Genomic DNA, 115343 nt, shown 5'->3' on the forward strand with positions numbered 1-115343 from the left:
TATTAGAAGGAATTTTCATGACTTATTTTTGTAGTTAAAATCCTTTAAATCGTTTTCTATAGTTGAAATAAGAGACAGCGATGACGATAACGCCGAATAAAAGAGGGAAGGCAATAATTTTAGGAAAAGCTTGTAGTAGAGAAAGGATGTACAAGAAAAAAGAAACAATGAAAGCTAGAAAAATTAGAGCGATATGAGACTTTTTCATTAATAAAACCTCCTAAATGTTCTTTTTTATAGCTTATTCAAAAATGAAAACGTTTAGAATGTGACAAAAATGTGAAATTCGACAAAAGGGGTTGTCATCTGACGTCGAATCTTGTAATATAATAAGCGTGAACGAATTCACATACAAACATATACCCCTTTGTTTGAACGTGAAAATTTCTCCCATCCCCTTTAATATTTTTATAAGCCGTAAAGAAAAAGACCTGGTGTTTACACCGGGTCTTTTTCTTTTGCTATCCATTTCCAATAACGCTCGCACTTCACTTCAATCATTTGTACTTTTCGTTTTAGTTGTAATTTCTTTAGTTCACGCTCTATTTCTTGTTGAGGGCAGTCATATATAAATGAGATTTCCTTTGAAGAAATAAATTGTGTTGCTTCTAGTAATACTTCTAAAGGAGGTAATGGTTCTGGCTCAATCTCGCACTTTATAAGTTCTTTTAATAACTGTACGTATACATCATAGGAATAAATTCCCGCGATTTTAATACCTTCCTCATCTGAATTTGCATGAAAAAATAGGAGGGAAGGTATTTCTGTAATATGCATCTCATTTGTGAATTTTAGGTCGCATTGGAAAGCTTTTTTTGCGCTAACTGAGTGTAGGTCTTTTTTAAATTCCTCTACATCAATGCCACTATCTTTAGCGCATGTAAGCAATAATTCACAGTCAGGGTTTGATACATTTTCAAGAAGAATGTATTCTTGGAGTTTTCGCAAAAATTTCGAACCTGCTTTTCGGCCTTGCAATTCCGCCGCCTTAATTGCCATCGAAACTAAATATGGTGTTGACGATGCCTCTTGCATATGTACTTTTCCATCACATGAAAAACCTTGTAAACTTGTTGTTTTTTCCCACACAAATCGAATATTAGCAGGTTTATTCCATTTGTGTGAGGAAGCGTTTGCTCCGTCCACTTTTCCTGTTACGATATGACGAATAGAGAAGTATTTCCCATACTCAAGCCATAGTTTAATAATAAATGGCTCGATATCCCAGCAATCTTTACAAAGTGGATCAATAAATAAATATGCTTCTACAGATTTATGCTCGCATGTGGAAGAAGAAGGCATATTTATATGCTTTGCTTCCTGCTTATCCATTACACTTCACCTGTTTCATTTGGAGTATTGACCATATGTTGAGCAGTTAATGCTAAACGTTCAAAAACAAACTCTCTTATATGACCGTGCACTCCTGTATCATCCATTGCTTGCTCCATACATGACAGCCAAGCTTCTGCGCGTTTTGGAGTAATCTCAAACGGAAGATGGCGTGCTCTTAGCATAGGATGCCCATGTTCTTCAGTGTATAAATTAGGACCACCTAAATATTGCGTTAAAAATTGTTTCTGCTTCCTAGCAGTTTCTGTTAAATCATCCGGGAAGATCGGAGATAAGTCAGGGTGTTCACTGACATAGGAATAAAATGTATCCACTAATGTTGCAATGCATTGTTCACCGCCAATTGCTTCAAATGGTGTCATCGGTTGCTTGCTCATCCTTTATAAACTCCTTTTTCCATGAAATGTATATCTATTGTAGCAATGGAATGTTATGAAGAGCAACTAAACAGCCTTCATAACATTCTTTGCTTATTCTATATGTTGCTAATAAATCTTTTGCTTTTCAAAAAGGTGAAATGTAGCCGGAAGTACAGCTCTTCTTCACTGATGGAAATTTTACTTTAGCGCTCTTCGTTTTGTTTGGCAAGGAAAAAGCGTTTTACTTTGTTGTTTGTATGACGAACTGGTACGTTATGTTGCTTTAATAACCTTATAAATGCTGCTTTACCGGTCTTTTCATCTTGCACTTCGTATTCAATTTCATAATCATCGTGATTGTAATAGAAACTATGATCAAAGACAAGCGTTCCGCCTTCAAATAATATTTCAGCTCTTTCTGTTGTTAAACTACCCATATAAGTTAAAGAGGAAACGGGAATTTGTAATTTGTGTAGCTGATCCATTACAGTTCCTTGAATGATTGTGTTTGTTTCCATCATAAGTTGTGCTTCTTTTTCTGTTACAGACTGATGAGTTTCTAATAAACCAATTTCAGCAGGTTGTTTTAATGTTAATGTATAAGTTCCATCTTTATGACGAATACGAAGTGCAGAGCCCGTATCTTTTAAAGAGAAGTGAGGCGTTTCAAAGTAGTGATTTACTTGTTTTGTAAATGCTTCAATAGAAAAAGATTTGCATAATGTTTGGAATTCTTCCTCTGTAACCATATTTTTAAATTCAATTTCAATTTCTTGTGTCATTGTATGCGCTCCTTTTGAAAAATAATTCTTTCCACATTATCGCTTTTTCGCAAATTTGGTTCAATGTTTTATTTGTTTGCGTCCATGTTATGATACAATAATACTGTTAAGTAAGACAGGAAGTTGAGATGGAGGAGTTCGAGTATGCAAAATAAAATTCAAGTTAAGAGCGTAGAAACGAGAGAGAATGCGCTTATTTTTTGTGCGGAAAATACTGAAATAGAGGTAAAGGAGTTAAGTGCGCGTAATCACGTACTTGTAGACTCAGACAATTTATCATTTTTATATATCTTAGAAAATGAATCATCTTTCATTTATGTAAGTATTCCGCATACATGCTGGGAAGCAATGCATGAAGCGATGAATAAAGATACAGCGATGTTTATTCGCGTGAATGATGTTGAAATAGAATTAGAAGGATTAAAAGAAGAAGTAGAATATTTAGTTGAAAATATTGAAGGTAATGCAAATTACGGAGAAGAACTAGTAACTGCTGTAGAAAAAGTGTTTCTATAAGCAAATGGATTGATTTTGGTGGTGGTTGAAATGAATCGTAATTGGGAAGAATTTTTAGCACCGTATCACCAAGCGGTGGCGGAGCTGAAAGTGAAACTAAAAGGAATGCGTACTCAATTTGCAATGTTAACGGAGCATTCTCCAATTGAGTTTGTAACAGGAAGGGTAAAGTCGGTTGCAAGTATTATTGATAAAGCGGAGAAGAGAAATGTACCGCTAGACCGAATTAGAGAAGATATGCAGGACATCGCGGGCCTTCGAATGATGTGTCAATTCGTAGATGAGATTAAGCCTGTTGTAGAATATCTTCGAAAACGAAATGATTTTGACATTGTAGAAGAACGTGATTATGTAACGCAAAAGAAAGATAGCGGCTATCGCTCTTACCACGTTGTCATTAGTTATCCTGTTCAAACGATACAGGGGGAGAAAAAAGTGTTAGTTGAAATTCAAATTCGCACGTTAGCAATGAATTTTTGGGCAACGATTGAGCATTCTTTAAATTACAAATATAGTGGACGTTTTCCTGAAGATATTAAAATACGCTTACAACGTGCAGCGGAAGCGGCGTTTTTATTAGATGAAGAAATGTCTTCCATTCGTCTTGAAATTCAAGAAGCGCAAAAGGTCTTTTCACGAAAGCAGGAAACGAAAGATTCTGAATCATAAACTAAAGGGTGTTGGGCGATGAAATTTACAATTATGTCAAAGGGAGATCAATCATCAGATACACTAGCAAGTACGATGAAAGAATACTTGTTAGATTTTGGGTTTACAATGGATGAAAAGGAACCTGATATTGTAATTTCTGTTGGGGGAGATGGAACGCTTTTATATGCATTCCATCGTTACTATAACCGATTAGATGAAACCGCATTTGTTGGTGTACATACAGGGCATTTAGGTTTCTATGCAGATTGGTTACCGACGGAAGTAGAGAAGTTGGTGATTGCAATCGCTAAAACACCGTTCCAAGTGGTTGAATATCCACTTTTAGAAGTGATTATTCGCTATGTGAATGGTAGTAAAGAGTCGCAGTATTTGGCGATGAATGAAGCGACTGTAAAAAGTGCAGAAGGTACATTAGTAACAGAAGTGGAAATACGCGGAGAGTATTTCGAAACGTTTCGCGGAGATGGTCTTTGTATTTCTACTCCTTCAGGAAGTACCGCTTATAATAAGGCGCTTGGCGGAGCAATTATTCACCCTTCTATTGAAGCGATTCAAATTGCAGAAATGGCATCTATCAACAATCGTGTATTTCGTACGGTAGGTTCACCGCTCGTACTGCCGAAGCATCATACATGCGTTTTAAAGCCGGCTGCAGGAATGAACATGCAAATTACGGTGGATCATTTGACGATGGTTCATCAAGATGTGAAATCAATTCAGTATCGCGTTGCAAACGAGAAAGTACGATTTGTTCGTTTCCGTCCGTTCCCATTCTGGAAACGTGTTCGTGACTCGTTTGTTGCAGATAAATAGAGAGGGTTTATATATTTGAACAGATTTACATTGAAATGGGATATAGGGCTGGCTGAAGAGGGAACTTTAGTTAGAGAATTTTTGAAAACAAAAGGGATTTCGAAAGCTGCTTTAACGGATATAAAGTTCCGCGGGGGAGCAATTGAAGTAAACGGTCAACACACAAGTGTTCGTCACAAGTTACAAGCTGGTGAAGAGTTACAAATCTTTTTTCCAGTGGAGGAAAGAAGTGAAGGGATGGAAGTGGAAGAGATCCCTTTATGTATCGTATATGAAGATGATGCGGTTCTTGTTATAAATAAAGAAGCAAATATGTCGACGATTCCGTCTAGGGAGCACCCGTCAGGAAGTATTGCAAACGCTCTTTTATATCATTATGATAAACAAAATCTTGCAAGTACGGTGCACATTGTGACGAGGTTAGACCGTGATACTTCAGGGCTTATGTTAATTGCGAAAAATAGATTCGTTCACCACCTTTTATCGAAGCAGCATCAACAAAAAGGGGTGAAACGAACGTATGAGGCAATCGTTCATGGGACTATTTTAGAAGAAGTAGGAACGATTGACGCGCCAATCGGACGAAAATCGGATAGTATTATCGAGCGAACTGTCTGTGAAGATGGTCAAAGAGCTGTTACTCATTTTAGAGTGATGGAGAGTTCTTCCGATAAGACGCATGTAGCGCTTGAGCTCGAGACGGGAAGAACACATCAAATTCGTGTACATATGGCATATATAGGACATCCGCTACTTGGGGATGATCTATACGGTGGCCGAAGAGATGTGATAAAACGTCAAGCGCTGCATAGTACATCTTTGACGTTTTATCATCCTATTTTAGAAAAGGGAATGACTTTTACCGTAAGTATCCCAGAGGATATGCAATACGCTTTACATAACAATTAAAAGGGAACAAAATTCTTATCATAAAAAGAATTTTGTTCCCTTTTTTTAGCGAAATAATATTAAAATTTGATTTTCACCAGTACGTTTTATAACGAAAAAGCCACTTTCAGCTTTTGTGGCAATGCCGTCATCATTTGGACGACAATATCCGTGTGTTTCGCAAGTGCCGTCATCACGTACTAACATTTGTCCAATTAATCCGACAGGAAGCCACTCAGTACGGTCTCTTCTTGATATATACTTACAAGCTGGATCCCATTCTATATTTAAAAGGGGTTGTATTTCTTGTTTGTTAGTACGTGTATATTGACGTTTTCCGAAGCTGTCTGTTTCATAGCGTTTTTGCCAACTTAAGGCACCGCTATTTCCTATGAGAGCAGGAGTAGCGCTGGATATGCCTAATATGAATGTATCATTTGAAGTAGCTTTTCGAATTTTTTCTTCGCTACTAAATGTAATGAAATAGCCGATATCAATAGGGCTATGATCTGCTGCCTCAAACATTTGTGCAAAATCAGTACCACCTGCATTGTAAGAAGCACCATCGATATACATTTCTCCGTTATGGGCAAGCCATTTGGCACCTATATTATAATCAGTGTCATTTGTCCCATTTGCGATAAACCAGGAATAAGCTTCTTCTGCTGTACCAAATTTCCCCATAATATGGCTGCCTGCAAAATTAGCTGTTGATGTATGATTTCCTTCCGCATGAGATGAGAATCCGTTAGCGATAGTTGCGGTTCCTTCTGCATGTGCTGCTTCTCCCAAAGCAATTGCATGTTTTCCTTCTGCATGAGAATAAGAGCCGCCTGCTGTCGTTTCACTTCCTTCGCTATGCGAACTATGTCCAGTTGCCTTTGTTTTTGTCCCTTCTGCATGAGAAAAGGGACCCGTTGCATGTGTAAGAAGCCCTTCTGCATGTGAAGCGATTCCATCAGCTTTAGAGTGAAGTCCTTCTTTATATGCGTGACGAGCTCCTTTGTTATTTTCTTTTTTTATAGGTGTAGGTACAGGAGCCTGAATAGGGGCGGATCCATCTATTTGTACATCGTTGCCCGAGATTAATGCTTCTTTTATTTTTTTTACTTGATTTATAATAGTAGCTGGAATTTCTGGTTGTACTTTTTCCTTTATTGCTGCAGGAATGTTTTCTTCTATATTTTCTTGTATCTTTTCCGAATTAAGCACAGGTTCATCATTATTAGAAGCGAGCTTCTTTTTTTGTTTTGCTTTTATTTTCCTGCTATCTATAATTCGCCTCATAACAGCATTTTCTAAAGAGATATATTTTTCTCTCGGTTTGCTTTTTTTTGATGACTCTTGTTCTTCTATTTCTTCTATAGCTGCAGCTCGAATACTGCACCAGTTGTTAATTCCATACATGGGATGGTATAAAGGGTGGAATTTTCTTTTTTGTTTAGAAGATTTTTTCTTCATTCCGTCACCTCCTGCGACAGTATATGCCGTGCAATTAAAAAAAGATGCACTTTATTGCATCTTTTTTTAATTGCTTTATCTAGTTTTAGTGTGGAATATGTCTAGAAAACACCATGATCCTCTGCAAATCGTGAATTGTATTAAGTAGAGGTATTTATCCCGATAGGTGCGGGCTAATAATCAGTGGGGGATGAACAAAACCCCCACTGATTAAAGTTTCACTTTATGAAATTGGGCGGAACTTTTCAGGGACAAAAGGTAGGGAAGAAGGGACAGAAACGGTCTCCAACTCAGGGTAACGTAGTCCAGTTAGTTTACCACCAAATACAGCACCAGTATCAATATTGACTGTATGATTCACAAAGCGAGGTTCATTGACAGGTGTATGTCCATAAACAATCCATGTTTCACCCTTATACTCTTTCGCCCAATCTCGGCGGACAGGTGAGCCGTCAGGGTGTTTTTCGCCTGTAATATCACCATATAGTACAAAGGTTTGTACTTTTTTATCTTGTCTTCCTATGTAATCTTGCCGAATACCAGCGTGACAGACGGTTAATTTTTTTTCATCCAGTATGTGATATAGCGGTGATTGTTCGTAAAGAGTAATGAATTTTTCTTTTATTATTTGTTGCTTATTAGAAGGCAATGCTTCATATTCTGCAACAGTTGTTTCGAGCCCATGAGCGATTGTAACATTACGTCCAAGGAAGAAACGATACAGTTTATTACAGTGATTCCCTGGAGCATAGTAAGCATCTTTTCTATTTATTACGAGCTCCCATACAATTTCAATCATCCGTAATGAATGAGGACCTCGGTCTGTAATATCACCAACGAATGCAAGCCTTCGTTTTGCGTTATGAATTGGGATACCACTATCCCAGCTATACCCTAGTTTCGTTGTTAAATCTTGAAACTCTTGGAAGCATCCGTGAATATCACCTATAATGTCATATTTCATATTTAAACCTCCAGCTCATTTTTTCATTAGTATATCTAAAATGGACATAGAAAAAAACCATACCGTTTTTCGATATGGTTCATTTAAACATAAAGATTTTAGTTCTTGAGCGTACGTTTAAAATAAATCCAATAGCAACCATATATGTGAGCAGTGAACTCCCGCCGTAGCTCATAAGCGGTAACGTTATTCCTGTAATAGGGAGTAAACCAATTGTCATCCCAATATTTTGGAATACTTGGAACGTAAACATTCCAATTGTGCCAGCGCAAATATAACTACCGAAAGGTTCATTGCTTTCTAAAGCGATATGGATCATTCGGTAAATGAGTAAGAAAAAAAATGAAATAATAACACTTGCTCCTAAAAAACCGAATTGTTCAGCGATATTTGTAAAAATAAAATCTGTATGTGGCTCTGGAAAATATACTTGTCTATTTTCCCATCCTTTTCCTTGCATCTCTCCTGATCCAGTAGCTAAAAATGCTTGTCTTAATTGGTATCCTTGTGCGTCATATTCATAAGGTGCAAGCCAACCATAGAAGCGATTTAATTGATATTCTTTTAGAATGTGCTCTTTAAAGAACTCTGTATGTGTGAAATAAATATATGTTAAGGTAGAGCCTATGGCAAAAATACCGGAGGTTAATCCGAGGATAAAGCGCCAACGTATACCAGAAACTAAAACCATTGTTGCAAGCATCGCTGAAATGACCATTGTGTTTCCTAAATCAGGTTCTTTTGCGATTAGAAGTAGTGGAGGTAAACTAGCTGCAAATATTTTTAAAAGTAAAATGAAATCTTCACGAGTTGTCCGAAAAAGGTATTTTTCATTATGATTCGCTATAATTCGTCCAACGACGATAATCAAAAATAATTTCATAATTTCAGAAGGCTGAAAGTTTCCGATGCCTGGAAGTCTGTACCACGCGGTAGCCCCTTTAATTGTAACGGCGCCAGGAACTTGAAGTTCTAGGCCAATTAGAAGTATGAGTGCAAAGCTATATAAATACCAAGCAATTTGTTTATAGCGATCGAAATCAATAACCATAATAACACCAATGGCGATAAATCCAATGGCATACCATTGGATTTGTTTTAATACAAAATTTACGTTTTGTAAAAATGGTGGTAAAGAAGCTTGTGCACTTGCGATAGCAAAGCAGCTAACAATCCCAATGGCAAATAAAATGAATATTAATATGTAGTCTATTTGATATTGAGTGTTCGGATCTTTCACTGTATGAATTCCTTTCTACTGCTCTCTATATTAGTGGGTTTTAGTTGGTGCATCACATAGTTTAAAAAGAATGTATGAACTATACGCATTATTCACGTAAAGCTCACACATTTTATTTTCGCAGAATAGACTAATGATGTAGCTCTTTTATAATTATGTCCAAACAATGGGAAAGACGTACATGTGTATCTGGAATGAGGTTTGGTAGCTGGCTATAATATTCTAAGGAATTTTTACACCATTTATAAGCGCTAATTAGACCTAGTCTATAATCTGTATTATCTTGTAAAAATCCGTATTCTTTTGAAGTTATAACGAGGTGCGTAAAATCCTCAGATCCTTCAAGGAGCTTGCTGTGTATTTGTTGCCCAGTATGGTAGCGAAATTGGCTTAAAGGTTCGGATATGTATACTGCGTTTCCTTTAGAAAGTAAGGAAATCCATGATGCCATATCGACACTACAAGAATAGTGCCTTCCTTTTAGCGTGCCGAAAGGTTCAGTGAGTAACTGTTTTCTAAACAGAATAGTTGTAGGCTCACCGATAATGTTATGTCCACCTTTTAACATCCAGTCGCCTAAAAATATTCCGTTTAATTGAATGTCTTCGCTATATAATCTTTGTGTTGGATGAGCATCTCCAATTAAATTCCCGTGATCATCAATACGTACTCGATAAGAAGTTATAAGAGCGAGATTTTTATTTGTGTCTTGCTCAAAATAAGCCATCATTTTTTGTATTTTATGATTATAAAACACATCATCGTCCATTAAAAAATTTATATACTCCCCATTAGATTTCTCTAAGAGCATAAGATCGTTATGAAATTGTCCTAAAGTAGTGGTATTTCGAATGTATGTTATGTTTTTATAATTAGGTAAATACTGTTCATTTATTAAGATTTCTGTTTCATCATTTGTACTATCGTCTCCTATAATAATTTCAATGTTTGGATAAGTTTGTGCTAATGCACTTTCTAGAGCAATTTTGAAATAATGTGGTCGATTATAAGTGGGAATAAGGATGGAAACGAGAGGTGGCTTTTTTTCATTATTCATACGAAACTACCTTTCAGAAGCTTTTTTTGTAAGAACGATATCTTGATAACTTGTATACTCATTTCTGCCGCACCATAAACCATAATGCGGTTTATTAATTACCTCTAAGCCATATTTATTTAATAAGATGCGGATATCTTCTTCAGGATAGGCAACTGCAAAATTAGGAATATCTTTATTCACAACATAACAATTTTCAATTTGATGATAAAAACCTAATGTACTTAGCCCTGAATTTAAGTAATAGGATGATTCAGGGTTAATGAGAAAGAAGGTAATAAAACATCTCCCATCTTTTTTTAGAACACGTACAATCTCAGATACGTAATGTTCTAATTCTTTCGGAAGGAGATGGGTAAATACAGAAGTTAAAAAAACAAAATCGAATGAATCGTCTTCATATGGAAATTTGTATTGAGAAGCATCTTCTTTTCCTTCTGGGTTGTAGAATTGATTATATATATCAACGTGTTCAAAATGAAAATTGCTACGGGCAGCTGAAATATTATTTTTGCACCATGTAATGCCATCTTTAAATAAATCAAATCCATAATAAGCTCCATCATCACCTAAGTAATTCATTAATGGAACCGCCATTCGACCGACACCACAACCTACATCTAACACTGTTTCATTGGATTTTAAACTACCAATTTGAATAAAATGCTTTATGAATTCTTTTCCAACCTTTTGAAAGTCGCCACCTACATATTGGACGAGTTCGGGAGGTGGGATTAATGCGATTTTTTTTTCAAGCTCGCTCATAATTTCACTCCTTCCTTGTAGTAAATAGGGAACCAACATTTTTAATATGCAGCTAACATTTTATAGTGGGAGGGGAAACGATATTAGAACTGTTGTGATATGTAAAAAGCTCCCTAGAACAACTGGAAATAGTAATGGGAGCTTTTGTTTTTATTTATCATGCTATTGGCGAAGGCTAATAATTAGTGTGAGATGGAGAAACCCTAACTGAATAAAGTTTCGCCCTATTCTTTTCGCCAATAAACCCCGAATACATCAATTTTAGTAATAGGAGCTTTTAAGTTTCTTTGATTTCTAAAGTCTGTCACAGCCTCAGCACATGGTGGTAGCCCATAGTCATCGATAATTATATAGCCGCCCTTAGAAACTTTATCGTATAAGTTTACGAGACCATCCATCGTTGATTCATACATATCACCGTCAAGGCGAGCAATCGCAATTTTTTCTATCGGTGCTGACGGTAAAGTATCTTTAAACCAACCTTTTAAAAACTTTACCTGGTCATTTAATAAATCGTATTTTCTAAAGTTTTCTTGTACTTGTTCTAAAGAAACACGTAAATAATCAAAGCTGTGTAAGTAATCGCCGAAATCTCTCGGGTATTGTTCTATATTTGGTGTTGGGAGGCCCTCAAATGAATCGGCAACCCATACATTGCGATCAGTAATGTTGTTTGCTTGTAAAAAACCATTCATAAAAATGCACGATCCCCCGCGCCACACACCTGTTTCAATAAAATCACCTTCTATATTTTCACGGACAACTGTTTCTAATGCTTCATGTAATTGATTCATGCGTTCCCGGCCGATCATACTGTGTGCTGCTCTTGGCCAATCCATTCCGTCTTGACGTTCGCTTTTTAAAACATTAGGTTTAATAATTTTTAAATTATGATTTTCTGCATATTGTTTAATAAATAAAGGGAGTGGAACTGTAACGGGTTCGTATGGAAGTTCCTTAGATATATGTAACGAAGCAGGTAAATACGGCTCATACTCTAGCCATATTTCAAACAGAATTGTTTTCTTTAACAACTCGAGATAAAGCCGGACAGCAGATTTGTTTTCCATATAGGTGCCTCCTGCGAAATGTCATACAACAATATGATTATGTAGACAGTGAAAGTTTCATGATTGAATTCATAATTGAAAAAGCAGTAAAACTAATATCAGTTTTACTGCTAAGGAAAAAATTAAGCGATTTTTTCAATGATAATTGATGCACTCGTACCAAGAGCTAACGATAATCCAAGTCCTGTAACAACCGCTTCAACCATCGATGGAGTTATTGTAATTTGTGTAATTGCTTGGATAACGATAGGTGCTCCAAGTGAGATTAAACTTGTTCCAGAGCCAGGAATATTAACACCATTCACTTGAATTGAAAGGCCACCTAATACACTTACTAATGCAGTATATGCGATAACAGTAATCTTATAGAATCCAGTTTCACTTATGATGAAAGTATCAGCATCTAATTGAGAAATTGCTGTACCAAACTGAGATCCAACAGTGTTAAATGGTACTGGGTCATTAAATCCAAGAGATATGCTAATTGCAGCAGAGTTAAATGCGTACAATCCTGCCGGAAGTCCTAATCCAGATGGTCCAGTCGGCCCGGTTGGTCCAGTAGCACCAGTCGGCCCAGTAGCACCAGTGGATCCAGTAGCACCAGCTGATCCAGTGGCACCAGTCGGCCCAGTGGCACCACCTGTACCACCTGTACCAGCTGGCCCAGTCGGTCCGGTCGGTCCGGTCGGTCCAGTCGGCCCAGTGGCACCACCTGTACCACCTGTACCAGCTGGCCCAGTCGGTCCGGTCGGTCCAGTCGGCCCAGTCGGCCCAGTGGCACCAGTGGCACCTGTACCAGTCGGTCCGGTCGGCCCAGTTGGTCCAGTCGGCCCGGTAGGAAGGGTAAACGGCGGTATTGGCGGTAAAGTCGGTCCTACAAGATTAGGATCAAATGCACTAGCTGATAAGGATTCATCGGGATTTAAGCCATCTGAATAATTATTATTTGACATAAATTCACCTCCATAAAGCTTTCATTATATAGTAGATGCAAAACCGTAAGAAAATGACACGGACATTTGAATTATTGAAAAGAAATCTTAAATAGCTTGAACAAGTTAAAAAAATGGAAAGTTTATTGTATGTATAACATATGATTGAGTTGGAAGAGGGTGATTATGTTGAACAAGCAAGGAATTACAATTAGTCTATGTATGATTGTTCGAGATGAGGAAAATACAATAGATCGATGTTTGGACGCGGTAGAAAAAATTGTTGATGAAATTATTGTAGTTGATACAGGATCCACTGATCGAACGAAGGAAATTGTAGCAAAATACACTTCTAACATACACGATTTTCCGTGGGTTGATGATTTTGCGGCAGCTAGAAATTTTGCTTTTTCAAAAGCAACGCAAGAATATATATTATGGCTAGATGCGGATGATGTTTTATTAGAGGATGCTCAAGAATTACTGAAAACATTAAAACGAGAGTTAGATGGTAAAGTTGACGCTGTTTCTATGCCTTATTATCTTGTAATGGATTCTAATGGGAAACCTTTATATTGCACAAGAAGATATCGACTTGTAAAGCGTGAAAAACAATTTCAATGGTTTGGAAAGGTACATGAGTATTTAGCTGTTTCTGGTGAGATTTACAATAGTAATGTCGCTATTACACATAAAAAGGAAAAAGAAGTAACGAATCGTAATTTAAAAATTTTTCAAAATGCTGTAGCAGCTGGAGAAGAATTAAGCCCGAGAGATTTATTTTATTACGGTAATGAATCTATGGATAATCAAAAATATGACGATGCGATTCTTCTGTATGAAACATTTCTTAATCAAGAGGAAGGCTGGCATGAAGAGAAAATTTATGCATGTGGTAAGTTAGGGGATTGTTATGCGAAGTTAGGAGACTGGGAGAAGGCAGTTGAATCTTGTACGAAGTCGTTTCGTTATGGTATTCCTAGGGGAGAGAATTGTACAAGAATAGGATATGTATATATGGAACAACAAAAGTATAATGAAGCGATATTTTGGTTTAAGCTAGCAACTGAAGTGCCGCTAGCAGAGGATAGTCCTTTTCACAGTCCGGCTAGTTATACGTGGATTCCATATTTGCAAATGTGTATTTGTTATAGCAGATTAGGAGATCAAGATAAAGCTTATTATTATAATGAATTAGCAGCTTCTTATGTTCCGAATAATGCTGCGATTGAATATAACCGTAAATATTTTAGAGGCGTCTATGATAAACAATATAAAATGTGATTTGTTCTATTTTTAGGAAATGACTTGTCGCTATTCTAACGATAGTAGATTGGCTATATATTAGAGTATCGGTAATGCAACCAATAGAGATGGCATCCTTTGTAGAATGTATTTTATTTATATTTCAAATTCAATTTGCATAAGGAGTGTGTGAAATGAATCGGGAGAAAAGTTCTTTATACGAAGAAAAAGCTGAACATTATTATAATGCGATAAACCCTAATTTATTAAAGCATATAAAAAAGGAATGGCAAGAAGTTCTTGATATTGGCTGCTCGAGCGGTGCATTAGGAGCTGCTATAAAAGAAAATGGAGCACGTGTATCAGGAATTGAGGCGTTCCCAGAGGCTGCCGAAAAAGCGAAAGAAAAACTAGATCATGTTATTTTAGGTGATATAGAAACAATGGATCTTCCTTATGAGAAGGAACAATTTGATTGTGTCATATTCGGGGATGTATTAGAGCATTTATTTGATCCGTGGGCTGTCATAGAAAAAGTAAAACCTTATATTAAACAAAATGGAGTTATTTTAGCTAGCATACCGAACGTTGCTCACATTTCAGTGTTAGCTCCTTTATTAGCTGGAAATTGGACGTATACAGAATATGGTTTGTTAGATAAAACACATATTCGTTTCTTTACATTTAATGAAATGCTAAGAATGTTTTTAAAAGCAGGATATTCTATTAGTAAAGTAGATCGTGTATATGTTGATCATAAAATATATGAGCCACTTATTGAAGAGTTATATGGAATTTGTAAAAAGTATCGTCTTGGAAGTGGCTTCATGGCTGAGACAGTTGTATTTCAATATATTATTGAAGCAGAAAAATCACAACTATGAATAATCCTGATAGAACGATTTTGATGGTGACATGTGTAAATGATTCGAAATTGTATGCACAATGCGTGAGACATATATTGAAATTGGCAGTACCTCCAGGATATAGTGTACAATTCATGCCGATTCGCGGTGCAAAAAGTATGACGAGCGGATACAATCAAGCACTTTCGAATCCAGCGAAATATAAAGTGTATTTACACCAAGATGTTTTTATTGTAAATGGGGCTTTTTTATTTGGATTAATTCAATTATTTACGGAACACGAGCATCTTGGGATGATTGGGATGGTTGGAGCCCAGTATGTTCCCCCGCACGGTGTATGGAACGAAGGAAGAGGGATAGTTGGGAAAGTAATTGGTTACATGAACGAGTTATTTTATATGGCTAGTTTAGAGCAACCATTTCATGAATCAAAAACGTTTATTCCTGTGGAATGTATTGACGGTTTATTGATGGCGACACAATATGATATTCCGTGGCGAGAGGACTTATTTGATGGGTTTGATTTTTATGATGTATCCCAATCTTTTGAATTTAAAAAAGCTGGGTATACAGTCGGTGTCCCTGTGCAGCGTGATGCTTGGTGTATTCATTATCATTTTGATGTGAATATGACGAACTATGAAAAGTATAGAAAAGTATTTGTAGAGAACTATATGTCAGATGTGAATAAGGAAGAATAGAGGGCTAGAAAATGAAAAATCATACAATATTAGTCGTTGTTTGTGTAAATAATGAAGAGCTTTTCGAGCAATGTGAGAGACAAATAAGAAACATTTTTGTTCCCCCTGGCTATATAGTGCAAATTTTTCCGATACGAGATGCGAAAAGTATGGCAAGTGCGTACAATCGAGCACTTTCATATCCGGCGAAATATAAAGTATATATACATCAAGATACTTACCTTATTAATCGTGATATGTTTCATACACTTATTTCTCTTTTTAAAGAAAATGAAAAGCTTGGTTTAATTGGAGTAGCTGGTGCTCAGTTTTTACCGAGTAACGGGATATGGTGGGAAGGGAAAAATTTAGTAGGGAAAGTGATTGAATATAGAAGACAGAATTATCAATTATTAAATTTGGATCAGGGGTTTTATGGAAATCAATCTTTTATGTCAATGCAAGCAATCGATGGTTTACTCATGGCAACGCAGTATGATATTCCGTGGCGAGAGGATTTGTTTCAAGGATTCCATTTCTATGATGTGTCACAGTCTTTAGAATTTCAAAAGGCTGGATATTTAATTGGTATCCCTAATCAAGCAAATCTATGGTGTATTCATTACAACGGAGATGAGTTTGATGCGGATACATATGAGAAATACCGGGAAATTTTTGTGGAACATTATAAAGATGTACTATCTCCATCATAAGGGAGAGATGAAGGATGAAAGGGATTATTTTAGCAGGCGGGACAGGGTCGAGATTATATCCAATAACGAAAGTAACAAATAAACATTTACTTCCCGTTGGGCGGTATCCGATGATTTATCATGCGGTATATAAGCTGAAACGATGTGAAATTACAGATATTATGATTATTACCGGTAAAGAGCATATGGGAGATGTTGTGAGCTTCCTAGGAAGTGGTCAAGAGTTTGGTGTATCCTTTACGTATCGTGTGCAAGATAAGGCGGGCGGGATTGCGCAGGCGCTAGGACTTTGTGAAGATTTCGTAGGAAATGATCGGATGGTAGTTATATTAGGAGATAATATCTTTTCAGATGATATTTGCCCGTATGTTGAAGAGTTTACAAGTCAAAAAGAAGGGGCTAAAGTGCTGCTTCAATCTGTAGAAGATCCCGAGCGATTTGGTGTAGCGCATATTCAAGGCCGAAAAATAATTGGAATTGAAGAAAAGCCGAATGAGCCGAAAAGTTCTTATGCTGTTACGGGAATTTATTTGTATGATTCGAAAGTCTTTTCTTATATAAAAGAATTAAAACCTTCCGCAAGAGGGGAACTTGAAATTACAGATATAAATAATTGGTATTTAAAACGAGGAGTACTTACTTATAATGAAATGAGCGGCTGGTGGACTGATGCGGGAACGCATGCTTCTCTTCAAAGAGCGAATACGTTAGCGCGGGATATAAACTTTGGGAAACAGTTTAATGGAGAATAGGTGAAAATATGAAAGTTGTAGAAACAAATTTTACCGATGCGAAATTGTTAGAACCGAGATTGTTTGAAGACGAGCGAGGTTTTTTTACTGAAAGTTATAATAAGAAGATGCTAGAATCGTTAGGGATTACGCATTCATTTGTGCAAGATAACGTATCTTATTCAGCGCATTCGGGGACGATTCGAGGGCTACACTTTCAAAAAAATCCGAAAGCACAAACGAAACTCATTCAAGTTATGCAAGGTGCAATATATGATGTTATCGTTGATTTGCGAAAAGATTCACCTACATTTAAAAAGTGGAGAGGTTATATTTTAAGCGCAGATAATCATAGGCAATTATTAGTGCCGAAAGGATTTGCTCATGGTTTTTGTACAATTGTACCTCATACAATTGTTATGTATAAAGTAGATGAGTATTATAGTGCTGATCACGATTCCGGTTTGCTTTGGGAAGATAAAGAATTATCAATTCCATGGCCGGTAACAAATCCTATCTTGTCCGATAAGGATCGAATATTACCATTACTTCAGGAATATGAAGATAGTTTTTAAGTAGGAGAGTTGTTTATGAATATATTAGTTACAGGTGGAGCTGGATTTATTGGAAGTAATTTCATTCACTATATGTTAAAAAACTATGAAACATATAAAATCATTAATTACGATGCATTAACATATAGCGGGAATTTAAATAATGTAAAGTCTATTCAAGAAAATCCTAACTACTCATTTGTAAAAGGGAAAATCCAAAATGGAGAGCTGCTGGAACATGTTGTTAAGGAACGTGACGTGCAAGTAATTGTAAATTTCGCAGCTGAATCACATGTGGATCGTAGTATTGAAAACCCAATTCCTTTTTATGATACGAATGTAATAGGTACAGTCACGCTGTTGGAGTTAGTGAAAAAATATTCACATATTAAACTCGTGCAAGTATCAACAGATGAAGTATACGGTTCTTTAGGGAAAACAGGAAAGTTTACTGAGGAAACCCCGTTAGCTCCAAATAGTCCGTATTCTTCAAGTAAAGCGAGTAGCGACATGATAGCCTTATCTTATTATGAAACGTATCAATTACCAGTTATTATAACGCGTTGTTCTAATAACTACGGACCGTACCAATATCCTGAGAAATTAATTCCATTAATGGTTACGAATGCGCTTGAAGGAAAGAAACTACCATTATATGGTGATGGATTGAATGTAAGGGATTGGCTGCATGTAACGGATCATTGTAGTGCAATTGACACCGTTTTGCATAAGGGATGTGTAGGAGAGGTATATAATATCGGCGGGAATAACGAAAAAATAAATGTAGATGTTGTGGAACAAATTATAAAACTTTTAGGAAAAACGAAAAAAGATATTGAATTTGTAACAGACCGTTTAGGTCACGACCGTCGTTATGCGATTGATGCACAAAAAATGAAGAATGAGTTTGAATGGGAACCGAAGTATACGTTCGAACAAGGATTAAAAGAAACGGTGGAATGGTATAAAAACAATGTGGACTGGTGGAAACCACTAAAAGAAAAGTAAGGGGCATGTAGATGAAAGAACGGATTATCATAACGGGAGCGAACGGTCAGCTAGGGAAGCAACTACAAGAAGAGTTGAATTCTGAGGAATATGACATATATCCATTTGATAAAAAGTTATTAGATGTAACAAATATATCCCGAATTAAGCAAGTGGTACAAGAAATAAAGCCACATACAATTGTTCATTGTGCAGCGTATACGAAGGTAGATGGTGCTGAGAAAGAACAAGATCTTGCTTACTTAATAAATGCGATTGGAGCTCGAAATATAGCGGTTGCTTCACAATTAGTAGGGGCTAAGTTAGTGTATGTCAGTACCGATTATGTATTTCCAGGTGACAAACCGGATGGCTATCATGAATTTCATAATCCAGCACCGATAAATATATATGGAGCTTCTAAATTTGCAGGAGAGCAGTTCGTAAAAGAGTTACATAATAAATATTTTATAGTTCGTACATCGTGGTTGTATGGTAAGTATGGAAATAATTTTGTGAAAACGATGCTACGATTAGGAAAAGAGAGAGAAAACATATCTGTTGTAGCGGATCAAATTGGCTCTCCTACGTACGTGGCAGATTTAAATATGATGATTAATAAGCTCATTCACACTTCTTTATACGGTACGTATCACGTATCCAATAGAGGATCATGTTCTTGGTTTGAATTTGCCCAAAAAATATTTTCGTATGCAAATATGAAAGTGAATGTATTACCTGTTTCAACTGAAGAATTCGGATCGGCGGCTGCGAGACCAAAATATTCTATCTTTCAACATAACATGCTACGATTAAATGGTTTTTTACAAATGCCTACTTGGGAAGAAGGATTAGAAAGGTTTTTTATAGAAACAAAAAGTCATTAACAAAAATTTATGTTAGTGACTTTTTTGTTTGCCTTTAAGAGGTTTTATGGTACTATGATTATAGTATCAGGTACTAATAACAAGTATAAGTATTTCTGGGAGGATATATCATGGAACTATTACAAGGGAAAACATTTGTTGTTATGGGCGTTGCGAACCAAAGAAGTATTGCATGGGGAATTGCTCGCTCTTTGCATAATGCAGGTGCAAAATTAATATTCACATATGCAGGAGAGCGTTTAGAAAGAAACGTTCGTGAACTAGCGGAAACATTAGAAGGACAAGAATCACTTGTATTACCTTGTGATGTAACGAATGATGAGGAACTTACAGCTTGCTTTGAAACTATTAAGCAAGAAGTTGGTACAATTCACGGTGTTGCACACTGTATTGCTTTTGCAAATCGTGATGATTTAAAAGGCGAATTTGTAGATACTTCTCGCGATGGATTTTTACTTGCACAAAATATTAGTGCATTCTCTTTAACAGCTGTAGCAAGAGAAGCGAAGAAAGTGATGACAGAAGGCGGAAATATTTTAACCTTAACATACCTTGGCGGCGAGCGCGTTGTGAAAAACTATAACGTTATGGGTGTTGCGAAAGCTTCATTAGAAGCTAGCGTGAAATATTTAGCGAACGATTTAGGACAACATGGCATTCGCGTTAATGCTATTTCTGCAGGACCAATTCGTACGTTATCTGCGAAAGGTGTAGGCGACTTTAACTCAATCTTAAAAGAAATTGAGGAGCGCGCACCACTTCGTCGTGCGACGACTCCAGAAGAAGTTGGAGATACAGCAGTATTCTTATTCAGTGATTTAGCACGCGGAGTAACAGGTGAAAACATTCATGTTGATTCAGGATATCATATTTTAGGATAAATATAATAGGAATTAAAGTTTAAAAAGGACAGTCTCTAAACGTTGAGACTGTCCTTTTTAATTGTTCCCAGAAAGAACGATTTTTAACGAAAGTTCTAGCCACGTTATGAATATAACTATAATAGTACACGATTTATCCAGCTACGTATGGAAGTGGGAGGGACGAGTGTGAAGAATAAAAATAAAAGTTCAACAGTTGGAAAACCGTTGTTATATATTGCACAAGTAAATTTAGAACTCGCTGCACCGAAAATAAAAAGAATTATTTTAACGAATTTTGAAGATGAGGATCAAAAAGAGCAAAGTAATAGAAATGAAAGTATTGTAAGTAGTGCTGTGGAAGAAGTGGTAGAACAAGAGAAACAAGAACCACGAGAGGAGCCTCAAGTGGAGGTGGAAGAAAAAGTAGAGGAAGAGCAAGTGAGAACGGTCCCTTACAATAAATCCTTTAAGGATATGAATAATGAAGAAAAAATTCATTTTTTATTAAATCGTCCTCATTACATTCCGAAAGTAAGATGTAGGATAAGAACGACTACCGTCTCATATATAGGATCGATTATATCTTATCGTAATGGCATTGTATCCATTATGCCACCAAATAGTATGAGAGATGTTCGGTTATCTATAGAAGACATCAAAACGATTGATATGGCCGGTTTTTAAATATGTAAAGGTGGTAGAAAGCTTCTACCACCCCAATAGTTTTTTAGTTTACTTAACTATAGAAACGTCGCGTAAGCACTGAATAGCACAGAAGCAGCTTAAATCAACAGTAATGCAAGTAGATGTCGAGATTAATCTTGCATTTGGTACAGCTAAAAACGTACAAATTGGATCGTCGCCAGGTGGTACAGGAGACCCATCACCTAATACTACAGTTAACACACGTAGGACAGCACAGCTATCGTCATCTACGCTTTCTACACGGAAAATTGGAGATTGGCAGCTAGTAAGGCTTGCAGATGGTGCAAATGCTTCAAATGGCGTTCCAGCTTTTGTGTATAAAATAAAAGGGCGTGTATTTGCTACTGCTGCAGTATTGTGTGCTCCTAAAAATGGGATTTCACAACCAGAACCACATGTTGAACTAGAGCAATCTTGTAATTCATTGATGAATTTTACGACGTCAACTACGCAGTGAGAAGAGCTATGGTGTTTATTTTCGTTACAACTCATTAATGTCACTCCTTATCTTCTTGTTTGTATTTACATTAATAAGATATTGGAGTGGGGGAGATTTGGTCACAATCTTAAGACCTTTTTTTTTAAATAGGCTAAAGAGGATAGGGAAGGTGGAATTATGTTATTTACAAGCTGGCTTTTATTTTTTATTTTTGCGCTAGCTGCATTTAGGTTAACTCGTCTTATTGTTTATGATAAAATTACAGCTTTTTTGCGAAGACCGTTTATTGATGAGTTAGAGATTACAGAGCCTGATGGAAGTGTATCGACTTTTACAAAGGTGAAAGGGAAAGGATTAAGAAAGTGGATTGGAGAATTATTAAGCTGCTATTGGTGTACAGGTGTGTGGGTTAGTGCTTTTTTATTAGTTTTATATAAATGGATTCCTATTGTTGCAGAGCCTGTACTAGCATTATTAGCCATTGCAGGTGCAGCAGCGATCATTGAAACAATTACAGGATATTTTATGGGAGAATAATAAAGTGAAACTTTAATCAGTGGGGGCATTGCCCGCTTGTTATTAGCCCGCACCAATCGTGATAAATCTTCATGATGTTAGAAAAAGCGGAGTTTAAGAGGATGCGGGAACGGAAATAAGGAGTTGTTCATATAGTAAATAGACAGAATTGACAGTAGAGGAGATGTTTGCTGTGAGCAATAATCCAAGGCAAAATTCATATGATCTACAGCAGTGGTATAACATACAGCAACAGCAACAAGCACACCAACAGGCATATCAAGAACAGTTACAGCAACAAGGGTTTGTGAAAAAAAAGGGATGCAACTGTGGGAAAAAGAAAAATAAAATAAAACAATATGAAGAATGAAACACTCATGTTACTGTGAGTGTTTTTTATTGTAAAAATAAAAAGCAGTATTTCAATTAAGAAATACCGCTTTTTACTAGCTAATTTGTGCAACTGTTAATGCTGCAGCACGAATGTCTACAGTTCCAAATAATTCAACTGGTACGATTTGAATCAAGTCGCCAGGATTCAAGTTAATAAGAATAACACCACTGGAAACGTCTACTTCACCAGTACCGACAATGTTAGCCCGGACTGCCGTTCCTGATCCTGGAATAATGTTATCTGGTGTGTCCAATGTTAAGAAGAATCGAGCGGCATTTGGTGGCGCAGGAACATTTTCAAGGCTCACTGTTAATGTATAACTGATTTGATAAATACCAGCTACTTGAATTCGAATGCCAGCTCCGACACTTACTGTATTATTTATTACAGGAACAGTAATATTTGGGTTTGGACTTACGCTAGGTAATAGTAGTGGTGTGAATAATGAAGCAAACTGAGGTGCAGAAGCGTTGAAAGCAAAACCGAAGGCAGGTAGTGTACTAGCTGGTTTCGCCTCACAATCAATGTTATTAAATTCGCAATCAGAAGAGAACATGTTTTTCACTCCTTTATCTGTTTCTACTTTCAGTTAATGAAAAGGACAGGTTCTATGTTCTAGACAAGTTCCCAATTTTATAAAAAATACATAATAATACCTTTTAAGCATGGATTGGGTGGCAGAATCATCTGCCACCCAATCCATGCTTAAATTAGTATTCAGTTTTATATAGAAACATCGCGTAAGCATTGAATAGCGCAGAAGCAACTTAAATCAACAGTAATACAAGAGGAGGTTGATACTAATCTTGCATTTGGTACAGCTAAAAATGTACAGATTGGATCGTCACCAGGTGGTACAGAGGTACCATCACCTAAAACTACAGTTAATACACGCAATACAGCACAGTCATCATCATCTATACTCTCTACACGGAAAATTGGAGATTGGCAGCTAGTAAGACTTGCAGATGGTGCAAATGCTTCAAAAGGTGTTCCAGCTTTTGTGTATAAAATAAAAGGACGTGTATTCGCTACTGATGCAGTGTTATGTGCTCCTAAAAATGGAACTTCGCAACCAGATCCGCATGTTGTAGTTGCGCATTCTTGTAGTTCATGTATAAAACGAACGACATTTGATACACAGTTGAAATCACAATCATGGTGATGATGATCTTCATTACAATTGCAGCTCATTATGTTCACTCCTTATCGTGAGTTCTGACATACACTATTACAATATGAACGGGATATGATTGATATTACGTTAATTCTCAGGATAGAAACAGGGAATTTATATAGAGGGGATGTACATAACGTGATATGCAAAAAGACACCCTTATTTAATGGGTGTCTTTTCAGGTAAATCTTTTCGCGCAGTATATAAAAAACGAGATATATCTAGTTTTTTTCCTCTGAAAAATTGCGGGGAGGAAATGTAAAGTTCTTCTTTTGCGCGTGTAATGGCGACATAGAGTAATCGTCTTTCTTCTTCTAATGCTTCAGAAGTCTCAGTTACACGGTCATTTGCATCTTTTAAAGAAGAAGTATGCGGCAATATACCATCGCTTGCTCCGAGTAAAAAGACGCATGGAAACTCAAGGCCTTTCGCGTTATGAATTGACATAAGCGATACAGCATCTTTTTGCGGCATTGTTTTTAATGCTTCCATTTCTTTTTGACCTTGAATGGCCTCGTTAATAAATTGTAAGTAAGCTGGAATATCCGTAAAGCGAGTTGCTGATTCCATTAATTCTTCTAACATTTCTTCTTGTATGTCCTTATGCATCGTAAAGGAAGAACGATCATTACTTTGTAAGTACTCTAAATACTTTCCTTTACCATGAATAATTTCTTTCAATGCTTTTTTCGGTTCAAGTTCTTTTATAAACTTAATAAAATCGATTCGCTCATTTACTTTTTTAACTTGAAAAGGTTTCAAGCTTGGGTTTAGTAATAGAAAATGAAGAAGAGAAGGGAAGCGGCCCTCACCATATTTCCATTGTTCACGTTCAATAAATGAAATGCACTCATCACGGCCAATATACATTGTTGGTAATATATTTGAAAGTGATTCGAGGCGGAACGGTTCAAGCACGAGTCGTAAGTGATCTAATACGGGCCTAATTAAAGAATGTTCGTAGAACGATTGGCTCGCTCCATGTTTAATAAATGGAATCTTATGAATTGTAAGCTGATCAAGTAAAGAACGGCTTACAGAATGTGTACGATATAATAAACAAAAATCTTTATAATTTCGTTCACCACTATCTACTTTTTCCTGAATGAGTTGCAAAATTTGATTTGCTTCATCAAGAGTTGTAGCTGGTCGTGCGTAAAATGGTTGTACACCTTCTTCACGAACAGAATATAGCTCTTTATCAAAACGTTCTTGATTTAGCTTAATAACTTCATTTCCAAGTCCGACGATAAATGGATTAGATCGATAATTCGTATTAAGTGCGATAATCGTTGTATTATCAAATTCCTTTGGAAAAGATAAAATAATTTGGTGACTTGCCCCTCGCCAGCCGTAAATCGCTTGATCGTCATCACCTGCGATAAATAAATTATTTCTCGGCGTGGCTAACAATTTTACAATTTCATATTGTGCATACGACGTATCTTGAAACTCATCTACTTCAATGTAATGAAAACGCTCTTGTAATTGAGTAAGCAGGGGAGCGTTATTTTCTAACATATAATACATTTCTAATAAGATGTCGTCAAAATCGATATAATTGTGTCGTTGTTTTACCTCTTCGAAACGTTCGTATACTTCTTTGAACTCTTGTTCAACGGGTGTTTTCGCTTTTACATCTTTCGGACGATTCAATTTGTTTTTCTCAAGTGAAATCATAGCGAGTATCGTTTCGGCATCATAATCGTCTTTTAAGCGCAATTCTTTCAAAATTTTCTTTATCATAATTTGTTTATGTTTTTCATTTGCTAAAATTTGCTGATTATATCCTTGACTACGAAGCAATTTTAAAAAGACAGAGTGGAATGTACCAGCAACGACATAGCTACTTGCGGCATGATTCATACCAGGTAAATTCGCTACACGGCTTCGAATTTCTTCAGCTGCTTTTTGTGTAAACGTCAGCAGCAAAATATTTCGCGGATGGACATGTTTTACATTAACTAAATAACCAACGCGAGTTGTTAAAACAGATGTTTTACCACTTCCAGCACCAGCTAGTGTAAGGACAGGTCCTTCTGTCGTTTGCACTGCTTCTAACTGTTTTTCATTTAAATAAACACCTTGCTGTTCTAAAGCGCGGAAATACGCCGCATCTGCATCTTCTTCCATAATTAAATGGGTAGATGTTTTCGGAATATGATACGTCGCTTGCGGAATACCAGCGTGTGTTAACGATTTTTGTGAAAATTTTTCTTGTGTCATATATTCACCTTCAAAACTATAGCATCAACATTTAACTTTAGCGGAAGAAAAAGAAAATAGCAATGTAAAAAACAGGAGGGGCTACCTCCTGCTACAAAATTACCCCGCTATTTGCGGGCAGTAAAACTCTCACTTCAAAATTCAGGTGCCCGTAAACGCCCGATTGGTGAAGGCTAATAATCAGTGGGGGATGAACAAAACCCCCACTGATTAAAGTTTCACTTTATAATTCTTTTATCATTACGACGTGCGGGATATTTGCTTCCATAAACACATCAGAAGCCGTCACGTATCCTAGCTTTTTATAGAAAAATTCAGCATGTGTTTGAGCATGGAGTTTCAATTTCGGTAGAGACTCTTCCTTCGCATACGCTTCAAGTGCATCCATAATGATTTTACCAATGCCTTTTTTACGATGTGAAGCTAGTACGCAAATGCGCTCCATTTTTCCTATTCCATCAACGATGCGGAAGCGACCAGCACCAACTGGAACATCATTATCATATATAACAACGTGTGTTGAAATCTCTTCAAACTCATCATACTCTTCTTCTGCAGAAACACGTTGCTCATTCACAAATACTTGCTTACGTACAGAGAATGCATCTCTTAGTTGTTCGTCCGTTTGTACGATTTGTGCGTGCAAATTAGTTGTTCTCCTTTCCAAGGTGGAATGTTTCATGTACAGTCCACGTTCCATTTTCTAATTGGTATAGAAGGTGGAAACGATCGATTGGTTGCTCATAATAGAAATCTTTCATACGTAATCGACCTAATACATCAGCGTGCTCTGCGTCTGATAAGTCTTGACCGATTGTTAAATGAGGTACGAAAGAGTACTCGCGCTCTTGTGTAAAGAAACCATTATGCATTTCTTCATTTAAGAAAGTAAGTTCAGGTGTTTTTTCTACTTTAAAATAAAGAACATTATTAACAGGTGCGAATGAACCGACTTTCCCAACATGAAGGGTGAAAGGGTTCGTTTTATTTGCGATTGTATGTAACTCATTCACAATCGATTCTAATTGTTCATCTTGCGTCTCAAAGGGTGTTTTCAATGTAATATGTGGCGGAACTAATGCGTAATGCGGATCATAACGTTTACGTAATCCGTTCGCTTTATCTTGAATCATTTTTGATGGGAAAATTACAATTCCTAATTTCATGTTCCAATTCCTCCCTTTGCAAGTCTAGTTAGATTTTGAGAATAAATCTCTTTATCTATTATATCAAATTATTCTGAATACCGCTCTCTATTATTTCATTGATAGAATATGAGAAAATGCTTTCGGTAAATCTGCTTGCCAATATTTCCATGTGTGATTCCCTTCAAACTCTTCATAATACGTGATGAAATTTCTATCTGTAAGTAGTTTATTTAACTCGCGATTTGGTTCTACGAAATCAGATACTTGTCCGTCTGTACGCTTGACAGCTGTTTCTTCGGTCCCAATTACGTGATAAAGATCTAGCGCCCCCGGATTTTTGAAATCTTTTGCTAAGTTCATGACTGTTTCATCAACAAATGGTGATTGCATAACGACCTTACCAAATGTATGCGGATACATAAGTGCGGTCATGAGGGAAACTGTACCGCCGAGAGAATCTCCAATTAAAACGCGTCCTTTACCCATTTGATATGTTGGATAATTTGCATCAATATATGGAGCAAGCTCATGAGCAAGGAAACGAATGTAAGCAGCATTCTTTACATCATTTGGGAAATATTTTTCCTTACGATCGTGTACATTTTTATATGGAATACCGACAATAATTGTGCGGTCGATTTCTTCAGTTTCACGAAGACGCTCAATTACACGGTGGGCTTTACCAAGCTGAAAATAATCTCTACCATCTTGTGCAATAACAACCGTATGCTTATGGAGAGGTGTGTAATTTACTGGTAAATAAACAAGAAGTGTAAGCTCCTCTTGAAGTGATGTACTAAAAAATGAAATTTCTTCAATTCTCCCTATTGTTTGATTCATGTATATCCCCCTAAATAAAAATTTACTGTAATGATTGTAAGAGCGACGCTTGTAGTGAAAAGGAAAGAAATAATCACTAATAGGTGCCTTAATTTCTATTTTACCATAATGGTACGAAGAATCTAAAAAATTAGTATTTAAGTTGTGAAAGAAAATGGATATAATGAAGTGGGATTTTTTACAGGTGAGAGGGGAGACAGGATTTGAAACAAGAAAGATCAATCGCACTACCACTAGCAATTTCCATTATAGCAATTTCATTCGCAGCTGTTTTTGCAAAGATGTCCTCAGCACCATCTTCCATTTTAAGTATGTATCGATTATGGATTATCGTACTTATTATGCTGCCGATCGTTTGGAAAAAACGGGAAGAGTTTAGTAGGATTCAAATAAAAGATTGGGGATTTTTAATTGGATCTGGTTTCTTTTTAGCTCTTCATTTTCTTCTATGGTTTGAATCCTTAAAGCATACGACAGTTGCTAGTTCGACGATTATTTTAGCACTTCAACCGATCGTATCTTTAGTGGGAGGTTTTTTCTTATTTAAAGAAAGAACAACCTATTCAGCAATTGCGACGATGGGAATTGCGATACTAGGCGTAATGTGTATTGGCTGGGGAGATTTAGGGCTAAGTAAGCAAGCAATTTATGGGGATATATTATCCTTTTTAAGTGTAATAGCAGTTGTCGGTTATTTATTTATCGGACAAACGACAGTAAAGAAAGTATCTCATTGGATTTATAGTTTCACTGTATTTGCCTTCGCTGGTATATTTATAGCGATTTATAACGTTATACTTCAAGTGCCGTTTACAGGCTATACGAAGTGGGATTGGAGTATTTTTCTTTTACTTGCGATTGTACCGACAGTGTCACACGTCATTAATAATTGGTTATTAAATTACGTAAATGCAACAACCATTTCAATGAGCATTTTAGGAGAACCAGTAGGGGCATCTATACTAGCGTTCTTCTTACTTGGAGAAAAATTAAATGCAATGCAAATTATCGGTAGCATGCTCGTATTGTTTGGTGTATCTGTTTTCTTACTACAGCAACAAAAGCGAACAGCAAAAAATGTGGTGAACGAACCGGCTTATACACAGGAATTATAACGAGTTTATTCTAATATGCGAAAAGAGAAGTTATTGGTAACTTCTCTTTTTTTTGTTCCATGCAGAAAATAAAACAGATTAATAGGGGGAATTACCGCCATGTAGCATGAAAAAAGATAATATATAGTGGAGTTACATCATACGTTTCTCATACAAATATAGAGGGGGAAGGAGAGACTAAATGAAAGAGATTTTAATGAAATACATGACAAATCTTACAACATTAAGTGAAGAACAGCAGCGCATGATCGTAGAAGAATTACAAATTGAAGAGTATAAAAAAGGAACAGTGCTCCTAGGGCAAGGAGATGTTCCATCTAAATGTTATTTTGTATTAAAAGGATGCGTGAGGCAGCATTGTATAGATGAATCTGGAAAAGAAGTTACATCAAATTTTTATACAGAAGAACAAGCAATCGCAAATTTCAATCATCATAAGCAAGATAAATCATCCCCACATACGTTAACGTGCCTAGAAGATTGTCTAGTTGTAGTTGGCGATTTGTATAGTGAAAAGGACATGTATAAGAAATATTCACAGTTAGAAGAAATGACGCGCCAAATGATTGAATACAATTTTGGTGAAGTACAAGAAGAACTTACATTATTTATTGCATCGACACCAGAAGAGCGCTACAAATCATTATTACAAAAACGACCTCATTTAATCGATCGTGTTCCTCAATATCAATTGGCAAGTTATCTAGGTATTACGCCAGAATCATTAAGCAGAATTAAGAAACGACTCAAACAGTAGAGTTTTTTCCACCTCTAAGCAATAGCCATATACTAAATCCTAGTTCACCTGCGATCATCGGTAGTTGAAAGACAACGTTAAGAATGGAAATAATCGCATCATATTGTGAAAACATCGTATTCATTACGTTAATGATGATATAGCCGATTGCAGCAATGAGCAGTAATATACTAATAGTTTTCGGTATGTTTTTAGATTGAAAGGTTACGTATCCTAAGGTGAGAAGATGTAAGCCGAAAATGATTAATCCTACAGACCAAATGTATTCAAAAGCTTCTAGAAATAACATTGTATATGCTTCTGAATTAGCAACTGTGTTTTTTGAAAGAAGTAATACAAATATTAAATTGAATATAGCAATCCCAAGTATAGCTGTATACATAAGACGAAGACAGGCAGCTAGTAATGAGAGGCTAGTATGGATAGGTTTTAGAAAGAAATAAAGAGCCCACGAGGCGATAATATCCGTAATGAAAATGATAATCCATCCGAAAATTTCTGCTTTGAAAAGTGAACTTGAAGTTTGAATATTATGGAGTGTCGTGCTCGCATCTCCTTGTACAACGAGATTTCCGTGAACAAAACCGTAAGAAAAAAATGCAGCAAATGCCATAATAAGAAGAGAAGCACCAGTAAATAAGGCAAACTTTCGTTCATTCATATGTCGTCCTCCTATTTCAATATTACTTTTATTTTAATAAGGGAAGGAGGAGAAGTCATTGACTTAAATCAAGAGAGGAGAGAGCGTAATGGAATTTCCATCAAAAAAAGATGTATGGTTATATCCGATTTTTTTCGTTGTCATTGGAGCGTGTTTTGCTCCTCTATTTGCAGGAAAAGAGTATTTTCTTTTATTTTTTACACTTCCGTTAGCAATATTATTTATGTGGAGTTGGTTTTCGACAAAATACATCGTCGGAGAAGAAACAATTACAATTAGATCAGGTCTCGTTAAAAAACGCATATTTATACGAGATATAAAACAAATTTCAAATACGAAAAATCCAATAGCTGCTCATGCCTTGTCATTTGATCGACTTGAAATTGTTTACGGCGCACATAAAACAGAAGTTATTTCTCCTAAAGATAAAGACCAATTCATCAATCTTGTTACAAGTAAAAATTCACACATTGAAATCAAGTAAAAGAGTGGCTAGGAAGCCACTCTTTACTTTGGATTGGTCATATAAGGTTGTACATGAATAATACATAGGTCACGGAACTTTCCTTCAGCAGTTGTGACAATTACGACTGCTCTTCCGGCACTTTTTCCAGTAATCGTTACCGTGTCACCTTTTGGATACATTGTGATAACATCAGCATTCATATTTGTCCAAATAAGTTCTTTATTCGTCGCTTGCACTGGCAAAACGGAAGCTGATAACTCAGTGCTTTGTCCAGTTCTTACTTTTAACTTATTTTTTTCCATATGAACACCGATAACTGAAATAACAGAAGGAGCGATTGAAATTTTAGGTGGATTAGGTTGTATGTTCAAACAAGACGCAGAAGTATTTGTAATAGGTGAAAATTTTCTTATGTGTTGTTGCTGGAAAGCTGCTAACATGTTGGAGTCCCCTTTCTGTATAAGTGCTGATACTAATACTATAAAGGAGCAGTGTTATATTAAATTTAACGAAACATAAAGAATTTGTTAAATTTGAGAAGAAGATTGTCGAACTGTAAAAAGAAAGCTCTGCTGTTGCGATAACAGCAGAGCTTTCTTTTTATAGATTATTACGGTGTTGTTTTTCAAAATCCTCAAATTTCTCTTCAACTTCTTTTGAAGGCTGTGTTAGTAAACTAACAATTACGATTACTAGTAAACTAATAGCGAAACCAGGAATCATTTCATATAAGAAATCTTTTAAGAATTTAAACTGTGTCCAAATAATTACTGTGGCTGCACCTGAAATCATGCCAGCAAGTGCGCCCCATTTCGTCATACGTTTCCAATATAAGCTTAATAAAATAGCGGGTCCAAATGAAGAACCAAATCCAGCCCAAGCATATCCAACAAGAGCTAAAATCGTATCATTTTGTTTAAACGCTAATGCGCACCCGACTAAGGCGATAACAAGTACAGCCATACGACCGACAAATACAAGCTCTTTATCAGAAGCAGAACGTTTAAAGAATGTACGATATAAATCTTCTGTTATAGCACTAGAAGTAACAAGAAGCTGAGATGAGATTGTACTCATAATCGCTGCTAAAATCGCTGCTAATAAAAATCCAGTAATAAGTGGATGGAATAAAATTTTTCCAAGTTCAAGGAAAATTGTCTCTGGATTAGATAACGTCAACCCTTGTTGTGAATAGTAAGCAATACCGATAAGACCAGTAAACATAGCTCCGACAACAGAGAAAATCATCCAGCTCATACCAATTCTTCGTGCGCTTTTAATTTCTTTTACAGACGAAATTGCCATAAAGCGTACGATAATATGAGGTTGTCCAACATAACCAAGGCCCCATGCGAATAAAGAAATCATTCCTAAAGTAGAGGCACCTTTAAAAATATCTAAACGTGTTGGATCTACAGATCGAATTGTGTCAAACGCAGGTCCAAGTCCGTTCGAATTCATAATTGTTACGATAGGAACAAGAATAAGAGCAATTACCATAATGATTCCTTGCACGAAGTCTGTCCAACTTACCGCTAAGAAACCACCAAATAATGTGTAAGCCACGACAACTGCTGCGACAATGAATAATCCAACATGATAGTTCATACCAAATGAATTTTCAAATAATACAGCACCTGAAACTAGTCCTGAAGCTACATAAAAAGTAAAGAAAATCATAATAACAAGTCCGGATACTAAGCGTAGCATATGAGATTTGTCGTGGAAACGGTGTTCCAAAAATTCTGGGATAGTAATAGAGTTGTTTGCCATTTCAGAGTAGGTACGTAAGCGAGGAGCGACATAAAGCCAGTTTGCGTATGCGCCTAGTGTTAGGCCGAGCGCAATCCAACTACTACTTAATCCAACGCTAAACATTGCACCGGGTAATCCCATTAAAAGCCAACCACTCATATCGGATGCTCCAGCACTTAATGCTGTTACTGCGGGGCCTAGTGTACGCCCGCCAAGCATATAATCTGTTAAGTTGGACGTTCGTTTGTAGGCGAAATAGCCGATTACTAACATCCCGAGCATGTAAATAGAGATAGAAGTTAAAGTTAACATCTGCGTACTCATGTAGTTCCCCTTCCTTTTGTCATGTCTTTTGATGCGTTATGCATATTTATAATCTATCATGATTATTCTGAAAAATCCATTCGAAAATACGAATTTTCTGAAATGTAAGCGTTTTTTGACAGTGTTTTTCTTTTGTAATATATAATTTTCTGACAAAAAACCTTAATTTTAATAGAGTATTTATTATATTTACATAAAAACAGGTTGTTTTGTCAATATAATATCGGATGAAGAAAAAATATTTTTTTTTGGAAAAGTATTGACTTATTAGAAACGTGAGGAATATAATGAGTGCAACTTAAAAAAATGCAAGCGTTGATGAAGAAGAGTACACATGATGAACATGTCAGAGAGCTGATGGTTGGTGCGAATCAGTATGGAATTGATGTGGAATGGGCTTCGGAGCTTCCAAACCGAAACGAAAGAAGTAGGCTTTGGCGACATGATCTCATCGATATAAGAGACACGTATTATTTTTGATACGGCAAAGTGCGTTACATTCGTAACGAATTAAGGTGGCACCACGGGAGTACCCGTCCTTTCTATAGGATGAGTACTCCCTTTTTGTGTATAAAAAATTAAATAAGCTAAATCGTTTAAGTAAGAAGAGTACGTATATTGGAGACGTTTCAGAGAGCCGGGGACAGGTGGGAGCCCGGTGCGGTGCCATATACGGAATGGGCTTACGAGAGGTATGCTGAACAATTATTTTCAGTAGGCAACCCGGGTTCCGCCGTTACAAGGATAAGGTATATATTTTGTACCTGAATAAAGCGGGATGCTTTTGCGTCCAACCTGAGGTGGTACCACGGTAAATTTATCGTCCTCTACATATTTCGATATGTAGGGGACTTTTTTATTTTTCAGAGTGAGGTGAAAGGCATGATGACAAAAGAGGAATTTATGAAGCAAAAAGAACAAAGAAACACATTTTTAGTAATCGCTGAAGAAGAAGGAGATAGCATTACGCCAATTTCTTTATATAGACGTATGAAGGGAAAGAAAAAGTTTTTATTAGAAAGTTCGCAGCTTCATCAAGATAAAGGGCGCTATTCTTACTTAGGATGTAATCCGTATGGTGAAGTGAAAAGCGTTGGTACGGAAGTGGAACGAACGATTTACGGCCAAACAGAAAAGTTGCAAGGTAACGTACTACAAGTATTAGAGGAAGTAATCGCGTCAGCACAAGTAGACAGTCCATTTCCGTTTTGCGGGGGAGCAGTTGGTTATATTGGCTATGATGTTATTCGGCAGTATGAAAACATTGGCGCAGATTTACACGATCCATTAAATATTCCAGAAGTACACCTTTTACTGTACCGTGAGTTTATCGTTTATGACCACTTACGCCAAAAATTATCATTTGTATATGTATGCAAGGAAGATGAATCAGCTTCTTATGAAGAAGTATACGAGAGATTGCAAGTATACAAAGAGGAAGTGCTAAACGGAGAAGAAGAGAAGGTGAGTAAAGTAATATCATCTTTATCATTTACTTCTTCAATAACTGAAAAAGAATTTTGTGAAATGGTAGAAACAGCGAAAGAATACATTCGGGCCGGAGATATTTTCCAAGTTGTATTATCCCAGCGTTTGCAAAGTGAATGTATTGGAGATCCATTTGCATTATACCGGAAACTTCGAATTGCAAATCCATCACCATATATGTTCTATATCGATTTTCAAGATTATGTTGTACTTGGCTCTTCGCCGGAAAGTTTACTATCAGTAAGAGACGATAAGGTGATGACAAACCCAATTGCGGGTACGAGGCCGAGAGGGAAAACGAAGCAGGAAGATGAGGAAATCGAAAAAGAACTGTTAGGAAATGAGAAAGAGCGAGCAGAGCATATGATGCTTGTGGACTTAGGCCGAAATGATATTGGCAGAGTAAGTGAAATTGGCTCTGTGACGATAGATAAATATATGAAAGTAGAGAAATACTCTCACGTTATGCACATTGTATCTGAAGTTTACGGAACATTGCGAAAACAAACGAGTGGATTTGATGCATTAGCGTATTGTTTACCAGCTGGTACAGTGTCAGGTGCTCCGAAAATAAGGGCGATGGAAATTATTAATACATTAGAGCATGAGAAAAGAAATGTATATGCCGGAGCTGTTGGATATATTTCATTCTCAGGAAATCTTGATATGGCGCTAGCAATTCGAACGATGGTTGTAAAAGACGAGAAAGCGTACGTTCAGGCAGGAGCGGGTATCGTCTACGATTCAGATCCAGTTGCTGAATATGAGGAAACATTAAATAAAGCGAGAGCGCTTTTGGAGGTTATGAAATGATTGCACTAATTGATAACTATGATTCCTTCACATATAACTTGTATCAACTATTAGGCGAGTACGAAGAAAACATCGTCGTCTTAAGAAATGATCAAATAACAATTGAACAATTAGAGGAGATGAAGCCGAAAGGAATTGTGCTTTCACCGGGACCTGGGAAACCAGAAGATGCTGGAATTTGTATCGATGTTATTCGTCACTTTTATAAGAACGTTCCCATCTTAGGAATTTGTCTTGGCCATCAAGCAATCATATCCGCATTTGGAGGAGAAATTGTTAGAGCAGAGCGCATTAAACATGGAAAAACGTCGCGTGTGAAACATAACGGAACGTCAATCTTTTCGTACGTTACGCAGCCGCTAACGGCAATGCGTTACCATTCACTCGTCGCAGCGCAAAATAGTTTACCACAATGCTTTGACATACTCGCGACGGCGATGGATGACGGAGAAATCATGGCAGTTCGTCATAACTATTATCCGCTCTTCGGATTACAGTTTCACCCAGAATCAATTGCAACAGAAGAAGGCGGAAAATTAATACGTGCCTTTTTAGCAGAAGTGAAAGAGGAGGAGAGAGTATGAACAGTTATCTTCGAAAATTAGTAGAGGGACAGCATTTAACAGAGGAAGAAATGTATGAAGCAGGGCTCCTTTTATTAAGTGACAACATATTGGAAAGTGAAGTTGCAGCTTTCTTAGTATTGCTGAAAGCGAAAGGTGAAAAAGCAGAAGAAATATACGGTCTCGTTCGTGCTCTTCGCGAAAAGGCATTACCGTTTTCAAATCATATAAAAGGCGCGATGGATAATTGCGGAACGGGTGGTGACGGAGCGCAAACATTCAATATTAGTACAACATCGGCATTTGTACTTGCCGGAGCTGGTGTAAAGGTTGCGAAACATGGAAACCGCGCTGTTTCTAGTAAAACAGGAAGTGCTGATTTATTAGAAGAACTCGGTGTAAACATTAGTTGTACGCCAGGTGAAATTGACTACTTATTAGAAAATGTAGGGATTGCCTTCTTATTCGCACCAGCGATGCATCCAGCATTAAGACGCATTATGAAAATAAGAAAAGAATTAAACGTTCCGACGATCTTTAACTTAATTGGACCGTTGACAAATCCGGTTAATTTAGAAACACAATTTGTCGGTATTTATAAACGAGATATGTTATTGCCGGTAGCGGAAGTATTGCAGAAACTTGGCAGAAAACAAGCGCTCGTCGTAAACGGAAGTGGCTTTTTAGATGAAGCATCATTACAGGGAGAAAATCATATCGTCGTTTTAAAAGATAATGAAATAGTAGAAATGAGTATTGATCCAGAAAAGTATGGTTTTTCAAGAGTGAAAAATGAAGAAATTAGAGGTGGGAATTCAAAAGAAAATGCAAAGATTACGCTCGGAGTATTAAGCGGAGAAAAGAGTGTCTATCGCGATACTGTTTTATTAAATGCAGGTCTAGCCCTTTTCGCAAATGGAAGAGCAGAAACGATTGAAGAAGGAATTACACTAGCGGCACATAGCATTGACTCTGGAAAAGCATTAGAAAAATTAAACTTATTAATTGCAGCAAGCCATGAAAAATTAGAAAGGGTGAATTAAAATGGGGACGATTTTAGACAAAATTGTAGATCAAAAGAAAGTAGAAGTTGCGGAGTTATATGAAACATATTCACCAGTGAAAGAAAAAAGGAAAACACACTCACTTGTAAAAGCTTTAGAGCAGTTTACTGTAATAGCAGAGGTAAAGCGAGCGTCTCCATCAAAAGGCGATATTAATTTACACGTTGATGTGCCAAAACAAGTGAAAACATATGAAGAATGCGGTGCTGGAGCAGTTTCGGTTTTAACAGACGGTCAATTTTTTAAAGGGTCGTTTCACGACTTACAAACGGCAAGAGCAGAAAGTAACATTCCGCTTTTATGTAAAGATTTTATAATCGATAAAATCCAAATTGATAGAGCGTATGAAGCTGGTGCAGATCTTATTTTATTAATTGTTGCAGCATTGTCAAAAGAGAAATTAAACGAGCTTTATAACTACGTGCTAGAAAAAGGATTAGAAGCGATTGTTGAAGTTCATGATGAACAGGAATTAGAAATTGCAATCCGATTAAATCCGCACGTTATCGGTATTAACAACCGTAATTTAAAAACATTTGAAGTAGATTTAAGCCAAACTGAAAAGCTCGGAAAACGGCTGAATGAGGAAAACCTACTTTGGATTAGTGAAAGCGGCATTCATTCAAAAGAAGATATCATTCGCGTCAAACGAGCTGGTGCAAAAGGCGTATTAGTCGGAGAAGCGCTTATGACATCATCTTCTATAAGTAACTTTTTCGAAGACTGTAAGGTGAGCATATGAAAGTGAAGATTTGCGGCATCACTGATATGGAAACAGCGCAAAGTGCGTGTGAATATGGCGCAGATGCAATCGGATTTGTTTTTGCAGAAAGTAAACGCCAAATCACTCCAGAGCAAGCGAAAGAAATTATTGGGGAAATTCCAGCCCACGTTTTCAAGGTCGGTGTTTTCGTAAATGAATCAGTAGAAGTGATCCAGAAAATTGCAGAGGAGTGCGGGTTAACGCATGTGCAACTACATGGGGATGAAGACAATGATCAAATCATAAGATTGAATATTCCGTCTATAAAAGCGGTAGGAGTAGCTTTAGAGAAAGATATTGAATGTGCGAAAAAATACGATACAGATTATCTGTTATTTGATAGCCCGAAAGAAAAGTTCCACGGAGGAAACGGAAAGACATTCTCATGGGAGTTACTTGCACATATGCCAAAAGCATTGCGAGAGAAAACGATATTAGCTGGCGGATTAAACATCCTTAATATAGAAGAAGCAATTCGAACTGTTCGGCCATATATGATCGATGTGAGTAGTGGGGTAGAGACAGAAGGAAAGAAAGATTTGGAGAAAATAAAACAATTTATTAAAAAAGCGAAGGAGTGTTCCAAATGAATTATGCATATCCAGATGAAAAAGGGCATTACGGTATATACGGAGGACGATACGTTCCAGAAACGTTAATGCAATCCGTATTAGAACTAGAAGAAGCATATAAAGAAGCGATGCAAGATGAAGCGTTTCAAAAGGAATTAGATCATTATTTACAAACGTACGTTGGAAGAGAAACACCGCTTTATTTCGCTGAAAATATGACGAAGTATTGCGGCGGAGCAAAGATTTATTTGAAACGTGAAGATTTGAACCATACGGGAGCTCATAAAATTAACAATACAATCGGTCAAGCACTTCTTGCGGTAAGAATGGGTAAGAAGAAAGTTGTCGCTGAAACAGGAGCAGGACAACACGGAGTTGCAACAGCTACTGTATGTGCACTTTTCGGTTTAGAATGCGTCATCTTCATGGGAGAAGAAGATGTGAGACGACAAAAATTAAACGTGTTTCGAATGGAATTACTCGGAGCAAAAGTAGAAAGCGTTGCGGCAGGTAGCGGCACGTTGAAAGATGCGGTAAACGAGGCGCTTCGTTACTGGGTTTCACATGTACACGATACGCACTACATTATGGGATCAGTTCTCGGGCCACATCCATTCCCGCAAATTGTTCGTGATTTCCAAAGTGTAATTGGGAAAGAAACGAAAAAGCAATACGAAGCGTTAGAAGGAAAATTACCAGAAGCAGTCGTTGCTTGTATTGGCGGTGGTAGTAATGCAATGGGAATGTTTTATCCGTTCGTACACGATGAAGAAGTTGCTCTTTACGGTGTTGAAGCAGCTGGAAAAGGTGTTCACACAGAAAAGCACGCAGCCACTTTAACGAAAGGAAGTGTCGGTGTTTTACACGGATCGATGATGTACCTTCTGCAAAATGAAGAAGGGCAAATTCAAGAAGCACACTCTATTTCGGCAGGGCTGGATTACCCAGGTGTTGGGCCAGAACATAGCTTGCTAAAAGATATTGGCCGCGTTTCTTATCATTCCATTACAGATGAAGAAGCGTTAGAAGCATTTCAATTATTAACGAAAAAAGAAGGGATTATCCCGGCATTAGAAAGTTCACATGCTGTTGCATACGCTTTAAAACTAGCGCCGCAAATGAAGAAAGACGAAGGACTTGTCATTTGTTTATCCGGCCGCGGTGATAAAGATGTAGAGAGTATAAAACGTTATATGGAAGAGGTGTAAAAAATGGGAGTAGAAAAAATTATAGCAGCGTTTGAAAATGGCAAGAAAGCATTTATTCCGTATGTAATGGGCGGAGATGGTGGACTTGAAAAGTTAAAAGAAAGAATTCGTTTTCTTGATGAAGCAGGGGCAAGCATCGTTGAAATTGGTATCCCATTTTCAGATCCAGTCGCAGACGGTCCAACTATTCAAAGGGCAGGAAAAAGAGCATTAGATAGCGGTGTAACATTGAAAGGTATTTTTCAAGCATTAATAGAGGTGAGGCAAGAAGTTCAAATTCCATTTGTACTTATGACATATTTAAATCCAGTACTCGCATTCGGAAAGGAACGTTTCATTGAGAGTTGTCTTGAAGCAGGGGTGGACGGTATTATCGTTCCAGACTTACCGTATGAAGAACAAGACATTATTGCACCGCTCCTTCGCGTGGCGAATATCGCTTTAATTCCACTCGTTACCGTAACGAGCCCTATTGAACGAATCGAAAAAATTACGAGTGAATCACAAGGATTCGTCTACGCCGTTACAGTAGCGGGTGTAACAGGAGTACGTCAAAATTTTAAAGATGAGATTCGTAGTTACTTAGAAAAAGTAAAAGCACACGTCCACTTACCAGTAGTCGCAGGATTCGGTATTTCAACAAGAGAGCAAATTGAAGAAATGATTACAATATGTGATGGAGTAGTCGTTGGAAGTAAAGTCATTGAGCTGTTAGAAAATGAAAAGCGAGAAGAAATTTGTGAGTTAATACATGCAGTAAAAGAAACAGAAGAGGCTTAAGTCTCTTCTGTTTCTTTTGTGTAATAAATGTTAAAATATACAGAAAATACTTATAACTTAGAGGGTGAGAAGGCATGCTAAGACGTAAACTATTATATCTTCTTTTAACTGTACCATTATACGCTTGGCTCATTAGCATGACGAAAATAGAGTTGATGGCTCTGTTTTTAGGATATGTATTCATCTTTTCCCAATTAAATAGAATACAAGAGCAATCTATTTTAGAAGTATGTATATTTTCGGTTAGTATAGAACTATTTAGTATCGTTTCGATTGTATTATTAAGTGAATTATTCCAATGGATCCATTCATTTGAATTAATAAAACTTGGGAATATTGTATTGCAAGTAATATGTGCTTATATTGTGTTTGTTGTACTAGAAAAAATAATTGGACAGCAGACGGTTTTTCAGGATAAAAGATAAAATATTAGTTATTCAAAAAAGGAGCCAAGCGGCTCCTTTTTTAAATCTGTTATAAAAATAATTAAAAATCATAACATCTGTTATATAATAGTTAAAAATTGCACTTTTTACGAAAAGAGATGATAGCATGGCCATATTGTTGGCACTTATCCCGATTATGATGATTTTTATTTGTTTGTTTTTGTTTAAACAAACGTCATTAAGAGCCTCATTAATCTCTTATGCCGTTTCTGTCGGAATCGTTTTACTCTCGCCAACGTTTCAATTAGGGATAAGTGAAACTGTACACGCAACAATTAAAGGGTGGTTAATTTGTTTTATTGTCGGATACGTTTTATTTTTCGGTATTTTTTTATTTCACCTCATGAACAAAATGGGATACATCGATCAAGTAGCACGATTTCTAGAACAAGTCACGCGCGATCGATTATTGCAAATGCTTCTTATGTGTTTTGGTATTTGTCCACTTATTGAATCAGTGAGTGGATTCGGAATTGGTTTTATGGTCGCAGCACCTATTTTTCTTTCGCTCGGTTATAAACCGTTTCAAGCTGTGCTACTATCGTTTATCGGTTTACTTGCAAGTTCATGGGGCGCAATGGCAACGGGTACGATTATCGGTTCTCAGCTTATTAACATGCCGCTCACAACTCTTGGTACAAATACAGCATTATTAAGCATCCCGATTTTCGCATATTTTATCTTCCTTTCTTTATACGTTGTCGGTGGCTGGCAGGCAGTTATAGAAAAGTGGAAGGAAGGAGTAGGATTCTTTCTATTATTTTCTCTCGGAATCTATCTTTCTAACGCATACGTAAGTGTTGAACTAGCAGGGATATTAAGTTCTATCGTTACCATTTCATTTGGTTTTTTAATCATTAAGTTAAAAGGAAAAGATGAGCAAAACCTTTTAACAGAACATGCGGCGGCTACGGAGAGAGAAGTATCGATTATAAAAATTATTAGCCCTTATATATTCTTAACAGTTTGTATTTTACTTTCTCGCCTCGTTCCAGCATTACATGATTTTCTTAGGTCATATGCAGTTCTCGATTTAAAATCATATTCTTACAAACTAGAGCTACTATATTCGCCAGGATTTTGGCTCGCCATGACTTGTTTATTTACAATTATTTTCTTCCACATTCCATCTAATGTTATTAAACAATCACTCTCGCAAACGATAAAACAATGGATTCCTTTCGCTATTACAACGACGATGTTCATTGCAATTTCAGAACTAATGGGCGCATCTGGTATGCATTCATTACTCGCAAAAACAGCTGGTGAAACCTTTGGTACCTTTTTCGTTTTCGTTGCTCCATTCATAGGCGGAATTGGCGGTTTTTTAACTGGTAGTAACGCAGGATCAAATGCGATGTTTATAAAGCTACAAATGCAAACAGCCCAAAACGTAGCACTCCCGTGGCAATACGTCACGACGCTCCAAAACACCGCATCATCAGTAGCGACAATCGCTTGTCCATCACGGATTACACTAGGCGCGTATTTATGCAATATCCCGTATCGTGAAAATGAACTATTAAAGAAGACGACGTTAATGATTTTTGGTGCGGTGTTACTTGTAGTAGTGGAAGTTTTCTTTTGGTATATATTGAGAAATTAAAAATCCTCCTAACATAGGAGGATTTTCTTTATGACTGGATAATGTTTTAAATATGAAAAGCTTCTACTAAATGAATAGGAGATGAAAGGTATGCCCTTAAAAAACTACGGTGTATTAAAAGGTACAGTTATACAATCTAAGATTGGAAAAGGCAAAACACCTCATTATCAAGTTCATTTACAAGGTGAAGCAGGAGTAGATTATCGCATTGCAATTAACGTGAAATCGCAAAGTTATCCATCGGAAGTTTTATATTTTGCGAGCGACGATATTCGATCAGAGGCGATTCATATTTTACCGACATTACCGTTCGGTTTTACAGAAATAAAAAATAATGAACCGAAAGTAGCTTTAGATTATGTAAGAGGTAATTTATTTGATTCCAAGCAAATGATTCCTTTACCTGCTGAAAAAGCAGGAGTTGATAATGATTTAAATGAAAAGATAGAGCGTTATATAAAGCGAGCAATAGAAGAAAAGGCGATTATTTATGCGTTTGGTGAAAGGTGGGGACCAGAAGAAAAGGTTCCGGATTCGTATTTCCACTTTACACCTGGAAACGGTATACACGATATTCACATGAATCAAGGGAATGTAGAGAAATGGCAAGGGGATAATGGTATATGGCAAGATGGTGGTTTGCTCATTCATTTTGAAAAGAAAGAAGAGTGGGTAGGTATTTTCCTTGCTTTTCAGTCGCAATCATGGTGTACGGATGAAGAGGGGTATGCTCGTGTTCCGGTTGAGCATTGTGATTATAAGAGAAATAATTGATGGGAAGAGGGCGTTCACAATGAACGCCCTCCTCTTATTTTATAAAACACAAAACTCACAAGTGTAGAAATACAAGAGAAAAGAAGCGCCACACTAGAAAACGCAATGAGATACATATTATACTTCATCATTTTTCCGATGAGTTGGTTACTATCGTACTGAAAAAGTCCTGCAATTATATTGAATAAAAATAACATGATAAACATGACGATAACACCGTCTATTGATCCTTTAATGTCTGGTTTACTTAAAGCGATATGTGCAGAAATACAAATGGCGATAAATAAAAATAACCAAAATGAAGGATTCAATAAATTGTTAAATGTAAATAAGCTTTTCAATAATACAAACGTCGATAGTAGCATGTTTTGGATCATGTCTAAGTTAATAGAAGTCGATGCAACAGTTTTTTCCAGATTCGTATTAAATAAATAATATGACTCTGGTACGAAATAGCGCATTAAAAGTATTAAGGCAGTAATACCAGAAATAATAGGACCGATGCCGATAAAGAAATTACCGATCCGTTGATATACGCTTTTTTGATTGTATTGATGTTGGACGTAACCTAAAGCTCCTTGACTTGTATCTGTCGGGAAGAACTGAGTTGCTACAATTTTATGGCGGAATAATAGACACATAATTGCATGCCCAAGCTCATGAACGGGAACACCGATCCATGCAGTTAAAAGAAATCCCTTCCTACCAAAAGCTCTCGACCAATACGTTCGTGTGAGAGATTCTAAATAACCTAATATAAATCCAATTACAATGATGACACCAATTAAAGAAAATAATTGGATCACGCTTGTAAGGAGTGTTTGAAAAATCGAGTTTACAAATTCCACTGTCTTCATCCAATCTGTTTAAAGTTTCACTTTATTTGCTCTGTTTCATAATACCATTATTTTTCTATAATACTAGCACACATAGTTTCGTTTAAAAGAAGGATTTCATATTCTTTTTCTTGTAGTCATGTTTTATGTACAAAGTCATATATTGAATTTGTAACATCCTATAAGGTATATGCTTAAGGAGGGATGAGAGAATGAAATGTCCGGCATGTCATACTGAAAATGCAGCGGAAGCAAGGTTTTGCGGGAATTGTGGACATTCGTTAACGGAAGAAGTGGTAGCGAGTGGTGGGCAGGAAGAAGGGCAGCTATCGCGCCCGGCACGAGTAAAGGAAACTCGTCCGAATGAAACGGTAGAGCAAGCGAAACAATTTGCAAGTGGCTATTTTCAGTTCTTTAAAAATGCTTTTAAATCACCATCGGCCATTATGGAAAGTGGAAATATTGAAGTGCGAAATGGAATTGTAAGTCTTGTGCTTATTTGTTTTTTAGGAGCGTGTATTTTTTATAGAATGATGAGCGCAGCGGCGACTGTTACGAGGACATTAGTGCCAGATATAGCTACTCCTACTTTCTTTGGAGAATCTGTAATGGTCTTTTTCTTTTCTTGAAGCATTCGGTATATGGGGGACGATAGCGACGCCAGCTATTGCTATATTAGTGCTTTCTTTTCTTTTTAGTTTTTTATTAATCTTCTTCTTACCAATCTTATTAGGGCTGGCTACAACGTATATGGGAATTAGTATAATTGTAGCTATATTAAAACTAGACAACGGCGGATTAGATCCTGTTTACACACTTATGATTGCAAGTGTTTTAATCGGAATTGCAACGTTTCTTGTATTTTGGTCTTACATTAACACGATAATTCAAACCTTTACTGGGGGATTAACAGGCTTCTAATGAAAAGGTGGTTGAATGGATGAATGTATGTACTAAGTGCGGAGTTCAGTATGAAGATGGAGTGCAATTTTGCCAAAACTGCGGGATGAAGAGGGAAAGTCTTGTAGTAAAGAAGAAAATGAGCGGTGGTACAAAAGTTGGCATTACACTCTTAACATTACTTGTTATAGTAATTGTTGGATTGTATTTGTATGGATCATCGTATTATAAGCAGACGGCACAAGTAGACCGAATGATTACTATTTTACAAGAGAGGGACGGGGAGAAATTAGCTGAGATCACCACGGCAGATGATCCAGCCGTTATTGTCACAAGAGAGAGTGTAACGCCTCTATTTTCATATATAAAAGAAAATCCATCTTACGTGAATGAATTGAACGAATATTTGAGGCAAGGTGAAAAACAAGGGGATGGAATAGAAAGAGCAGATTTTTCTTTAACGAAAGATGGGAAGTATTTCTTTTTATTTGATCGGTATAAATTGAAAGCGAAGACGTATTATACGACGCTGCTTTCAAATGAAAAAGGTACATCTTTAAAAATGAACGGAAAAGAAATTGATAAGACAAATGACAAAAAGTTTGAGAAGCAATATGGACCGTTTCTTCCAGGAACTCAAGTGTTTCAAGCGGAATATAAAAATGACTATGTAAAACTATCACGAGAGGAAAAGGTTGTACTTATAAAACAAAGTCAAAATAATGTAACGGTAGATTTAACGTTGCAAGGGCAATATATTACAGTTCAAACGAATGCGCCTGGTGCAACATTGTACGTGAATCAAAAGCCAGTTACAGCGTTGACCGGAGAAGAAATTAAGTGGGGACCGGTAGCGACCGATGGAAGTGCGGCGATTTATTTAGAACGAAATGGAGAAAACGGAAGGGAAACGACAAAGGTAGAAACGGTAACGGCACTGTCGGCTTATAATCTTCCATTCCAAAAGAAAGGTATAGAAAAAACAGTTGTTTACAATGTTACTCCGCCTACGACTGGGTATGTATATAATGGTTTCATCTTCCCTGATAGTGATATTCGAAAATTAACAAGTGCGGACTTAACATATTTAACGAAAGAACAATTGAAAATTGCGAGAAATGAAGTATACGCAAGGCATGGACATGTTTTTCAAACGAAAGATATGCAAGCGTATTTTTCAAAACAGTCCTGGTACAGAGAAAATCCGTATTTTACAGGAACGTTAACGAGTGTGGAATCTTATAATGTTGAACTGATTAAATCAAGAGAATAGAGTACGTGAAAAAGGTACAGTGTATATTACTGTACCTTTTTTATGGTTATTTAGCTGGACCAGGATCCCTTGAGAAAAAGATGTGAAAGAGGAATGTAACTTTACTTGCTCCTCCTGATGTACTTGCTTGCACATCAGATAAAGAACTAGACGTTAAAGCAGCTTCGGAACGAGGAGGGACGATTATTTTGAGAGTATCGTCTGATTCTGAGGATATAGTAACTGTTATTGTATCCTCAGAAAAATTTACAATTTTAACAGTACCAACTGGGAAGATGGATTTGCGAGCGTGTGAGGCAGAAGCAAAGCGAGTCGATTTCCAAATAGTTTGTGAGAAAGTGTCATTATCAGATAACCAAGCACGTGCACTGTATAAAGTTACACTAACGGTAAACTCTTGTTCAAGCGGGAGGGCGGGTCTCGGTTCTATCGGTTCCTCTGGAAGCTGGACGAGAAGGCCGGCGCACATGTATATTTCACCTACTTTCGATAGTTGCTGTTATAGCATATTAAACATGTTGTTTATAAGACACGACACTTACCTAGTAAAGTATAGGTAAGTGCACCAAATTTGAAGATGGAAGTCTCATTCTTTACAATAGAGGTAGGTGTTATTTCTATAAAATATGGAAATCGTAAAGAGTATGTAAAAAAGAAGGAGTGGTAAAGTGAACTATGTCATTATTGGCGGAGATGCAGCAGGTATGAGTGCAGCAATGCAAATTGTTAGAAACGATGAAACTGCAAATGTTGTAACGTTAGAAAAAGGTGAAATCTATTCATACGCTCAGTGCGGATTACCGTATGTGATTAGTGGTGTTATTGCTTCTACTGAAAAGTTAATTGCACGCGATGTAAAGACGTTTCGTGATAAATATGGAATTGATGCGAAAGTACGTCATGAAGTAACGAAAATAGATACGGAAAAGAAAATGGTGTACGCAGAGCATACGGAGACGAAAGATGTTTTTGAATTTCCGTATGACCGTTTATTAATTGCGACTGGAGTGCGTCCTGTTATGCCAGAATGGGAAGGGCGAGATTTGCAAGGCGTTCATCTTTTAAAAACAATTCCGGATGCTGAGCGTATAGTAGGCACGTTACAAACAAATGGTGTTGAGCACGTAACGATTATTGGCGGCGGTGCAATTGGTCTAGAGATGGCAGAAACATTTGTAGAACTAGGAAAGAAAGTAAGAATGATTGAGAGAAACGATCATATTGGCACAATTTATGATGCGGATATGGCGGAATATATACATAAAGAAGCAGATAAACATAATATTGAAATTTTAACGAATGAAAATGTAAAAGCGTTTAAAGGAAAAGAAAGAGTAGAACAACTGGAGACGGATAAAGGGACGTATAAAACTGATCTCGTTTTAGTATCTGTCGGTGTACAGTCAAATACTGATTTTCTTGAGGGGACAAATATACGTAAAAACCATAAAGGTGCAATTGAAGTAAATGCTTATATGCAAACGAATGTGAAAGACGTATACGCTGCTGGTGATTGTGCAACACATTACCATGTTATAAAGGAAATTCATGACCATATCCCGCTTGGAACGACTGCGAATAAACAAGGGCGACTTGCTGGACTCAATATGGTTGATAAACGAAGAGCATTTAAAGGTACGTTAGGTACAGGGATTATTAAATTTATGGATTTGACGCTCGCAAGAACAGGCTTAAATGAAAAAGAAGCAAAAGGGCTAAACATCCCGTATAAGACGGTCAAAGTAGATTCAACAAATATGGCAGGCTATTACCCGAGTGCTTCGCCACTTCACTTGAAATTACTATATCACGCCGATACGAAACAATTATTAGGCGGACAAGTAATTGGAGAAGAAGGTGTAGATAAACGTATTGATGTTATCGCAATGGCACTTTTCAATAAAATGAGTATTCATGATTTAGAAGATGTCGACTTAAGTTACGCACCACCATATAACAGCGTTTGGGATCCAATTCAACAAGCAGCAAGGAGAGCGGAATAGCACTTTTTTAAGTGCTATTTTTTTTGTGAAAGGGGAATAAATAAAGTTTCACTTTATTGTGAATATACCGTTCACCCTTGAAAACATAGTACGTATCGCTTATATTGTCATATAGTATTTATTTTTTAATAAAGCAATGAACGAACCAGGGGGCACAGTATGGCAATTAACATGAATACAATCGAAGAATGGATTGCTGAATCAAATGCAAGAAACGAAGAAGACTTAGGAAACGTTGTTGAAGAGATGAAAGAAGTATGTGTCGGACTTGATAACGCGACATTAATTTATACGAAAAACGTATTTTGTTTCGGTAAGAAAGTAGAAGTATTCTTCTTCTTCCAAGATCACGTCGTTATCGGAGAAGAGAAGGAAGAGTATATTGAGATTGAAAAATTAAAGTATGATGACATTACAAATAGCAACTTAAAAACAAATGACAAAAATACAACGTTAGAACTAAAGTTTTCTAACGGGAAAGCTATTAATTTAGATAGTCTAAATGATAACTACGGTACGAAAAACTGGTTATTTGCAAGACAAATTAAGAGTATTTTTAAAGTAATCTAGTAAAAAAGGCAGACCTTGAAAGGTCTGCTTTTTTACTTATTTCCTATTAAACAAAGGCATCCTCTTTCTTCGTAACATTTCACGTTTGTAAATCCCGTCTTATAAAAAAGGTTTACTAATTCTTCGGTCGTCTTAAATTGATCCATATGATATTGGATTTTGAAAGTTTCAGCAACTAGTAAAAAGGATCCATTCGGTTTTAAGACGCGAAATACTTCTTTCATATCGCGTTCAAAATCGGGCCAAAAGTAGTGGGTTTGAAAAGCGGTAATGAGATCAAAGAAGTCCGGATGGTATGGAATAGAGGAGACGCTTGCTTGATGAATAATTACTTTCGCTGCTTTGACATCCTTCATATTTGCTTTCTTTGAGTTTTCAACAGCTTGATTGGAGTAGTCGATCCCGTATATTTTCCCAAGCGGAGTTCGTTTTGAAAGAGTCTGTATGGTTTTAGCACCCCCACAACCAATATCTAAAATAACTGCATTTTCACGTATATGTATTTTTTGTAAAGCCCAATTTGTTAGTCTCGTATGCGCAGCATTCATAATGCAAAGCATAGAGGAACCAATTGTCCCGTGAGGATTTTTCGCTTGCTCGATTAACCTTTGTAAAATACTCAATTCAAACTCTCCTTTTATATAAGAATATGTATTTATTTCGCTTTTAATAATTTAACTCCTTTAAAAAAAGCACGCCATTAATCGGCGTACTTCTAATTATGCAAGGACCCTTTTAGCCAATTTCGCGCCCTGTAAGCCCCAACAGGAATTTGAATGAGGGACGTTTCATTTCCAGCATCAATCCCGTACAATTGATCGCATGAATTTGTATCAAAACTTAGTAACGGATGCCCACCCATTCCCATCGCGGTCGCTGCAAAAACGAGTTTATGAACGAGCATGCCAGCTTCCATTTGATGAATGCGATATCCTCTATAACCTAATTTATTTTTATAGTAATCTTTATTTCCGATTACATGTAGACAAAGTGGTACTTGAAAAAGGTTTACGTTATCCATCGTCATACTGGATTGCAGAGAATAACGAAGGTCTCCGTACCGAATTGGCTGTATGGAATGTGTCCTACTGTTATAAGCGTAAGCGCCGTTTTCTATGTCTTTTACGTTATAAAAACATCCATATAGTGAGACTCGTGCGTTTTCATTTAAATATTTGCCATCAAGGTCGTTGTAATAAGGGAAGGAGAGGCTCGCTGCTTGTAGTAAAGTAGCGAGCTCGGCTGCATCCCATTTCGTTAAAATGAAGTCAGAATCAGGTGAATATCGTTTTTTACAAAGTTGTAAAAAATCATATGATAAACGTTCCACTTTAGGTAGCTGCATAGCGTGTGCACTATATTGTTGTCGTTCTTCACAGGTAAATGTTTGGAAGTGTTCTGTGGATTCAATCATAGATGCCGCGTTTATTTTTTTTATCATCGGATATTCATCTACATGTTTTGAACGAACGAAATGCTCATGTGTTAACGGCGGGATTTGCTGCAACAAGTCATGAGAAGTAATGGTTTTATTTTTACGATGATCATCATGAAACCAATCTGTATTCGGTTCTGTACTTAAAGGAATAACAGCATACACACTTTCTTCACCTTCTGACAGTCCAAGCAAATGATTCATTGCCCGGTCTAGAAATTGAAAATATACACCATTTGTATAACCGAATTGTTTTGCGCATTCAAGTAATTGACCGATGAGAACACCGCTATCTAATCCTTGAAGACGATACGAAAAGTTATTGTATTTAAAGAAGTTTTTCCAAAACATAGTGGATACAAATGCAGCACCAAAACAAGAATGTATGTTACAACGATTGCCGAGTGCTTCTGTAAGATAAGAATCAAAATTTCCTTCACGAAGTAAGATAAGACGGTGGTGCGCGGCGTCGTAATGGTAAATGCCGTCTGGATAATGATCAATTTTTAAATACATATATAATTCATTCGGATATAAAGCACCCCCAGAAGGGATGAATCTTCGAAATAGAGTCGTTGTTTTATTATTTTCTAGGTTAGTAGTAGGCTGACATAATTGTGTTAAACCAAATGAGTACCAAAGATAATGACCGATTTCCTCTAAGTTAGATTTAGTAGAAGAATTTCGCAAAGTTAATGGAATTTCTAAAGAGAGAGGGATGACTGGTAAATTTCGATATAATTTATAAGGAAGTGGTGCGTCTTCCCAGTTAATCTCTTTATCGGACGACATAATTTCATTAATAGAAAAATGGAGATGATGTAAAAAAGTATCAGGTTGCATCAAATTTCCCCCTCACTATGAATTATGGAAACGGATGCGGATGTGGATTTAAACTTTCATTCGTTAAAGGCTCAGCCCAATATCCAAGTGTCATCGGTACGGTATACACTCTATCCAGTCCTGTAACCCGAGTGAGATGGTGACCGAACGTCATCGGTAACATGCCTGGAATAATTACTTTTACACAATGTAAGCCGTTCTTTTCTATAAGGGGGACCGTTTGATCTACAACAATTACTTCAAGTCCAGATTGATGTAACCTGTTTAAAAGTTGATGAAGATCAGATGTTAAATCCATATCAAATGATTGTAATGCATTCATTTCTTGGAACGTTTGCACTGGAGCATCATCACGTAAAAGGAAGTGAAGACGTTCTTCCGCTTCTTTCAATCCGTACAACATACTATGATCTTCCATTTGCGAAACAAGATATGGATCTTGTAAACAGTTTTCATATTTCTCTCTTTTTTGTTCAAGCTCTTCATCTGTTATAAGTAACATGCCCGCTATTTCATGAATTGCATTTTTTACAGCTCGAATTGGTTCCATATGTGCGCCGCCAGCACAGACGAGATTCATACCATCTTGCCTTGTATTTTTCGCAATGACCCATATGCTCGGAATACCATGTTCCATCGTCGCGTTGAAAACGTATAATTCATATCCAGTAATTGTGCGTAAGCGTTCCAACATTAGTTGCAATTCAGTATCATTGGCTGAACTAAGATCGAGACGGGGAAGAGGTAATTCGGCATACCAAGTGAGCAAAAAGGCGTCACGCTCTACAATTTCTAAAATGCCGTGAAAAATTGCTTCTTCTAAACTACCACCAATTGCACATCCATTTGATGTTTCATACACGAAAGCATCTCTATGACCAAGGCTATAATAAGCGATTGATTCTGGAACTAGAAGTGGTCGGTTTTGTAATAAAGAATATCCCCATACCCAGTTTTGCTCATAATCAGGATCAAACGGCTTAAATGGAAAACTATCACGATTGTAATGTTCATTTGTATGCACACCAAGTGTGAGGGGATTAAGTGCAACATCTTCTAGCTCACGAAAACTGCCATGTACATTTGTTTTTTTTCCACGAGGCGACATACCGCAATAGCGTTCTAATCCTTCTAAAATAGCAGTTGCTTCACTAAGTGCAAATGAATGAGTCCGGCCCGCGACACCTTCATTTCCAAACAGTAACGGCATGTTTATAATGACATCAGCAAACGGTAATAGAGAATGTTGCATTTGGCCGTTTAAAATACCAGTCCGGTAATCTAAATAGTCTCTCGTTAAAAATGTGTTTAGCTCATGAATGGAACGACAGCGATACGTTTCAGTACTCGTTTTCAAACTTGGTTGTAAAGAAATTTGCGCTGCATCTGCTGTATCGTCAGGCAAATTGCTGCATACCGGACAGAGAGGGTCTGGAAGAAACGAATTCCGGGTACATTGTAACGTTTGTAAGTCCAGTAAAATGAGTTCGCTTTCTAAAGAAGAATATCCATGAGCTAATATTTTCTCTGTTTCAGCATGAATGAGCTGGCACATTTGTAACATTCCATTTTGGGTGGCGCGTACATCACGCCTCGTCACGTTCTCTGCTTTTAATGCATATTTTCGTTGTAGTTCCCACATTTCTTTTTGATCAAAGCCAGCTATAAACCGGCGTCCATCAGCGCAGTGGGAACATCCAGTTGTAAGAGGCTTCACGTAAGGACCGATAATACCTTCACCAAACGAAGTAAACGCGCGAAGCCACGGAATATTATTTGAGCGAAAGATAAGCTCAGCATCACGATGTACGGAAGAAGGAGACCCGTCATGTAAAACGAGAGCAAGATGAATGTTTTCAGGGAGAGCTTCTGTAATTGTATGCTGGCGGATGAGTGAATATTGCTTACACAATTGCTCATGTACATAGTCTGTGAGTAGGCCATCTCCTATAAGTAGTATGTTTTGAGTCATTGGTCATCCTCCTTTGCAATTAATACTCCATATACACCGTCTAAGTTGTCTCTTAAAAATGACTCAATAGCTAAATCAAAAACGAATGGATACAAGTTGTTTTCCGTTAAATTTTGCAAAGCAACTTGTAAAGACTGTACGCCTGGAATTTCTTCCTCTTCTTGTATTGCTACTCTAACAGGATCCGTACTATATAAAACAATGGATGATTCCGGTAACATATTAGCTTTATAAGGAATCTCTTCATTTTGAATATGAAGGAGTGCTTGTTGCAGAGCATTTCTTAATGCGAGTGTTATATTAATATTTGCCGCACCATACCATCTATCATTAATACCGATCCAAACGACAGGAAAACCAAGTAACTCCTCACTCATTCCTACTTTAGGTATTTCATGAATTGTAGAGAGAGCATCGTAGTAAAACCTACAATGTTTATCATGAATTTCGGTTAAATAAAGCTCTGTAATCTCTTCTAGCATATGTGATTGGCGTTCATATAACTTATTATTTAAATGTTTTTGGAGTGCTCGGTATACACCTTCTGTCATCGTTTCCCCAGCACCAATACCGATATCAGTATGTTCGGGGATAAGACGATGAATCATTTCAGCTACATATGTTTCAACTCCTGTTAAGCCAGCTTCGCGGCGTGCTTCATTATGAGTTAATCCACCGCAAGTTATAGTAGGAAGGGGAGAGGTAGGTCCGTCTGATAATGGATTTGCAACTTGAATATTGCACTGTGATAAAGGCAATTGGTGTAAATCTTGTTCATCCCACATGTGGAATATGCCAGCTTCTTTAGAAGTTAACGTATCAAAAAAACGAAAAAGTTCAGTTGAAGTATATTGTCCGGAACGATGGGCAAGGTTTTCTTGAAGATTTTGCACCGTATCAATTGTAAAGATTTCATCGGTTGCGAGAAGATGTTTTATGAAAGGGTGCCACTTTCCTTCAAGTGTTTCCAAGTTTAATAAAAAGAATTGAGGATTATGCTGCCTATGTGAATCTTCAGCGACATGTTTAAATAACTCAAAAACGATAACATTTGCTAACATTGCAGATGCAATTGGTGAGAAAGGTTCAGGTGGATTTTCACTTTGTAAAGTAGTTTCGTGTAGACGATGCCAAGCTGATTCCCAGCATTCTTCACGGTCTGCGGTTATGACGGGTCCAGCTAAACCAATTCTTGATAAGCAAATAGCTGGTATGAAATTTTTCTTAAACTCTCTACAAATAGTATGGATTGCTCTTAAACTTTCAATATCTCCATTTTGGGAAACGTATAAAATCCAGTCGAAAGGCTCGAATACTTCATGTAAAGGGCGATCAATTGTAATATCTATTTCTTGAATAAGTACATTGTCATCATTTGCATATGCATGTTCGCTTAGTTCGTGAATTCGATCGTAGTTTGTTTCAGCACGATCTGTAACAAGATAATGGAATGTAGGTAAACCAGATTCTAATAAAGAAGAAACTAGGGAAGTAAGCATATCGCCAGAACCAATTATAAGCACATTTGCTGCGCGGTACGTTTCGAATTTTAAAGCGCCTGAATGGGAATCAGCTTCTAAAAACTCAATTTGCGAAGCGTATCTGTCGAGTAATGCACTGTTTAATTCGTGGGGAGCATCTTGGCTTACATCACGAATGAAACCATTTTCATATAAAATCTCTCCAATTTCAAATACACGATTTTGATAGGGGAGAGGGAGACCATCGGTTATCTCTGTCAAAGAATGATTACCGTTAAACATAGGCATTAATTTCTCAATCCAGTCATAAATTCCATCACCATCCATACGGAATGAACTGGAGTTATTTCGAAAGTAAACACCCCCGTTTGAATCGGGGAGGAAGAAAGTATCCTTATTTGCTTTAAGTTTTGCATGAACTGGAAGGTTATTCATGTTTATCCCCCTTACGTTTTAGGCATACATTATTAGTCTATGTATTGTGATTTGTCCCGTATGAACGCAAAAAAAGCTGTAGAATGATGTATTCTACAACCTTTATATATTAGATTATTAATCTATCATGCCTTTCGAGAGGACTCCCACCTCTAAACGTAAGCGAAGGTGGTGAGGTGAATCGAAAGAAATATTTTATTTTCAAGAAAAGATAGGAAACATACGTTCTCTTTTGCTATAATATCCTTAACAAGGAGGTGAATAAAATGACAAAGGAAAATCCATCAAACTATAAAACTCTTCAAATTTGGATTAAAAAAGGGCATCGTATGTATTCTTATTTTCAAGAATGTTGTCATAACGCTAAGAACATGTACAACACCACAAACTTTTATATACGCCAGGTGTACACTGGATTAACACAAGAAAAAGAGTTGCAGCCTTTGCAAAAAGAAGTTCTGGATAATATTCATAAAAATATTGGTAAGATGAATGACACACAACTCCTGGCCTATCAGAAGAAATTGGAAAAAGAGAAATTAAAGCCTAAAGAAGAACAGAAAGAGATTAAATGTAATTTGTTTTCAGAACCTAATTTTGAAAAACCTTATGTAGATTACAACTTTCTAGATGCACTATTTAAGGCTATGATTCAAAATGATTATCGAGCTTTGCCTACGCAATGTAGCCAGTCAATCATGAAAGGGTTGTTCTAAAATTGGAAATCTTTTTTTGCTAGTTTAAAAGACTATAAAAAGAATCCAAACAAATATGCTGGAATGCCTAGGATCCCAAAGTATATTCGTTCTTCTGAAAAAGAGATTCTGTATACAAACCAAGATTGCATCATTAAAAACGGTAGATTTTTAAAGTTTCCAAAGACGAAATTACAATTAAATATTGGGAAACTAGGTTTCACTGAAGGTAAACTGAAACAAGTTCGTGTGATTCCAAAATACAATGAATATGTAGTGGAATTGGTAATTGATGTTCCTTCTGAACAACAAATTATTGAAGAGAATGCTCGTTATATGAGTATTGATTTAGGGATTGATAACCTTGCAACCATCGTAACAAACACAGGTATGAAACCTGTCCTTGTTAAGGGCAAACATGTCAAAAGCATAAATCAATATTACAACAAAATGAAGAGTCATTTTACAAGCATTCTTAGAAATGGAAAACAAACTAATGAAGGACCTTTTACTTCTAAAAGGATAGAAAAACTTCATCAAAAACGTTACTTGAAAATAAAAGACGTCTTCCATAAAGTTAGTCACCACATCGTAAAACTAGCTCAAGAAGAAGAAGTTTGTAAAATCGTTATTGGTCAAAACAAAAGTTGGAAACAAGAAACGAATATGGGAAAAAGAAATAACCAATCGTTTTGTCATATCCCGCATAATTTACTGATTCAAATGATTACATACAAAGCAAATGCTGTAGGCATTCAAGTTGTTGTAACTGAAGAATCATATACATCGAAAGCAAGTTTTCTGGATAACGACTTCATTCCAACGTATGGAGAAAATGACCAAAATACAACTTTTTCAGGAAAACGAATAAAGCGCGGCATATATCGTTCAGCAAATAAAACTTTAATTAATGCAGATGTAAATGCTGCGGCTAACATTTTACGAAAAGTAATCCCAAATGCATGGACAAATGGGATAGAGGGGTTAGGCGTGAAACAGCTCGCTAATGTGTTAACTCCCTTGACGTTAATCGTCCGTTAGGTCGAAACGTTAGAAACCCCCACTTCAAGCTTTGCTAAGTGGGGGAGTGTTCATCAACCTTCTAATAATAATGATTTTGGATCTTCAAGCATATCTTTAACAGCAACAAGGAAGCTAACTGCTTCTTTACCATCAACAATACGGTGATCGTAAGATAGTGCAAGGTACATCATTGGACGGTTTTCCATACGCTCTGCATCAATTGCAACTGGACGTACTTGGATTTTATGCATCCCTAGAATACCTACTTGTGGACTATTTAGGATTGGTGTTGACATTAGAGAACCGAACACGCCACCGTTTGTAATTGTAAATGTACCACCTTGTAGCTCTTTTAATGAAAGTTTATTATCGCGTGCTTTCAGACCTAAATTACGAATCTCGCTTTCAATTTCAGCGAAGTTCAATTGGTTAGCATCGCGTACAACTGGAACAACTAATCCATCTGGAGCTGCTACTGCAATACCGATATCATAGAATTTTTTAATGATAAGCTCATCGCCTTGAATTTCAGCATTTAATAATGGGAACTGTTTTAATGCTGCAACAACTGCTTTTGTGAAGAATGACATAAAGCCAAGACGTACATCATGTTTTTTCTCAAAAGCATCTTTGCGTTCTTTACGTAATTCCATGATTGCACTCATATCAACTTCGTTAAATGTAGTTAACATTGCAGATGTTTGTTGAACTTCTACAAGACGTTTTGCAATTGTTTGACGGCGGCGGGACATTTTCACACGCTCAACTGGTTTTTCAAATTCAGTTTTTGCAACTGGAGCCGGACTTTGTTTTGGAGCAGCTGGTGCTTCTTTTGGCGCTGCAGCGTGAGCTTGTACGTCATGTGGTCTCACACGTCCAAGTGGATCTGTGCTACGTACTTCGTTTAAATCGATTCCTAATTCACGAGCCATTTTGCGAGCAGCTGGTGATGCGATAGGACGATTTGTATTTGGTAAACCTTGCAACGCTTTATTTTGTTCAGCACTTGGAGCTGCTGCTTTCGGTGCTTCTGTAGTTTCTTGTTTTGGTTGCTCAGCAGGTGGTGCTGGTGTACTTACTGCAACTGCTGCGCCGTTTGCATCTAAAATTGCGATAGTAGCGCCAACTTCAACTGTATCTCCAGGTTCGCCTAGTAACTTCGATACAATACCTGAATCCTCTGCAATGATTTCTACATTGACTTTGTCAGTCTCAAGCTCAACAACGCTGCCACCTTTCTCAACTTTGTCGCCTACGTTGATAAGCCATTGTGAAATAGTTCCTTCTGAAATAGATTCTGCAAGCTCAGGTACTTTAATTTCGATCATTTTAAATGTCCTCCCCTTATTTGCCTAACGGTGTGTTTTGTCTTCTTTAATCTTCGGTAATCTCCATTTGTTAGCCTGGCTGTGGCAGACTATCTGCCACAGCCAAGCCTGAAAAACTCATTGTTACTTTCAGTTGCTGAAAACTTCAATTTCTTGTTTATCTTGACGGAAGTTGTACTTCACATCTAAAGCGTGTGCAACGATTAATTCTTGCTCAGCTTTGTGAGCGAATGGATCGCCACCAGATGGGCTAGAACGATCCGGGCGTCCAATGTAACCTGTTTTCACTTTATCCCCAGCTAGTTCGAACAGAATTGGAGCCATGTAATGCCATGCGCCCATATTACGAGGTTCTTCTTGAACCCAAATGATTTCTTCTAAGTTTTTAAAGCGTTTAATAATAGATTGAACTTTTTCAGCAGGGAATGGGTACAACTGCTCGATACGAACCATATGAACTTCATCTAGGCTGTACTCATGCTTACCACTTTCGATTTCTGCTGCTAAGTCAATTGCCATTTTACCTGTACTTAAAACAAGACGTTTTACTTTATTTGGCTTTGTACCAAGGTTTTCTTGTTCTAAAGCAGGTTGGAAACGTCCTTCGCTTAACTGACTAGCAGTTGAAAGCGTAAGTGGATGACGTAATAAACTCTTTGGTGTCATAAGCACTAACGGTCGAACAGCTTCTGTTCCTAAGATAGATGCTTGACGACGTAAAATATGGAAGTATTGTGCCGCGCTCGTTAAGTTTGCAACTGTCCAGTTGTTCTCAGCAGCTAATTGTAAGAAACGCTCTGGACGTGCACTAGAGTGTTCTGGCCCTTGACCTTCATAACCGTGTGGTAATAGAAGAACTAAACCAGATTTTTGACCCCATTTTGCTCTTCCTGCTGAAACATATTGATCAAATAATGCTTGCGCAGTATTTGAGAAGTCACCGTATTGAGCTTCCCACATAACAAGAGTTTCTGGAGCAAATACGTTGTAACCATATTCGTAACCAACAACAGCAGCTTCTGATAACGGACTGTTATGAACAGAGAATGATGCGTTAATGTTCGGTAAACGGTGTAATGGTGAATATGTTTCGTTTGTATCAGTATCGTGTAATACGATATGACGGTGCGCGAATGTACCACGCTGTGAATCTTGACCAGTTAAACGAATTGGCGTACCTTCTTGCAAAATAGAAGCGAATGCTAACGATTCAGCAAGTGCCCATTCAATTTTACCGTTCTCTTCAAGAGCATCTTTACGGCGCTCAAGAATTTTCTTCACTTTTGGATATACGTTAAAGCCTTCAGGCCAAGATAATAGTCCTTCATTAATTGCACGAAGTGATTCAATTGAAACACCAGTGTCAATCGGCTGGATTCCTTTTGCAACAACCTCTGGAACTTTAACGTGAATTGTTGCAGCACTCGTATCAGCTGGTGGCACTTGTGCGTATTCAGCCTTTAATTCCTCTTGTATAAACTGAGTAATTGTTTCAACCTCATCTGCATTCAGAACGCCAGCAGATTGTAATTGATCTGCATAAATTGCTCTTACAGTTGGATGATTTTTAATTTTTTTGTACACTTGTGGTTGCGTAACTGCTGGATCATCCATTTCGTTATGACCATATCGGCGGTAACCGATTAAATCGATTAAGAAGTCCTTTTTGAACAGCGTACGATATTGGATCGCAAGGTTTGCAGCAGCAAGACAAGCTTCCGGATCATCAGCATTCACGTGAACAATCGGAATATCGAAACCTTTTGCAAGGTCGCTTGAATATTTAGTAGAACGAGAATCATAGCTATCAGTCGTAAAGCCGACTGCATTATTTGCGATAACATGAATAGTTCCGCCAGTTTGGTATGCATTCAATCTACTTAAGTTGAGGGTCTCAGACACAACACCTTGACCAGGGAATGCAGCATCACCATGAACTAAAATTACGAATGATTTTGTAGTATCTTGTTCTGGAAGACCAGATTTTTTACGATTCTCTTGAGCTGCACGTGCGAAACCTTCAACAACAGGGTTAACGAACTCAAGATGACTCGGGTTATTTGCTAATGTAACACGAGTGCTAGCTTCTTCATTACCAACGACTTGTTCTCTACCTAAATGGTATTTCACGTCGCCAGTCCAGCCAGCATTTGCCACTGCACCTTCTATTTTTGCATGTTTGAATTCTGCAAACATGTGATTATATGGCTTTTCTAATACGTGAGCGAGTACGCTTAGACGACCACGGTGAGCCATACCAATCATGACATCTTCTACTCCGCCTTTAGCACCTTCTGAAACAATTTCATCTAGTACAGGTACAAGCATATCAACGCCCTCTATTGAGAAACGTTTTTGACCAACGAATGTTTTATGCAAGAATTGCTCGAAACCTTCAACAGCAGTTAAACGTTTTAAAAGAGCAGTTCGTTTTTTATTTGATAATGGTTGACGCAATGAATTTGATTCCACCATTTGATGCAACCACGTGCGTTCTTCACTATCTTGTATATGTGAGAATTCATAAGCTAAAGATTTTGTATAAACGTCTTTTAATCTATGAATTACATCAAGTGCAGTGTGAATACCCTCTGGTGCATCTTGCCATACTGTTTTTGCTGGGATCGCTTTCAAGTCAGCATCGCTCAGTTCGTTCATTGTTTTCTCGATAAGAGATTGTCCGTTTGCAGCATCTTCCATCGGATTAATGTGAGCCAATGTATGCCCGAAAGAACGAATCTGTTCAACAAGTTGAACGACTTTAAGAATCTTTTCAATGTTCCCTGTGTTTTGAGGAGAAAAATGTGTTGCTGTGTTGTCCCCTGTTACGACATCATCTTGAAACGAAGGAGCTCCAAAAATTTCAAAAAGCTCTTGTAATTCCGGATCAACAGAACCTGCTCCAGTTACGTAAAGATCATACTGTTCAATAACATAACCAAGGTTCGGACCATGGAACTTGGCCCAAGGGTTTGTCGTTGTATTCTTCCTCGTCATTTGTTTAAACCTCCCAATGCATATAATCCTTTTTCCATACAAAAAGGTGCATTTTGCTCTTTTCAATAATTGATGAACCAATAATCAATGTAAATGTTTTTCTTTACTCTTATGTTATTACAATAATTTACATAATACCAAACACTATTACTTATCTGTTTTGTAAAAAAACATTCACAATAACTTATCACCCAAGTTAATCTTTCATGTTATAAAGTAATTTCACAGGAAAATGGGGTGGATATATTTGGTATACCTACATTAATAACTATAATTGTTGCATTTAAATATAAGTATAACTATCAGAATGTTTCGATAAAGTTTAGTTCGAATTATGTATATTGGAATAATAAGCGCTTTCATTGATATTATACAACAATATAACGGAATATAGTATAAAAAATAAAAAATTATGAATTTACCATAAACTTTATCTCGATAGTGTTAAATATCGAAAGGAAAATGAAGGATTTCTACAAAAAAAGTGGCTATACATAAAAAATGCTTCATAAACCGTTAGTTTCTATAAATATGGCGAAAAACAACGTAAAAACAATAGCGCATTTCACCCGATAAAGAGCAGAATGAAACATTTTAAAAGGATAAAACAAATATGGAGATATTAAATTTTCATAAAAACGGGGAGGAGATATAGTAACGGCTATATACATTGTTCCATGTTTCATTTCAAAATAGACGTGCTGAATTTGAAAAAGTTTCTTCTATATAAATAGAATGAAAAATAAACGAAATGAATGTAAAGGAACCTTGACGTAAAGTTTCCTTTACGTATATACTCGGTATAAGGAAGGAGGGAGAAATTTCCTTGGAAAATAAAATGGTCGAATATCGAAAAAAACTTGGACTATCTCAAGAAAAATTGGCTGAGAAACTTGGAGTTTCCAGGCAAACCATTATCTCAATTGAAAAAGGGAAATATGATCCATCACTTCCATTAGCATTTGAAATAGCAAAAGCATTTCAGACAACGATAGAACATGTATTTATTTATGAAGGAAAAGAAGAGGGGGAGAAAGGATGAATTATTCACAAAAGTACTTTGTAATTATGGGGATTATCTTTTTAATTATGAGTGGAACTATGATATTAGCAGGTATAATGACGCATTCCGCGCCGCCAATTCCAACTTATACAGTGCTTGCAATGATGATTATGTGTTTTTGCCTAAGTTACTTACACCCGCAGTTTAAAGAAAAAGATGAGCGAATGAAGCTCATTCGTTATAAAGGAATGTTCTTCAGCTTTTTCGCGCTAACAGCATACTATCTTCTTTTCTCTATTGGCTTAAACTTAAAAGTAATTACACTATCTGCGGTTGAACTATTGAATATATTAATGGCACTTACGATGAGTACAGTCTTTATATCGTTTGTTGTTTTATCGAAAAGATATTAAGATGTAAAAGGGAAAGGAAGATTAGCATATGCAAATGATGTACGCTTTTGGCATGGGGCTTGTATTATTTTTAGCGGTATTCTTATTTATTCGTAAAGACGTTCAAGGCGGAACGTTAACGAAACGAGGATTTTATAAAATGATCGGCTGCTTAGTTGTTATGTTTATAGCGATTATCGTAATGATCGTTTTAATAAATCAGTCATTATAGAACTTAAAAACGGAACCTTACTTTTGTAAGGTTTTTCTTTTTGAAAATAAAACTAAAAATTACCATAAAATCCATTTACTATCTATAATGAGTATTATATAATCCAATGAAATGATAGGTAAGGGGAATAGTATATGAAAAAAAGCTATCTTCTTTATAGGAGTAGGTCTACTACTTATAGCTAGTATTACTTATATAATATGTAACAAACGAGAACAAGTGCCACCTATGTTAGTATGGGAGAACCAAGAATACTACGTTACGAATGAACCTGCCAAAGCAGAAGAAGTTGGGCAAAAAGCCTACTAAAGATAGTGAATCCAGCATATTAGAAGAAAAAACAGAAGTATTTGAAATGACTTTAGAAGAAGAGGATGAAAGGCTGCCCATACCCGTAAAAGAGCCTCATAGTGAAGAATGTGGAGTAGTAAGGCCGATGTTAAAGTAAGTACTATAATAATGAAGAAACAAATTTTTAATAGAGAGTAGTGAGCGTTATGAGATGGAAAGCAGGAACTTTTGAAAAAATAGAAACGAATGACTCATCTATTGAGCAACTTATAAACACATTTAAGAAACAAAACTTAAATGGTGGAGCAGTAATAAGCTGTTTTAAAGTACATAACGAAAATTTTTTCAAAGAAATACCTTATGAAATAGATAGATACGAGCACTTTTTCAAAAAAGTCTTCAACTCTTTAGATATAATCAATAACTTAGAGGAATTAAAAATACATACATCAGAAAAATATAAGTTTCAATTTGAATATAATAGCGCGGTAATGCTTGATGGGAGTATCGCATTGCAAATTATAAGAGGAGGAGCATATAAAGGCTTTTCGGAGAGACCAGTAATGGCGAAGCAATTAGCGATTAATATATGCCAATACATGTTCCAAGATCGATATGAAGATATTACAGTGTTCGAAAACCACAGCCCTTGGACAGAATGGTTTTACGATGTTGCATGGGATAATACTTGGATGGTGTTAGATAGTAAGGAGCATAAAATGTGGTTAATTTGCGCTACGGATACGGATTGAAAGATAAAGAGCCTTGTAGAAATACTACAAGGCTCTTTATCTTTTGGGAAAGAATAGAAAACAAATCATATAAATGCTATACTAAAAAATGTTTGTAATGTCAGTTTCATACTATTGTATAATGCTGACTTACTAGAAAAGATAAGAGGAGAATGAACGTGAAAAAGATACAGAAATTATTGCTGTTAATGATGGTAGTAGGATTAACAGTAGGTGTTTTAGCAGGGTGTGCAAATCCGAAAGATACTACAGAAGAATTTTTAACAGCGATACAAAAAGGTGATGTAGAAAAGGCTCGTACATTTGTTGAGAGTGACAAGGAATTTAATAAACTAAATGAAAAAACAGATGATGCTGAGGCAAAAGCAATGTTGAGTGCAATTACGAAAAACTTTAAATTTGAAAAGCCAGAAGAAGTATCGAAAAAGGATGACAAAGCAGAAGTGAAAGTGAAAATTACATCTGCTGATCTATCCGTTGCTGTAACAAAAGCAGTGGGAGAAGTTATGCCAATGGCCTTTGCTAGTGCTTTTAGCGAAGACAAAGAACAATCTGAAAAAGCAATCGAAAAAACAATGACATCAACTATCGTCAAAAACTTAGCGGATAAAGATGCAGCAATGGCAACTCGCGAAGTTACATTGAACTTAAAGAAAAACAAAGATGGCGACTATAAAATCGTTGCTGATGATAACTTGAAAGAAGTATTATTTGCCAATGCGAAGTCTTTGGAGAAGATGTTTGGTGGGAAGTGATTTAGTTCTTGTAAAAGAGCGATATTCACAAAACGTTAGAGTGAGAATTTGAAAGTAGTTCAAAAAGATGCCAGCATTTGCTGGCATCTTTTTTTATGCAATCTATAAAAATGTGCTTATAACGAGCAATTATTAGTTGGTTATTTGCTTGTATATACTATGTTCCAATATTTATATTAACTATAGGATGTTAATAACCAGACAAAGCAAAAATTTTTAGTATAGAGGGATAGTGGCTTACTACAAAGATGGCGTATAAGGTTGGTCATAAAAGCTATTCAAGATAGGAAAGAAGCTAGATGGAATAGTAGACGAGAAATCTTGCATTTTGTAAGTTATAAATGTATTAAATATATGATATATTAATATAATAAATTTAATTGGAGGAATAAATTATGAAAATTGTAAAGTCAAAGAAGTTATGGATTACTTTAGCAGTAATCGTTGGATTAGTAATTTCATATTCGATTGGTGCTAGTGGAGCCAAGGTTGCTATCGAGAAAGAAAAGGTTACATATGAAGGGGCAAAAGCGAAAGCAGAAGAAAAAGAGAAAGAATTAAGTTACACGAAGAGCAAAGTCAAAGAAGGTATTGATGCAGAGCAAAAGAAGCTTGATGATAAAAAGGTTGAAGTAGAAGAAACTTTGGCTCTAGTAGCTAATAAGAATCAATTAACATCAGAAGTTGATAAGTTGGGCAAAGATGTAGAGACTAAGAAGGGTGAAGTAGGTAAATTAGATGGGGATATCCAAGCTAAGAATAGTGAACTACAGAAGCTTACAGAAGGCGTTAAAGCTAAGCAGGAAGAGCCTAGAATGTTAGGTGCAGGTGAATACATCGTGGGCAAAGATATTCCGGCGGGGCGTTATAAGGCTACGGCAGTAGGTCGTGGTAGTAACTTTGTTGTATTCGATAGCAAGAGTGGTTCAGCAACAGTAAATACCATTCTGGGTAATAGTTCAGTAGGTCGTGGCGATTATACTTTCTTCGCTGGTAGTGGTGATATTATCAAGACAGCAGAGCAAGTTAAACTTATTCCAGTTGAATAAGTTTAAAGAAATACTGGAAAGAAGGAGTTAGAAAGCCTTCTAAAGCAATTACAAGAAGCTAAAGCTAAGAGAATCGACCACAAGTGCAGTCATCTTTGTGAGTAGCGTAGGCTTCATAAGATTAATAAATAATAAGATAGACAACAAGAGTAAATACAATCATGAAAAAATGGGTAATTTGGGCGGTAATTTTTATATACATTCGGCGGTACTGCTATATAAGGGAATTGACAAAATCGAAGGGTATTATATGGCTAGTGAATACAGTGAGTTAAATAAACACGTTTATGTGGGGGGAGACGCATATAACTACACTATTAACTCGAATCTACTTACAGTGTTCTTTGTACTTGGCTCAGCATTCTTTATCGCAGGTACTCTTTTTTAATCGCTACTGGATCGATTATCAAGGCTCTTAAGGAAAAAAAGTGGCATAAGCGGTTGAATTACCATATAAAAATAGCGATCTACCAACTGGTAGATCGCTATTTTTACGATATGACCCCGGAGAGGCTCGAACTCACGACCTCCACCCTGTCAAGGTTTGGAAGTGAATATGGGGCATCATTATATGTATAATTGTTGATAAATCAACTTTTCCGATAACTCTATTAACACAATTATACATATTTGATTGATACTCTACAAGAAATTTTAACAACAATGTTTGAGGTGATATAATTGAATAAAAATAAGTTAAATTTGATGGGGAGGAAGCTTATTGAAACCAGTTCGTCAAGTTGTAGAAATAATATATAAAGATGAAAGATTTATTGGATATCTAAATTTTGATGAAACAGAAAAATATTTAGAGTTTTTAGTTGAACCATTGAAGAATCGAGATGAGTTGTTAGACTGGGATTCTGTGAAAACATTTAATTGTACATTACATAATGGAAAAGTAATAAGTTGCTTTAAATGCAGATTAGTTAATACAGAAAATGATAATCTTGTACGTTATACTATAAATATTTACGCTGAAGATAATTTTAAAAGATATGACGAATTGAAATTTAATAATATAACTGCTATATTTCCGAAAGTAAATGTTTGGTTTGTAGGAAAAGAGTTTAAGTATAATTCCAGTTTAGAATATAAAGGACAACAGATTGATTTATCAGTTTATGAAGGGAAAAGTAGGAAGTTAAGTAGACATACTGAGCTTACGGAAAAATATCTGATAGTTCAATTGGAAAGTACTACTGAGATGGACCTAGAATTGGTTAATGAAATATATTTCAAAATATCCGCTATGTTTTCTTTCTTTATAGATAAATATGTTTCATATACTCATTATGTTGTAGGTCGTGAAGGAGGACTCCCATATAAAATTTATCAGCGGGGGGAAAATCCAATTAATGATGTAAAATTAAATGAAATAAATTATAGGTTAAACGAGAAAATGACTGATGAAGAATTTTTTGATATTTTTGTTAAACCATTAACTTTACCCAATTTTGATATTTGGTTTAATTATGTTGGGATTTTAAGGTCTAAACAGTTAATAGAAGAACAATACCTGATTTATGCTCGATGCTTAGAGATAATTTCAAGAGATAATGTAGATACTAAAATATACAAGGATGCAGAAAGACGTACAAAAAGCAAAATTTACAAAGAATTAATTGAAAGTATGGATTTAGATCAAAATTATAAAGAAAGTTTAATTGAAGCATTTAAATTTAGTAATACGAAAAACTTCAAAGTACTTTTACTTCAGTTAATTCAAAATTCTTCTTTTAAAGGCCAACTTGAAATGTTAGCGAAAGAAGTAAAGTTAGATAAACTCGTTGGTAACATAGTAAATATGAGGAATCACCTTACACACGGTACACCATTTGAAAAAATAGATACGGAATCTTTAGTATTTTATGAGGGATTAATTAAGCAAATAGTAACGTACTTTATTCTTCAAGAACATGGTATAAATGCTCCGTTAAAAATTGAGCATTTATATAATAATTTCGAAAAGTTGCCAGAGTCGTTGATTAAATAACGGTTTATTAATTGTTTGGAGGACATTGAATGTATGGTTCAATGTCTTCTTTAGTTGAACATATGACCGTCAACCCATAGAGTCAACGGTCATGTATTTTAAAGTGTTGATTCAATGTAATTTAATAAGTGTAAAATTGAATCACCGAAATTTTCATCATCTAAGTAAAGTGCACCGTCTTTGTAATCAAGAGTCCAATCTCCACCGCAGTCTTCGGAAATACTGTCGATTTCAACAACGCCCTCGTCGAAAGTTAATCGGTGTTCAATTTCAAATTCATCATCTTGTGCCCATTCATACACTAATTCAATTAATTCCCACCATTTTTTTGCTTTGTCCAAATCCGTAATAACTTCATCTTCAATTTCATCAAGCAATTGCAACTTGTGGCATATCATGGCGTATTTTTCGTATGGCAACTCTTCAAGGTGATTTTTCTCAGCAAACACCGTTTCCAATTCCGCTATAATTTCTTTCACTGTTTTCATTCCGTTGATTCTTTCTACCATTTTTGTGTATTGTTTCATTTCCATTTTTAATTTCCCCTTTTATATTTATATAGTTTATTTTTTGTATATAAAGGACTCATTCAAGAGCCCCACTTGATAATTTGTTATTTAGTTGTTGTTATTTTAATTGCTGAATTGATTTTCCCTTTTTCAGTTACAACCCATCGACGATATGGAACACGGAAGAAGAACATGTATTTCAATGTATCTGTTTCTTTGTCGAGGTCAAACATCATGCCATCAAGGTACTTCAATTTTGGTTGTTTAGCAGTTTTGTTAATTTCATAATGAAGGAGAGCTTTTTCAGTTAAGGCATGTTGAATAAGTTCGCCCATTTTATCAATTGCGCCACCGAAAGTGTCGTAAAATTCATCAATATATGTTGCTTTCATTTGAATGAATTTAAGATAGAATAAACCAACATCTTTACTCTCAATAGCCTCATCAAGGATGATATTAAATTCATCGTCTGCTTGTTGTATCAACTTTTCTAAAGTGCTAAGACCTTCACGTTGAATTTCGATTGCTTGACGTTCGTCGTTATATTCAAAGTCACTATTTTGTAATTGTTTTTCAAATTTTTTATGCTCACTGTACCGTCTTGGGAAAAATTCTTTTTCTCCCAACCAAGGAGTGTATTTGATGTATTGTGTTGCTAAATCATTCAATTCTAAAAAATCGTTATATTTTCTCAGGTCGATAAAGCTATTCAATAACTCTTCTTTTTGGGCTTCAGTAACATTTTCAAATAAAGTCCCGTTTTCATAATGTTGTTGTAATTTTTCAGCCGCTTCTTTATAAGTCATGTATGTGGCCTTCAATTTTAATTTCAGTTTTACCTTCTGGTGTGATTGTTGCAGTTGCGATTTGTTTAATTTCTTGTGTCATAATAATTCATTCTCCATTTCGTTTTTAATTTGTTTTGTTATTACATGATTATTGTATTGAACAAGTTCGGTTATGTAAGACAGCGAAATGATTTTTTTATTTTCATGTCGCAAATTGTTTTGTTTGTTGATTACACGGCTATTGTATTGGAAAGTTTTCAATTGTAAACTTGATTTCAAAACTTTTTTTAATTTTTTTCTTCGAGACGAGTTTCTTCATATATATAAGAAAAATACCAAACGTACATTCTATGAAAATATGATATAATGTTTGGTATATCATTACATAGGAGGAATACTTTTGAAGTATGAAATGACAGTAAAAGAAGTGTGTACTACTGGTTTTTGGTCTTGTTTGGGGCCTACAGATTGGATTTCATTATTTTCCGTGTTAATTTCTTTAGTTGTATGTATAGCTGGATGGAGAGCAGCGAAAGCTTCGAAAGACTCATCTGAAATTGCGAAGAAACAATTAGAAGAAATGGTTAAACAAAGAATGGACTCTGTTAAACCTGAATGGTCTTTCAAAGATGAAAAATATGTTTTCCGATTTGATACAGGAATGAAATTCGGAAAATTTAATGATATGGATAATGTATTGTATTTAAATATCACAAATGTCGGAAATGGTCATGCGAAAAAGGTAAAGATGAAATGGGACTTTGATACATTATCCTCCGATGTTGATTTCATAAAAAAGAATCAAACAAAGCTCCAATATATATTGGAGTATACAGAAAAAAGTTATATACATTTTAGTGATGGAAATTATATATATTTGGATAATGATTTTAAAAGATTTGAGCCTATATGTATTACAAATACTAGCTATAATATTTTACTTCCGTTTGCTTACACTCAAGTTTTGTCAATTATTATCCATTTATTTATTATCAAAGAACTCCCCACTGATGTAATACCGAAATTAAAATTATCCATTTCATATTATGATGTTTTAAATACTCCTACTCCTACAACAAAGGAGCTTCTTATCACTCCCAAAGTTTATATTAAAAATCGTTCGAATCACTTTGGTACAATTTCTTATGAAGCAGATGTTGTTATGCAAATTGATGAAGTATCATAATTTTTAAAGCCAAAAAAGGAGGTAATGTGCTTACCTCCTTCATTCCATATTCTTCAACCACGCTTCACGTTCAATCCGTCTTTCTTCCCGTTCCCCTTCAATACGTATCGTCTCAGCATCTTTAGCAAATAAGTTATTGTACACTTGATACATAAACAACATCATCATTATCCCAACTGACAGAAATAACAAGATCAATTCAATTCGTGATTTCATTGTTTAAATAATTTAGCATATGTTTCATCGTTTCGTTTATTTATTTCTACCATATCTCGTATCAATTCAGGCGTTTCGACGAATACATATATTTGATATTTTTCATTTGAACGGTTTCTCATGGTGTGATGAAGGTCATGCCCACGCTTGATAAGTTCCATAGCTAAAGTTTTCTTGTATAGGTTTTTTAATTTCGGCATTTATATTTCCCCTTTTGTAATTTGATAGTTTATAAATATGAATCATTCATCCCTATAACCGTATTGCTTTCGTTTCCTGACGAGTTCCTCTTTCTTCTTCATAATGTCATCACGTAAAAATAGATTCACGCCTGTCGTCCGTCTAATCGGTTCTATTTGACCTTTATTCAATAGTGCATTCATGCGTGAACGACTGATTCCTAAAATCTCTATGGCTTCTGAAGTCACCAAAATTTCGTTTTTCGCAAACTCTCGTTTATCAATTTTTTGTAATATGTATACGTCGCTCAAAATATCGCTCCTTTTATAAAATGAAACCAAAGTCGCCTGAGCGAACTTTGGAATCAAGCATTTAATGACCATTCAATTTGATATGGTTGTTCGTAATCAATTTCACTATATGATTCTTCCTCATTACATAATTCTTCGAGAAAGTCAGCAACTCCATGATGATGTTGTGAAATCAAATCAATCAAGGGTGTAGCATTACATTTCACTAACAAATCAGCAGTCATTTCTAAATCGTCTATAAAATTGTATTGTTCGTTTGGGTCAAGGTACCATTTCAAATACGCATGTATCATTGGTATATCGTGAGTCGAATAATACGCCATTAACATGTTAATCGTCGTTTTCGTCATACGTTTCTTTATATCAAACACCACGTAGAATGTCCTCTATCCGTTCAGCAGCCACCATATCGAACAATTTTATTACATGTAAGAGGTCACAACATCTCGTTTCCTCCATTATTTCCGCTACCAATCTCGTATCATTTAACAGTCCCATTTCTACATAGCGTTCCATAGTTGCGATTCCCATGTATGTATCTTGATGCACATAAAATAATGTCGTCAGTGCTCCTATAGCAGACGAGACATTTTGTCGTTTCATTTGTTTCACCCTTCCATATATTGGTAAAATATTAATTTCATTATATGTCTCTAGAAACCTACTGACAAGAGAAAATCACGCTATATGTAAATGCCTTATATAAATGAAGAGAAAAAATAATTTCAACAAGATGACCGAGCTTGCTTTACATCGGCAAACTTTTAAATACAATAGTCGTGCATTCGAAAAATACCTTAGTCAAATGCAAGTTACGTATATATATAATAGAGGGTTACGGATCATAACCTCTATTAACATTCAAATCAAAAGGAGCGATTAACATGAATAGAGATAAAATTATTTTCACTAAGTGGGTAGCGGAAGAATTAGCAAAACGAGGGCATGTATATGAAACAGAACCAAATAAGAAGTTACCACGATACAAAGTATTTATATTTGAAAACACATTCAAATTCGAAAGAGATTTAATTGAAATAACACAAAAGCGCTAAAGTACCTCTAACTTGCCATTCTATTACTTATATATAAGTTGGCGCTTTAGAGGTACTTTACAAATAAAATGAGAGGATTAAGACAAAATGACAACCAAAGAATACTCTGTTCTTGAACTATGTGAAGAAATTTTACACGTTAAACAACAAACATTTAAAAATAGTAAAACCAAGTATATGAAAATATTGGAGCAAGATTTCAATATTGAAATTAAGAAGAAGAAACCTATGATTTACGCATTAACACCTAAAGAGAAATCTCCACAACAAAAAGCAGATGAAGATTTCCTTGAAATTTTGGGGTGCGACATAGGAAGACGGGATATTGAATTAATCAAGTTCTTACTGAAATCCATATTGGAAAAACAAATCGTTCCAGTCCAAGAAGAGTTGACCCATTGGGCATTGCAGGAACGTTTGATACAATCCACTTCTCGTGGAGTTGTTAAAAGTTACATGGAGTTCTTTAACGATAACAACATTATTGTTCCACCTATGGCAATACCAATATGGGATGATAATGAAATCGGAAATAGGAAATGTGATATGGAAACAGGAGAAATATATCCGACGTATCACAAGGTGGTCGCAAATAAAATATATTACGATTACGCAGATAATGGTGTTGGCGGTTATCGGAAACGTCTTGGGGAACGAGCACAAGAAGCGATTGATACAGCATATAACGTAATACTCCGTGAAGAATTTCAAAAGAAAATTGTTCCGATGATAAAAAAGCGGGTCGAGAATTCCAAAATTGAAAAAGCAAAATTCTTTTTACGGAAGAAAGTGTTGCAAGAAGTTGGTGAAGCCTACGGTTTAAACCGTTGTGTGAGAATTTACGAACCAATTATCAATCCACGTATTCAAGGGCAATTGAAATCATATTTCGGACTAAATAAACAAGATCAATTCGGTATGGATATTGAAATTGATACAAGTCATATCAAAGTCGTTGATGTGAAACGTCAAGTTGGGACAAAACCTACAGAAATTGAAGCAATGATGGAATATCATTTATTGTTAAAATCACATGCACAATTGTACAAGGACAATAAATATGCAATGCCATTATACATGTACAACAAATGGCACAAAGGTAAAGCATTTGAAGAAACAGTTCATGGATTATCTGTTCCAGTCGTTAAACAGGATGTAATCATTCCACAAGATGATATATTAGAAAGTTACACCAAAAACAAACAGGTGAATGAAATCGCATTACAACAATGCGAATCACAATATACAAATGAAGGTACACCGACATTCGACAAGGATTTAGCAGCATTCAAATTTAAACCACAATCCGACGTAACAACCAATGATATGAAGAGCATCATGTTAAAAGGCATGATGAATAAACAAAGAGGAGAAATATAATATGATGACAGAAAACATGATTAAGGCAGTAACGGAGATTGCAGAAACAGGAGCGGAAATATGGGATGTGTTCGACATATGCGACAAACATATGTTGAGCACTGGTGAAGAAGCTCTTGTAATAGCGATGTACGAGGAATCGAAACAGGATTTGCTCTCAATATTAGAGCAAGAACAAATTGAAGAAACAGAAGTGAATGAAGCAATTAAATCGGAATCGCATTACGATAATATGCAACCAATATCAATTGATAATATCAATGATAGCGGATTTAAAATTGAAAATTAACATTCAATTATTCATCTAAATAAATGAAGAGGGTGTATGCCTTATGGCAATGAAAACGATATGTAAACACGGTAAGGTAATACCAATGGGAACAAAATGTAAATGTACCATTCGCACAACACCACGTATTAAACGTGAATCAAGTGATGTAGATAAGTTACGTAATAGTGATAGATGGAAGCGTAAAACACGACCACGAATTATTAATCGTGACAATGGTTTATGTCAGCGATGCTTGATTAAATATAACATCATAAACAGTGATGAATTACAAGTGCATCATATTAAATCAGCAGTGAATCATATCGAACTATTCTTTGAAGATAGCAATTTAATTACATTATGTAAAACATGCAACTTACAACTTGGTACAAAAGATGAGTTGGATTTCAAATATGAAACACCTGAAGAATATGAATATAGTTTGTAAATGTACCCCCCGTTTGTTTGGTAGAAAAAATCCTGAAGGGATGTACGGAACAAAGGGTACTTCTCTTACACCAGAGGTACCTATTGGACTTTTTTGGTGAAATATCTCTTACAGTTCTGACACTATCTTACACTTACTCTTTACCGTTTAGCGTATATAAAGTACACGCTTTTTTTGAAATGATGATGTGCTGGCATTTATCAGTAAAAAAGTTTCCGAAAGTTGCATTTTGCTCCTTAGTTTTTCATTCACCACGTATATATATTATGAGGACGGTTACGGATTGTAACTCTCTCATTACATATAACAGGAAGGAGATAATCTCAAAATGGCAATGTTCGACAGTGCATTGATTCCGTATATCGGAGAAAAAAAGTACTATGAAATTTTACGTACTTTAGAGTTGCAAGAAGCAAAATCTTTTAGATATTACGATAACAAAGGCAAACAACATAAATTAACCCAAAAAGAAGTGTTAAAGCGAATGAACAGACGATTACGCAGACATGACCAACCTTCAATATCATTATCGTGGGTTAAAAAATGGTGGAATAAGTAGATGATAGCAAACACCTCATCAAACTTTCTGTTCTCAACCTGTCCTCCATTTCAAATTATATGATGAGGTGTTTGGTGTTATTTATAACACCCCTTGTAACGGAATCCTTCCATTCCATTGCAGTTCAATTCGGTTAATAGGTCTTGTCAATGTTCAGAAGGCATGAATTTATCGTGCCTTCTCCAATATTGATAAACGATTACCACAGGATCAATACGCCTGTGGTTTTTTCTATTTTACAAGGAGGAAATTCAAATGGCACTCAGTGATATTTTAAAAGCGTCCGAACATAGACAACGTGCAGATGAATTAGAAGTACGAAATCAAGAATTAGAAACACGAAATCAAGAACTTCAAGAGCAGTTATATACCAATTTTGATGGTGTATTTACCGATTACACCAATTCGATTTATCCAACAGCGGAGAAAGTTGTTCAATTATCAGTTGTCGGGCAATGCCTCGATTTACTCTCAGGTGCAATTGCACAAATGCCAGTGTATCTGTACAAACGGAACAAAGACGGTAGTCGTACAGAAATCGAGGACGATAACCGTGTGAAATTGTTGAATACACGCCCAAACAAACATACTGGAGCATATCAATATAAAAAACAAATGGTACGAGATTATTTATTACACGGTGGAGGATATTCTTCAATTGAAAAAATAAATGAGGATGATTTCGGATTTGATGTCGAGGAATTATATTATTTGCCTAAAAGCAATATGAATATCCGAACAATTAAATCTGGTTACAAACCAATCGGTGCGAAGTTTGATATAACATCCGACGGAGACGGGACACAAACCAAAAGTGTTCTTGAAACTTTAGGTGAAAATAAAGTATTGCGAGTTCTGAAAGATTCAAAAGATGGTTTCAAAGGAATTGGTTTATTGGAAACTGGTAAAGAAATTTTCCGTCAAGCATTACATGAAGCACAATTCATGAATGGTATTTACGAACGTGGGGCATTTCCATCAGGAGTGCTAATGGTTAACTCTCGATTGAATCAGGATTCAATCAATCGTTTACGTGAATCGTGGAATAATTTGTACAGCGGTTCAAGCAACAATGCTAAAACGCCTGTTTTAGAAGAAGGCATGGAGTACAAACCAATGCAACATTCACCAGCGGATATGCAATTCAATGAAACAAGAAAAAATACAAAAAGTGAAATTTGTAATTTGTTCGGTGTGCCTGAATCTTTAATTACAACCGCAGCAAACAAATATAATTCGATTGAACAAAACAATTTACATTTATTAAAACACACCCTTGCTCCTATTATTAACGCATTTGAAGATGGGTTAAATCTTTCATTGCTTGATGAAACGGAACTAGACGAATATTTCTTTGAATTTGATGTCGAAGAATTATCACGAGCAACTGAGAAAGAACGTATTGAATCGTTTGTAACAGGTGTAAATGGTGCAATTTTAACAATTAACGAAGTACGTCAAAAACTTGGTTATAACAAAGTAACAGGTGGCGACGATTTATTAATGGGACTTGGAAAAGTTGCAATGAATACGGAAACTGGCGAAAAGACAGTTTTCAACCTCGGACAAAATATAACAACGGAGGACAAACCTAATGCAGAATCAGAAAAACCAAATAGAACTTAGAAATGTGAGACTCGACGGTGTTAAACAAAATGCCGATGGGTCTCTTTTTGTTTCAGGTTATGTCAATGAAACATCTACTTGGTCACAAACACTCGGTAGAAATACAAAGTTTATCGAGCAGATCATGCCTGGTGCATTTAAACGTGCTCTTGAACGTGCCGAAAATATTGATTTTTTATATGAACATGACAACAACAAAATCTTAGCAGATACACGAAGCGGAAAAATGATTCTCCGTGAAGATGAGCGTGGTCTTTACATGGAAGCGACCATCAGCAAAACAACTTGGGGACAAGATGCCTTTGAACTTATCAAAGACGGAATCATTCAAAATATGTCTTTTGGTTTCCGAAAATTGAAAGACAAAGTTACCAAAGGAACAAACGGAATTTATGAACGTGTTGTACATGAACTTGAACTGTTAGAAGTGAGCGCAGTTAGAAAGCCCGCTTATGTTCAATCATCAATCGCAGCCCGTTCGTTAGAACTTATTGACGAAATAAATATTGAAGGAGATATCGGTAAAATGAATATTACGGAATTAAAAAATACACGTAAAGAAATTATCAATCAAGGGAAACAATTAAAAGCGGAAAAACGAAAACGTGATTTAGACGAATTTGAAAAAGCGGAACTTCGTGACTTATCGAAACAACTTGAGGAAATTGAAGCGCAAATTGAAATTTCTACTGAAGACGAACAACGTCATATCGTTGAAATCCCTGAAGAAACATCAAATGAACCAAGCGCAGAACATCGAGCGATTGAATCATTAATGAAAGGCGAAATTAATGATGAAGTTCGTACATTACAACAAAATTCAGATACTGGGGCGTACTTAGTTCCAACAGTTGTTTCTGACCACATTGTAAAATTTGTTCATCATGAGGGAAACCTGTTTTCACGTACAAAGCAATTTGAACCAGTGAACGGTTTCTTAGAAATCCCACGTGAGAAATCACAAGGTACAGCAGGCTTTATTGGTGAATGGGATGACGTTGTTTTAAACGACTTCACAATGGACAAAGTCCGTTTAGACCAAAAACGTGTTGGTACCGCAGTTGAAATTCCACATCATGTTGTAAATGATGCTGGCATGAATGTTTTAGCATACGCTTCAGAATTATTGGGGCGTCGACTAAGCAAAACAATTGATGAACATATTTTATTCGGTGATGGAAAAAACAGTTTTCAAGGTATTTTGAACTACCCAATTACAACAACTACTACAAAATCGCAAACAACAATTGATTTCAATGAACTTTTTGATGTTTTGTTCAGCGTTAATCCTGAATATTTAAATGGCGCAGTTTGGGTGATGCACAGTTCAACGTTTGCTCACTTATTAAACATTAAACATGAGAAAACAGGAATCCCATTAATCCTTTCGGACAAAATTACAAACGCACCAAAACGAGAATTGCTCGACATCCCAATTGTTTTTGATGACAACATGGAAAAAGTCGGTGCAGGTAAAACACCAATCTTACTTGCCAATTTTGAAAAAGGATATGCAACTCTCGTTAAAAAGGACTTTCATTTACAACACGTTTGGCGAGACCGAATTAGCAAAACCAAACGTAGACATTTGCTTATCTTGGACAAATACCTTGATGGAAAAATTATGCAACCAAATGCATTTGCCAAATTAACAATGGCACAATAAATCAATTCGAGAACCTCAACTGGGGTTCTCTTTTTTTATGAAAAAATACTGGAGGAATTTTAATCATGAATACTATAATCACAAGCAATTTAAATACAGAAGCAAAAGATGTCACAATTTCATTTATGGCATCATCTGAACACCTACCGCTTATCGCAAGCAAATTTGATATTTTTAAACACAAAGGAAAAACTAACCGATTATTTGCAATGGACGACAAAGAAGCAGAAATTGATCCTGACGAATTAATCAGTAAAGATGTTGAATTTGAATCGGTTACTTTCGACCAAAAAACGGTTTCTACATCAATTGAAATTACACAATTATTATTAAATAACACACCGATTGATTTAAAAGGAATTGCTCAAGGAAAAGCGACACGTCGTATTCTCCGCACATTACAATCGCAAGCATTCGGAAAAGGAAATGCTGATGGTTCAGTTAAGCAAATGCAATCCATTTTCGAATACAACAATTACACAAATAAAATCGCTGACATCAAAACATTCACAAAGGTTGATGAAATGTTTAATGATTTCGCTAACAGTTCCGAGAATTTACAAGGTGCAATTTTCGTAGTAGATAATGCCTTGTTCGCTACAAGATTGGTTCATAATGTATCAAATGAAGCATTATTAAAACCAACTATTGCAAACGATGGTTCAATCGGCACAATTTATGGTATTCCTGTATTCGTTCAATCAATGAATGGTAAAGGAAAAATGGTATTAATGAATCCGAAAGCATATGCAGTTTCTGTTAATGATGAACTTTCCGCTGAAATAAATGATGGTAGCGAAGATTCAGATACTGCACGCAAAGGATATACTTTCGTCTATTCTGAAATCATGGCTAGTGGTATGGTTGCAAATCCACACGGAATTAAGATTCTAACGGATTCAGCAACTATGTCAGCACAATCCATTGAAGAGCCAAAAGCAAAACGCTCACGAAAGGTCAAAGGTGAATAATCATGGCAATTACACTAGTAAAAGTTATATGTATCAAAGGATTTGCTACCGCTGGTGAAAACAAATACATGGGCATCGGACAAGACAATCTTATCACCCCAAGTATGGGATGGGTTTGTGGTCAAACATATGAAATGGACTCACGATTGGTGCCCCAATTTAAATCTAGCGGATTCATGATTGATTACGATAATGCTTTAAAAGACCCTCGATGCCCAGCAGTTATTTATACCAAGCCAATTCGTGTCATTTATTAAATGGAGTTCCTATTATGGGACTCCGTATTTTTTTTATGTGTAAAATGTGGATTTTATGAGATTCTCAAGATCAACTTTTTTCATGTGGCTTCCTTACATTTCAAAGTAATCAAATATAATAGTATTACACAGTTTATTTTCATTCATTTAAAATTGCATTCACAGGATAACCACGTACTTGGAAACTACGTGGTTATTTTTTATGTATGTTATCGTTCGTATATTATTTTGGACTTGCGCTTTAATGCGTTGCTAACGGTTAAAAAATAGGCACGTTTCGATGTGTTCCATTTCTTCAATGACATAAATGCTTCCCAATTTAATTCATATATTGCTTTAAGAATCATGTCTTTTTCAAACAACACAATGACAACATACTCGAATAATTGTGGTTGTGGCATATTAGAGTCAGGGTCATTCAATCCATTGAATACACTCGTCATATTGGTACGTGTCGCTTTTATGGAATAGCGTTCATTGGTATCACTGGTTGCATCTATGTGCTTCATTCCTATTTCCACCAAACGTAAATTGGGTAACTCTGGCGAATTACAATAGTGTTCAATTGCCACGGTTTCTCCCATATCACCCACAAAATTATTTGTCCTCGTAGCACCACGATTTTTAAACATTTTCATGAGTTTACTGTATTCTTTCAATCCATCAGCGATTGTCATGTTTTCATATTCTTCTTCAGTTATCATACATATCACCTCTTATATGGCATACATCATTATTACCACATTAAGGAAAAAATGTCATTCAAACGACTGTTCGTTGAATATTAATATTCAAATACATATTTTGTAAAGTTTGTTTGTTATTCGCTAAAGTACCCTAAAAGCGCCATCTTTATATATACTATTAAGTTGGCAAGTTCTAGGTACTATACGGTTTTATTCGTGCAACCATTCATAAAAGAATTGATTCATTGGATTGTCATATGTTTTTTCTCCACGACGGAACGATATATGGTGTATTACGTTATTGATTGCTCCACGGATATATGCTCTCAAACTACTGATGCCACGTTTATTTTTAATTCCATCAATCACCTTTAGGAACAATTTCCTACTGATTCCGTTTTTACGTGCATGTATATATTCATCATGAATAATTTCGTTTTGTATAACGTCCTCTTGTTTAACAATACTATTATCTATAACTTTATTATGATTAGAAAAATACACTACGGAATGAGTAGAAAAACTTCTAGAGGGCGATTCAGCAATATCATGATATACCGCATCATCATTGCATTCTTCCGTTTGTTCACCGTTTGACATATCCGTTTGACGTTCATCATCTAATAGTAAATTTTCTTTACAATTGGCTTGTGGAATCAGCGTAAATACTAACGAAGCGAATTGTTCTGTTACATTACGATTTTGTTCAATCTGAATTAAATCAGCACATTTGTCCTTAATTTTCTTGAGGTTGCGTGATATTGTAGAAGCGGTCACATCACATTTAATTGCAAGTGTAGAATTTTTCTGTGACACTACAAACGAGCCTTTTGCGTACGCTTGTTGAAAAATTGCCTCGATAATAGTAAACAAGGTGGATCGATTTTTAACGTTCAGTCGTTCAAGCAAACGTTTCTGAATGTGGTTGATTTGGTTTTTAATACACATGAGTGTTCTCCTTTTCATGGAGAAGAAACTTTGCTACAATTAAATAAGCAAGTCCTTCTCGGATTTGTGCTGAACCGTTTAATCCCAAACTTTGGTCGGTGGGGGAGTAGACGGTTTTATTTTTATTTCCTTTTATTATTTCGCTTACGATTGATTACATTTTCACTTCCAAAAAATCCATGAGTTGCATGTTTCTCTTGAACAGTAGTATCCGCTAAATGACTGTATATAAGAACGGTGCGTAAATCGGCATGTCCAAGGATTTTCCTCAGTGATTCAACGTCACCAGAAGATGATAAATAGTGAGTAGCGGCTGAATGACGTATTAAATGTAAATAAAAGCGTTTTTTAATTTTTGCTTCAATAGCATATTTACGCATATCACGTAACACATTATTTTTGCTTAACATACGTCCGCTCAATGATAAAAAAATTAAATCATCAACATCGCCTTCAAATGCTTCATTTTCCTCTAGCAATTGTAATAGTAGGCGATATGTTTTATTCGATAATGGTACGGTACGAGATTTTCGTGATTTGGCGTTATTTGATTGTATAATTACCGCTCGATTGGTATGGTCAATATTTGATGGTGATAATAACAATGCTTCGGTTATACGAAACATGCCATCAATGAGAAGGTGTAATAATACATAGTCACGAAAGTGCTTAAAACTCTTATTGGAATACGATTTCGCCACCTTCAATAAGTTGTTTAATTCATGAACTGAAAGAATATCAATTTGTGCGTTATCTTTACGAAATCCTTCAAATTTATTAAATGGATTTTTTGTGATGATTTCTTGTCGCAAACACCAATTGATGAATGTTTTCAAACGCTTGATTCTACTAGCGATGGTTTCATCCGCTAATCCAACAGTTTGAGCACTTTCAGGCACGTAAGCATGACCATCAAAGCGTACATATTCATTTTTTAACCAGTAGACCCAGTCAGAAATAAAATTTGTTGTAATGTCAGTCATATAAAATGTTTGAGCATTTTGTGTTTCATGAAATGCTTTAATACTGTTAAACATAAGAAGGAATTGATTCAATGATTTGGGGCGTAAATTCTGTTTTACTTTGCTATCAACAAATCTTTCAAATACACGCTCAACAGAATCTTCTTTTGAAATTTTGCTAGTTTTTCGTTTGTGGGGTTGTCGTTTTTTTACGATTTCTTTTTCAGTGAAGTATGTTAAAGACATAAAAAAACCTCCTTCATTCTCATTTAGAGTTAAAGGAGGAGTTTCAATCAAAACTTGAGCGGTACTCACCGTTAGTTTTGGTCAAAATATGAAATTATCAACAGTTGATACAAAAAGTAATGACCCCGGAGAGGCTCGAACTCACGACCTCCACCCTGTCAAGGTGGCGCTCTCCCTACTGAGCTACGGGATCTTCAAAAATGCGTATGTAACAGCATCTTTAATCTTTATGCTAAAGTAATTATATATAATTAACTGAAATTTTACAATATTTTATATTAATGTTTTGATGGGAAAATAGTTGGAATCAGGCTAGTAGTGTATTAAGGAATATATAAGTAGAGAATTTAATGAAAAGTGAGTTCGAATAAAGCGGTTCTATTATTTTTTTCGATACCACTCCAAAGGACCCTCATCACTTAAATCAACAAGAAAAGGGAATAAGAAGTGTAAAGGTAAGCTTATAAGTTCTGGCATAGCGTTCAATGTTTTCTTTGATAGATATTGTCTTCCGAAGCAATACGGACAATCTTTTTCAAATGTCACGAGTATCGACCACACATCTTTTACTTTCCACTTCGTTTTACAATATGTACAACGCGCCATGGAGTTCCTCCTCATTTTAAGGTTTTTTCTAATATATTCTATTTGATCGTACTAAAGTCAAGTGTAGTTAGTGTGATAGAATGTAAGTTGGTTTGTTTTTTTATATGGATGTATTCCGTAATTTATGACTAAATGAATGTAGTGTGAGGGTTATATAATAAGAGATTTTCATTTTTAATATGCAAATTGGCCAATATATCCTTTTTACAATTTTCAAGAAATCATGTATAAAAGAAGTACAAGATATTTATAAATATTCAGGAGTAGAGGGAGAATAATTGTAATGGTAAGAAAAACGTTTAAGATGCGTGTGTCTAGAAATAGAACGATTTCGATTGATGGTTCGATTCTTGATGTGGATGTGACGCATGATGAGTTTTTACAAGAGTTCGTTGAGTGGGTCGATTCTAAAGGTTGGTCGTTTATGGGTATGACGGACGAGATTACGCCCGAAGAAGCTGGGCAAAAGTTAATAGATTCGTTGATTGATGAGAAGGATAAGAAAGAGTAATTCCTTCTTATTTTTTATTGTATATTTATTTTCCTAATCGTAAAAGTGTGATATAGTAAAAAAAGTGAATATTCTTCCAAATTAATACAAATTACATATAGGTTGGTAGAGGTATTTTATAGAATGTGAAAGTAAAGTGAAAAGGGAGAGTCATATGGTAAATTTTAAGAAAATTTCGGTTTTTGTTATGGTTATTTGTTTATTTTTTTTGACACCTATGACGTTATATGCTGAGACGAATATTGGAGTAAATCCGGAGCAAGTGGCACCGCCACCTGCGGAAGGGCCGAATGTTTTTAGTCAGTTTGCGACTACGATTGATGCGAAAACAGGAGATATGTTGTACGACAAAAATGCACATCATCGTGCGTTCCCTGCTAGTATAACGAAAGTGTTAACGGCGATTTTACTAATGGAGCATACGAAGCCAGAGGATCAATTTACGTTTTCACAATTAGCATTAGATCAGGAGAAGAGTAATTATCAAATTGAGTTTCAACCTGGTGAGACGGTGAATAGAAATACTGCGCTTATGATTTTAATGGTGCTAAGTGCGAATGATGTGTCGTATGCGATTGCGGAGCGTATTGGAGGAAGTGTTGAAAATTTCGCTAATATGATGAATGAGAAGGCGAAGCAATTAGGGGCTAAAGATAGCCATTTTGTAACGCCAAATGGATTGCATGATCCAAATCATTATACGACGCCATATGATATGGCCATGATTACGAGAGGTGTGCAAAAGTATCCTGAAATTTTACAAGCGATGAATACGAAAAGAACGACGGTTACGACATCTACGCAAACAGTTTCTATTTTTAATAAGTCTACTTATTTTGAAAATCCATATAGCATTGGTGGTAAGACAGGGTTTACAAATGAAGCGCGCAATACACTCGTTTTATTAAATGAGAAGGATGGAAATCGTATTATAAATGTAGTAATGGCTTCTCAAAGACCTGAAATTTATGAAGATTTGAAGCAGATGGCGGAATATTCTTTTGGGCAATTTACGAAGCAAACTGTACTAGATAAACATAGTTGGCATCAAAAGACAACGTATTTAAATAAAGATGTTGATTCTGAGCTCGAAAAAAGTGCTGAGCTTATGCTTAAGAAAGATGAAGGGCAAAATGTAAAAACGGCTTTTCGGGTTAATTCAGTGGATAAAGAAGCTTTGTACCAAAAAGGAATTCATCGCGGTGAAGTAGTTGGTGCGGTAGATATTATAAAAAATAATCAAACGATTGCGACTATAAATGTTCTTTCGAAAGAAGATGTTACTTTTGCGATGCCTAAAAAAGATACAGTTGCACCTGAAGTAAAGGAATCGAATGTGAAAGTGATAAGTGTTGGGATCGGTGCGATTGTATTATTTGGAGCCATTTTATATGTAGTGCTGCGCCGAAATAACCAAGGGATGAAATCAGAAGAAAAATAAATTGCTAGTAGACCGTGATGAGATTTTGTCACGGTCTTTTTTGCATGCATTTCAAAAGTGATTTAACTAATAATTGTAAATTTTCACCTTGCATTTCTTATTTGTTCGTTATATTATTTGTTTATGTTCTTGTTAAAGAATAATTAGAGCGTTATTAATTTCAAAATGATATAAAACAACAGAGAGGGAGAGAGATGATGAAATTCGTTTGGAAGATTATTAGCAACGTTATCTCATTTGTTTTATTTGCATTGATGGCTTTTTTAGCTTTTGTGGTTATTTCGTCAAAAGCGAGTGGCGGGGATCCGACTGTTATGGGATATCAATTTAAGAGCGTTCTTTCAGGGTCGATGGAACCAACATTTTTAACAGGATCCATCATTGCGATAGAGCCTACGAAAGATGGATCTAAATATAAAAAAGGTGACGTTATTACGTTTAAAGAGAAAGATAACAAAATTATCACTCACCGTATTATCGGTGTGAAAGATACAAATGGAAAAGTAATGTATGAAACAAAAGGTGATAACAACAACGGACCAGATTTAGCACCAGTACTTGCAGAGAATGTAATCGGAAAATATGCAGATATTACAGTTCCATACGTTGGTTATGGACTGAATTATGCGAGTTCAAAAGCGGGAGCAGCATTACTTCTCATTATTCCTGGAGTCTTTTTACTTGGCTATTCTGCAATTTCTATTTTTGGTGCTATTCGTAGCATTGACGGAGAAAAGAAAGATAAAAAAGTAGAACAATCCGTCTAGTTCGTTTGGTTATACTTTCCGTTTAGGAAGTTAACAAATATATATATATTAAGGGGATATGGACATGACTTTAAAGAAAAAATTAGGAATGGGTATCGCATCAGCAGTACTAGGAGCAGCATTAGTTGGTGGAGGAACATTTGCATTCTTTAGCGATAAAGAAGTGTCAAATAATACATTTGCGGCTGGTACGCTTGATTTATCATTAAATCCATCAACAGTTGTTAATGTATCGAATTTAAAACCTGGTGATACAGTTGAAAAAGAATTTAAACTAGAAAATAAAGGCTCTTTAGATATTAAAAAGGTTCTATTAAAAACAGACTATAATGTAGAAGATACGAAGAAAGATAATAAAGATGATTTTGGTAAACATATTAAAGTAACATTCTTAAAAAATGTAGATAAGCATGAGACGATTGTGAAAGAAACTACATTAGATAAATTGAAGGGTGATACACTTACAGCAGTAAATAATGATTTAGCTGCTTGGTTCTGGGATGAAAAAGGTATTTCTGCAGGTAAATCTGATAAATTCAAAGTGAAATTTGAATTCGTTGATAATAAAAAAGACCAAAATGAATTCCAAGGCGATAAGTTACAATTAACTTGGACGTTTGATGCACAGCAAGGCGATGGTGAAACGAAATAATAATGACAACAAAAAGAGACTATCAAAGGTAGTCTCTTTTTGTGTTAAAAGAGAAATGTAAAAAGAAACATAATTTTTATATCATTTTGTAATTCTCTTTATTATAATAAGGTTATAGTTCTTGATAAAGAACGAGATGTTCGATAGGAGAGATTAAAATGCTGAAGACACCTCGCAAATTCAAAAAGATGCTTATATTGCCATGTTTGTGCTCTATTACTTTTTATTTAGGCTCTCAAATGATGACTTATACAGAGGCAACTTTCATTCATGAGACGAAAGTGCAGGCTACTATTTCGACAGCAAGTATTTTTCCAAAAACAGTTGATCAGTTGACAGAACAAGCTAAGCAACATAAGGAAGTTATTTTGCATGAGTATGAAGAGATGAAATCGAAAGTAACTTTCACTTCCACTCAAGAGTTAGAACAGGTGCTTGTTGCATGGAAGCAAGGGCGTGAGAAAATAACTGCTGAGAGAGAACTATTACAAAAAGTATATGTATCAATAGAAACTCCTTATAACAAAGTGAAAGAAGAGTTAACTGGAGATAAAAGTGAATCTAATAAGCAAGTATTCTCGTATGTGAATGCTGGTTTTCATATAGTTAAAGAACACTGCGAGTATGTTGATAAAGAGGTTAATTTACAGGAGATTGATAAACAAATTCAAGCTTTTGAGAAATTATTAGTAGATGAAACAACAAAGCAAAAGAACCTTGAAGAGAGTAAGAAACAAGAAGAAGCGAAAAAACTAGAAGAGAGTAAGAAACAGGAAGAAGCGAAAAAGTTAGAAGAGAGTAAGAAACAAGAAGAAGCGAAAAAGCTAGAAGAGAGTAAGAAACAAGAAGAAGCGAAAAAGCTAGAAGAGAGTAAGAAACAAGAAGAAGCGAAAAAGCTAGAAGAGAGTAAGAAGCAAGAAGAAGCGAAAAAGCTAGAAGAGAGTAAGAAGCAAGAAGAGGCGAAAAAGTTAGAAGAAAGTAAGAAACAAGAAGAACAGAAGGAATAGTAAGTAAAATACAGCAGCATTTCGGAAGGAATAAATACAATGATAAGACAAATAGGTGAGAGAGCCCTACGACTCACCTATTTGCTTTGTTTTTCTTATTTCACTATTCGTGGGTATAAGGTCTTCACCTGGAAATTTAATGAATGCGAGGAAGTTAGTTGGCCGCACGCTATTTGGTGAAGGTTAATGATCAGTGGGGATGGACAGAAAAACACTGATTAAAGTTTCACTTTATTTCTCAATACTTTTCTGAAAAAAAGGAAAAAATGTTGAGAAATAAAATTAATCAAAATATATATTGTATTTATACAGTGTTGTTCGTTATAATGAACTTAAGGTTTTTAAAAAGAACAAATATTAGCTTAGCTAATACAGTTTTAGTTACACCTCTTATTTCAAATAAGAGATAAAAATACAAAAAACAGCTAGGGGGAATTGATTGTGAGTCTGAAAAAGAAATTAGGTATGGGAGTTGCATCAGCAGCATTGGGGTTATCTTTAATTGGTGGAGGAACATTCGCTTACTTTAGCGATAAGGAAGTATCGAACAATACATTTGCAGCTGGGACGTTAGATCTTACATTAAACCCTAAAACGCTTGTAGATATTAAAGATTTAAAACCAGGGGATTCTGTTAAGAAAGAGTTCTTATTAAAGAACAGTGGTACTTTAGCAATTAAAGACGTTAAATTAGCGACAAAGTACACTGTTGCAGATGCAAAAGGCGATAACGCTGGTGAAGATTTTGGTAAGCACATTAAAGTGAAATTCCTTTGGAACTGGGATAAACAAAGTGAGCCTGTATATGAAACAACTTTAGCAGATTTACAAAATGCTGATCCTGATCTTGTAGCTAAAGATATCTTTTCTCCTGAGTGGGGTGAAAAAGGTGGCTTAGAAGCTGGAACAGAAGACTATCTATGGGTACAATTTGTATTCGAAGATGATGGTAAAGATCAAAATAAATTCCAAGGCGATTCATTGAACTTAGAATGGACATTCAATGCTAACCAAACAGATGGCGAAGAAAAATAATAAATCAAAAAAGCGGGTATCCCCCGCTTTTTTTTATAAAGAAAAAAAGAAGTGCCCGTTTTAAGCACTCTTTTATATGTATTATTGTTGATTTTTCTTCCATTGTGTAAATTCGAGAAATTCACGAAACTGTTCTTTTGAGACACCGGAGCTCATCGCATCTTTAACGAGTTGTGTCCATTCGGAGTCTAGATGACTTTCCGTTGTTATTTCATCGTGAAGTAAAGTATCAACTGGAATTTGTAGAACAGCTGCAATTTTTTCAAGAAACTGAATAGAAGGGTTTTTTTGTAAATTCCGTTCTATAGAACTAATGTAAGATTTAGCTACACCAGCTTTTTCGGCGAGTTCTGTTAGTGAAATGCCTTTTTGTAAACGAAGGCGTTTTATACGTTCTCCTATCATATTTGCGCACCTTTCTATCAATATGTAGTCGTCTTATGATGTGATTATTATAACATAAACTTCGTTAAAAAGAACGAGGCTATTGAGCCTGGCTCGTATGCTTCATACGTTGGAAAAAGTGTTCAATATCTTGCAGGGCAATGCCAGCATCTAGAGCCTCAAGTATTAAATCAATCCATTCTTGATCTAGTGAGTCAGCCTTATCTTTGTACAAATGTAATTCCTCCCTAATTATTGGTCATAATTGCTGCTACATAGTAGACGATAATTAACCGAATTTTATATTTTATGTGTCAAATTATCGAATATTGTGTAGATGAGACAAAGATAAAATCCCCATTAAATTCCCTCTATGGCGATTATAAAGTTTCTGACAAATATTTTCAATATTTTCTGAAAACATTGTTGAATTGTGATATATTCGTATACTAACTATGAAATTTTTACAAATATATTAAAAAAATTACATAATATAACTAAATATTGAAAATATATTGAATTTTTAATAATATAAAATATGTAATACATATTTTATATTAGGGGAGGAAATAAGGGATGAAAAAGAAACCATTTAAAGTGTTATCATCAATTGCTTTGACAGCTATTCTAGGCTTGTCACTTGGTGCTGGAAGTCAGCCTACATATGCTGAAACGCCGGAGAACAAGACAGCTACAAGTCCAGTTGATGATCATTTAATCCCAGAAGAGAGATTAGCAGATGCACTGAAAAAACGTGGGGTAATTGATTCATCTGCTTCAGGGACAGAAACAAAGAAAGCTGTCGAAAAGTATGTAGAGAAGAAGAAGGGTGAAAACCCTGGGAAAGAAGCGGCAAGTGGGGACCAACTTACGAAAGATGCATCTGACTTTTTAAAGAAAGTGAAAGATGCGAAAGCAGACACGAAAGAAAAAGCAGAGCAACCAGCAAACGGGACTGCAGCAGGAACAGGTCCAGTTAAAGGGGGCTTAAATGGTAAAGTACCAACTTCACCAGCAAAACAAAAAGAGTATAACGGTGAAGTTCGTAAAGACAAAGTACTCGTTTTACTTGTAGAGTACGCTGACTTTAAACATAACAATATTGATAAAGAGCCTGGTTACATGTATTCCAACGATTTTAATAAAGAGCACTATGAAAAAATGTTATTCGGTAATGAGCCGTTTACATTGGATGATGGAAGCAAAATTGAAACGTTTAAACAATACTATGAAGAGCAATCTGGTGGTAGCTACACAGTAGATGGAACGGTTACAAAATGGTTAACAGTTCCTGGTAAAGCTGCTGATTACGGTGCAGATGCTGCTACAGGTCATGATAATAAAGGACCAAAAGGACCACGTGATCTAGTGAAAGATGCATTAAAAGCAGCTGTAGATAGCGGTATTGATTTATCAGAGTTTGATCAATTTGATCAATATGATGTAAATGAAGATGGAAATAAAAATCAACCTGATGGTTTAATTGACCACTTAATGATTATTCATGCGGGTGTTGGACAAGAAGCTGGCGGTGGTAAATTAGGTGATGATGCAATTTGGTCACATCGTTGGACAGTTGGACCAAAGCCATTCCCGATTGAAGGAACAAAGTCTAAAGTTCCATATTGGGGCGGAAAGATGGCTGCGTATGACTACACAATTGAACCAGAAGATGGCGCAGTTGGTGTATTCGCACATGAATATGGTCATGATTTAGGTCTTCCGGATGAGTATGATACACAATATAGCGGTCAGGGTGAGCCGATTGAAGCTTGGTCTATTATGAGTGGGGGAAGCTGGGCTGGTAAAATCGCAGGCACAACGCCAACAAGTTTTTCACCGCAAAATAAAGAGTTTTTCCAAAAAACAATCGGTGGTAGCTGGGCGAATATCGCAGAAGTAGATTACGATAAGTTAAACAAAGGTATCGGTTTTGCAACGTATTTAGATCAAAGTGTTACGAAGTCGGATCGTCCAGGCTTGATTCGTGTTAACTTACCGGATAAAGATGTAAAAACGATTGCACCAGCATTCGGTAAACAATATTATTACAGCACAAAAGGTGATGACCTTCACACAAAAATGGAGACACCGCTGTTCGATTTAACGAATGCAACGACTGCGAAATTCGATTACAAATCATTGTATGAGATTGAAGCAGAGTACGATTTCCTTGAAGTACACGCTGTAACAGAAGATGGTCAACAAACGTTAATTGAAAGAATTGGTGAGAAAGCAAATAGTGGAAATGCAGCTACGACAAATGGAAAATGGATTGATAAATCATATGATTTAAGTCAGTTCAAAGGTAAGAAAGTGAAATTAACATTTGATTACATTACTGATGGTGGTTTAGCGTTAAACGGATTCGCTCTTGATAATGCGTCATTAACAGTAGACGGTAAAGTTGCATTCTCTGATGATGCAGAAGGTACACCACAATTTAAATTAAATGGTTTTGTTGTATCTAATGGAACGGAGAAGAAAAAACATAACTACTATGTAGAGTGGAGAAACTATGCTGGTGCAGATAAAGCATTGAAATTTGCGCGTGGTCCAGAATATAACACTGGTATGGTTGTATGGTATGCGGATTCAGCTTACACAGATAACTGGGTGGGTGTACATCCAGGACAAGGTTTCCTTGGTGTAGTTGATTCTCATCCAGAAGCAATTGTAGGAACTTTAAATGGTAAACCAACAGTTAAGAGTAGTACACGATTCCAAATCGCTGATGCGGCGTTCTCATTCGATAAAACGCCAGCTTGGAAAGTTGTATCTCCAACGCGTGGAACGTTTACGTACAATGGTTTAGCGGGCGTACCGAAGTTTGATGATTCTAAAGCGTATATTAATCAGCAGATTCCAGATGCAGGACGTATTTTACCGAATCTTGGCCTGAAGTTTGAAGTAGTAGGACAAGCTGATGATAATTCTGCAGGTGCTGTTCGTTTATATCGTTAATACAGTAAAACTACCGAGAGATTTTCTTTCGGTAGTTTTTTTGTGAGCAATGAATTTTATATAAAGTAAAAAGTCATATATAATGTAACTTTACGAATAGAAATTTGTTACATATAAAGTCTATATAGATAATGAAAGAATTGTATAAAGTGAAACTTTAATCAGTGGGGGTTTTGTCCATCCCTACTGATTATTAGCACGACCTCGCCTAACTTCCTTGAATTAGCTGGATTTTGAGGTGAGAGTCTTACTGCTCGTTAATAGCGGGATAAACATGGCGGGAGAAGGTGAGTGAATGAGTATTTCCTCTATTGTAAATAAACAAAAGGAATATTTTTATAAAGGACATACGAGAAGTGTAGAGACGAGAAAGAATAATTTGCAGAAGCTTTATGAAGGAATTCAGCGTTTTGAAGGTGAGATTTTTCAAGCGTTGAAATTAGATTTGAATAAATCAGTTCACGAATCATTTACAACAGAAATTGGATATGTACTAAAAGAGATTTCTTTTCAAATGAAGCATATTTCATCTTGGAGTAAACCAAAGCGTGTTCGCACAGCTCTTACTCATTTTGGATCGAAGGGGAAAGTGGTGCCAGAACCGTATGGTGTGACGCTTATTATCGCACCGTGGAACTATCCGTTTCAATTAGCAATTGCACCACTCGTAGGAGCATTGGCAGCTGGCAATACAGTCGTTTTAAAGCCGTCAGAGTTAACGCCAAACGTTTCAAAAGTGCTTACGAGAATGTTAGGTGAATTATTCCCAGAAGAGCTTGTATCGGTAGTAGAAGGCGGCGTAGAGGAAAGCACTGCACTTTTAAAGGAACCGTTTGACTATATTTTCTTTACAGGTAGTGTTGGTGTTGGAAAAGTTGTGATGGAAGCAGCGGCGAAAAAATTAACGCCTCTTACGTTAGAGCTTGGCGGGAAAAGCCCATGTATTGTACATAAAGATGCAAAGCTAGATGTAACCGCAAGACGTATCGTTTGGGGCAAGTTTTTGAATGCTGGGCAGACGTGTGTAGCGCCTGATTATATGTACGTTCATTCTTCAGTGAAAGAGCAGTTAATCGAGGCATTACGACATGAAATCGCAGAGCAATATGGAAAAGATGCTTTGCAAAATGACAATTATGTGCGAATTGTAAGTGAGCGTCATTTTGAACGTCTATGTACATTTTTACAAGACGGTAAACCTGTGATTGGCGGGAATTATACGAAAGAAACATTACACATCGAGCCGACAGTGTTAACGAATGTTACATGGCAAAGTGCTGTTATGGAAGATGAAATTTTTGGGCCGATTTTACCAATTATAGAATATGACAAAATAGAAGAGGTAATTGAAACGATTCAGCACCATCCAAAGCCGTTAGCACTATATGTATTTTCTGAAGATAGAAAAGTGCAAAAGAAAGTGACGAGTAATATTTCATATGGCGGAGGATGTATAAATGATGTCGTATATCATCTTGCAACGCCATATTTACCTTTTGGGGGCGTTGGAAGTAGTGGATTAGGCAGCTATCATGGTGAACAAAGTTTTCGGACTTTTTCCCATTATAAAAGCATTTTGTCCCAATCTACAGCATTCGACATGAAAATTCGTTACTCTTCTACAAAAAGTGCTTTAAAATTCATACGAAAGTTGTTAAAATGATGATGGTGTTTATCAGTAGGCGTAGCCGTATGATAAAAACCCCTTCGCAACTGAAGGGGTTTTTCTGTTCGACATATGTATCATGCGAAAATGAATCAAACATACTACATAAAGAATAGAAGAGAACGCTGCTAAACAACCATTTTTGTTTGGATCGAAACAAAAAAATAGTCTATAGAACATAAATATTTATTCATGAATATAAAAATTAAAATTTAAGGTAGATAGGACGGGAAAATGAAAAAGATTATTAAAGTTGAAGCAGTAGAAAAACATTTTGGAAATCAAGTGATTATCCCCCCTCTTTCTTTAGATATTAAAGAAGGAGAATTTTTAACAATTTTAGGACCGAGTGGTTGCGGGAAAACGACTTTACTTCGTATGATCGCAGGATTTGAAACCCCAACTAAAGGGAATCTTTTATTAGATGATGAAAAGATTAACGATTTGCCGCCATACAAGCGTCATATGAATTTAGTGTTCCAACATTACGCACTATTCCCACATATGAATGTTGAAAAAAATATTTGTTTCGGTATGAAAATGCAAAAAGTATCAGCAGCAGAACAGAAAGAACGTGCGGAAGAGGCAATGCGTTTAACGCAGTTACTTGAGTTCCGTAATCGTAAACCTTCGAAGCTTTCTGGTGGACAGCAGCAGCGTGTAGCAATTGCAAGAGCAATTGTAAACAACCCACGTGTATTACTATTAGATGAGCCACTTGGAGCGCTTGACTTTAAGTTAAGAAAAGATTTGCAACGTGAATTGAAAAACTTACAACGTAATTTAGGAATTACATTCATATATGTAACGCACGATCAAGAAGAAGCGATGAGTATGAGTGATCGTATTGTCGTTATGAATAAAGGGCATATCGAACAAGTCGGCACGCCTAAAGAAATTTACAATAAGCCGAAAACATTGTTTGTTGCGACGTTTATCGGTGAAAATAATATCGTGAAAAATGGGGAAAACTACGTAGCAGTTCGCCCTGAAAATGTAAAAGTTCGCTCGGTTGAAGAGCCAATTTTAAAAGAATACCATCTTGGACATATTGAAGATATTGAATTTGTTGGAAATATGGAAAAGCTATATGTACGTGAGGAGAAAACAGCGGAATTACTAATGGCATACCAAACTGCTGAAGAAGCAACGCAGTGGAGCATTGGAGATAATGTATATGTAGGCTGGGAGCAAGAGGACGAGGTGACCTTAAATTGAAGAAAGGGAAATTACTCGCATTACCTACAGTCGTATGGCTGTTACTCTTCTTCCTAATTCCACTTCTGTTCGTATTAGCATTTGCCTTCATGCAGCGCGGAGCATACGGGACAGTGGAAATGAAATTTACATTAGATAACATAGCACGAGTGTTTGATCCATTATATATGGGGACATTATGGGAAACAGTGAAGATAGCTGTTATTACGACAGTACTATGTTTATTAATCGGTTATCCATTCGCCTATACAATTACAATTGTTGATCGTAAATATCGTTCTATCCTTCTATTATTGGCAACGATTCCGTTCTGGATTAACTTTCTTGTTCGTTCATACGCATGGATTGTTATTTTACGTTCACAAGGTCTTGTAAACACATTGCTATTGAAACTAGGTATTATTAGTGAACCTTTAAATCTGTTATACAATACACCTTCTGTAATACTCGGAATGGTATATTCTTTATTGCCATTTATGATTTTACCAGTGTATGCAGCAATTGAGCAGCTTGATAAGCGTAAGCTAGAGGCGGCTTATGATTTAGGAGCAACACCAGTAAAGGCATTTTGGAATGTAACAGTACCGATGACGATGTCAGGGATTACAACTGGTTCTATTTTAGTATTCGTTTCTTCTATCGGAATGTTTGTTGTATCAGACGTTATGGGTGGATCGAAAGTAGCATTAATCGGAAACGTAATTCAAAACCAATTCTTAGGTTCACGTGACTGGCCGTTTGGTTCCGCGTTATCTATGATTGTTGTTCTATTCTCTGTTCTGTTAATTTACTTATATTATCGTGCAACGAAAGTATATAAATATGATGGAAACGGAGGGGAATAGGCAAAAATGAAGAAGTTTTTAGTTTCTTATTCTTGGTTAATCTTATTGTTTTTGTATTTTCCAATGATGGTTTTAATGGTATATTCCTTCAATGATTCTCGCATTAATGCGGAATGGGAGGGCTTTACACTCCATTGGTATACAGATTTATTTCAAAAACAAGATGTTATTGATGCGTTTGTAAATAGTATTACGATTGCTCTTATAACGACAATTGTGACGACAGTTCTTGGTGTGATTTTTGCTATTGCAATACACCGTTACAAATATCGTTTTGAAGGGGCCATTAACGGTCTTGTATATTTACCAATTTTAATTCCTGATATTTTAATGGGATTATCTTTACTTATCCTATTTAGTCAATTAGGTATAGAACTTGGAAAAACAACAATTATTATTGCGCACATTACATTCAGTATTTCATTTGTTGTTGTTATTTTAGCGGCACGTCTTTCTGGTATGGGACGTGATTTAGAAGAGGCTGCAAACGATTTAGGAGCAACGCCGTGGCAAACGTTTCGTTATGTAACGTTTCCAGCAATTGCACCAGGAGTTATTTCAGCCGCATTATTAACATTCACATTATCGATTGATGATTTTGTAATTAGTTTCTTCGTATCAGGACCAGGATCAACAACATTGCCATTATACATTTATAGTATGGTTAAGCGCGGAGTATCACCTGAAATTAATGCTCTTTCTACAATATTAATTGTTGTAATTGTAGGATTAATGGTGCTATCGGAAATCTTCCGTAATAAAGGTGCAGACGGTGAAGAAAACTCTGGAGGACACCTTCCTTTATAATACGAATGATATAGAAAGAACGAGGAGGTAATAAACCGATGAAATTAGTGAAGAGATTAGCTGGTATAGCAATTAGCTTCAGTCTTGCTGCAGGTGTACTTGCTGGTTGTGGTGAGAAAAAAGAAGAATTAAACATTTATAGCTGGGCTGACAATTTTGATGAGCAAGTTTTAAAAGATTTTGAAAAGAAATATAACGTGAAAATTAACTATGATAAATATGCAAGTAATGAAGAAATGCTTGCGAAATTACAAGCTGGTGGCGCGACATATGATTTAATTCAGCCATCTGATTACATGGTGAAAACGATGGCGAAGATGGACTTATTAGCGCCTTTAGATAAGAAGAATATCCCGAACATCGAGAACCTTGTTTCTAACTTTAAAACACCTGCGTTTGATCCAGAGAATAAGTATTCTCTAGTATATACTTGGGGTGTAACAGGAATTGCATACAATAAAAAGTATGTGAAAGAAGCACCTACAAGCTGGAATGATTTATGGAACGAGAAATATAAAGGACATGTTACTTTATTAAACGATTCTCGTGAAGTATTAGGAATGGGACTTAAGAAAAATGGTTTCTCTAATAGCACGAAAGAGGATGCACAGTTAAAGACAGCGTCTGCTGATTTGCAGAAGCTACTTCCAAACTTATTAGCATTCGATACAGATAACATTAAACAAAAATTCATTACAGAAGATGCTTGGATCGGGACTGTATGGTCTGGAGACGCAGCATTCATCGCGAAAGACAATAAAGATGTAGGATACGTTGTACCAAAAGAAGGCGGCACAATTTGGGCTGACACGTTAGCAATTCCAAAAGGTGCAAAAAACAAAGAGCTTGCAGAGAAGTTTATGAACTACTTATTAGATGAAAAAGTAAGTGTGAAAAACTACGAGTCAATTGGTTACAGTAATCCAAATGAAAAAGCTCATCCTCTTCATAGTAAAGAATATCGTGATAATCACATGATCTTCTTAACAAAAGAAGAATTAGATCGTACAGAATGGCTTGTTGATGTAGACGATAAGTTAAAAGACTACGATCGCTACTGGACAGAGCTGAAAACAAAAGGTAAATAAGTAAGAAAATGCGGTTTCTAAAGTAGAAATCGCATTTTTTCATAGTAGGAGGAAATCGATTGAAGAAAAAGTTACATCAGTATGAGTTCATGTGTATGATTTTATTACTTGCTTTATTCGGCATTATCGCTTGGAGAGTACAAGCAAGCGGAGTTACAGCAGTGGATACATATGTCCGAGGGATGGTAAAAGGATTACAAACAGAAAGCTCAATTACATTCTTCACATATTTTACAAAGTTAGGATCTGCAATTGGAGTTATAACGACACTAATTATAAGTTTGCTCGTTTTTTGGAAAAAACGTTATTATGCTGCTATGATCGTGTATCCAATGGCTATATTAACGACACATCTTGTTAATAAAGGGATAAAAGAAATTGTAAAAAGAGACCGTCCATCATTAAACGAGGCACTTGATGCACTTGGATATAGCTTCCCGAGTGGACATGCAATGCTATCTATTATGACATTTGGTTTTCTTGCCTATATCATTGCTGCGAATTTGAAGAGTGTAGCTGGAAAATGTGGTATTACGATTTCAATGGGCATATTAATTATATTGATTGGATTAAGTAGAGTCATTTTAAATGTTCATTATCCAACTGATATTTTAGCAGGTTACTGCGTAGGTGGTATTTTGTTAATTATAGCAATTTATTGTCATCGTTTACTTACCGAGAGGCTTCAGCTTAATAACGAGAGATAGAAAAACGTCTAAAAAAACTATAATTATAGTTTTTTTAGACGTTTTTTGTTTATATGGAGATGTGATACAGTATAAATGATAAGTGAATTATATAAAGTAGGTGAAAATGTGTGAAGACAAATGTACATAAAATTGATAAGTGGGGGAAGTTAGGAACTTTTTTGTATCAATTTCGTTATACAGTAATTGTAGCATTACTACTACTTGCGATAGTGCTCGGTATTTTTGCTCCAAAACTTCCAGGAGTATTGGGCGGTGATGGTTTCCAAACAGAAGGGGATTATCAAAAGACGAAGGAAATTTTAGATAAAGATTTTAAGCAGTCTCAGGATACACTTTTACTCATTTTTGAGAAGAACAAGAATGCTTCACATGAGGAGTTTCAAAAAGGTATAGAGGGAATTATAAAACATATTCAAGAGAAAGAAACGTATGAGTCTTTCCATCATCCGATAGAAAATAAAGTGATGCTACAAGATGATATCGGTTATGCGACGATTTTATTTTCCGGGAAAACAAATAAAGAACGAATGGAAAAGACATTACAATTTGCCGGAAAAATCGAGAAGGAAAGTAATAGCGTATTAAAAGTAACACCGACAGGATATCCGAAAATTAATCAAGAGATTAATGAAAGAACGCAAAATGATTTAAAAGTAGCAGAGATGATTGGATTACCTATTGCTTTTCTCGTACTATTATTCTCATTTGGTAGTCTGATTGCTTCTATTTTACCGATTGTAAATGGTGCGCTTAGTGTAATTAGTACGATGGGGATTTTATATTTTATAGGTAGTGATAAAGAGCTATCTATTTTCGTGTTAAATGTTGCGCCGATGATTGGGCTCGCATTATCAATTGATTTTGCACTGTTATTTGTAAATCGTTTTCGAGAGGAAGTTGCGAGGAGAACAGTGAAAGAAGCGATAGCGATTACGTATCAAACGGCAGGGCGTGCTATCGTATTTTCAGGGTTATGTGTATTCGTCGGTTTATCAGGCTTATTTTTCTTTAAGATAGATTATATTCAGTCTGTTGCTATTAGCGGGATGATTGTCGTTATTATGAGCATTTTGTTTTCGCTCACACTTCTTCCAGCGTTATTATCTTTAATTGGTAAAAGGATATTAAAAAAGAATCAGGCGGCGCCTACCCCATCAAATGTATGGCGTAAATTTGCACAGTTTGTAATGAAACATCCAATCGTCATGATTATTGTTGTTACAACATTTATTGTTATTTGTTTATTACCGCTACGTACAGCTAACTTGCAGTTTCCTGGTGTTGAAGCGTTACCTGAAAAGAGTGATACGAGAGTTGCATTTGAGAAGTATGAAGAAGCCTTTAATAAAACTGTCCAAACACACGCTGATGTTACATTAGTAGTAGAGACGAAGAAAAACATAACAGAAAAAGAAAGTTTACAAAAGATAGAAGCTGTTGTTCAAAAGTTAAAAGATGATAAGCAAGTATATAAGGTGAAAAGTGTATATGACGGGCTAAATGGAATGAAAGCAGATCAAGTTGCTGGAATATTGCAGTCGCCAGAAGCTGCGAAAATAGCTCCTGTATTTGAAGCGTATACGAAAGGAAATAAAACAACAATGGAAGTCTTTTTGGATACGAAGCCAAGTACAGAAACTGCAAAACAATGGGTTCGTGATTTCAAAAAGAATTATAAAGAAAATGATGTTACTTATTATTTGGGCGGTATGACAACGTTCCAGCAAGAGTTAGAAGATGAAATTAAAGATAAAGTTGCAATTGGTATGTCTGTTATATTTGGATCAACCTTTGTCATTTTATTATTCGCATTCCGCTCTATACTCATTCCAATTAAAGCTATTATTATGAACGTACTTAGTTTAAGTGCAACAATTGGAATTGTTATTTGGTTATTTGAAGGTGGCCATTTCGGATTAGAAGAGAGTTCAGTTTTATTTGTATTACCAATCTTTATTTTCGGCCTCGTATTTGGGCTTAGCATGGATTATGAAGTATTTCTTATTTCACGTATTCATGAGCTTTATGAAGAAACAGGAGATAACGATCAAGCAACGTTAGAAGGGCTTGTATCGACAAGTAGAATTATTACGTCCGCTGCTTTAATTATGATTGTTGTTACCGGTGCGTTCGCCTTTACTGATATTTTACCAGTAAAGCAGATGGGGCTTGGGGTTGCATTAGCAATATTTCTTGATGCAACAATTATCCGTCTTATGCTCGTACCAAGTTTAATGAAATTGTTTGGGGATTGGAACTGGTGGCTACCATTTCGAAAGAAAAGAGAAAAATCATCATAAAAAAACTCATCTATAAGATGAGTTTTTTTTATGAATAGCAGGGCCTATATTTTGCGCATAGTATGTGATAAGAAGATTACATACAAGTAGGTGAAGGCAATGTTTCGTTATTTTAAGTTTAAGCTAAATGATACAGTACAGTTTGCTGAAAACGATGGGCATATGTATCGCATTGTCGGTTATCGGTTAGAAAAAGGGTTTTACCCAAAAGATGAATGGACTCATATTATTTATGAACTACTTAGAGAATTTGACGGGTATACGATGGATGCGGAAGAAGAGGAAATTGTAAAAGTTATTCAAGTAGAGGATGAGTATTATAAAATACAAGAAGTATCGGGGTATCGTTATCCAGTAAAAATGAAGCAAAAGCAGCAAGTTATGAAAGGAGAGAAAATAGACGACTTATTAGATACGTACAACGACTATAAACGATTGGCGGATTTCTTTAAAGATTTGTTGTATGAACAAAAAGCTGAAGAAGTGTTGCAGGAGATGAAAAGGCTTAGAGCGTGAGGGGACAGTCGATTATAAGACTGTCCTCTATTTTTGACGGTGCATCAAAGTATGTTTTCCGTTACAATGAGAGAATCAATAGAAATAAGGTGATTATAGTATGGAAACAAAGAAAAAGGGCGAATGGTGCGAAATTACGGTTCCAGCGACGTGGAATGGTATAAGTATTGAGTCGTTGTTAAAAATGGAATGGGAAGTACCAAAAAAGTTATTACATCAACTTCGTATGGAAAAAGGTGTTACGGTTAACGGAGAACAAAGGAGATGGAATGAACTTTTAAAAGAAGGAGATAAGTTACAAGTTCATATGTTTATGGAGGAGGAGTACGGCGTAGAGCCGGAATATGGTGAATTAAATGTAGTGTTTGAAGACGATCACGTACTCATTGTAAATAAGCAGGGGCAAATGGATACACATCCTTCTGAAAAAAATGGGACGGGAACACTTGCGAATCTTGTTGCTTTTCATTTTCAAATGCAAGGTTTAGAGACGAAGGTTCGGCATATCCATAGATTAGATAAAGATACGACAGGTGGTGTTGTATTCGCAAAACATAGAATTGCGGGTGCAATTATGGATCGTTTATTAATGGAACGGAAAATCAAAAGAACGTATATGGCACTTGTTGAAGGAAAAGTAAAAAAGAAGCAGGGGACAATTGATGCAGCTATCGGAAGAGATCGACATCATGCTACAAGGCGTCGTGTTTCTCCAAAGGGAGACCAAGCTATAACGTATTATAAAGTAGAGAAATATTTTAAAAAACAAAATGCGACGCTCGTAACGTTACAGTTAGAAACCGGTAGAACGCATCAAATTCGCGTTCATATGAGCTATAATGGAAATCCATTAGTTGGGGATGTATTATATGGTGGGCAAACAACATATATGTCCGGGCAAGCGTTACATGCGATGAAGATTAATTTTTTGCATCCGATTACGAAAGAAGAGATCGTTGTTGACGTACCTTTCCCTACAAATTTAAACGATACAATGAAAAAATTTGAAAGAGAAAATGGGTAAAGTGTAAATTTAAAGTTGAAAAAGGTAGATTTTTGCAGGGATTTCTCTAAAAGAGGCGAAGCCGTTAAGAGAAAAGAGAGGTGAGAATTACTTGATCAAATATAAATATATGCTAGGGATATTTTTCGCTTGTCTTTTACTTACTCTATGTATTTATCCATATTTACCAACTCGTATGGCAGTGCATTGGAACGAGAATGGTGGAGCTAACGAGTTTATGAGTAAACAAGTTGTCGTATTATTTATCCCTGTCCTTATTATTATTTTACATGGATTAGTATATGTTATTTTACATAATATATATAAGTTTAATGAAGGGGAGTACTTCATTATAAATGGATTTATAAAGAGTATTACTTTATTTATGATGTTTGTCCATATACTAATTCTCTTTATTAATTTGGGAAGTATTATATCCTTTCAGACAGGACTAACGATAGGAATTAGTATGTTTCTTTTTATGTTTAGTAAAGTGTTTAAAAAGGTGAAGGATAGAGAGAAAGAACCGATCAAATTACAAAAAATCCGTTTAGTTAGTAGGCGAATCTTTCAAGTGATGGCATGTAGTATATTATTTTCGTTGCTTTTGAGCCTGAAGTGGGGATTTTACTTGTTAATTAGTGTAATAATTTGCGGGTCTATTTTGTTTATGTTCTACATTTTATACGCATACATATTAGAAAGCTATGAAACATAAAAAAAGAGTCTTCTAGGAGAAGACTCTTTTTTCTATTTACTTCGTAATAAATTGTTGTGTCCAGTAGTTTCCGCTTTCTACATAGCCAACACCGATATGAGTGAAGCCACTATTTAAGATGTTTGCACGGTGTCCAGCACTGTTCATCCAAGCTTGTACAACTTCTTCTGGTGTACGTTGACCTTGGGCGATGTTTTCACCTGCAGATTTATAAGAAATACCAAATTTCTTCATCATGTCAAACGGAGACCCGTATGTAGGGCTGTTATGATCAAAGTAGTTGTTTTTTTGCATATCTTCAGACTTAATGCGTGCTACTTTGCTTAATTCAGTATCGATTTGTAATGCTGATAAGCCTTGTTTTGTACGCTCTGCGTTTGTTAATTCAACAACACGTTGTTCGAATTCGCTTAAAGATTTTGCTTCTTCAGCAGGCTTTTGCTCAGCAGGTTTTTGTGTTTCAGTTTGAGTATTGTTATTTTCAGCAGGTTTTTGAGCTTCTGGTTTTTGAACTTCTTCAGCAGGCTTTTGTTCAGCTGGTTTTTGAGTTTCCTCAGCAGGCTTTTGAGCTTCTGGCTTAGCTGTTGGTTGTTCAGTAACAACATTTTCAGTAGGCTGTTGACCAGGAATGAAGCAATCTTGTTGGAATTGACCTTGATTCCATTGTGCTAATGATTCAACTCCCATAGATTGTAAGAATGCTTGTAATTCTTGTTGGCTCATTTGCTTCATCATCATTTTTGAATGCTGAATATTTTGAACCTTTATGTTAGATGGTTGTACTGTTGCAGCTTGTGCATCTAAAGAAGATACTCCTAAAGTAAGAGCTGTTGCAGCAGCTACAGATAATAAAACACGCTTTTTCATGATGTGTGTCCCCCTATATAAAGTTTTAATTTGTTTTCACACGATTTGTTTTTGACAGCCTGTCTGACTGACCAATTCATCGTAGCATACAATTTGCGAGAAAAAAGATGGAAAAAAATTCATAGACTTAAAATTTTCCTAATTTATCCTAAGAGGAGGAAAGGGATGAAATAAGAGAAACATAGAGTATAAAAGGAATTTTTAGCATTTTTATACTTGATTTTAAGAGGGGGTTTTTGGATAAATGTACCTATATTAAAAATGAAGAATCCTATTGTATCAATGATTTTAGCATTTTTTTGAGGAATATACTGGATGTATTTTTACAAAACTGTAATGTTTCTGTTGTTCTTTTTTATAATAAAGTAACATATTTTTAATGTTGTAGCAGACAAAAAAGCGGCTATCTCTTTACATAGACGAAGGAGATAGCCGTTTTCCTATTATTACGTATGTTACGAGTTGGTTTCAATTGCTTCTAATAATAGATCTACAATGTGAATTCCTCTCATTTTATGAGAAAGATCTTCTCGTTCAATACCTAGTTTCATTTGTAATAGACATCCAGGATTTGCAGTAACAATTGTCGCTGCCTCTGTTTCATGCACACGGTCCATTTTGTAATCTAGAAACTCCATTGATAACTCTGAATGAACAATATTATAAATACCAGCAGAACCACAGCAGCGGTCTGCATCTTTCATTTCACGATAGATTGCACCTTTGATGGCCTCTAGTAACATACGAGGTTCAGAAGATGTTCGCATAACATTACGTAAATGACAAGAGTCTTGATACGTAATAATTTGCGGCGTGAGTCGTAAATCAGTTCGTTTATGGAAATCTAGTTCTACTAATATAGCAGTAATATCTTTAATTTTAGAAACAAACTGCTTTGCGCGTTCTGCCCACTCTGGATCATCCTTTAGTAAATAATCATAATCTACGAGATAAGCTCCGCAACCACCTGCATTCGTAATAATATAGTCGATGTTTAAATCTTCGAATGCTTCTATATTTCGCTTCGCTAATTCTTTTGCTCCACTTTTTTCACCAGCATGCCCATGTAATGCCCCGCAGCAACTTTGTGTTTTCGGAATAACGATATCACAACCAGCTAACTGAAGAAGTTTCATCGTTGCGTTATTTGTTTCTAAAAACATCGTATCCATTAAACAGCCTGTGAAGAATGCAACTTGTTTCTTCTTTGCCACCTCAGCAGGTAAAAATTCAGGACGATCTTTCATTGCTTTCATTTTAGGGACTTTTGGCAAAATGAGGTCCATCGTTGCAAGTGTTTCAGGGAATAACTTCATAATACCTGTTTTATGTGTTAGCGTTTGTAAACCAGAACGCTGGTAAAATCCGATTAGTCCTGTTAATGTTCGCATTCGGTTTTGATGCGGGAATAGTCCTTCAAAAACAACTTTACGAACAGCTCTCACGGGCATGGAGAACTTTTTATTTTGATTAATAATATCACGAGCTTCTTCTAATAAATGTCCATAATTCACACCAGACGGACAAACAGGTTCACAAGCGCGGCAGCCAAGGCAAACATTTAATGTATCTTCAACATCTTCATCCGGCTCAATTAAACCATCAGCGACGGCTTTCATTAAGGCGATACGTCCGCGTGGGGAATGTGATTCTTTATACCCAGATTGAATGTAAGTAGGGCAAGTTGGTAAACAAAAGCCGCATCGCATACAGTTTAGTAGTTCATCTTCACTTAATCGTTCTTTAAATTCCTTTTGAATGTTTTCTTTATTTAATGTGGTCATCGCTCAACCACCACTCTTTTACGAGAGTCTTTCGCGAACATCTTTCCAGGATTCATAATGTTGTTTGGGTCGAAGGCTTGTTTAATCCCTTGCATAGCAGCAATACCTTCTTTACCTAATTTCATTTCTAAATATGGAGCTTTCATCGCGCCAACACCATGTTCACCAGTAATCGTACCACCAAGCTCAATCGCTTTCGCAAATATTTCAGCAAAAGCTTGTTCAGCACGATGCATTTCTTCTTTATTACGGGCATCTGTCATACAAGTTGGGTGCAAATTGCCATCACCAGCATGACCAAAAGTGCAAATAGGAATATTATATTTCTTTGCAATTGCATTAATTGCTTCAACCATTGGAGCGATTTGTGAACGTGGTACAGTTGCATCTTCTAATATTGTTGTCGGTTTTAGTCTTGCAAGTGCTGATAGTGCACTACGGCGTGCGGTACGAAGCGCATCTGCTTCGGCTTCATCTTTTGCAACGCGAACATCGACCGCATTCATAGCACGGCAAACGTTAGCCATTTTTTCGATATCTCGATTGACAACCTCGGGCGGGCCATCTTGTTCAATTAATAAAATTGCTTTGACGTCAGTTGGTAAACCGATTTGTGCAAACTCTTCTACAACTTCAATTGTCGGTTGATCTAAAAACTCAAGTGTCGCCGGAATAATTTTATTTGCAATAATAGCAGAAACAGCTCGAGCAGCTTCGTTAATATCTTCATATAGCGCAAGCATCGTTTTCTTCGTTTCAGGCATAGGGACAAGTTTTAATATAGCTTCCGTAACAACACCAAGTGTTCCTTCAGAACCAATAAATAAACGAGTTAAATCATAACCAGCTACATCTTTTGCTAATTTACCGCCAGTGCGAATGATATCGCCGTTCGGTAAAACAATTTCAAGCCCCATTACATAATCACGTGTTACGCCATATTTTAAACCGCGTAATCCGCCGGAGTTTTCATTAATGTTACCGCCGATTGTAGAAATTTTCATCGAGCTTGGATCTGGTGGATAAAATAAACCTTTTTCTTCTACTGCTTTAATAATATCAAGTGTAATGACACCAGCTTGTACGGTAATTGTTAAATTCTCTTCATCAATTTCTAAAATATTGTTCATATGGCGGAAAATAAGGACGATACCGCCTTCAAGTGGACATGTCCCCGCGCAAAGGTTTGTTCCAGAACCACGAACATACACAGGGATTTTCTGAGCGTTACATACTTTTAACACTTCAGCTACTTCATTTGTATTACGAGGAGCAATGACTGCATCAGGCATCGCTTGGAAGTTTGGAGTGGCATCATAACTATAAGTTAAACGCCCCATATTGGATGTATCTACATTATCTTCGCCAACAATAGATACGAATGAATCAATAATTTGCTTTTCTAACATTGGAAATCCCCCTCAAACTGTTAACGTATTTCGTCATAATAAAAAACGTTGTAACAGTGCTTTCATTATAATGATAAAAAAGTTGGGGGATTCTTTCTATGTACAATCATCTAAAGATTAATCTATTTTATCGTTATTTTTTGTATGATTATCTAATAAGAGGAGTGCGAAGTATAAAACATTTAAATCTTTGAATTGTTTCGGGTCAAGTCCTGTATGCTCTTCAATCTTTTTTAGCCTGTAATGCAATGTGTTAATGTGTATATGTAATTGCTCAGCTGTCTGCTTATAAGATTGGTTATAATCGATAAATAAACGTAAAGTGTGCATAAGCTCAGGAGATGATACTAAGTTTTCAATGGTACGTTCTAGAAACTGTTCTCGAGTTTCAGTAGAAATATCTTGTAAGCACATTTCTAAACGTAAATCTTCATTAAATACAATTTTTTTCGTTTCAAGTGATACTGAAAGGGCGCGTAATGCTTGTTCGTACGATAAGTTCATATTGCTTGGCGTAACTGTTTGTCCAATCCCAATATATAAAGTAATAGAAAATAAAGTTTCACAGTCTTGTTTTAATCTTTTTACAAATTGATACGTTTGCTCTTTGGAGTTTGTGGCTGTAAATAAAATGAATCGATCATTTCCCCAGCGAACAAATAGATGCTCCTTTGTTAATAGATTGCGTACGTGTTGCCAAATCTTACGCTGAAGCATCGTGTCATTTTGATCGATAGAGAACAAAATAAGTTGTTTCTTCTTATATAAATCAATACCAAGTGTTTTTGCGCGATCGAGAAAGCTTGGAGACCAGTCTGTATTTTGAAGCCAATCAAAGACAAATGCTTCATAAGAACGGTGTTCAAGTTCTAGTTGTTCTAAAAAGTAGTTTTCGTGAATGAGTAGTTCGGTCATTTTACGTAATATTTCTCCGTATTGTGAAATATTTTCAGGTTCTCCTGTAATTCCAATGACACCAATTACTTCGTCATGAAATAGTAAGGGGAGGTTCATACCCGCCTTTACGCCTTGCAAACGTCGTTCATCTTCTTTTGTAATAATGACAGTTTTCTTTTGTTTCGCGCATCGGAGTGCACCTTCATGAAATTGGCCGATTCTTTCTACATCTGTACTTGCGATAATAACGCCTTGTATATTAATGATAATAATATTTTCTTTAATTAATCTGCGTACTTCTCGTACAATTTTATTCGCTAAATCAGGAAAAAGCATAATTTGCACACCTCAAATTCTATTTGTTGTACATTATATATGTAAGTTTATTAATAAAGGAAGATTTCACATTTTCCACACATTTATTTGTTACTTTACAATTATAACGAAATCATCCGAAGATGGAGGGAATCTTTTGAGAAAGTATGTTTTTCTTCTCTGTTTTTTATTTCTATTAGTAGGGTGTCAAGGAAGTTCGTATACACCGATTGCTAAAGATAAAAGTGTTATTATAACAACGAATATAAAGGAAGGTAGTATTAGTTTTATTGATAAAAAAACAAAGAAGCTATTAACAACATGGGAATTAAATGAGCCGATTGCGGGGGTTACGCTACTTCCAAATGGTGAGGAAATACTTGTTTATGGTAAGCAATTAGAATATATGTATGTATATTCACTAGCAGAAGGAAGAAAAGTGGACAAGTATAAGACTGGAAAAGGAATTGCTAATGTTATCGCATCAGATGATGGAAAACAATTATTTGCTGCCGATCAAAATGAACAAAAGGTAAGGTTCTTTACGGTAAAAGGAAAAGAGACAGGGAGTGTTTCAACAGGAAAAGGGCCGATAACGATGGTAGAGCATTATAACCAGTTATCTGTACTGAACTTTTATGATACGAAACTAACGACCATTGATACAAAGAAAAAAGAAGTGATACAGTCCTTTATGATTCCACCAGCATCAACAGGAGCGACGGTTAGTGCTGATGGGAAAGAAATATGGATTGGTGGACATGGTGATGGAAGTCAAGTGAATGAGAAAGTATTAGTGTATTCTTTACAAAGCGGAGAGATGATGCGTTCTTTACATGCTCCGTTTATGCCTGTGAATATAACAAAGGATGATAAGTATGTATATGCGCTAAGTCACGGTTCAAATACGCTTAGAAAGTTTGATGCAAGTACGTATCAAGAGGTAGGATTTGCAGAAGTAGGATCTAATCCATTTGCATTTTTGAAAAGCGGGGCAGAAGGATATGTAGCTAGTTATGATAGCGATGAAGTATGCGTAATGGATATGAAGAATATGAAAATAAAACAAACAATTAAAGTCGGAAAAGGACCGTTTCAACTCATAGAGAGAGAAGGGGAAGGACAATGAGTAAATATAACGTGCTAGTCGTAGATGACGAAAGTGATATGAGGCAACTTGTCGGAATGTACTTAGATAACTTCGGATACGAGTGGGGAGAAGCTGAAAATGGAAAAGAGGCACTTCGAAAATTAGAGACGGATCATTACGATTTCGTTGTACTAGATATTATGATGCCTGAGATGGATGGGCTTTCAGTTTGTAAAGAGATTCGAAAAACGTCGGATGTACCTATTATATTTTTAACAGCAAAAGGTGAAGAGTGGAATAGGGTGAACGGCTTACGTATGGGAGCAGATGATTATATTGTAAAGCCATTTAGTCCCGGGGAACTAATTGCTCGTATGGAAGCTGTTTTAAGACGATATACAAAGCAAGAACAGCAAGAAGAGGTTCAATTTGGACCGATTCTTATTAATGAAAAAAGTAGGAGGGTCGAGACGAATGGTGAGACGATTCCTCTTACGGTAAAAGAGTTCGATTTACTATATTTTCTTTGCCAACATAATGGACAAGTATTTAGCCGGGAACAATTGCTTGAAAAGGTGTGGGGATATGATTATGCAGGAAGTACAAGAACGGTAGATACGCATGTGAAAACGATGCGTCTAAAGCTAGGAGAAAGTGGAAACTACATTCAAACCGTTTGGGGTGTAGGTTATAAATTTGAGGTGTAACGTATGTTTACGATGGTACAAAAGCTTTGGCTTACAGTAGTATGTGCAGTATGTGTAACAGTTTCCTTTCTTTATTTTGTATCTTTATACTCATATGAAAAGTTATACGTTGATAATTTAAAAGATTCATTAGTAATGGAAGGGAAACGTCTTGCCACGCAATATGATAAGAGCGAAGGAGTATCCACTTTTGAAGAGAAAGTAAGGGCATATGATCAAATATCTAGTTCAGATGTCCTTTTCGTATACAATCCGCGTGATTTAAGCGCATGTTTGCCTTTTGATGTTCACCATCATTCTCTTATAAGTGAAGGGGATAGACAGGCACTATTAGATGGGAAAACTGTGACAAAGATAGGGTATGAAGAACATTTTGATCGTAATATTATGGGTGTTGTCATCCCTGTTTTAGATAATAAAAAATTAGTTGGTATTGTATACTCTTATATTCCTTTAAAAAGTATAAAAGACTTAATATTTGATATGGGTCTTATTTTAGCGCCGTTAGCACTTGCAATGATTTTAATTACAATATGGATTGGTAGAAAAATTATTATCGCCATTACGAGACCGCTTTCGCAAATGGAACGAGTTGCAAATCATTTGGCTACTGGAGATTTCTCAGAGCGGATTACAATTTCTTCAGAAGATGAAATTGGACGATTGGGAAAAGCCTTTAATAAAATGGCAAATTCCTTAGAAACAGAAGATGTAAAGCGTAAGGAATTTTTAGCTAATGTTTCGCATGAACTTAGAACACCGCTTAGTTATATTAAAGGATATAGCGAAGCTATTTTAGACGGTGTAGCGAAGGGGCCGCAGCAGGAAAAAGTAACGCAACTTATTCATAAAGAAGCAGGTCGCATGCAGCGCCTCGTTCATGATTTATTAGATCTAGCGCAGCTAGAAGGTGAACACTTTCCCCTAAAGAAACAACCTATCGTTTTTTCACAGCTTATTGAAGATGTACTAAATACGTACGAGTTACAGTTTGTAGAAAAAACCCTTCGTATTTCAACGAATTTAAATCCTGAAATTATCGTAATGATTGATGAGGATCGTATGCAACAAGTACTTCATAATGTATTAGATAATGCGATACGTTATACAAATCAAAACGGGGATATCATAATAACATTAAAGCAAATCGATGATTATTGTGAATTGCACATAAAAGATACAGGAATAGGTATTGATAGAGAGCATTTAGAAAATCTGGGGGAACGCTTTTACCGAGTAGATAAAGCGAGAAGTCGTCAACACGGTGGAACAGGTTTAGGTCTTGCAATTGTAAGGCAAATTGTTCATATACATGACGGTGAGTGGAGAATAGAAAGTGAAAAAGGTAAGGGCACGACAGTTAGTATTAAATTAAAAGCACAAGATGAGGAGAGCATATTCTAACTTTTGGAATATGCTCTTCATATTGAAGGTAAATAGTTACGCGTAAATGTATTAATTAATATCAAACAAATATCAAAAATTTGACTATTTTATGAACAAAACATTTGTACTTCTTACTAATTCGTTCTAAAATAGTTATGGATGCTAAGTTCTTATAAAACGTTACAATTGTTGTTTGGAAGATACTGAGGTGATTTAACTGGAGTACAAATCTATTAAACCGAAAAAAATTTACGAAGAAGTATCTGAAGCTATTTTAACAATGATTAAAAATGGTACGTTAAAACCTGGTGACAAACTACTTCCTGTTCATCAATTAGCTGAGCAGTTTCAAGTTGGCAGATCTGCTGTTCGTGAAGCGCTAAGTGCGCTAAGAGCAATGGGCTTAATTGAAATGAAACAAGGAGAAGGTACATATGTAAGGAATTTCGATCCTTCTTCATTAACAAAATCACTAAATAACAAGTTATTAATGAAGAAAGAGGATATTTTGAATTTATTAGAAGTACGGAAGGTGCTCGAAGTGGGGGCAGTTCGAGCGGCAGCGGCAAAACGTACGGAAGCTAATTTGCAAAATATGAAGCAGTGGTTAGATGAAATGGCAAAGAGCATTGGAAATGAGAAGGCTGGCGAAAAAGCAGACTTTCATTTTCACATGGGAATTGCAGAATCTTCGCATAATAACATCTTGCTTGAGCTCATGAATCATGTTTCAGAGATGATTGCTGAAACGATTGGTGAATCAAGACGCATTATTTTATATGGTGAACAAACAACATCAGAACGACTTTTAGAAGAGCATCAATCTATATATGATGCGGTGTTAAAGCAAGATGTGGAATTAGCGCAGCAAGCGATGCTAGATCATTTAACAAATGTAGAACATATTGTCACAGGTAAAAGCGATATAAATTCGTAATTTAATCTTTTAAAAATCTAATTTTCTGATAAAATAGAGAGAGATTAAGTAAGCGTTTTCTTTAGAAGAGGGAGAGGATAGGCTATGGTTGAGCCTACTTCTTCTAATCTTAGTCATCTGATGACCATATGATTTTTGGCGGAGTTGTAATGAGGGGGAATTATAGTTATGAAAGTTACTTTATTTGTTACTTGTTTAGTCGATATGTTTGAAACAAACGTCGGTAAAGCAACAGTTGAAGTATTGGAGCGTTTAGGTTGTGAAATTGAATTTCCAGAAGCACAAGTTTGTTGTGGTCAGCCTGCTTATAATAGCGGCCATGTAGAAGCAGCAAAAGAAGCGATGAAACATATGATTGAAACTTTCGAAGATGCAGAATATATCGTTACGCCATCTGGATCTTGTGCGACAATGTTTCATGAGTATCCGCATGTTTTTAAAGATGATCCGAAGTGGGCTAAACGTGCACAAAAGGTTGCTGATAAAACATATGAATTTACACAATTTATTGTAGATGTTTTAAAAGTTACAGATGTTGGTGCAAGTTTACCAGGGATAGCTACTATTCATAAATCTTGTCATATGACACGCCTGCTTGGAGTAAAAGAGGCACCAGGAATTTTATTATCAAGCGTAAAAGGATTAATTGTGAGAGAACTGCCGAACGTGCAAAATTGTTGTGGGTTTGGGGGAACGTTTTCAGTTAAGATGACTCCAATTTCTGAGCAAATGGTAGATGAAAAAGTAGATAGTGTAATGGAAACAGGTGCTGATTATTTAATCGGTGCAGATTGTGGGTGTTTGTTAAACATTGGCGGACGTATTGAGCGTTTAGGAAAAGAAGTAAAAGTAATGCATATTGCTGAGGTCTTGAATAGTCGCTCATGAAGGGGGAACATAAGCTATGTCTATGAAAATCAGTGAGAAAAAATTTAATGATCGCGTTGGCGATGGAATTCAAGATTCGTTTATGCGCGGAGCGGTATCTTCTGCACAAACGCGTTTATATACAAATAGATTAAAAGCAGCTGACGAGTTGGGAAACTGGGAAGAGTGGCGTGAACTAGGTGAACAAATTCGTCAACATACGTTAGAAAATCTTGATTATTATTTAATGCAGTTAAGTGAAAATGTATCAAAAAGAGGCGGTCACGTTTACTTTGCGAAAACGAAAGAGGATGCAGCGAAGTATATTCAAGACGTTGCAAAAAAGAAACAAGCGAAGAAAGTTGTAAAATCAAAATCAATGGTAACTGAAGAAATTAGTATGAATCATGCCCTTGAAGAGATTGGTTGTGAAGTGTTAGAGAGTGACTTAGGAGAGTATATCTTGCAAGTAGATAACGATCCACCATCACATATTATTGCGCCTGCACTTCATAAAAACAGAACGCAAATTCGTGATGTATTTAAAGAAAAACTTGGATATGAAAATTCTGATGATCCATACGAAATGACAAAGTTTGTTCGTAAACAACTTCGTGAGAAATTTATGGATGCAGAAATTGGTGTGACAGGTTGTAACTTCGCTGTTGCAAATACTGGCTCTCTTTGTTTAGTGACGAACGAAGGTAATGCCGATCTTGTCATGTCGATTCCGAAAACACAAATTGCAGTAATGGGTATGGAACGTATGGTTCCGACAATGGAAGAATTAGATGTTTTAGTTGGTTTACTATGTCGTAGTGCGGTAGGTCAAAAATTAACAAGTTACGTAACAGTAGCAGGACCAATTCAAGAGGAAGAGGTAGATGGACCAGAAGAGTTTCATTTAGTCGTTGTTGATAATGGCCGCTCTCAAATTCTTGGATCGGAATTCCGTTCAATATTGCAATGTATTCGTTGTGCCGCTTGTGTTAACGTATGTCCCGTATATCGTCACGTTGGTGGACATTCGTATGGATCTATTTATTCAGGACCAATCGGTGCGGTATTAACACCACTTTTAGGTGGGTATGACGATTACAAAGAGCTTCCTTATGCATCTAGTTTATGCGGAGCATGTACAGAAGCTTGTCCAGTAAAAATTCCATTACATGATTTATTATTAAAACATCGTCAAGTCATCGTTGAGCAAGAAGGTCGTGCCCCACTTGCAGAAAAATTAGCAATGAAGATGTTTAGTATGGGTGCTTCTTCAGCAGCTTTATATAAAATGGGATCGAAAATGGCACCGGCAGCAATGAGTCCATTTACATCTGGTAACCGTGTATCAAAAGGTGTTGGACCACTTAAAAACTGGACGGATATTCGTGAATTCCCAGCTCCAAGTAAAGAACGATTCCGTGATTGGTATAAAGATCATAAGAAAGGCGGGGACAAATAATGACAGGATTAATTCAAAACCGTGAGTCCTTTCTAGATAATATCGCAAAAGAACTTGGGCGCGCGCGTAAAACAGAAGGCGTAGAACGTCCAGCATGGAAAAGTAATGTGAATGTAGAAACGTTAAAAGATTATTCACAAGAAGAATTGTTAGAAGTATTTAAAAAGCAATGTACAAACATTCATACAACTGTTGTGGAAACGACAAACGACCGCTTACGTGAAGATATTCAAAAAGTAATCGTTGAAAACGGCGGAGGACCTATTATATTATCAGCAGATGAACGTTTTGATTCCTATGGATTGACTTCTTTATTTAAAGAAGAGCTTCCAAAGCAAAATGTTGAGGTAAATGTATGGGATCCTGAGAAAAAAGAAGAGAATATGCGTATAGCGGAAAAAGCGAATATCGGTATTGCATTTAGTGATTATACTTTAGCTGAATCTGGTACGATTGTTGTACAAAGTCATAAAGGACAAGGGCGTTCTTTACACTTTTTACCGACCGTATACTTTGCTATTATTCCACGTGAAACACTTGTACCGCGTATTACACAAGCAGTTCAACATATGAACTCACGTGTGGAAAAAGGTGAAGCAGTCGCATCTTGTATTAACTTTATTACAGGACCAAGTAACTCTGCGGATATTGAAATGAATCTTGTTGTCGGAGTACACGGGCCATTAAAAGCAGTATATTTCATCGTATAAAATAGGGGAAAGCAGGCCGGAAAACGGCCTGCTTTTTTAATAGAATAAAGATAATATGAAGTAGAAGTTCTCTCCTTTTTTTGTTATGTTCTTTTGGAAAGGAGAGGAAGGGATGTTCACTTATTTATATGCATTGTTAATAGGTATGGTGTTTGGTTCTTTTTTTATGGTGATTGCGATGAGAGTCCCAGTAGGGGAATCTATTATTACACCGCGTTCGTACTGTCATTACTGCAAGTATACGTTACAGCCGAAAGAACTTATTCCAATCATTTCATTTTGTATACAAAAAGGGCGTTGTACGAATTGTAAAAGGAAAATCTCAAGTTTGTACATAGTATTTGAATTTGTTACAGGCAGTTTATTTTTTCTTACTGTATATGTAATTGGAATGGAACGAGAGCTCATCATCATTTTATCGCTTTTTTCGTTACTTCTAATTATTTCAGTTACAGATTTAGTATATATGCTAATACCTAATCGTATTTTAATTTGGTTTGCGCTTTTGCTTATTTTAGAATGTATTTTTGTACCGTTAGTTACTTGGATAGATAGTTTAGCTGGCAGTGGAACTATATTCATTTTGTTATATTGCATGCAAAAGATTTATCCAGATGGTCTTGGCGGAGGTGATGTAAAATTACTTTCGTTACTCGGATGTATAGTCGGAGTGAAAGGGGTTTTTATAACTTTATTTTTAGCATCTTGCTTTAGTCTTTGTTTTTTCGGAATAGGTATAGCGCTAAAGCGTATAAAAATAAGAACTCCAATTCCGTTTGGACCTTTTATTAGCCTTGGAGCAATATGTTATGTGTTGGTCACATATGCAAAATAGAGAGGAGATAGAAAATGAATGTATATATGGATGATCAAAGAAGTTGCCCATACGGATATGTTTTGGCAACTACAGTAGAATCTGCCTTGCAAATTGTTAGGGATAATGAGGTGAATATTATTTCCCTCGATTATAATATGGGATGGCGACAAAAAAGTGGGTTAGATTTCGTAGAAGCTTTCTGCAACGAAGGTTTATATGTTAATGAAATTCACCTTCATACAAATGATGTCATCGGTATGCATCAGATGAAAAAGAGCATAGAGAGAGGGAAGGAAAACGGGGAAATTAATCCTTATATTGCCTTGAAATATGTAG

Annotated in this window: 121 protein-coding genes, 1 tRNA gene, 3 pseudogenes and 2 other annotated features (1 of these 127 running past the window's edge); of the genes and pseudogenes, 78 read left to right on the plus strand and 47 right to left on the minus strand. The window is 36.0% G+C overall.

Annotation, left to right across the window (positions count from 1 at the left end; translation table 11 throughout):
- Positions 1-34 precede the first annotated feature (34 nt).
- From MR155_RS11685 to MR155_RS11700, 4 genes are all read right to left on the minus strand, one after another.
- Positions 35-208 (minus strand): hypothetical protein, encoded by a 174-nt coding sequence (locus MR155_RS11685; RefSeq protein WP_002086970.1) that lies wholly within the window; start codon positions 206-208, stop codon positions 35-37.
- Positions 209-438: 230 nt separating this feature from the next.
- A complete protein-coding gene (locus MR155_RS11690) occupies positions 439-1332 on the minus strand; it encodes a ClpXP adapter SpxH family protein (RefSeq protein WP_242309843.1) in 894 nt (297 codons plus the stop codon).
- Positions 1332-1730: a globin domain-containing protein gene (locus MR155_RS11695; RefSeq protein WP_000043388.1), complete on the minus strand. Its 399-nt coding sequence runs from the start codon at positions 1728-1730 to the stop codon at positions 1332-1334. Before MR155_RS11695 ends, MR155_RS11690 begins: the two co-directional genes overlap by 1 nt.
- A 185-nt stretch (positions 1731-1915) precedes the next feature.
- Positions 1916-2494: a CYTH domain-containing protein gene (locus tag MR155_RS11700; RefSeq protein ID WP_002064261.1), complete on the minus strand. Its 579-nt coding sequence runs from the start codon at positions 2492-2494 to the stop codon at positions 1916-1918.
- A 144-nt stretch (positions 2495-2638) separates the two neighbouring features.
- Between MR155_RS11700 and MR155_RS11705 the strand changes: the two genes are divergently transcribed.
- From MR155_RS11705 to MR155_RS11720, 4 genes are read left to right on the plus strand one after another with little or no spacing between them, the layout of a single operon-like run.
- The gene (locus tag MR155_RS11705) at positions 2639-3010 is read left to right on the plus strand and encodes a UPF0738 family protein (RefSeq protein WP_002011362.1); all 372 of its coding nucleotides are present in this window, start codon (positions 2639-2641) and stop codon (positions 3008-3010) included.
- A gap of 30 nt (positions 3011-3040) precedes the next feature.
- Positions 3041-3679 (plus strand): GTP diphosphokinase, encoded by a 639-nt coding sequence (yjbM, locus tag MR155_RS11710; protein ID WP_002125951.1) that lies wholly within the window; start codon positions 3041-3043, stop codon positions 3677-3679.
- Between the two features lie 18 nt (positions 3680-3697).
- Entirely contained in the window at positions 3698-4495 is a 798-nt protein-coding gene (locus MR155_RS11715; RefSeq protein ID WP_002011365.1) for an NAD kinase, read from the plus strand.
- Positions 4496-4510: 15 nt separating this feature from the next.
- A complete protein-coding gene (locus tag MR155_RS11720; protein WP_219301718.1) occupies positions 4511-5404 on the plus strand; it encodes an RluA family pseudouridine synthase in 894 nt (297 codons plus the stop codon).
- Between the two features lie 45 nt (positions 5405-5449).
- Here the strand turns inward: MR155_RS11720 and MR155_RS11725 are convergent, their stop codons facing one another.
- The 7 genes from MR155_RS11725 to MR155_RS11755 all read right to left on the minus strand — a co-directional run bounded on the left by MR155_RS11725 (position 5450) and on the right by MR155_RS11755 (position 12893).
- Entirely contained in the window at positions 5450-6844 is a 1395-nt protein-coding gene (locus MR155_RS11725; protein ID WP_242309845.1) for a peptidase G2 autoproteolytic cleavage domain-containing protein, read from the minus strand.
- 223 nt (positions 6845-7067) lie between these two features.
- Positions 7068-7808 carry a bis(5'-nucleosyl)-tetraphosphatase PrpE gene (gene prpE, locus MR155_RS11730; RefSeq protein WP_016093071.1) on the minus strand — a complete coding sequence of 247 codons (741 nt, stop codon included), beginning with the start codon at positions 7806-7808 and terminating at the stop codon, positions 7068-7070.
- A 79-nt stretch (positions 7809-7887) separates the two neighbouring features.
- A complete protein-coding gene (locus tag MR155_RS11735; protein ID WP_002030401.1) occupies positions 7888-9048 on the minus strand; it encodes an FtsW/RodA/SpoVE family cell cycle protein in 1161 nt (386 codons plus the stop codon).
- Positions 9049-9178: 130 nt separating this feature from the next.
- Entirely contained in the window at positions 9179-10105 is a 927-nt protein-coding gene (locus tag MR155_RS11740; protein ID WP_002134977.1) for a glycosyltransferase family 2 protein, read from the minus strand.
- 6 nt (positions 10106-10111) lie between these two features.
- Entirely contained in the window at positions 10112-10870 is a 759-nt protein-coding gene (locus tag MR155_RS11745; RefSeq protein ID WP_002134979.1) for a class I SAM-dependent methyltransferase, read from the minus strand.
- A 224-nt stretch (positions 10871-11094) separates the two neighbouring features.
- Positions 11095-11940, minus strand: a complete 846-nt coding sequence (locus MR155_RS11750; RefSeq protein ID WP_113937689.1) for a TylF/MycF family methyltransferase — start codon at positions 11938-11940, stop codon at positions 11095-11097.
- Positions 11941-12062: 122 nt separating this feature from the next.
- Entirely contained in the window at positions 12063-12893 is an 831-nt protein-coding gene (locus tag MR155_RS11755; protein ID WP_242309848.1) for a BclA C-terminal domain-containing protein, read from the minus strand.
- 165 nt (positions 12894-13058) lie between these two features.
- On the opposite strand from MR155_RS11755, the gene MR155_RS11760 reads away from it, so the two are divergent.
- The 10 genes from MR155_RS11760 to MR155_RS11805 all read left to right on the plus strand — a co-directional run bounded on the left by MR155_RS11760 (position 13059) and on the right by MR155_RS11805 (position 21082).
- Complete coding sequence (locus tag MR155_RS11760; protein ID WP_219301722.1) at positions 13059-14156, plus strand: glycosyltransferase; 1098 nt, start codon at positions 13059-13061, stop codon at positions 14154-14156.
- Positions 14157-14311: 155 nt separating this feature from the next.
- Positions 14312-15001: a class I SAM-dependent methyltransferase gene (locus MR155_RS11765; protein ID WP_219301723.1), complete on the plus strand. Its 690-nt coding sequence runs from the start codon at positions 14312-14314 to the stop codon at positions 14999-15001.
- On the plus strand, positions 14998-15684 hold the full coding sequence (locus MR155_RS11770) for a glycosyltransferase family protein (RefSeq protein ID WP_219301724.1): 687 nt from the start codon (positions 14998-15000) through the stop codon (positions 15682-15684). Before MR155_RS11765 ends, MR155_RS11770 begins: the two co-directional genes overlap by 4 nt.
- An 11-nt stretch (positions 15685-15695) precedes the next feature.
- Complete coding sequence (locus MR155_RS11775; protein ID WP_242309853.1) at positions 15696-16376, plus strand: glycosyltransferase family protein; 681 nt, start codon at positions 15696-15698, stop codon at positions 16374-16376.
- Between the two features lie 14 nt (positions 16377-16390).
- Positions 16391-17128: a sugar phosphate nucleotidyltransferase gene (locus MR155_RS11780; RefSeq protein ID WP_002030415.1), complete on the plus strand. Its 738-nt coding sequence runs from the start codon at positions 16391-16393 to the stop codon at positions 17126-17128.
- An 8-nt stretch (positions 17129-17136) separates the two neighbouring features.
- On the plus strand, positions 17137-17682 hold the full coding sequence (rfbC, locus tag MR155_RS11785; protein ID WP_002134993.1) for a dTDP-4-dehydrorhamnose 3,5-epimerase: 546 nt from the start codon (positions 17137-17139) through the stop codon (positions 17680-17682).
- 15 nt (positions 17683-17697) lie between these two features.
- The gene (gene rfbB, locus MR155_RS11790; RefSeq protein ID WP_219301726.1) at positions 17698-18669 is read left to right on the plus strand and encodes a dTDP-glucose 4,6-dehydratase; all 972 of its coding nucleotides are present in this window, start codon (positions 17698-17700) and stop codon (positions 18667-18669) included.
- An 11-nt stretch (positions 18670-18680) separates the two neighbouring features.
- Complete coding sequence (rfbD, locus tag MR155_RS11795; RefSeq protein WP_002134996.1) at positions 18681-19535, plus strand: dTDP-4-dehydrorhamnose reductase; 855 nt, start codon at positions 18681-18683, stop codon at positions 19533-19535.
- A gap of 110 nt (positions 19536-19645) precedes the next feature.
- Positions 19646-20416: an enoyl-ACP reductase FabI gene (fabI, locus tag MR155_RS11800; protein ID WP_002011384.1), complete on the plus strand. Its 771-nt coding sequence runs from the start codon at positions 19646-19648 to the stop codon at positions 20414-20416.
- 147 nt (positions 20417-20563) lie between these two features.
- On the plus strand, positions 20564-21082 hold the full coding sequence (locus tag MR155_RS11805; RefSeq protein WP_195743243.1) for a CotO family spore coat protein: 519 nt from the start codon (positions 20564-20566) through the stop codon (positions 21080-21082).
- A 48-nt stretch (positions 21083-21130) separates the two neighbouring features.
- On the opposite strand, the gene exsY is transcribed toward MR155_RS11805, so the two are convergent.
- On the minus strand, positions 21131-21595 hold the full coding sequence (exsY, locus tag MR155_RS11810) for an exosporium assembly protein ExsY (RefSeq protein WP_002135000.1): 465 nt from the start codon (positions 21593-21595) through the stop codon (positions 21131-21133).
- A gap of 124 nt (positions 21596-21719) precedes the next feature.
- Here exsY and MR155_RS11815 point away from each other — a divergent pair, with 124 nt between their 5' ends.
- Both MR155_RS11815 and MR155_RS11820 read left to right on the plus strand, forming a co-directional pair.
- Positions 21720-22079: a DUF1360 domain-containing protein gene (locus MR155_RS11815; protein ID WP_000899658.1), complete on the plus strand. Its 360-nt coding sequence runs from the start codon at positions 21720-21722 to the stop codon at positions 22077-22079.
- Between the two features lie 163 nt (positions 22080-22242).
- On the plus strand, positions 22243-22428 hold the full coding sequence (locus MR155_RS11820) for a hypothetical protein (RefSeq protein ID WP_002064286.1): 186 nt from the start codon (positions 22243-22245) through the stop codon (positions 22426-22428).
- Positions 22429-22504: 76 nt separating this feature from the next.
- Here MR155_RS11820 and exsF read toward each other — a convergent pair whose 3' ends face one another.
- The 6 genes from exsF to MR155_RS11850 form a co-directional block, all read right to left on the minus strand.
- Positions 22505-23008 (minus strand): exosporium protein ExsF, encoded by a 504-nt coding sequence (gene exsF, locus MR155_RS11825; protein ID WP_113937694.1) that lies wholly within the window; start codon positions 23006-23008, stop codon positions 22505-22507.
- 167 nt (positions 23009-23175) lie between these two features.
- Entirely contained in the window at positions 23176-23646 is a 471-nt protein-coding gene (cotY, locus tag MR155_RS11830; RefSeq protein ID WP_113769138.1) for a spore coat protein CotY, read from the minus strand.
- Positions 23647-23788: 142 nt separating this feature from the next.
- Complete coding sequence (locus tag MR155_RS11835) at positions 23789-25855, minus strand: ATP-dependent helicase (protein WP_002135005.1); 2067 nt, start codon at positions 25853-25855, stop codon at positions 23789-23791.
- A gap of 223 nt (positions 25856-26078) precedes the next feature.
- Positions 26079-26501 (minus strand): GNAT family N-acetyltransferase, encoded by a 423-nt coding sequence (locus MR155_RS11840; protein ID WP_002064289.1) that lies wholly within the window; start codon positions 26499-26501, stop codon positions 26079-26081.
- Position 26502: 1 nt separating this feature from the next.
- Positions 26503-27021, minus strand: coding sequence for a YjcG family protein (locus MR155_RS11845; RefSeq protein WP_002011397.1), 519 nt, complete (start codon positions 27019-27021; stop codon positions 26503-26505).
- A 90-nt stretch (positions 27022-27111) separates the two neighbouring features.
- Positions 27112-27843, minus strand: a complete 732-nt coding sequence (locus MR155_RS11850) for an alpha/beta hydrolase (RefSeq protein WP_242309856.1) — start codon at positions 27841-27843, stop codon at positions 27112-27114.
- A 203-nt stretch (positions 27844-28046) separates the two neighbouring features.
- On the opposite strand from MR155_RS11850, the gene MR155_RS11855 reads away from it, so the two are divergent.
- The gene (locus tag MR155_RS11855) at positions 28047-28958 is read left to right on the plus strand and encodes a DMT family transporter (protein ID WP_113937696.1); all 912 of its coding nucleotides are present in this window, start codon (positions 28047-28049) and stop codon (positions 28956-28958) included.
- A 181-nt stretch (positions 28959-29139) separates the two neighbouring features.
- Positions 29140-29715, plus strand: coding sequence for a Crp/Fnr family transcriptional regulator (locus tag MR155_RS11860; protein WP_219301729.1), 576 nt, complete (start codon positions 29140-29142; stop codon positions 29713-29715).
- On the opposite strand, the gene MR155_RS11865 is transcribed toward MR155_RS11860, so the two are convergent.
- Positions 29705-30376, minus strand: a complete 672-nt coding sequence (locus MR155_RS11865) for a DUF4386 domain-containing protein (protein ID WP_113937698.1) — start codon at positions 30374-30376, stop codon at positions 29705-29707. The two genes, MR155_RS11860 and MR155_RS11865, sit on opposite strands and share 11 nt — an antisense overlap.
- An 88-nt stretch (positions 30377-30464) precedes the next feature.
- Between MR155_RS11865 and MR155_RS11870 the strand changes: the two genes are divergently transcribed.
- Positions 30465-30860 carry a PH domain-containing protein gene (locus MR155_RS11870; protein ID WP_242309859.1) on the plus strand — a complete coding sequence of 132 codons (396 nt, stop codon included), beginning with the start codon at positions 30465-30467 and terminating at the stop codon, positions 30858-30860.
- A gap of 23 nt (positions 30861-30883) precedes the next feature.
- Here the strand turns inward: MR155_RS11870 and MR155_RS11875 are convergent, their stop codons facing one another.
- Positions 30884-31282 (minus strand): Ig-like domain-containing protein, encoded by a 399-nt coding sequence (locus tag MR155_RS11875; protein ID WP_242309860.1) that lies wholly within the window; start codon positions 31280-31282, stop codon positions 30884-30886.
- 160 nt (positions 31283-31442) lie between these two features.
- A complete protein-coding gene (putP, locus tag MR155_RS11880) occupies positions 31443-32921 on the minus strand; it encodes a sodium/proline symporter PutP (protein ID WP_201038541.1) in 1479 nt (492 codons plus the stop codon).
- A 306-nt stretch (positions 32922-33227) separates the two neighbouring features.
- Positions 33228-33465: a binding site (T-box leader), on the plus strand.
- 42 nt (positions 33466-33507) lie between these two features.
- Positions 33508-33752, plus strand: a binding site (T-box leader).
- A 51-nt stretch (positions 33753-33803) separates the two neighbouring features.
- On the opposite strand from putP, the gene trpE reads away from it, so the two are divergent.
- The 10 genes from trpE to MR155_RS11930 all read left to right on the plus strand — a co-directional run bounded on the left by trpE (position 33804) and on the right by MR155_RS11930 (position 42998).
- Positions 33804-35222, plus strand: coding sequence for an anthranilate synthase component I (trpE, locus tag MR155_RS11885; protein WP_242309863.1), 1419 nt, complete (start codon positions 33804-33806; stop codon positions 35220-35222).
- Positions 35219-35806: an anthranilate synthase component II gene (locus MR155_RS11890; RefSeq protein WP_242309866.1), complete on the plus strand. Its 588-nt coding sequence runs from the start codon at positions 35219-35221 to the stop codon at positions 35804-35806. Before trpE ends, MR155_RS11890 begins: the two co-directional genes overlap by 4 nt.
- Complete coding sequence (gene trpD, locus MR155_RS11895; protein ID WP_242309869.1) at positions 35803-36828, plus strand: anthranilate phosphoribosyltransferase; 1026 nt, start codon at positions 35803-35805, stop codon at positions 36826-36828. The genes MR155_RS11890 and trpD overlap by 4 nt, the downstream gene beginning before the upstream one ends.
- Before the next feature lies 1 nt (position 36829).
- Positions 36830-37591: an indole-3-glycerol phosphate synthase TrpC gene (gene trpC, locus MR155_RS11900; RefSeq protein WP_242309872.1), complete on the plus strand. Its 762-nt coding sequence runs from the start codon at positions 36830-36832 to the stop codon at positions 37589-37591.
- Positions 37588-38202, plus strand: coding sequence for a phosphoribosylanthranilate isomerase (locus MR155_RS11905; RefSeq protein ID WP_219301734.1), 615 nt, complete (start codon positions 37588-37590; stop codon positions 38200-38202). Before trpC ends, MR155_RS11905 begins: the two co-directional genes overlap by 4 nt.
- Complete coding sequence (gene trpB, locus MR155_RS11910) at positions 38199-39392, plus strand: tryptophan synthase subunit beta (RefSeq protein WP_002086917.1); 1194 nt, start codon at positions 38199-38201, stop codon at positions 39390-39392. Before MR155_RS11905 ends, trpB begins: the two co-directional genes overlap by 4 nt.
- 3 nt (positions 39393-39395) lie before the next feature.
- Complete coding sequence (gene trpA, locus MR155_RS11915; RefSeq protein ID WP_002011422.1) at positions 39396-40172, plus strand: tryptophan synthase subunit alpha; 777 nt, start codon at positions 39396-39398, stop codon at positions 40170-40172.
- A 74-nt stretch (positions 40173-40246) separates the two neighbouring features.
- Positions 40247-40597: a DUF4029 domain-containing protein gene (locus MR155_RS11920; protein WP_242309875.1), complete on the plus strand. Its 351-nt coding sequence runs from the start codon at positions 40247-40249 to the stop codon at positions 40595-40597.
- A gap of 127 nt (positions 40598-40724) precedes the next feature.
- Complete coding sequence (locus MR155_RS11925) at positions 40725-42224, plus strand: L-lactate permease (protein ID WP_242309877.1); 1500 nt, start codon at positions 40725-40727, stop codon at positions 42222-42224.
- A gap of 90 nt (positions 42225-42314) precedes the next feature.
- Complete coding sequence (locus MR155_RS11930; protein ID WP_242309879.1) at positions 42315-42998, plus strand: DUF2278 family protein; 684 nt, start codon at positions 42315-42317, stop codon at positions 42996-42998.
- A gap of 14 nt (positions 42999-43012) precedes the next feature.
- Here the strand turns inward: MR155_RS11930 and MR155_RS11935 are convergent, their stop codons facing one another.
- Positions 43013-43846: a hypothetical protein gene (locus tag MR155_RS11935; RefSeq protein WP_219301739.1), complete on the minus strand. Its 834-nt coding sequence runs from the start codon at positions 43844-43846 to the stop codon at positions 43013-43015.
- Between the two features lie 200 nt (positions 43847-44046).
- Between MR155_RS11935 and MR155_RS11940 the strand changes: the two are divergent.
- Positions 44047-44755, plus strand: a pseudogene (locus tag MR155_RS11940) (zinc ribbon domain-containing protein).
- A gap of 19 nt (positions 44756-44774) precedes the next feature.
- Positions 44775-46007, plus strand: coding sequence for a TcaA 3rd/4th domain-containing protein (locus tag MR155_RS11945; RefSeq protein ID WP_242309881.1), 1233 nt, complete (start codon positions 44775-44777; stop codon positions 46005-46007).
- 46 nt (positions 46008-46053) lie between these two features.
- Here MR155_RS11945 and MR155_RS11950 read toward each other — a convergent pair whose 3' ends face one another.
- Positions 46054-46476 (minus strand): hypothetical protein, encoded by a 423-nt coding sequence (locus MR155_RS11950; RefSeq protein WP_242309883.1) that lies wholly within the window; start codon positions 46474-46476, stop codon positions 46054-46056.
- A 199-nt stretch (positions 46477-46675) separates the two neighbouring features.
- Here MR155_RS11950 and MR155_RS11955 point away from each other — a divergent pair, with 199 nt between their 5' ends.
- Positions 46676-48010, plus strand: a complete 1335-nt coding sequence (locus MR155_RS11955; RefSeq protein WP_242309885.1) for an FAD-dependent oxidoreductase — start codon at positions 46676-46678, stop codon at positions 48008-48010.
- Positions 48011-48169: 159 nt separating this feature from the next.
- Complete coding sequence (locus MR155_RS11960; protein WP_002030461.1) at positions 48170-48580, plus strand: DUF3908 family protein; 411 nt, start codon at positions 48170-48172, stop codon at positions 48578-48580.
- Between the two features lie 32 nt (positions 48581-48612).
- Here MR155_RS11960 and MR155_RS11965 read toward each other — a convergent pair whose 3' ends face one another.
- The 4 genes from MR155_RS11965 to MR155_RS11980 form a co-directional block, all read right to left on the minus strand.
- Positions 48613-49203, minus strand: a complete 591-nt coding sequence (locus MR155_RS11965) for a class I SAM-dependent methyltransferase (protein WP_242309887.1) — start codon at positions 49201-49203, stop codon at positions 48613-48615.
- 92 nt (positions 49204-49295) lie between these two features.
- Entirely contained in the window at positions 49296-50858 is a 1563-nt protein-coding gene (locus MR155_RS11970; RefSeq protein ID WP_242309889.1) for a SagB family peptide dehydrogenase, read from the minus strand.
- A gap of 22 nt (positions 50859-50880) precedes the next feature.
- Positions 50881-52830, minus strand: a complete 1950-nt coding sequence (locus MR155_RS11975; protein WP_242309892.1) for a TOMM precursor leader peptide-binding protein — start codon at positions 52828-52830, stop codon at positions 50881-50883.
- The gene (locus MR155_RS11980; RefSeq protein WP_242309895.1) at positions 52827-54746 is read right to left on the minus strand and encodes a putative thiazole-containing bacteriocin maturation protein; all 1920 of its coding nucleotides are present in this window, start codon (positions 54744-54746) and stop codon (positions 52827-52829) included. Before MR155_RS11980 ends, MR155_RS11975 begins: the two co-directional genes overlap by 4 nt.
- A 266-nt stretch (positions 54747-55012) precedes the next feature.
- Between MR155_RS11980 and MR155_RS11985 the strand changes: the two are divergent.
- Positions 55013-56482: pseudogene (locus MR155_RS11985) on the plus strand (RNA-guided endonuclease InsQ/TnpB family protein).
- 53 nt (positions 56483-56535) lie between these two features.
- Here the strand turns inward: MR155_RS11985 and odhB are convergent.
- Both odhB and odhA read right to left on the minus strand, forming a co-directional pair.
- A complete protein-coding gene (odhB, locus tag MR155_RS11990) occupies positions 56536-57792 on the minus strand; it encodes a 2-oxoglutarate dehydrogenase complex dihydrolipoyllysine-residue succinyltransferase (RefSeq protein WP_242309898.1) in 1257 nt (418 codons plus the stop codon).
- A 129-nt stretch (positions 57793-57921) separates the two neighbouring features.
- Positions 57922-60789: a 2-oxoglutarate dehydrogenase E1 component gene (gene odhA, locus MR155_RS11995; RefSeq protein WP_242309901.1), complete on the minus strand. Its 2868-nt coding sequence runs from the start codon at positions 60787-60789 to the stop codon at positions 57922-57924.
- 826 nt (positions 60790-61615) lie between these two features.
- Between odhA and MR155_RS12000 the strand changes: the two genes are divergently transcribed.
- The 8 genes and pseudogenes from MR155_RS12000 (at position 61616) to MR155_RS12035 (ending at position 67259) form a co-directional block, all read left to right on the plus strand.
- The gene (locus MR155_RS12000; protein ID WP_002168865.1) at positions 61616-61831 is read left to right on the plus strand and encodes a helix-turn-helix transcriptional regulator; all 216 of its coding nucleotides are present in this window, start codon (positions 61616-61618) and stop codon (positions 61829-61831) included.
- Positions 61828-62205: a hypothetical protein gene (locus MR155_RS12005; protein ID WP_002117153.1), complete on the plus strand. Its 378-nt coding sequence runs from the start codon at positions 61828-61830 to the stop codon at positions 62203-62205. The genes MR155_RS12000 and MR155_RS12005 overlap by 4 nt, the downstream gene beginning before the upstream one ends.
- A gap of 28 nt (positions 62206-62233) precedes the next feature.
- Positions 62234-62416, plus strand: coding sequence for a DUF3976 domain-containing protein (locus tag MR155_RS12010; RefSeq protein WP_002086895.1), 183 nt, complete (start codon positions 62234-62236; stop codon positions 62414-62416).
- 147 nt (positions 62417-62563) lie between these two features.
- Positions 62564-62864: pseudogene (locus MR155_RS12015) on the plus strand (hypothetical protein).
- A gap of 49 nt (positions 62865-62913) precedes the next feature.
- The gene (locus MR155_RS12020; protein WP_219301749.1) at positions 62914-63459 is read left to right on the plus strand and encodes a hypothetical protein; all 546 of its coding nucleotides are present in this window, start codon (positions 62914-62916) and stop codon (positions 63457-63459) included.
- A gap of 158 nt (positions 63460-63617) precedes the next feature.
- Positions 63618-64214 (plus strand): hypothetical protein, encoded by a 597-nt coding sequence (locus MR155_RS12025; RefSeq protein WP_002126039.1) that lies wholly within the window; start codon positions 63618-63620, stop codon positions 64212-64214.
- A gap of 395 nt (positions 64215-64609) precedes the next feature.
- Positions 64610-65263: a hypothetical protein gene (locus MR155_RS12030; RefSeq protein WP_113937738.1), complete on the plus strand. Its 654-nt coding sequence runs from the start codon at positions 64610-64612 to the stop codon at positions 65261-65263.
- A gap of 721 nt (positions 65264-65984) precedes the next feature.
- The gene (locus tag MR155_RS12035; RefSeq protein WP_242309903.1) at positions 65985-67259 is read left to right on the plus strand and encodes a HEPN domain-containing protein; all 1275 of its coding nucleotides are present in this window, start codon (positions 65985-65987) and stop codon (positions 67257-67259) included.
- A gap of 98 nt (positions 67260-67357) precedes the next feature.
- On the opposite strand, the gene MR155_RS12040 is transcribed toward MR155_RS12035, so the two are convergent.
- Both MR155_RS12040 and MR155_RS12045 read right to left on the minus strand, forming a co-directional pair.
- The gene (locus MR155_RS12040; protein ID WP_242309905.1) at positions 67358-67786 is read right to left on the minus strand and encodes a hypothetical protein; all 429 of its coding nucleotides are present in this window, start codon (positions 67784-67786) and stop codon (positions 67358-67360) included.
- A gap of 86 nt (positions 67787-67872) precedes the next feature.
- Positions 67873-68574 carry a hypothetical protein gene (locus MR155_RS12045; RefSeq protein WP_242309908.1) on the minus strand — a complete coding sequence of 234 codons (702 nt, stop codon included), beginning with the start codon at positions 68572-68574 and terminating at the stop codon, positions 67873-67875.
- A 382-nt stretch (positions 68575-68956) separates the two neighbouring features.
- Here MR155_RS12045 and MR155_RS12050 point away from each other — a divergent pair, with 382 nt between their 5' ends.
- On the plus strand, positions 68957-69742 hold the full coding sequence (locus MR155_RS12050) for a hypothetical protein (protein ID WP_242309911.1): 786 nt from the start codon (positions 68957-68959) through the stop codon (positions 69740-69742).
- Positions 69743-69781: 39 nt separating this feature from the next.
- Here the strand turns inward: MR155_RS12050 and MR155_RS12055 are convergent, their stop codons facing one another.
- The 5 genes from MR155_RS12055 to MR155_RS12075 are packed head-to-tail and all read right to left on the minus strand — an operon-like array spanning position 69782 to position 71052.
- The gene (locus MR155_RS12055; RefSeq protein ID WP_242309913.1) at positions 69782-69958 is read right to left on the minus strand and encodes a hypothetical protein; all 177 of its coding nucleotides are present in this window, start codon (positions 69956-69958) and stop codon (positions 69782-69784) included.
- On the minus strand, positions 69955-70158 hold the full coding sequence (locus tag MR155_RS12060; protein WP_242309915.1) for a hypothetical protein: 204 nt from the start codon (positions 70156-70158) through the stop codon (positions 69955-69957). Before MR155_RS12060 ends, MR155_RS12055 begins: the two co-directional genes overlap by 4 nt.
- A gap of 42 nt (positions 70159-70200) precedes the next feature.
- Positions 70201-70449, minus strand: coding sequence for a hypothetical protein (locus MR155_RS12065; protein ID WP_242309917.1), 249 nt, complete (start codon positions 70447-70449; stop codon positions 70201-70203).
- Positions 70450-70502: 53 nt separating this feature from the next.
- Positions 70503-70823 carry a hypothetical protein gene (locus MR155_RS12070; protein WP_242309918.1) on the minus strand — a complete coding sequence of 107 codons (321 nt, stop codon included), beginning with the start codon at positions 70821-70823 and terminating at the stop codon, positions 70503-70505.
- Positions 70813-71052 (minus strand): hypothetical protein, encoded by a 240-nt coding sequence (locus MR155_RS12075; protein ID WP_242309921.1) that lies wholly within the window; start codon positions 71050-71052, stop codon positions 70813-70815. The genes MR155_RS12070 and MR155_RS12075 overlap by 11 nt, the downstream gene beginning before the upstream one ends.
- A 281-nt stretch (positions 71053-71333) precedes the next feature.
- On the opposite strand from MR155_RS12075, the gene MR155_RS12080 reads away from it, so the two are divergent.
- The 9 genes from MR155_RS12080 (at position 71334) to MR155_RS12120 (ending at position 78682) form a co-directional block, all read left to right on the plus strand.
- Complete coding sequence (locus tag MR155_RS12080) at positions 71334-71504, plus strand: hypothetical protein (RefSeq protein ID WP_242309923.1); 171 nt, start codon at positions 71334-71336, stop codon at positions 71502-71504.
- A gap of 87 nt (positions 71505-71591) precedes the next feature.
- On the plus strand, positions 71592-72884 hold the full coding sequence (locus MR155_RS12085) for a hypothetical protein (RefSeq protein WP_242309924.1): 1293 nt from the start codon (positions 71592-71594) through the stop codon (positions 72882-72884).
- Between the two features lies 1 nt (position 72885).
- The gene (locus tag MR155_RS12090; RefSeq protein WP_242309927.1) at positions 72886-73173 is read left to right on the plus strand and encodes a hypothetical protein; all 288 of its coding nucleotides are present in this window, start codon (positions 72886-72888) and stop codon (positions 73171-73173) included.
- A 43-nt stretch (positions 73174-73216) separates the two neighbouring features.
- On the plus strand, positions 73217-73603 hold the full coding sequence (locus MR155_RS12095; RefSeq protein WP_242309930.1) for an HNH endonuclease: 387 nt from the start codon (positions 73217-73219) through the stop codon (positions 73601-73603).
- Between the two features lie 328 nt (positions 73604-73931).
- The gene (locus tag MR155_RS12100) at positions 73932-74162 is read left to right on the plus strand and encodes a hypothetical protein (RefSeq protein WP_242309932.1); all 231 of its coding nucleotides are present in this window, start codon (positions 73932-73934) and stop codon (positions 74160-74162) included.
- Positions 74163-74417: 255 nt separating this feature from the next.
- Positions 74418-75788, plus strand: coding sequence for a phage portal protein (locus MR155_RS12105; protein WP_242309934.1), 1371 nt, complete (start codon positions 74418-74420; stop codon positions 75786-75788).
- Positions 75757-77454 carry a phage major capsid protein gene (locus MR155_RS12110; RefSeq protein ID WP_242309935.1) on the plus strand — a complete coding sequence of 566 codons (1698 nt, stop codon included), beginning with the start codon at positions 75757-75759 and terminating at the stop codon, positions 77452-77454. Before MR155_RS12105 ends, MR155_RS12110 begins: the two co-directional genes overlap by 32 nt.
- Before the next feature lie 65 nt (positions 77455-77519).
- The gene (locus MR155_RS12115) at positions 77520-78425 is read left to right on the plus strand and encodes a phage major capsid protein (RefSeq protein ID WP_242309937.1); all 906 of its coding nucleotides are present in this window, start codon (positions 77520-77522) and stop codon (positions 78423-78425) included.
- Positions 78426-78427: 2 nt separating this feature from the next.
- A complete protein-coding gene (locus tag MR155_RS12120; protein WP_242309939.1) occupies positions 78428-78682 on the plus strand; it encodes a hypothetical protein in 255 nt (84 codons plus the stop codon).
- A 209-nt stretch (positions 78683-78891) separates the two neighbouring features.
- Here the strand turns inward: MR155_RS12120 and MR155_RS12125 are convergent, their stop codons facing one another.
- The 5 genes from MR155_RS12125 to MR155_RS12145 form a co-directional block, all read right to left on the minus strand.
- Positions 78892-79386 (minus strand): DUF6998 domain-containing protein, encoded by a 495-nt coding sequence (locus tag MR155_RS12125; protein ID WP_242309941.1) that lies wholly within the window; start codon positions 79384-79386, stop codon positions 78892-78894.
- Positions 79387-79578: 192 nt separating this feature from the next.
- Entirely contained in the window at positions 79579-80316 is a 738-nt protein-coding gene (locus tag MR155_RS12130) for a hypothetical protein (RefSeq protein ID WP_242309944.1), read from the minus strand.
- 122 nt (positions 80317-80438) lie between these two features.
- Entirely contained in the window at positions 80439-81524 is a 1086-nt protein-coding gene (locus MR155_RS12135; protein WP_242309947.1) for a tyrosine-type recombinase/integrase, read from the minus strand.
- Positions 81525-81644: 120 nt separating this feature from the next.
- A tRNA-Val gene (locus MR155_RS12140) sits at positions 81645-81717 on the minus strand.
- 188 nt (positions 81718-81905) lie between these two features.
- The gene (locus MR155_RS12145; RefSeq protein ID WP_242309949.1) at positions 81906-82130 is read right to left on the minus strand and encodes a hypothetical protein; all 225 of its coding nucleotides are present in this window, start codon (positions 82128-82130) and stop codon (positions 81906-81908) included.
- Positions 82131-82413: 283 nt separating this feature from the next.
- Between MR155_RS12145 and MR155_RS12150 the strand changes: the two genes are divergently transcribed.
- From MR155_RS12150 to calY, 6 genes are all read left to right on the plus strand, one after another.
- Positions 82414-82641: a hypothetical protein gene (locus MR155_RS12150; protein WP_002135051.1), complete on the plus strand. Its 228-nt coding sequence runs from the start codon at positions 82414-82416 to the stop codon at positions 82639-82641.
- A gap of 154 nt (positions 82642-82795) precedes the next feature.
- Positions 82796-84082, plus strand: a complete 1287-nt coding sequence (locus tag MR155_RS12155) for a D-alanyl-D-alanine carboxypeptidase family protein (protein WP_242309952.1) — start codon at positions 82796-82798, stop codon at positions 84080-84082.
- 197 nt (positions 84083-84279) lie between these two features.
- A complete protein-coding gene (gene sipW, locus MR155_RS12160; protein WP_242309954.1) occupies positions 84280-84849 on the plus strand; it encodes a signal peptidase I SipW in 570 nt (189 codons plus the stop codon).
- Between the two features lie 64 nt (positions 84850-84913).
- Positions 84914-85501 carry a CalY family protein gene (locus MR155_RS12165; RefSeq protein WP_098499916.1) on the plus strand — a complete coding sequence of 196 codons (588 nt, stop codon included), beginning with the start codon at positions 84914-84916 and terminating at the stop codon, positions 85499-85501.
- Between the two features lie 158 nt (positions 85502-85659).
- Positions 85660-86508: a DUF4047 domain-containing protein gene (locus tag MR155_RS12170; protein WP_219301752.1), complete on the plus strand. Its 849-nt coding sequence runs from the start codon at positions 85660-85662 to the stop codon at positions 86506-86508.
- Between the two features lie 441 nt (positions 86509-86949).
- Positions 86950-87543, plus strand: coding sequence for a biofilm matrix protein CalY (calY, locus tag MR155_RS12175; RefSeq protein WP_219301753.1), 594 nt, complete (start codon positions 86950-86952; stop codon positions 87541-87543).
- 81 nt (positions 87544-87624) lie between these two features.
- Here the strand turns inward: calY and MR155_RS12180 are convergent, their stop codons facing one another.
- Complete coding sequence (locus MR155_RS12180; protein WP_242309957.1) at positions 87625-87948, minus strand: helix-turn-helix domain-containing protein; 324 nt, start codon at positions 87946-87948, stop codon at positions 87625-87627.
- Between the two features lie 79 nt (positions 87949-88027).
- The gene (locus MR155_RS12185) at positions 88028-88162 is read right to left on the minus strand and encodes an anti-repressor SinI family protein (protein ID WP_002011474.1); all 135 of its coding nucleotides are present in this window, start codon (positions 88160-88162) and stop codon (positions 88028-88030) included.
- A 341-nt stretch (positions 88163-88503) separates the two neighbouring features.
- Between MR155_RS12185 and inhA1 the strand changes: the two genes are divergently transcribed.
- The 11 genes from inhA1 to MR155_RS12240 all read left to right on the plus strand — a co-directional run bounded on the left by inhA1 (position 88504) and on the right by MR155_RS12240 (position 101762).
- Positions 88504-90891, plus strand: a complete 2388-nt coding sequence (inhA1, locus tag MR155_RS12190; protein WP_242309960.1) for a M6 family metalloprotease immune inhibitor InhA1 — start codon at positions 88504-88506, stop codon at positions 90889-90891.
- A 295-nt stretch (positions 90892-91186) separates the two neighbouring features.
- Entirely contained in the window at positions 91187-92554 is a 1368-nt protein-coding gene (locus MR155_RS12195; protein WP_242309963.1) for an aldehyde dehydrogenase, read from the plus strand.
- Positions 92555-92791: 237 nt separating this feature from the next.
- Entirely contained in the window at positions 92792-93775 is a 984-nt protein-coding gene (gene potA / locus MR155_RS12200) for a spermidine/putrescine ABC transporter ATP-binding protein PotA (protein ID WP_002030425.1), read from the plus strand.
- Positions 93772-94620, plus strand: coding sequence for a spermidine/putrescine ABC transporter permease PotB (gene potB / locus MR155_RS12205; protein ID WP_002126118.1), 849 nt, complete (start codon positions 93772-93774; stop codon positions 94618-94620). The genes potA and potB overlap by 4 nt, the downstream gene beginning before the upstream one ends.
- A 6-nt stretch (positions 94621-94626) precedes the next feature.
- Positions 94627-95427: a spermidine/putrescine ABC transporter permease PotC gene (potC, locus tag MR155_RS12210; protein ID WP_002135065.1), complete on the plus strand. Its 801-nt coding sequence runs from the start codon at positions 94627-94629 to the stop codon at positions 95425-95427.
- Positions 95428-95465: 38 nt separating this feature from the next.
- Positions 95466-96515 (plus strand): spermidine/putrescine ABC transporter substrate-binding protein PotD, encoded by a 1050-nt coding sequence (potD, locus tag MR155_RS12215; RefSeq protein WP_113733595.1) that lies wholly within the window; start codon positions 95466-95468, stop codon positions 96513-96515.
- A gap of 59 nt (positions 96516-96574) precedes the next feature.
- On the plus strand, positions 96575-97222 hold the full coding sequence (locus MR155_RS12220) for a phosphatase PAP2 family protein (RefSeq protein ID WP_219301756.1): 648 nt from the start codon (positions 96575-96577) through the stop codon (positions 97220-97222).
- 110 nt (positions 97223-97332) lie between these two features.
- Complete coding sequence (locus MR155_RS12225) at positions 97333-99525, plus strand: MMPL family transporter (RefSeq protein ID WP_242309965.1); 2193 nt, start codon at positions 97333-97335, stop codon at positions 99523-99525.
- A 99-nt stretch (positions 99526-99624) separates the two neighbouring features.
- Positions 99625-100041: a hypothetical protein gene (locus MR155_RS12230; protein ID WP_002011605.1), complete on the plus strand. Its 417-nt coding sequence runs from the start codon at positions 99625-99627 to the stop codon at positions 100039-100041.
- Positions 100042-100141: 100 nt separating this feature from the next.
- Positions 100142-101065 carry an RluA family pseudouridine synthase gene (locus MR155_RS12235; RefSeq protein WP_201038524.1) on the plus strand — a complete coding sequence of 308 codons (924 nt, stop codon included), beginning with the start codon at positions 100142-100144 and terminating at the stop codon, positions 101063-101065.
- A 91-nt stretch (positions 101066-101156) separates the two neighbouring features.
- A complete protein-coding gene (locus tag MR155_RS12240; protein ID WP_219301758.1) occupies positions 101157-101762 on the plus strand; it encodes a DUF1648 domain-containing protein in 606 nt (201 codons plus the stop codon).
- A gap of 36 nt (positions 101763-101798) precedes the next feature.
- On the opposite strand, the gene MR155_RS12245 is transcribed toward MR155_RS12240, so the two are convergent.
- The 4 genes from MR155_RS12245 to MR155_RS12260 all read right to left on the minus strand — a co-directional run bounded on the left by MR155_RS12245 (position 101799) and on the right by MR155_RS12260 (position 107055).
- A complete protein-coding gene (locus tag MR155_RS12245; protein ID WP_113936960.1) occupies positions 101799-102629 on the minus strand; it encodes a CAP domain-containing protein in 831 nt (276 codons plus the stop codon).
- Positions 102630-103084: 455 nt separating this feature from the next.
- Positions 103085-104413 (minus strand): (Fe-S)-binding protein, encoded by a 1329-nt coding sequence (locus MR155_RS12250; RefSeq protein ID WP_242309967.1) that lies wholly within the window; start codon positions 104411-104413, stop codon positions 103085-103087.
- Positions 104410-105822: a glycolate oxidase subunit GlcD gene (gene glcD, locus MR155_RS12255; protein ID WP_242309970.1), complete on the minus strand. Its 1413-nt coding sequence runs from the start codon at positions 105820-105822 to the stop codon at positions 104410-104412. Before glcD ends, MR155_RS12250 begins: the two co-directional genes overlap by 4 nt.
- A 117-nt stretch (positions 105823-105939) precedes the next feature.
- Positions 105940-107055, minus strand: coding sequence for a CdaR family transcriptional regulator (locus MR155_RS12260; protein ID WP_242309973.1), 1116 nt, complete (start codon positions 107053-107055; stop codon positions 105940-105942).
- 136 nt (positions 107056-107191) lie between these two features.
- Between MR155_RS12260 and MR155_RS12265 the strand changes: the two genes are divergently transcribed.
- The 9 genes from MR155_RS12265 to MR155_RS12305 all read left to right on the plus strand — a co-directional run.
- Positions 107192-108163, plus strand: coding sequence for a YncE family protein (locus tag MR155_RS12265; protein WP_113936964.1), 972 nt, complete (start codon positions 107192-107194; stop codon positions 108161-108163).
- Positions 108160-108831 (plus strand): response regulator transcription factor, encoded by a 672-nt coding sequence (locus MR155_RS12270; RefSeq protein WP_219301762.1) that lies wholly within the window; start codon positions 108160-108162, stop codon positions 108829-108831. The genes MR155_RS12265 and MR155_RS12270 overlap by 4 nt, the downstream gene beginning before the upstream one ends.
- Before the next feature lie 3 nt (positions 108832-108834).
- Complete coding sequence (locus MR155_RS12275; RefSeq protein ID WP_219301763.1) at positions 108835-110235, plus strand: sensor histidine kinase; 1401 nt, start codon at positions 108835-108837, stop codon at positions 110233-110235.
- A 229-nt stretch (positions 110236-110464) separates the two neighbouring features.
- A complete protein-coding gene (locus MR155_RS12280) occupies positions 110465-111154 on the plus strand; it encodes a FadR/GntR family transcriptional regulator (RefSeq protein ID WP_257475416.1) in 690 nt (229 codons plus the stop codon).
- A 168-nt stretch (positions 111155-111322) separates the two neighbouring features.
- Entirely contained in the window at positions 111323-112042 is a 720-nt protein-coding gene (locus tag MR155_RS12285) for a (Fe-S)-binding protein (RefSeq protein ID WP_002011587.1), read from the plus strand.
- Positions 112043-112058: 16 nt separating this feature from the next.
- The gene (locus MR155_RS12290) at positions 112059-113480 is read left to right on the plus strand and encodes a LutB/LldF family L-lactate oxidation iron-sulfur protein (RefSeq protein ID WP_002011586.1); all 1422 of its coding nucleotides are present in this window, start codon (positions 112059-112061) and stop codon (positions 113478-113480) included.
- Complete coding sequence (locus tag MR155_RS12295) at positions 113480-114190, plus strand: LutC/YkgG family protein (RefSeq protein ID WP_002126142.1); 711 nt, start codon at positions 113480-113482, stop codon at positions 114188-114190. The genes MR155_RS12290 and MR155_RS12295 overlap by 1 nt, the downstream gene beginning before the upstream one ends.
- Positions 114191-114302: 112 nt before the next feature.
- On the plus strand, positions 114303-115025 hold the full coding sequence (locus MR155_RS12300) for a prepilin peptidase (protein WP_242309976.1): 723 nt from the start codon (positions 114303-114305) through the stop codon (positions 115023-115025).
- Positions 115026-115039: 14 nt separating this feature from the next.
- A protein-coding gene (locus MR155_RS12305; RefSeq protein ID WP_002064363.1) for a cyclic-phosphate processing receiver domain-containing protein crosses the window boundary here: on the plus strand, positions 115040-115343 show its 5' portion. 8 nt of this gene lie beyond the right edge of the window; the window shows 304 of its 312 coding nt (coding positions 1-304); the start codon lies at positions 115040-115042; its stop codon lies beyond the right edge, outside the window.

It is taken from the genome of Bacillus cereus group sp. BfR-BA-01331 (genome assembly GCF_022663915.1).
In the GTDB taxonomy this organism is placed as follows: Bacteria; Bacillota; Bacilli; order Bacillales; family Bacillaceae_G; genus Bacillus_A; species Bacillus_A mycoides.

Bases quoted from the DNA above. Each gene is read 5' to 3' on its own strand.
- MR155_RS11685 (WP_002086970.1), bottom strand. From the start codon at position 208: ATGAAAAAGTCTCATATCGCTCTAATTTTTCTAGCTTTCATTGTTTCT.
- MR155_RS11690 (WP_242309843.1), bottom strand. From the start codon at position 1,332: ATGGATAAGCAGGAAGCAAAGCATATAAATATGCCTTCTTCTTCCACA.
- MR155_RS11695 (WP_000043388.1), bottom strand. From the start codon at position 1,730: ATGAGCAAGCAACCGATGACACCATTTGAAGCAATTGGCGGTGAACAA.
- MR155_RS11700 (WP_002064261.1), bottom strand. From the start codon at position 2,494: ATGACACAAGAAATTGAAATTGAATTTAAAAATATGGTTACAGAGGAA.
- MR155_RS11705 (WP_002011362.1), top strand. From the start codon at position 2,639: ATGCAAAATAAAATTCAAGTTAAGAGCGTAGAAACGAGAGAGAATGCG.
- yjbM (WP_002125951.1), top strand. From the start codon at position 3,041: ATGAATCGTAATTGGGAAGAATTTTTAGCACCGTATCACCAAGCGGTG.
- MR155_RS11715 (WP_002011365.1), top strand. From the start codon at position 3,698: ATGAAATTTACAATTATGTCAAAGGGAGATCAATCATCAGATACACTA.
- MR155_RS11725 (WP_242309845.1), bottom strand. From the start codon at position 6,844: ATGAAGAAAAAATCTTCTAAACAAAAAAGAAAATTCCACCCTTTATAC.
- prpE (WP_016093071.1), bottom strand. From the start codon at position 7,808: ATGAAATATGACATTATAGGTGATATTCACGGATGCTTCCAAGAGTTT.
- MR155_RS11740 (WP_002134977.1), bottom strand. From the start codon at position 10,105: ATGAATAATGAAAAAAAGCCACCTCTCGTTTCCATCCTTATTCCCACT.
- MR155_RS11745 (WP_002134979.1), bottom strand. From the start codon at position 10,870: ATGAGCGAGCTTGAAAAAAAAATCGCATTAATCCCACCTCCCGAACTC.
- MR155_RS11750 (WP_113937689.1), bottom strand. From the start codon at position 11,940: ATGGAAAACAAATCTGCTGTCCGGCTTTATCTCGAGTTGTTAAAGAAA.
- MR155_RS11755 (WP_242309848.1), bottom strand. From the start codon at position 12,893: ATGTCAAATAATAATTATTCAGATGGCTTAAATCCCGATGAATCCTTA.
- MR155_RS11760 (WP_219301722.1), top strand. From the start codon at position 13,059: ATGTTGAACAAGCAAGGAATTACAATTAGTCTATGTATGATTGTTCGA.
- MR155_RS11765 (WP_219301723.1), top strand. From the start codon at position 14,312: ATGAATCGGGAGAAAAGTTCTTTATACGAAGAAAAAGCTGAACATTAT.
- MR155_RS11770 (WP_219301724.1), top strand. From the start codon at position 14,998: ATGAATAATCCTGATAGAACGATTTTGATGGTGACATGTGTAAATGAT.
- MR155_RS11775 (WP_242309853.1), top strand. From the start codon at position 15,696: ATGAAAAATCATACAATATTAGTCGTTGTTTGTGTAAATAATGAAGAG.
- MR155_RS11780 (WP_002030415.1), top strand. From the start codon at position 16,391: ATGAAAGGGATTATTTTAGCAGGCGGGACAGGGTCGAGATTATATCCA.
- rfbC (WP_002134993.1), top strand. From the start codon at position 17,137: ATGAAAGTTGTAGAAACAAATTTTACCGATGCGAAATTGTTAGAACCG.
- rfbB (WP_219301726.1), top strand. From the start codon at position 17,698: ATGAATATATTAGTTACAGGTGGAGCTGGATTTATTGGAAGTAATTTC.
- rfbD (WP_002134996.1), top strand. From the start codon at position 18,681: ATGAAAGAACGGATTATCATAACGGGAGCGAACGGTCAGCTAGGGAAG.
- fabI (WP_002011384.1), top strand. From the start codon at position 19,646: ATGGAACTATTACAAGGGAAAACATTTGTTGTTATGGGCGTTGCGAAC.
- MR155_RS11805 (WP_195743243.1), top strand. From the start codon at position 20,564: ATGGAAGTGGGAGGGACGAGTGTGAAGAATAAAAATAAAAGTTCAACA.
- exsY (WP_002135000.1), bottom strand. From the start codon at position 21,595: ATGAGTTGTAACGAAAATAAACACCATAGCTCTTCTCACTGCGTAGTT.
- MR155_RS11815 (WP_000899658.1), top strand. From the start codon at position 21,720: ATGTTATTTACAAGCTGGCTTTTATTTTTTATTTTTGCGCTAGCTGCA.
- MR155_RS11820 (WP_002064286.1), top strand. From the start codon at position 22,243: ATGTTTGCTGTGAGCAATAATCCAAGGCAAAATTCATATGATCTACAG.
- exsF (WP_113937694.1), bottom strand. From the start codon at position 23,008: ATGTTCTCTTCTGATTGCGAATTTAATAACATTGATTGTGAGGCGAAA.
- cotY (WP_113769138.1), bottom strand. From the start codon at position 23,646: ATGAGCTGCAATTGTAATGAAGATCATCATCACCATGATTGTGATTTC.
- MR155_RS11835 (WP_002135005.1), bottom strand. From the start codon at position 25,855: ATGACACAAGAAAAATTTTCACAAAAATCGTTAACACACGCTGGTATT.
- MR155_RS11845 (WP_002011397.1), bottom strand. From the start codon at position 27,021: ATGAAATTAGGAATTGTAATTTTCCCATCAAAAATGATTCAAGATAAA.
- MR155_RS11850 (WP_242309856.1), bottom strand. From the start codon at position 27,843: ATGAATCAAACAATAGGGAGAATTGAAGAAATTTCATTTTTTAGTACA.
- MR155_RS11860 (WP_219301729.1), top strand. From the start codon at position 29,140: ATGAAAGAGATTTTAATGAAATACATGACAAATCTTACAACATTAAGT.
- MR155_RS11865 (WP_113937698.1), bottom strand. From the start codon at position 30,376: ATGAATGAACGAAAGTTTGCCTTATTTACTGGTGCTTCTCTTCTTATT.
- MR155_RS11870 (WP_242309859.1), top strand. From the start codon at position 30,465: ATGGAATTTCCATCAAAAAAAGATGTATGGTTATATCCGATTTTTTTC.
- MR155_RS11875 (WP_242309860.1), bottom strand. From the start codon at position 31,282: ATGTTAGCAGCTTTCCAGCAACAACACATAAGAAAATTTTCACCTATT.
- putP (WP_201038541.1), bottom strand. From the start codon at position 32,921: ATGAGTACGCAGATGTTAACTTTAACTTCTATCTCTATTTACATGCTC.
- trpE (WP_242309863.1), top strand. From the start codon at position 33,804: ATGATGACAAAAGAGGAATTTATGAAGCAAAAAGAACAAAGAAACACA.
- MR155_RS11890 (WP_242309866.1), top strand. From the start codon at position 35,219: ATGATTGCACTAATTGATAACTATGATTCCTTCACATATAACTTGTAT.
- trpD (WP_242309869.1), top strand. From the start codon at position 35,803: ATGAACAGTTATCTTCGAAAATTAGTAGAGGGACAGCATTTAACAGAG.
- trpC (WP_242309872.1), top strand. From the start codon at position 36,830: ATGGGGACGATTTTAGACAAAATTGTAGATCAAAAGAAAGTAGAAGTT.
- MR155_RS11905 (WP_219301734.1), top strand. From the start codon at position 37,588: ATGAAAGTGAAGATTTGCGGCATCACTGATATGGAAACAGCGCAAAGT.
- trpB (WP_002086917.1), top strand. From the start codon at position 38,199: ATGAATTATGCATATCCAGATGAAAAAGGGCATTACGGTATATACGGA.
- trpA (WP_002011422.1), top strand. From the start codon at position 39,396: ATGGGAGTAGAAAAAATTATAGCAGCGTTTGAAAATGGCAAGAAAGCA.
- MR155_RS11920 (WP_242309875.1), top strand. From the start codon at position 40,247: ATGCTAAGACGTAAACTATTATATCTTCTTTTAACTGTACCATTATAC.
- MR155_RS11925 (WP_242309877.1), top strand. From the start codon at position 40,725: ATGGCCATATTGTTGGCACTTATCCCGATTATGATGATTTTTATTTGT.
- MR155_RS11930 (WP_242309879.1), top strand. From the start codon at position 42,315: ATGCCCTTAAAAAACTACGGTGTATTAAAAGGTACAGTTATACAATCT.
- MR155_RS11945 (WP_242309881.1), top strand. From the start codon at position 44,775: ATGAATGTATGTACTAAGTGCGGAGTTCAGTATGAAGATGGAGTGCAA.
- MR155_RS11950 (WP_242309883.1), bottom strand. From the start codon at position 46,476: ATGTGCGCCGGCCTTCTCGTCCAGCTTCCAGAGGAACCGATAGAACCG.
- MR155_RS11960 (WP_002030461.1), top strand. From the start codon at position 48,170: ATGGCAATTAACATGAATACAATCGAAGAATGGATTGCTGAATCAAAT.
- MR155_RS11970 (WP_242309889.1), bottom strand. From the start codon at position 50,858: ATGCAACCTGATACTTTTTTACATCATCTCCATTTTTCTATTAATGAA.
- MR155_RS11975 (WP_242309892.1), bottom strand. From the start codon at position 52,830: ATGACTCAAAACATACTACTTATAGGAGATGGCCTACTCACAGACTAT.
- MR155_RS11980 (WP_242309895.1), bottom strand. From the start codon at position 54,746: ATGAATAACCTTCCAGTTCATGCAAAACTTAAAGCAAATAAGGATACT.
- odhB (WP_242309898.1), bottom strand. From the start codon at position 57,792: ATGATCGAAATTAAAGTACCTGAGCTTGCAGAATCTATTTCAGAAGGA.
- odhA (WP_242309901.1), bottom strand. From the start codon at position 60,789: ATGACGAGGAAGAATACAACGACAAACCCTTGGGCCAAGTTCCATGGT.
- MR155_RS12005 (WP_002117153.1), top strand. From the start codon at position 61,828: ATGAATTATTCACAAAAGTACTTTGTAATTATGGGGATTATCTTTTTA.
- MR155_RS12010 (WP_002086895.1), top strand. From the start codon at position 62,234: ATGCAAATGATGTACGCTTTTGGCATGGGGCTTGTATTATTTTTAGCG.
- MR155_RS12020 (WP_219301749.1), top strand. From the start codon at position 62,914: ATGAGATGGAAAGCAGGAACTTTTGAAAAAATAGAAACGAATGACTCA.
- MR155_RS12030 (WP_113937738.1), top strand. From the start codon at position 64,610: ATGAAAATTGTAAAGTCAAAGAAGTTATGGATTACTTTAGCAGTAATC.
- MR155_RS12040 (WP_242309905.1), bottom strand. From the start codon at position 67,786: ATGAAACAATACACAAAAATGGTAGAAAGAATCAACGGAATGAAAACA.
- MR155_RS12045 (WP_242309908.1), bottom strand. From the start codon at position 68,574: ATGACTTATAAAGAAGCGGCTGAAAAATTACAACAACATTATGAAAAC.
- MR155_RS12055 (WP_242309913.1), bottom strand. From the start codon at position 69,958: ATGAAATCACGAATTGAATTGATCTTGTTATTTCTGTCAGTTGGGATA.
- MR155_RS12060 (WP_242309915.1), bottom strand. From the start codon at position 70,158: ATGCCGAAATTAAAAAACCTATACAAGAAAACTTTAGCTATGGAACTT.
- MR155_RS12075 (WP_242309921.1), bottom strand. From the start codon at position 71,052: ATGAAACGACAAAATGTCTCGTCTGCTATAGGAGCACTGACGACATTA.
- MR155_RS12080 (WP_242309923.1), top strand. From the start codon at position 71,334: ATGAATAGAGATAAAATTATTTTCACTAAGTGGGTAGCGGAAGAATTA.
- MR155_RS12085 (WP_242309924.1), top strand. From the start codon at position 71,592: ATGACAACCAAAGAATACTCTGTTCTTGAACTATGTGAAGAAATTTTA.
- MR155_RS12090 (WP_242309927.1), top strand. From the start codon at position 72,886: ATGATGACAGAAAACATGATTAAGGCAGTAACGGAGATTGCAGAAACA.
- MR155_RS12095 (WP_242309930.1), top strand. From the start codon at position 73,217: ATGGCAATGAAAACGATATGTAAACACGGTAAGGTAATACCAATGGGA.
- MR155_RS12100 (WP_242309932.1), top strand. From the start codon at position 73,932: ATGGCAATGTTCGACAGTGCATTGATTCCGTATATCGGAGAAAAAAAG.
- MR155_RS12105 (WP_242309934.1), top strand. From the start codon at position 74,418: ATGGCACTCAGTGATATTTTAAAAGCGTCCGAACATAGACAACGTGCA.
- MR155_RS12110 (WP_242309935.1), top strand. From the start codon at position 75,757: ATGCAGAATCAGAAAAACCAAATAGAACTTAGAAATGTGAGACTCGAC.
- MR155_RS12115 (WP_242309937.1), top strand. From the start codon at position 77,520: ATGAATACTATAATCACAAGCAATTTAAATACAGAAGCAAAAGATGTC.
- MR155_RS12120 (WP_242309939.1), top strand. From the start codon at position 78,428: ATGGCAATTACACTAGTAAAAGTTATATGTATCAAAGGATTTGCTACC.
- MR155_RS12125 (WP_242309941.1), bottom strand. From the start codon at position 79,386: ATGATAACTGAAGAAGAATATGAAAACATGACAATCGCTGATGGATTG.
- MR155_RS12130 (WP_242309944.1), bottom strand. From the start codon at position 80,316: ATGTGTATTAAAAACCAAATCAACCACATTCAGAAACGTTTGCTTGAA.
- MR155_RS12135 (WP_242309947.1), bottom strand. From the start codon at position 81,524: ATGTCTTTAACATACTTCACTGAAAAAGAAATCGTAAAAAAACGACAA.
- MR155_RS12145 (WP_242309949.1), bottom strand. From the start codon at position 82,130: ATGGCGCGTTGTACATATTGTAAAACGAAGTGGAAAGTAAAAGATGTG.
- MR155_RS12150 (WP_002135051.1), top strand. From the start codon at position 82,414: ATGGTAAGAAAAACGTTTAAGATGCGTGTGTCTAGAAATAGAACGATT.
- MR155_RS12155 (WP_242309952.1), top strand. From the start codon at position 82,796: ATGGTAAATTTTAAGAAAATTTCGGTTTTTGTTATGGTTATTTGTTTA.
- sipW (WP_242309954.1), top strand. From the start codon at position 84,280: ATGAAATTCGTTTGGAAGATTATTAGCAACGTTATCTCATTTGTTTTA.
- MR155_RS12165 (WP_098499916.1), top strand. From the start codon at position 84,914: ATGACTTTAAAGAAAAAATTAGGAATGGGTATCGCATCAGCAGTACTA.
- MR155_RS12170 (WP_219301752.1), top strand. From the start codon at position 85,660: ATGCTGAAGACACCTCGCAAATTCAAAAAGATGCTTATATTGCCATGT.
- MR155_RS12180 (WP_242309957.1), bottom strand. From the start codon at position 87,948: ATGATAGGAGAACGTATAAAACGCCTTCGTTTACAAAAAGGCATTTCA.
- inhA1 (WP_242309960.1), top strand. From the start codon at position 88,504: ATGAAAAAGAAACCATTTAAAGTGTTATCATCAATTGCTTTGACAGCT.
- MR155_RS12195 (WP_242309963.1), top strand. From the start codon at position 91,187: ATGAGTATTTCCTCTATTGTAAATAAACAAAAGGAATATTTTTATAAA.
- potA (WP_002030425.1), top strand. From the start codon at position 92,792: ATGAAAAAGATTATTAAAGTTGAAGCAGTAGAAAAACATTTTGGAAAT.
- potC (WP_002135065.1), top strand. From the start codon at position 94,627: ATGAAGAAGTTTTTAGTTTCTTATTCTTGGTTAATCTTATTGTTTTTG.
- potD (WP_113733595.1), top strand. From the start codon at position 95,466: ATGAAATTAGTGAAGAGATTAGCTGGTATAGCAATTAGCTTCAGTCTT.
- MR155_RS12230 (WP_002011605.1), top strand. From the start codon at position 99,625: ATGTTTCGTTATTTTAAGTTTAAGCTAAATGATACAGTACAGTTTGCT.
- MR155_RS12235 (WP_201038524.1), top strand. From the start codon at position 100,142: ATGGAAACAAAGAAAAAGGGCGAATGGTGCGAAATTACGGTTCCAGCG.
- MR155_RS12245 (WP_113936960.1), bottom strand. From the start codon at position 102,629: ATGAAAAAGCGTGTTTTATTATCTGTAGCTGCTGCAACAGCTCTTACT.
- MR155_RS12250 (WP_242309967.1), bottom strand. From the start codon at position 104,413: ATGACCACATTAAATAAAGAAAACATTCAAAAGGAATTTAAAGAACGA.
- glcD (WP_242309970.1), bottom strand. From the start codon at position 105,822: ATGTTAGAAAAGCAAATTATTGATTCATTCGTATCTATTGTTGGCGAA.
- MR155_RS12260 (WP_242309973.1), bottom strand. From the start codon at position 107,055: ATGCTTTTTCCTGATTTAGCGAATAAAATTGTACGAGAAGTACGCAGA.
- MR155_RS12270 (WP_219301762.1), top strand. From the start codon at position 108,160: ATGAGTAAATATAACGTGCTAGTCGTAGATGACGAAAGTGATATGAGG.
- MR155_RS12275 (WP_219301763.1), top strand. From the start codon at position 108,835: ATGTTTACGATGGTACAAAAGCTTTGGCTTACAGTAGTATGTGCAGTA.
- MR155_RS12285 (WP_002011587.1), top strand. From the start codon at position 111,323: ATGAAAGTTACTTTATTTGTTACTTGTTTAGTCGATATGTTTGAAACA.
- MR155_RS12290 (WP_002011586.1), top strand. From the start codon at position 112,059: ATGTCTATGAAAATCAGTGAGAAAAAATTTAATGATCGCGTTGGCGAT.
- MR155_RS12295 (WP_002126142.1), top strand. From the start codon at position 113,480: ATGACAGGATTAATTCAAAACCGTGAGTCCTTTCTAGATAATATCGCA.
- MR155_RS12300 (WP_242309976.1), top strand. From the start codon at position 114,303: ATGTTCACTTATTTATATGCATTGTTAATAGGTATGGTGTTTGGTTCT.